Below are 85,204 nucleotides of genomic sequence, written 5' to 3' on the forward strand. Positions count from 1 at the left end.
ATGGAATCGATCGTCTAGTTTGGCACCACGTGGAGCATGAGAATGACCACCGGCGAGCGGAAGAAAATCGTTTCGGCTGCAACTCTCTAATCGGCGATTTTTTCTACTTTGAGCCATTGCCGCGCAATAACCGTCCCTGCTCGGTCAACCACTTGGCGCGCGCGAGGTGACTCTGGTATGCGCGGCGCGCACGATCCGGCTCGCGCTCCGCATCGATATGCAGCACTACCCAGGCGACTTCCGTCCACTCAGCCCCTTCGCTGTCAGCCTGCAGGAGGCGAATGTACGTGACGACATGCTGTTCGTCATAGGCCGTCAGAATCTGTTCTGTGGGCGCGGCGTCGGCGACATCGGGATCGAGCGGCGGATTCTTCATAAACTCCATGCCTTAGATTAGACAATTTCTAACACGCAGGCCGGAACAGGCTGAAGTTTAGTCGCGAGACCGGACCTGCACATTTTGTCGAGAATACTCCGTGGTGAAATACTCTTCAAGGACGTGCCCTCTCGCGTATGGACATACGCGAGGTACTTGCAATCAATTTGCGGAAGCTCCGACAGGCGCGCGGTTTGTCCCAGGAGGAATTGGCCCACAGGGCGGATATTGACCGCACCTATATCAGCGCGCTCGAACGAAGCGTCTATGCGGCGGGTATCGACGTTGTCGATCGGTTGGCGCGTAGCCTGGGTGTAGAGGCAGCCGATCTGCTGACTCGTCCCAAGCGAAAGACACGGGACCAGGCCGACTAGCTCATGCGAGCCACTCGGTCCTTTGGCGGGCGCCGGCTGATGCGCACCAGAATGAGAAGCCCCGCCCGGCGGACCGGACGGGGCTTGGTGGGGCGATCTTAATCGCCGTTCTTGCGCGGCCGCGACCAGAGGAGGGTGTAGCCTTCGCCGCCTTCCTCGTCGAACAGGTTCGCGTAGATCGGCGCGTTGAAGGACGGATCGTCGAGCTTGAGCGAGAGATAATCGCGGCCCTCTTCGGAGCGCTTCGACCAGGCTGCCCCAATTTCGGCGCGGCCCAGGTAGATGCGGTGGCTGGGAGCGTTGTCGTTGGAGCGGTTGGTCTCGGCGACGATGCGGACGCCCTTGGCCTGCAAACTCAGGGTGATGATTTCGCCCTGGAAATCGTTGCCAACTTTCTTGAAAGAACCGATGTTAGCCATCTCACTTCTCCTGTTGTGTTTCGAGCCCGCGACCACCGCGGCCTCGATGGCGATCTAGGGGCCGATGACGATCGGCGACGCACCCGCATGGGCCAAAGCGCAGCGGAGGACGCCGTTGTGGCGAGTTTCTTGTCTCGCGAGGAATGGGCGAAGCCCAGGGGAAGAAAGTCGCATCAACGGCGTTGCGGCGCAGACGATCGAGGCGCAGCCGGTCTTCGGCCAGATCAAGCCATCAAAGAGGCCACGTGGTCTGCGTGCTGAACCGCAATCTTGAGGAGAAGTCTGGCGAATCTCGGTTCTGCTGAACAAGAGGTTGGTACGGTTCGGCGCAGAAAGAGAAACTATCTGCCGCAAAGGGCGGTATCGTCCCGGCAGGAATGATCGAGCGCGGCGCGCCGCTCCACCGCAGCTATGTGGGCCAGACAGAAATTGGTAGGGCTCGCTTAAAGCGCTCCCAGGAGAAGCGCTGTTACTTTTCGCTCAAGCTCGACGATCCCTCGTTCAACGTGGCAGCCCTGTGCTACCTTGCTGGACCGATGATGGCGACGAAGCCTCATCACTCATGCGTGGCGGCTGCGAGAACTTGTTGAGGCATATTCCCCGCCACCCCGGCCGACTCCAACGGGCGGGTTTCCGCGAAAGCGGTCAAGCGCGTCCATGCCGTGCCGCCGATGCAAACCGCACCTAGGCAAGCAAAGGCCTCGCGCCAAGCCAGCGAAGGCACCCCGATCTGCGACACGGCAAACACTACATGATAGCCAGCGACGGCGGCGTGAACAGCGAACGCTGTCGCGATCGCGATGCGCAAGACCAAGGACCGAGTAACGGCAACGGCGACCTGACCGAGGACAAGCGTCAGCGCACCACCGGCAGTTCCGAGAAGCAGCGCGCCAACGACACCAGTGCCGGTCTGTGACGCCGTCATCCCGATACTCAGTGCGACGAAAAACGGCAGGCATACGCTGCGAGGGCAAAGATCACCCAGCAGAACAGACCGATACCAAGTATGTTGAGAACAAGCCCAAACGCGAGCATGGTGGTGGCTCCATGTGCATAGATTTATCAATCGCGCCTTCCACCACCACGGCGCAAGTTCTAATGTAGAAATCGGAAACGAGGCGGAGTTGCGGCAGCTGCAACTCCGCTTTGACGCCCTGGATGCGATAAGACGGCGCTCACGCGCCGCCGAACCTCCAAACGGGGATGCCGAGCCGCTTCGCCGAGCGAAGCGCAACTGAACGCAGACGAGATTTCCGCAACCAACTCCTCAAACGCGTACTTCCTGGTTCCATAGCTGCCCGACAAGTCGCGGTTGAGACGTGAGGGATGGCCGCTGGCATGCGCCAGCTCATGCAAGGCCGTTCGATGCCAATTGATCGGCTCGAAATAGGCTTGCGGTGGGGGCACCTGCACATAGTCTTCCGTCGGCAAATAGAAGGCGCGGTTGCCGCCGATGCGGAAGTCGATGCCGGTCGCCTCGATCAAGTATTCGACCTGCGGCTCGATCAGGCCTGGCGGCGGAGGCGGCGCCGTCGTCGCGATCTCTGGAGGCAGGCCGTCGCATTGATCGCTGTTGAAGATCGTGAAGCGCTTGAGGAACGGAATGGCCTGCGCTTCCTCACCGTTCTCGCTCGCGCGGCGCTTTTCGTCGACCGGAACAAAGCGTTCGGCATAGACGAGGGTCGTGCCGCGCTCGCCCTTGCGGACGTGACCACCGAGCGACAGCGCCTGGCGGAATGTAAGCCAGCTCTGACCTGTAAATCCGTGTTCGGTCGCTGCACCCCATAGAATCAAAATATTTATGCCACTGTATGGACGGCCGGTAGCGGCGCTCTTCGGCAACGCCAAAGGCGCCTTCGCGGCCGCCGTGCCCCAAGGCTGCACCCACGGCACTCGGCCAGCCTCCAGCTCGGCGATGATCTTGTTGGTGATGTCGTCATAAAGGCTTCTCCGGTCCTCACCGGTGCGCGCCCGAGGATAATGTCTGGACATCGCGGATCTCCGCGGCGGGCGCCGCGAGCCTCTCTCGCAGCCTGTAACCCGTCACGGCAAAACCGCGCGGCACTCTGACTCTCGCCTCTACATGAAAGAATGCGAAATCTGCGACGCAGCCCGCCTTCTATCGGAAGTTCATGGGATTACGTTGAGCTACCCAGGGCCGCAGGCCCGACCAGGCGTGCGCCAGCGGCGCATCGCCGTAACGGAAAATGGCACCCGGAGAGCGTGAGCATAGCGACCCGAAGGGACACGCGGGTCCGAGTGCAGCGACGAGACCGGTTCAATAGCGGCACCCGGGAACGGGGCAGTGATAGCGGTCGCCGCAGGCGAGCCCCTTTTCCGAGTGCCCCCGGCGAGGAGCTCCGTAGCTCTTGCGCGAGGGATCGAAGCCGCACGGCCGAGACGCAAAGCGGCTCGGTTCACGAGAGCCCGATGCGCCGGCAGCCGCACGCGCTCTGGCCGAGCAAAACTCCGCCAAAACTTGAATCAGCGGATCTAGATTTCCTCGCGCGCGTTCGTCTGCGCGTCATAGATCCTGATCTGAAGCATGGGAAAACGCTTCTTTAGTTCTTCGCCACCTGCCCTGGCGCCATATCTGGTTGCAAATTCGGCCGTCCACTTCAAGCGCGTAACCAGAGGCCGGCAATTCACCGGTAGCTGCAACCATTTCATTTCCATTCTGCAGTGAGGTGATTGGGAATGATGGCTAGCGTGAGTCGCCCAAACCGCGCCAGAGCCACCTGCCCAAGCCCGGTGATTGGCGAACGCGCTGTGGATTGGCGCCTCGCAGGGATCGCTCAAGGATGGGCATTTGCGTCATCCGAACAGGCGGCTTTCCACTTGCGCGGATGCATGCACGATAGAGCCACGGCTCCACATAACTGCCCTTCCAGAGTCCCTGGCCGGTGCGCTCAGCCTCGCGCTGAGCTTCGTGATACCTGCCCTTCGAGTATTGAGGCCAATCCAACGCAAGGCCGTTGCGTACAAGCCATTCAGCGAGATCCTTGCCTGCGACGGAGCAGGTCGCGACCGTGCGGCCATATGGGTCGAGGCTGACTGGAACACAATTGACGGGACGGCGGGCAATGAACGCGTCAAGGTCGTTTGCGGCCTGCGCACCGCAACGATATTGCAAGCTGTCTTCGCCGCGGCACAGCTGGCTGCTCTCCGGTGCGTCGATGCCCCAAAGCCGAATGCGCACTCCATGCATTTCCAGCGTGTCGCCGTCGATCACGCTGGCCTGTCCCACAAAATCATCGGCCAGCGCCACGCTCGACATAATGGCGAGAATCAATCCGACAGAGGTCCGACGCATTCCAATGACCTTGTAGCTATCGCAAATCTCGCACATTGGATTTCGACCGGGCTCTCGAGTGGTTCAGCGCCGGCAGCTTCGCTGGCCGCTCGGGATAGTGAACTCTCTGCCGCGCAGCCAGCATCCCTCGAAGCGAGCCCAGAGCAAAATCGCATCCATCTGCCGAGTGAATACATAAATCCTCCAGACGCCGTCATTCCTGATAACTTCGCCGGTCGCGTTGAATGGCAGGCTGAACCGGCAAAGCGCGTGTTAAATTTCGTCCCAGCGCGCGCCCCTTGGGATGAGGCAAGGGCGCTGCAGCGCCCTTCACCAGACGAGGCGCTGATACCAGACGAGGCTGAAAGTCGTGAGGCGCGACGCGGCTGGTTTTGCACAGGGCGGCGGAACACGTGGACAAGCGCCTGCCCCGACGATTTGGAATCCCTGCTCTGTGTTAGCAGCCGGAACGAATTGAGGGCCGCAAGGATTCGTCGTTCGCGGAGGAGCGATCTTGATGCTGATGACCAAGGAGCGGCGGACGGCGATCCGCACTGTACGAGGGTGGGCCATAGCGGTGCTGCAGGAGGTAGGCGCGATCCGCGAGTGTGAGTACCACGGATGGATGAGGGATCGCGCAGATCCACACGCCCGTGAGCGCGCGTTCGAAATCGCCCGCCAGGATCGGCCATCAGGCCTTTCGCCCGAGGCGGCCACCGGTGCGGTTACCGAGGTCCTGGATTCGATCGGCGATACCTGCCCCGAATGCCCGCCCGAGGTCTAGGCACGCGCTGGACAATCGACGCAGCAAAGATAACTAGCGCGCGAGACGCTTCTCGACGCGCTTCCGGCTGTTGCCGACCTTCTTGACAGCTTTCTTGACCGCTGACGCCGACCGTCCTGTCTTCTTGGACTCGTACCCCAGTTCATACTTTTGCCCGCCGGCCACACGAGCCCGGTCCTGCTTGCGCCCACGCGCTGTCTTCTTCGCTGCCGCCATCGGCTCCTCCTGTCGGATTTGATGACAAACCAACGCAGCAAAGGATTCACGGGTTCCGGAACGATTCAGTTTGAATCAGCTGTTGCGTGGGTGCTTTAGTGGCGCTTCAGCGTGAAAGATCCGCGCCCATCGGCGTAGAGGCGCCGTTGCCCGGCTTCATCGGATCGGCCTTGGCAAGGTGCCGTCCGGCGAATCAAGTTCGGCGGCTACCGGGTCCAGGTCCATTTTGCCAACAGGCGGCCAGGATCTTCACCCGGCGGGGGCACGCTGGACCCACCGCTTCACAAAGGTCGCCCATGATGCCTGGCGCATCAAGGCGACCGCCGCCATCGTCGACGGCGAGATCGTCGTTCCCGCAGCCGAGGGCACTACCGATTTTTCGGTGTTTCTCTGGAGGGACCCGCTGGCATTCACGCGTGGTTGCCGCCACAAAAACTAACCCCGCGCGCGCCGCAAGGCGGCTTCCAATCGCTCCTTCTCCTTATCCCAGCGGACTTGTTCAGTTTGCGATCTTTTCTCAAGAGCCTCGATCTCGGTCTGGATGGCGGCCGCCCGCTTCGCGTGCTCCTGCTCGGCTTTGGCCAACGCAGCCTGTGCCTTGTCGACCGCCTGCTGACGGCGTTCACGCTCCTTCTGCCTGGCGGCCTCTTCCCTCGCTCGTTCACGTTCACGGCGCGCCTGCTCCCGTTCGTAGGCGAGAGCGGCCTTCCGCTCCGCAGCCTTGTTGACGGGGCGAGAGGAAGGCGTCTTGGTCTTCGGGCCTTTCGACTTGCGGGCGGCTTTCGTTGGTCCGCCGCCGCCAAGATTGGTGGGCAGCTCGGCATGTTCGCTGAAAGGCCGGTCAGTCCCAACCGGGCGCCTGAGAACGACGCCAGGCTTTGCCAAGGTCGCGGCGATGACGTCCGGATCGTGGCTCTCCTTCGCCGCGCCCTGATGGAAGAGATTGCTGTCGGCACCCCACGCTTCCAGAGCCGCCTTCATGGATGGCGCCGCGATGGCCTGATCGAAAAAGCCCAGCGAGGTCTGATAAGTTTTCAGTTTCCTGGCCATCTGTCTGATCCGCCCTCCCCGATCGATCGTCAACGTCGCGCACGTCACGGCGCCTGCGGAACATGACGCGGCCTCGTAGCGTTCCCTAATCCTTGAAGGACTTCCATGCATTTCGGAACGCGCTCTTAAGGATTGACCTCGGATGAGCCGGACGTCGACCCTCCCCAAGCGCCTGCAGCCGATGCTTGCTACGCTCACCGACGCGCCATTCGACGACCCCGGCTGGGTTTTCGAGGACAAGTACGACGGCTTCCGGATGGTCGCGGAAATCCGGCGGGGCGAGGTTGCGCTCTACAGCCGCAACGGCAAGATCATCAGCCGCAGTTATATCGAGGTCGCCAAAACGCTGGAGGGCGTGAAGGGCGACGCCGTAATCGATGGTGAACTCATCGCGATCGGTAAGGACGGCCTCTCGCATTTCCAGCTGCTTCAAAACGCGCTGCGTCATGAGGCGAAGCTGCTGTATTGCGCCTTCGATCTCATGTTTGAGAACGGAGTGGACTTGCGCAAGCAGCCTCTTCTCGAGCGCAAGAAGCGCCTGAAGGCAATTCTGCCGCGCGACAAGCTGATCGCCTTCAGCGCTCACCGTAAAGGGAACGGCACGAAATTCTTCGCCGAGGCCGAGCGGAACGGTCTCGAAGGCATCATGGCGAAGCGCGCCGACAGCGCGTATGCGTCCGGTAGCCGGACCTCGGATTGGCTGAAGATCAAGACGGCAAAGCGGCAGGAAGTGGTGATCGCCGGCTTCACGGCGCCCAGGCGCACCAGGCCGTTCTTCGGCGCCCTGGTCCTCGCCGTGCGGGAAGACGACGCCTGGCGCTACATCGGACATGTCGGCACTGGCTTCAGCCACAAGGTCCTGGAAGACCTCCATGCCAAGCTGGTGAAGCTGACGGCCGCTAAATCACCCTTTCCTGCCAAGGTGAAGGACGAGGCCGTCACGACTTGGGTCAGGCCCTCGATGGTCGCCGAGGTCAGATTCGCGGAGTGGACGAGCAAGGGCGAACTGCGCCAGCCCGTCTACCTCGGGCTCAGATCCGACAAGCGGGCGAAGGATGTCGTGCGCGAGCGAGAACGTCCGCGCAAATAGCGCTTCCCTTCGGGCGTAACCGGCAGGCGGAACGAATTAAGGCATTCGCCTCCTCCGCTGTGAATTCCCTCCGCGCTGGTGCGCTCAGTCGCCTTCAAGGTCGTGGATTTCCGGTCGCATGCCCTCAGGCGTGACTTCGAGCGTCGCAAGCGTGATCGGCAGCTTGAAGCGCCGCGGTCTGACCCAGTGTGATCCAGCACACGGAACGATGGGCCGATGAGTCCTATCGTCCAATCATCGAACGGCAATCAAGCGGTTCGAATTGACCCAGAAAGGACTACTCCCATGTTTCGCTCCATCCTCATCGTCTCCGCCGCCGTCCTCTCACTCACTGCTTCGAGCGCGTATGCTGGCAACTCCTCTTCCATCGTGCAGAACGGCAACGGCAACGCGGCCGAAACCTTCCAGAAAGGCCGCAACAACGACAGCCAGGTCATTCAGTTCGGCAACGGCAACGGCGCTGGCATCCATCAGGTCGGCCGCAACAACAACGCCGGCATCGGCCAGAGTGGCGACGGCAACTACGCTGGTGTGTGGCAGCGCCGCCACTGATCACCTGATCTCGCTTCGCGCGGAAAGGAAACGTGACGGACCCGTCCCTCACATTCCTTTCCGCCCCGCGAACCTCGAAAGGAGAAACCCGTGAGAAAGCTTCTGTTTATCACCAGCGCCGCGCTGGCTCTGGTCTCCGCTCCGGCTTTCGCCGGCGGCATCACCGCTTGCGTGCACGCCCGGACCCAGATCGGCAACGGCGCCAGCGACAGCGTCAGCCAGAACTGCCAATACAACATGAACGGCCAGGTGCAAGCCGGCAACGGAATGTCGGCCGGCGCGCGGCAGTCCGGAACCAGCAACACGTCGAGCCAGCTTCAGCTCGGCGACAATAACTCGACCCGCCTCAGCCAGCACGGCCGTGACAACAGCGCCGGCGCCATGCAGGTTGGAAACGGCAACCGCGTCAAGGTCAATCAATGGTAAGGTTGTCGGCCCTATCGGCCGGAGCCGCACGGCGGTTGGGCGGGTCCCCTCGCCCAACCCGCTTTCATGACAGGAGGAACAGATGAAGCGGATCCAATGGTCGGGCTTCGTGTTTGCCGGAGCCCTGGTGGCTGCTCTCGCGAGCGCGTCATTGCGGGCCGAGACGACGTCCGTGAACAACGGCAGCAATTCGGCCAACATCACCCAGAGCGGCGATCCATCGAAGACCGAGAAGCGGGTGGACACCCGTCCCGGCTATACGCATATCGAGCAGCACAACGGCGGCAACTCGGCAACAATCATCCAGCGATCGACGCCCGGCTCGCCCAATCCGACCGAGTCCGAAGGTAGCAAGACCCCGAATGTGCCGACAGCGCCGGACGAAGCCGATGGCGACAATGAGCGCGATCCCGCGCTCACCGACTCAGATGTCTATCGGCAGATCCGCAAAGGCGCCTCGCCGCAATCGCAGCAGACCCTGGACAATCTGATGAAATCGCTGGGTTTGCAGAAGAAGATGTAACGGTTCCGGCGCCAGCCAGGACCGCCGCGATCGGAAACCGCGCCGGCCTATCGCCGGCCGCGGGTTTTCGCGTCGTGTCATCGGCAGCGACGCTTGCGCCGAAAGATTTCAGCGGTTGTCACCCCACTGCAACAGGCAGCCGGACCCGATTGAGCTAATGTGCCGCTTTATCGGCAGATTTGACCGCATCCTTTTTAGGCGGGACGAGGTGGGGCGATGGGAAGCAAATCAGCCGACAAATCATTACTTCGACAAAGGTGGCGGCTTGGATATGCGCTCGGGGCGGCCGCCATCGCGCTGCTGGCCGAACCGGCAAGTGCACAGACCGGCTTCATTGATACGAACGGCTACGGCTTTGTATCGCTGAATGGTCCGATCGTCGTGAATCAGGCGTTCGGGCCCGGGCAGAATATCGCCGGCATAGTTCAGTTGGCGCCTAATCCGTTGGCGACCGTGACCCAAAGCGGCTTCTATAACCGCGCCGCGATCATCCAGGTCGACACCACCAACACCGCCACGATCACCCAGACCGGCGATTTCAGCCACGCTTATGTCATCCAGGTCGGCCCGACCAACGCCTCGGCGGTCGCGCAGACCGGCAATGACGCATCGGCGATCGTGATCCAGCTCGCGGCCTCGCCGATCGCGGCACTCGGCACCGGCTATCTGGAGCGCGTGGCATCAAACCTGTTATTCGCGCCAGAGACTGCGGCGGCGCTACCGAGCATGGCCCAGCTCGGCGCTCAGGATTTTTCGCGCGACCTGCTTTCGCAACTCGACACCGGCCGCGGACAGGCCTGCGTCGATCAGGCGCCGATTGCGCCAGCGCCGCTGGCCGCCAAGGCCCCCATTGTCAAAGCGCCGATCGCAAATCCCTGCCGGGTCGCGCTGTTCGTGCAGGGCAATTACCATCACGGCGACCACGTCGACGCGTTCGGCTCGACCAAATACAGCTACGATTCGGGCGGCGTGCTGGCCGGGGCAAAATTCTACCTCACGCCGAACGTCACGGTCGGGCCGACCTTCGGCTACACCCGCACCGCTGCGGATTTCAAGCAGGGGCTCGGCTCGACCAACCTCGACTCCTATCATCTCGGCGGCTTTTTGGCCTACGACACCAGCGAGCTCTTCGTGCATGCGGTCGCGGCCTACGGCTGGAACCGGTTCGACATTTCGCGCACCGGATTTGTCGCGCCGATCACCCCAAAGGTCGACGGAAACACGACCGTCGCCGCGATCAAGGCGGGGTACTTGTTTGACGTGGGCGTCGGGCGTCTGGGCCCGATCGGCGGCTTCACCTATTCGGATACCCATGTGAACGGCTATTCGGAGACAGGCGATCCGTCCCTGACTCAGACGGTCGGAAGCCAGTCGCTGCAGTCGGCCGTAATAAGCGGCGGCGTTCGCTTCCAGCCCCGGTTTACCGCCCTCGGTGCACGCGCCGACAGCTTCCTCGACGTCACCGTGGAGAAGGATCTGCGCGATTCGATGCGGGTATTGCAGACGACGTTCACGCTGGCGCCCGGCGTGCCCATCTTCACACCGGTGCGTCCGTTCAGCGACACTTATGTCCGTATCGCCGGCGGCATTGGCTACGATTTAAGACCCAATGCGCGGCTCACCGTTTCGGCCGAGGGACTGGTCGCCGATCGCGGCGCCAACAGTGTCGGAGTGAACGCCGGGTTGCGCTTCGGCTTCTGAAGGCTGGCGGGCTCGGCACAATCATGGGGCCGATCTATCTGCTCGATCGCTCCACACCGTGCGACCATTATTTAGATACTTCCCGCCGGGGCGCGGCCTATTTGCCGCCGCCGCGAGCAGGAGTATATTGGATCATGGCTGTCAGTTCGCCCGATCTGAAAGCATTCTTGCTCGCCACGCCTTTCTTCGGTGGCCTGTCAGACGCAAGCCTCGATCTCCTGATCCCAATGCTGGTCGAGCGGCGCTTCGACGGCGGTGCCACGGTCGTGGCGGAAGGAGAACCGGGACGCTCGATGTTCATCGTTCACTCCGGCAAGCTCGTGGTGAGCAAGCTCGCGGGTTCGCGGCGCACAATTCGCATGGCGGGTTTGGAGCCCGGTGATTTCTTCGGCGAAATGACGCTCCTCGAAATGCAGAATCGATCGGCCACTGTCGTAGCGGAGAGCCCAACGGTGCTGTACGAGCTCACGGCGCGGACACTCTACATGTACTACAAAGCCGACATTTACGCGTATGTGTTGGTGATGCAGAACATCAACCGCGAGCTTTGTCGGCGGCTCCGCCGCGCCGACAATCGCATTACCGAGATGCAGATGCTTCAAGCGAAGCAATAATGACGTACGTTCGCGGGCGCCCCATGGATCAAGAAGGCGACCGATATCGTCAGTTTCGTTCTCAAGACGCTGAAATCAAGATCCTGGCTCTGCTCGACGAGCCGACGTCACACGTCGAAGTACTTATCTTCGACATCGAACGACAACTCCAATAGTCCCGGCGGTGGACGGCATCGCAGTTGCGTCAATTACGCCCCGCTGCTCTCGTTATCACAAGCTGCTTGCTGACACGTTATTGGTCGCGGCCGCGCGCCTCTCAATCCGGGTGATCCGGAGAGCAGTCGGCACATTTGAAACCAACTTGCAGCGGCGCCACCGATAACCGGTGGCGCCGCTCGCTTGTCCGCGCGCAGAGCGCGCCTGCGGCACGCGACAACCCGCGACCAACTTTCCCATCGCGTGCCGGTCACTTGCCGAACAAGAAAACCCGCGGCGGAAGCGGCTGGGGATTGAGAGCAACCCGGTCGATGGCAGACATGAAGTGATTGTGAAATCCGCTTACAAGAATGATACCGCCCGCAACGCGGTCGAGGTCATCGAGGGTCAAAGCTTTGTCTTTGTTGGTAGCTGAATCGGTCATGGCAATTTCCTTTCGTTGTTGAGCGCGGCCCGATGCCGCGTGGTGCGACATTGCTTGATATGACCTAACTTGTTTGTGGCCTAGATCACTCTGGACCTCGCTGGAGAGGTGGTCTCCTGCGACGTCCTTCAGGACGTTCTCTCCGTCGAAGATTCCTCATCGAGATGAAATCTCTGGGGGCGCTCGACCCCGCAAGCCGATAGAGGACTGCTTTGCGTCCCCTTCAGCCTTGTCGAGCGCGGGCGCGGAAGGTCCGGGAAGGCCGAGCCGGCAAGACACTTCCGCGTCTTCTCAATTGACCGAATGGCAATGCAACATCCTCAACAAACGACTGAACCGCTCACCCGCCGCGGTTACGTGATCCATGATGCCGATGTCGAGTTCATCCCGCGAAAGCGCAGTCCCGTCCAAGAGCCTGTCCGTTGCGGGCTGCCGGGTCGCCCGCAAGCGATCGGCGAGGAACACGGCGAGCGCGCGATAGAAGCGCGAGCCGAAGCTTTCGTCGTGCTCCAGCTTCTCCAGCAGTTGCCGTTTGTCGAGAAATAGGGCGAGGCCCTCGCCACGGGTGGTGATCGTGGCCGATGGTGGTGCCGAATCAACGAGAGAGACCTCGCCCACAATCTCGCCAACGCCCATGCGCGCAACGTCGCCATAGCCCCTTGCCGACACTTGCAACTCGCCCTCCAGTAGCAGGATCAGCGAGTCGGACCTGCCGCCCTCCTCGATGAGAACCTCGCCATCGCTCAGGCGCCGGCATGTTCCGTTCTTAGCCATCCATTCGATATCGCCGTCGGTCAACAGGCCAAAGATGTACAGAACTTTCCGCATTATTGACCTCTGATCAATGTTGCACGAGATGCCTCAAAGGAGCTGCCTGCGCGCGAAGTCTGCGAACGTGCCCTTCGCCTCGCTCAGTTCGGCGAATGTTCCGGTCTGCGTCATCTTGCCGTCGGTGAGCACGATAATACGATCGGCCTGGCGCACCGTGCTCAACCGGTGCGCGATTACGATTCGCGTGACATTGAGAGCCCCAAGCGAATCGCTGACGACGGCCTGCGAACGATTGTCGAGCGAACTGGTCGCCTCGTCGAACAAAAGGATGCGCGGGCGTCGAGCGACTGCGCGCGCGATCATGATGCGCTGGCGCTGTCCGCCGGAGAGCGTATTGACGCCCTCGGCGATCGCCGTATGCATGCCCATTGGCATCTTCCTGATATCAGCATCGAGTCCTGCCATCCGCGCCGCAGCCCAGGCTTGTTCGAGCGGGAGCGGCAGGCCCCCGCAGATATTCTCGTAGATGCTGCCCGTTGCCAGTCTGCCGTTTTGCAGGACGACGCCGAGCTGGCGGCGCACTGCGCTGACATCCAGGGTGTCGAGAGCCTTGCCGTCCAGGAACACGGCCCCCGACTCCGGCTTCTCGAAGCCCAACAGCAGGCGAAACAGGCTGGATTTGCCGCTTCCGGACGGTCCGACGATGGCAACGTACTCGCCGGGTGCGATGCGCAGTGAAACGTTGTCGACCACGGTCGGGCCGCCCGCGGTGTAGCGGAAGGTCACGCGTGAGAATTCCACGGCGCCGGTCAGTTCGCCCGGCGCTTTGCGGTCGTCGGAGATCTCAGCCTCGGCGGTGACGAGCGGCCGGATGCGGGTAATATGGGGGATGGCCACAAGTGAGGCGCTTACGCCATTGGCCCACATCCCGACCCCGGCCATCGATTGGCCGAAGGCGGCGAGGAAGGCAAAGAAGGCGCCGAAGTCCGCGATGAGGACGCTCCGGGTCCACGAGGCGTAGGCGAACAGGATGAGGGTCGCGACGGTTGGAAACGAGCCTTCGAACAATGCGAGCGCATTGGCGGCCCGCTGCGAGGCGATGAAGTGCCGCTTCTGGGCTGAAAACTGTCGTGACCACACGGCGAGGGCGCGAACCCCCGCGGCAGCAACGCGCAGCTTTCCAACGCTGGACAGAAGTTGCAGCACAAATCCTTCGACCTTCCCCTGCAAATTGAACTGGCGGGTCTCGTGATAGATTCGCAGCGCGCTGGTGCCAACAATCAGGATGGCCCTGATGAACAACAGGGCGAGCGCGACCAGCGCAAGCCGCGCATCGTAGATCACCATGAGGAGAACGCTGAACCAGCAGAAGAGTCCAGCCATCAGACTGCGCAAGGTCTGCCCGGTGAGAATCCGGCGGACCGCGTCGATTCCCAGCGCACGGCTGACGAAGTCGCCAACAGTGTATTCCCGAAATACGGAAGCAGGTAGCTTGAGCAGTCGATCGATCACGGCAGCTTGCAGTCGCCAATCGACCAAACCCTCAAGGCGAAGCATCGCCACCCCTTCCATCAACTGCACGCCGGCCGATGCGATCGCAACGACCGCAAGCGCAAGGGCGCAGAAGGCGAGCTGGTCGACTTCGGTGCGGGGGATCACGGAACTGACGAGCGCTTGCGTGATCAGCGGCGTCACCAATGACAGCAGCCCGATGAAGGCGACGGCCAGGGCGATTCGTGTCACATCGCCGCGCACATGCTGGAGCGAGAAGACCAGCAGATCGCGAAGCCTCAACCTGGACGAGGGCAGGGTCGGATAGAACGCCGCAGCCTCGGGATCAAGCTCCTGCGCGACTTCCCGGTCCACCGGGCGGCGCGCTGCCGCTTCTGGGCCAATCATAAGGTAGCGGCCTGAAACCCGAACGAGTGCAACCGGATCGCGCTGCGCTCCGTACCAGCCGACCATTGCGCCCGCGTCGCCAAGCCACCAGTCACGGCGCAACTGAATGCGGCGAACGCGCAGTCGGGAGGCGCGGGCAATCTCGACAATGTCGTTGAACGTCTGCTGCGTCGACGGCCGCGCCGGCGGCGCAAGGATCGCAATTTCCAGGTCCCTCGTTGCGGTTCGACACGCCCCGAGCAGCCGGTCCTCTGACACGTCGACGGCTGTTTCGAGCCGATCGGAAGGGCCGACGATGATCGCCGAGAGGCGGTCGAACATCTCCGTGGCCCGCGACCTGGTCAGCTCGTTTAGGCCGATCAGTCGCTGGCTTTCCAGGTCCACGTTTTTCCGTAGGCCCTCCCGGATGCATGCCGCCGCGCAGCGGTGGAAATGGTCGAGCACCTCGTGGAGCGCGGAGCCGGTCGGCCGTCCGCCGTTCCCAAGCGTACAGCCACCCTCTCCGGCAATAAGCCACATTCCGGCGGAAAGTGGAATTGACGGACCGCCGGGCTGATAGGCTGGTTCCTGGCCCATCAAGCGCGCACTGCCTGCCGCGACCGACACCCAGACAACGTCGCGCGCCGGCCCTCGTCGGCGCTCGCCAGGCTTCATTTCAACTGAGATGAGGTTCGTTGCCTCCTGTATGTCCCAACCTGGATTAGGCCCGGCGATCGACTTGGATAGTCTCGCAAGCCACCGCTCGATTGCCTCATCGCAACAGTCGGCGCACCGCATCTGCAGGGCTTCGGCGCTCTCGCCTCCGACCGCAATCGTCCGAATCTCCGAATCATCGGAGACGTCCAAGATATCGGCGAAGATCTCGTCGTGCTCCGCGCGGAAGAGGTGATGTCGTGCGGTCTGCGGCTTGTCTCCAGAGAATCCGACGGCAAACACGTCGACATAGCCAAAAACGACCTGCATGGCCCGGCCGCGCTGGTTGAGCAGGACGGGATGACGAGCATCGAGAGAGAGGCGCTCAGCGGTGCGCGGAAGTGGCGAATCGACCGTCGCGACGGGTTCCGGCAGCGGTGGCAGCGATTCGTTCATTGCTGCGCCACGAGTTGAGTGTAAACGCCGTTCATGGCCATCAACTGCTCATGCCCTCCCCGTTCGACGATCCGCCCCTGCTGCAATACAATGATCTCGTCGCTGTCCCTTATGGTGCTGAGCCGATGTGCGATGATGATGCAGGTGCAACCGCGGCGGCGCATCTGTTCGTCGATCAGCTTTTCAGTAATCGGGTCGAGCGCTGCGGTTGCTTCATCGAGTACGATCACCGACGGATTCGCCACCAGTGCGCGCGCGATTTCAATCCGCTGGCGCTGGCCGCCGCTGAAGTTCATTCCACCCTCGCTCACATAGCAGTCATAGTTTCCGATGCGCGTTGCAATCTCATCATGAACGGCGGCATCCTTGAGCGCTCGCGAGATTTCCGGCTCGGGGACCGTCGTATCCCACAATGTGAGATTGTCGCGCGCCGTTCCCTCGAACAGGAAGATGTCCTGATCGACGTAAGCGATGGAGTTGGCGAAGATCTCGCGCGGGATTTCGGACAACGTGAAGCCGTCAACGCGGACCTCACCCGACCAGGGCTTGTACAGTCCGCAAATGAGACGACCGAGCGTCGACTTCCCGCTGCCTGACGGGCCGACCAAGGCGACCCGCTTTCCTGGCGCTATTGAGATCGAGAGCTCCGAAATCAGCGGAGACTCAAGGATCGAATAACCGAAGGTTACGTTGCTGAGTTCGATGTGTCCGGTCAGCTTCGGCGAAATATCCTGCACTCGTGCGCCGCCGCTCGTGCCCTCGAGTGGGTAGTTATACACGTCTTCCAGTCGTTCCAGTCCGCCCTTGATCATCTGAAGACTGCCGATCTGGTTGACGAGCGTCGTGATCGGCGAGGAAAAGCTTGCCATCAGCGACTGAAAGGCAACGAGACTTCCCAGCGTAAGTGAGCCCTCGATCACGCGCAGCCCGCCGAGACCTAGAACGGCAGCCATCGTCAGACCTGAGAGCAGAGTCGGAAGCATGTCGAGAAGGTTGGACGACAGGCCGAGTTCCTGGTCGGCATTGAGTGTTTTGGCCTGGATACCCGCCCAATTCGCAAACGCCTCGTCCTCCAGTCCGCTGGCCTTCAGCGTTTCGATAGTTCGCACGGCACCGATGGTGCTGGCAACAAGCTTGCCGCGTTCGAGCGCTAGACTGCCGCTGAGATCCTCACGCCTTTGCCCGATGATCTTCAACGCCACCAGGTTGACGAGAGATGCTCCGACGACAATTGCGGTCAGCGGGCCATCGTAGACGGCCATTGCCGCGGCGAAGAAGATCAGCGACGTAAGGCTGAGCGCGTTGGAAACGACGCCGTCTGAAAGCAGCCTCGAGATCTGCTCGTTTGTTGCGACGCGCGTCGCGATCTCGCCGGCATGGCGTTGTGCGAAAAAGTCCATTGGCAACGAAAGCACGTGCCAAAGAAAGCGGCTTATCATGACAACAGCGAGTTTGGTCTGAAGGCGCAGCAGCAGCGATTGCTGCAGACCCGCAACCAGCGCCCGGAAGAGAGCAGTCGCACCCATTCCGATGAGCAGCGGTTTCAGCCAGCTCTCGTTGTTCTGTATCAGGATTTCGTCCACGAAGATCTTCGAAAACCCCGGAATGACGATTCCCGGAATGATCAACGCAAGGCTGACCGCGATCACCAGTGCGAGGGGGCCGCGCGATCGTCCCAATTCGCGAAACAGGAGCCGCATGCCCTTGGGCTTGCTGCCAACCCTCCGAAAGCTCTCCGTGGGCTCCATGGCGAGCGCAACCCCGGTGAAGGCGCGGTCGAGTTCGGACAAATCCAACAGTCGGCGCCCAATCGCGGGATCGTTGATGGAGACCCGATCGCCATCGATGCCCTCGAGGACAACGAAGTGGTTGAAGTTCCAGTGAATGATGCACGGCATGGGCAATTCATGCAGCGTCGAGATCTCCTTGCGAAAGCCCTTCGCAGCCATGCCAAGATTAAGCGCCGCCTTGACGATGTTGCTCGCCTTGCTGCCGTCCCGTGAGACGCCACAGGCTACCCGCAGTTGTTCGAGCGGAATCCAGGCGCCATAATGGGCCAGCACCATTGCGAGTGCCGCGGCCCCGCACTCAACCGCCTCCATCTGCAATACGGTCGGCGTTCGCCTGATGGGTCCGCGGCCAAACCAGCGTCGAATGGTTCGAAATATCAACTGGGTTATCCCGTCGAATAAGTCTTATCCTGCAATTCCTGTCAGCCGCTTGAGCATCGGGACGATCAGCTCGATCGGTCGTCGCTCGCGCGTTGTGATTTCCGCCTTGGTCAGCGTCCCGCTGGTGAGCCGCAATGCTGGCCCCTTTCCCACGGCCCATTGATATCCACTGACCGTGCCCTCGTTGTGTTTCAATCGCACCCGCGCTGCGTAAGGTGCGCCGCCCTTGGAGAAACGCGTGACGAGGCCGTCATTGTGCAGGACCGCGGCCATACCCTGCGGCGTTATCGGGAATTCGGAAATCGATTCCACGGTGCCGACCATGGTTCCGAACTCCTCGCGCTTGACCGTGCTCGGCTCGATGCGCACCTCCATGCCCGGCTTGACGCTCTTGCCGCGATCTGCCGCAACGTACAAGATCGCGTCGAGCGTTGCGCCTTCGCTTTCGACCACGATGACCGGCGTGCCGACACTCAATACGGACCCTGGCGACACTTTGATCTCAAGCACGCGTCCGTCGATCGGGCTGACCACCTTTGTATCGCGCCCCAACTCTCCGGCCAGCTTGTCCACCTGCCGTCGCGCCTCGTTGAGGCGATACTGAGATTGTTCAATGTCGCGCTGGCGCTGGGCCTCAAGATCGGCCTTCTGCTCTTTCAATTTAAGAATTTCGTTCTGGGTGTCTTCCTTGCGTTGCTGCGCGTCCGTGAGTTCGTGACGGCGATCCTCGACGTTGCGGCGCGTGGTATAACCCTTTGCGAGCAAGCCCTCCAGGTTTGAGAGGTCGCCGGTCAGATAGATGATGCGTTGATCGGTTGCCTTGATGATCTGGTTGAACGCTTCCTCGAGCTTGGCGGAATTCTGCGCCTTCAGGGCCAGCTCCGCCCGCGTCTTTGCTTTCAGGGTTCCGTGCTCGCTCTCGCGCTCACGAAGCACCTCCATGGCATCGCGATATCCTTGCTCGACTTCGATTTGGCTGACGCCGGCGACCGCCTGACCTTTCGTCACGCGATCGCCGACCGAAACGTCGATCGAGGCCAGGCGACCCGACGCGCCGGAGACCGTGTCGACGACGCGTCCTCCGCTGCTGACGAAAATGCCTTCGGCCTGTGCGCGCGTCGGCAGGCGCCCCAAAATACCCCACGCAATCGCCGTTCCGAGCGTGAGGAAGATCACCACCGTCAGGATCCAGTCGAACGGTCTTGTGATGGTGACGAGATGGTCGAGCTGTTCGAGCGATGCGGCGCGTTCAAGCGCGACAGCGCGAAAGGCCTTGTTCGGCTGATCGCCCATGACCAAGCTTCCCGCGTTTTCGCCGAACCGCGACGTTCCGATTCCTGAGTACAGTCAAACAGATCAGAGGGTCAAGATGCGCTCCGACAACCGGCGAAATCATACAAGAAGGTTACCCTTGGTGACCAGTAGATTCGCGGCGAATTGCCGGGGCGCTCCGGGTCCTTGGTTCGGGAGCGGGAAACAGCGCTGGTACTGTAGGTCAACGTCGCCTATAATCTCATTGGCGCCAGATGGTTGGACCAGTTATGTGCACCGACCGCATTCCCGTCTATCGGCAGCGAACCACGTCTTTGGCCCGGGCATTGGCAGCGATGGGTGCATTGCTGCTGGTGACAACGGCGGCGCAATTTTCTGCCAATGCCCGCGTCCTGAGCGATGCAGATCTCGACAAGATCTCGTCAGTCAGGAAGTTGTCGATCGATGTGATGACAGATATCACTATGCTTTCGCGGCGGCCTGATCTTTCCCAGACCGACAGCGATTGCGTCAAATCGACTCTACGTAGCCTGACGCAAATCGCCGCCGAATTGCAGAGCTACGAGTATCTAATCACTATTGAAAGCGAGCTTAAGAATTTCGACGACGACAACACTCTCCGCGGCGTTCTTCGCTTTGCCGTCCAGAACGCGCTGAAGATTCTCGAAACCGAGCGCAAACACCTCGTCGAAGTTTCCGATCAATGTGCGCGTAATCCGATTTCAGCTGAGAAGGCACGGCAGGCGACGCAGTTCATCGAGAGTACCCAGTCGGTCTTGAAGTCGCTGCAGCCGCGCCTCTGACAGAGCGACAACCTTTCAGGTTGGCAGGACTGCCGCGTCTGTGTTATGTTTTCGATCGCGACCCGAAATTTTTGATTGAGTTTCAAGTCATTCGCTTCCTTTTGGGAGTGCTTATTTTGGCAATGGGAGATCAAGTCATGCTGGCCGTGCTGCCGAACGGGTAGCCGTGGGCCACATGCAGGTAACGCTGATATTTCCACCGGCAACCGACCCCAGGGCCCCCCACCTGGCGCTTCCTTATCTCGCTGCCGTGCTGCGACGTGCCGGGATTTCGACGAGGCTGGTCGATGCGGATATTGGCGGCTTGCTTGCTCTGCTGCGTCCAGACACGATCGCGAGCAACGTGCAGAAGCTGAAGTTACGGCCGCCCGCCGACATGGACGCGGCCGCGCTGTCTCGGCTGGTCCGTCGCGGTGACGCGCTGGTCGAAAACATGCCGCGTGCTTTGGCCATCCTGCGGGATCCAAAGGAGTTTTATGATGCTCACCTGTTTCGGGCCGCCCGGGATCAGTTGCGCGATGGGATCCGCCTAGCCTGTCTCGCCGCCCTTCGTCCGATCCACTACAGCCTCTGCCCCATCCGATACGACGTCGACGGGATCGACGAGCAGAGCCTTCACGATCTGATCGTCGTCACGACCGACCGGCACTCCAATCTATTCCACGACTATTGGGAGGCCGAGTTGCTCTCTGGTATCGAGGCGGATCATCCCGATCTCGTCGGAATTTCGATCGTCAACCGGCAGCAGTTGCTGCCCGGGCTCGCTCTGGCGAGGCGCCTGCGCGAGCGCGGGTTGTTCGTGGTGCTGGGTGGAACAGTGTTCACCAAGTTCGTCGGCAAGCTGATGCAGATGCCAGCATTCTTTGAGCATTTTGCCGATGGCGTGATCGTGTACGAAGGTGAAGCTGCGATCCTGGAGCTTGTCGCGCAGCTTGGATCGGGCCGCGATTTTTCCCGGGTGCCGAATCTTCTCCATGTCAGGGACGGCCGCGTCCATCTTGGCAAGCCCCACGTTGAAGACGTCGATCAGCTCCCGGTGCCGGATTTTGCGGGGCTGCCGTTGCAGGACTATCTTACGCCAGAGCCGGTGCTGCCGATCCTCGTCGGCAAGGGGTGCTACTTCAACGAATGCAAGTTCTGCGACATTCCATTCATCAATCACATTTCGAAGAAGCCATACCGTGTGCGGAGCCCGGAGAAAATAGCGCAAGACATCCTCTCCCTCAACGAGCGGTTTGGATGTCGGCATTTCGAGATTACGGATGAGGCGCTGCCGCCCCGCCTTCTAGAAAAGCTCGCCGACGAACTCGAGCCGTATGCCGACCGACGACTCTCGTTCACCGGGTACGCGCGGCTCGAACCAGGCTTCACGGCACCTCTGTGCGCGAAGCTTGCCGGAATGGGAATGCGAAAGCTGTTTTTCGGACTCGAATCCGGCGATCAGACGACGCTGGATCATATGAAAAAAGGGATAAGGCTTGAGCACGTCCGACCGGTGCTCGAGCACTGCCGTGATGCCGGTATCCTTTTTCATATCTTCTCGATCATCGGTTTCCCCGAGGAGACGGAAGCCAGCGCGCGCAATACACTACGCTTTTTCGAGGACAATGCGGACGTTATCGACCACCCCGGGAACACCTTCGACATCCATCCTTTCGGACTTGAATTGCGCACCGAGTATTTCGCCAACGCAGGCCGACTTGGGCTGAACATTCCCCCCGAGGCACTGAACAAGGAATTCGTGATCGGCATTCGCAGCGGCTGGTCGAATACGCGGGGGCTTTCGCAAAGCGAGGTCGTGCGCCTCGTCAAGGACTATAATGAGGTGCTGCGCCGCACCTACAGCCGCTTCCACAACAGCGATCTGCATTTGTGGCCAGGCTTCGAAGAATATGCCGTACTCTATGCCGATCACTATGCCGATCGCGATTTTCCCTTCCGGACCGCGTTACCCGAAGAAGGAGACCCCTCGCAATTCACATTGGCCTGGTGCCCTGATGCCCTGATCGAATCCAGCGGAGCAACCGTTCGAATCTTTTCTCCGTCAAAGATGGCCACCGTTTCCGAGAGGGCTTACCGGATGCTTGCCTCGGGCACTCCGCGCACGCTGCAGGAGTTTTTCTCAGAATGCCTTGCCCATAATCTTGCTGGAACTGGTGATGGAGCCGAGAACAGGGCTCGGCGCATGATCAATGAGCTGATCAGGGTGCACCTGCTGCAACTCACCTTGTCCGGTGTCAGCACTGGTCCGGACGGCGCGCGGCTGGCGACGGAGCCGCGCGTGCGGGGCGCGAATCAATTGACATGAGGGTCCTTCGATCAGCCGCCCCTGAAAAATCGTTGCACTGGTCAGCGTCCTGCATGAAGGGAGATAGCGAGCCACCATGCCCGAAACGATTGACGCCGCCGGCATCTGCGGAAGGCAACTGCGGGACATCTGCCTTGCGGCCGGCTTGGTGGAGCAGCAGGACCCGATCGCCACCCTGTTCGATACACTCTGCACTGTGGCAGGGCTTCGCCAGTTGCCGATTCAGCCCCGCTGGTCGGGCGTCACCGACGACTGCACACCGATCGAATTCTCTGCAGCGTTCGATACGAACGAGACCAGGGTGCGGTTCTTAATCGAGGCGCAGGATAACCCGGCGTCCCCGGCGTCCTACTGGCACGCCGGCGAGCGGCTTGGTGCGCATCTGGCAACGATGAAAGACATCAGGCTCGAGCCGATGATGGCGATCCGCGATCTGTTTTTGCCAACCGATCCCAACGCACTGTTCGCAATCTGGCACGCGATGGAGTTTCGCAAGGACGGGCCCCCGCTCTGCAAGATTTACCTCAATCCCGCAGCCCGTGGGCGTGACGCAGCCCGGACGGTCGTCCTCGCCGCACTCGACCGGCTCGGTTTCGGCCACGCGAGCGACGGGTTGCTCAAGCTGTTGAACAGCAACGACGTGATCACTCACCTTGCGATCGATCTGGTTTCGGCCGCGCAGGCACGGGTCAAGGTCTACGCTCGGCACTTTCGCGCTGCCCCCGCGGAGTTCGACCGGCGAGCTGAAGCGATTGGCGCCAAGGGCGGTCTCGATTTTGCCGACGTCTGCGAGGTCATCTCCCGTTCCGCTGACGTCCTGTGGCAGCGCCCGGTGATGACGTGTTATCATCTGACAGCAGCCGACCTCACTAGGCCGGCCGGAATGACGCTTTACCTTCCACTCTACCCCTACGCATCAAGCGATCACGTAGCCGCCGAGCGGATCACGGAACTGCTTTCGCAGGCCGGATTCGGCGTCCCCATCTACAGGAGTATCGCTGGCCGTCTCGTCGCGGGATGTCGAGGCACTGTCGGCGTCCATACCTACGTCGGTTACAAGAGGGTCGCAGGCGCAAGGGACGGAGGACAGGTGACCGCCTATTTTAGCCCCTCCCTGTTCCAACGGCAGTACGGCCGACTCGCGCTCGACCCGGATCATTTTTGGCCGTCGCCACTGTCGTGACCACGAACCTGCGCTATCGAGCCAATCACAGCGGCTCGCTCGCAACCGAGATCCGGCGACAATCGGTCGTGCTCACGACCAAGTTCTTTGGCGGTAATTTATCTTGAGGCTGCGACGCGTTCGCGCTCTTGCGCCTCGTCAAGCTCGCGAAACTGACTTCCATACTTCAGGAAGCGAGCGCGCAGTTCGTCTCGTTCGCCTTCGGTGAAGCCGCCTCTTTCGCACGCCCAGTCGTTATATGGAAAGGTCAGCGGGCCATCCACGGATTTTCCACAGGCGGAACGCTTGTGCAGAGCCAGATCGTGGACCAGTTTAATCTGGGCTTCGCTGCCTGCCACCGAGCGAAGCCACTTGTTTCCGAACGCAACGTGCGTGATTTCGTCCAATGCCACGAAATCGAAGAGTTCGCTCGTGACCTCGTCACCACCGAACCGCAGTTGCTGAGCCTGCCATATGGCTCCGTCTACACCGATCCACTCCCCAACGCGCTGCTGCACGGCGAGGCTGACGTCGACGTTTTCGCCATCAGCCATATCCCAGAGCGCGTATGAAATCGCATAGGTCCCCAGGGAGCCTCCAAGCTGCAGCAGTCTCGTGCGGAAAGCATCGGCATGACGCGCCTCGTCCCAGCACTGACGCGCCATGTCGACAACGAACTGCCAGGGCATCGCCGGGAATTCGACGATCATTCGACTGCACGCCTCGATGGTCGAGAGCTCGAGATCGGTATAGAAGACGTGCAACAGCTTCACCGTATCGGTCAGATTTGGATTGCTTGCAGTTTCCGAAAAGCGACGGTCACGGGCCGGGCGAACCGGTATCCTGGCTGGCAGGTGTCCCTCATTCGACGATGATGAAGTGCTCATGTCCGGAAAGATTTCACGTACCGATCGGAACGCCGTATCAGCTTCTTCGGCGGCACTCGCGGCCGATGCAGTCAGATCGTTCAAAACTCTGATTGTCGGCTCGTCAGCGAGTGCGTCGGTTCGATTTGCGTGATCTGCCATCGACGTCTTGAGATTCATAAGGGCGACGCCGTATAGCGCGCGAATTTTTTCAGGCGTCGTCAACGCAGATTCGCAGGCCATCAGGTCATCAGATGCCGTTTGCAGCGGGACCGTCCGCGGATCGACATCGACCGCCAGTTCGGCCAATCGTGCTCTCAGACGCTCGGCTGAGTGCACCGCCCAATACAGGTGGCGAGCAAAAATGGTTTTAAGTTCCACTTCCGGCGTCGTCATCGTCCAGAAGGCCAGCAAATTCGAAATCCGTACGCACCGGGCAATATGATCCTTTGTTCTCTCAACGGTTTCAGCAACACGCATCGCCAATCTCCCAAGAGTTCACGAATAAGCTGGATTGAAAATCGAATTCAAAAGCCGAAAACGAGACGCCGCGATCTTGCGCATTCGAGGTCGAAAACTCAGCCGGCATTCGCAGCACCAAATAAATGCTGAGCGAGCGGGTACTTTTCGAAGCTGACTTGACGGATGTTGCAAGAAAGCTACCGCATCACAAACATCGTGTCTATCAAAGAGCCCTTGCAGCAGAGCGAGGGTCTAGTGCCCGTGGAGTCGCCGCAATCCGCTCGGGCGTCGCGATAGGACGGCCATGCTCATTTTTGTTGCACAACAATCTTGTTTGTTGCACAACAATCTTGCGATGCAGCAATCACTGTCGCGACTGGTGGGAGCGCCTCGCCAAGGCTCTTGTTGCTAATCGTTGCTAATCAACTGCACTTCGGTTACTGTTCGCTGGGGATTTCATTTATTTCATGGAGTCGCGACATGGCTGATCAGAAACCAAATGGTTTGTTTATTACCGATGACGCCGGCAACGTTTATTATCTCCGCCCTGAAATCCTTGCACAGGCGAAGATGCCTGATGAAGACGTCAAGAAGCTCAAGGATGAACTCGCTGCGAACGGCAAAGGGCAGGACCAGGAGTTGAGCCTTGAAGATTTGAATGCAGTCGCCGGTGGCGTCAATTTCCCGGCGGCTACTCACGTTCATGTAGGGACCTCATTTTCTGCACTTAGCCATTTAGGCACGCAGTCAAGTGGCATCCCCAACATCGGGAACGTCATGACATCCACGGTCATGTGTCCCTGGTAGTCGGATCTTCCAGCAAGAGCCTGATACTGCTTTTGGTTTGAAGCATGTTTCGAGTGGCTCTCATCTATCCTCCTGGCGGGGATCCGAGAGCCCCGAGATTGCCGTTGCCTGCGCTCGCCGCGGTGTTACGCCCGGCGGGCGTCGGCGTGACGTTGCTGGATCTCGACATCGAAGGCGTGCTGGACTTGTTGCGTCCGGAGCGCCTCCTCGAAGCTGGCAAGCGACTCACGCGAAAGGCAATGAGCGCAGATCCGGCCCGGCGTCGCTTGCTCGAGCGGACCGCATATCGTGCTCCCGAACTGGCCGAGACGATCCCCGCTTCCCTAGCTACGATTCGCGATCCTACGCTGTTCTGCGATCCGGTCCGGCTGAATTGCGCGCGTGAGCGGCTTTACGATGCGCTGGATCTCACCTCGTTGGCGGCTCCATGCCCTATGCGCTATCAGACCGAGGTCTTGCGCTATGAGGTCGACGGGATCGATCCGAGCCGCTTCTCCGATTTGCTTGAGGTGACGTCCGACCCTGGCGCGAACCTCTTCGACGATCACTGGCAGACGGACGTCTTCCCGAGGCTGGAAAAGGGCGGATACGATCTCGTCGGAATTTCCCTGACATTGCGCTGGCAAATCATTCCCGGCCTGTCGCTCGCCAGGCAACTGCGTCGCAAGGGATTTCGGGTTCTACTTGGCGGCACCGCCATCGCCAAGGTGTCGCACCGGCTGCCGCATCTGCCGGATTTCTTCACGGAGTTCGCCGACGCTGTCGTCATCCGCGAAGGCGAAACAGCGTTGCTTGAATTGATCGACCAGCTTCAGGCAGGGCGTGACCTCGGCAAGGTACCAAACCTGATGTACAAGGCCGACGGCAAGGTCTGCTCAACGAGGCTGCATATCGAGGATTATGCAGCGCTACCGACGCCGGACTTCGACGGCATGCCGCTAGGTCGATATCTCAGTCCTCAGCTCGTCCTGCCCCTGATGGTCGGCAAGGGGTGCTACCACGACGAATGTACGTTCTGCGACATCCCTTTCATCAATCGAGTCTCGCCAAAGCGGTACCGCACGCGCGCGGCCGACAAACTTGCCGCAGACATCGATGCGCTCGCAGGCAAACATGATTGCCGGCACTTCCTCTTGGCCGACGAAGCGCTGCCGCCGCGCGTTCTCGACCGGATTGCTGATGCGCTCGAACCGCTGCGCAGACCGGATCTGGTCTTTTCCGGCTACGCACGTCTGGAGCCGGGCTTCACGAAGCAGCTCTGCAGCAAATTGGCGCGCGCGGGACTGCGGCGGCTGTATTTTGGGCTCGAGTCCGCCGACCAGGGCACGCTTGACCGGATGCACAAGGGCATCCGCATCGAGAATGCAACGACTGTATTACGTAATTGTCGCAGCGCCGGAATTCGCTTCCATGTCTTTTCGATGATCGGGTTTCCGGGCGAACATCACGACAGTGCACGACGGACCATTGCGTTCTTCGCAGACAACGCCGAATTGTTTGACGATCCGGGAAATACGTTTGACATCCATGAATTGGAAATATTGACCGACACGCCATATTTTTCCGAGGCCGACAAGTTCGGCATCCGCATCGACATCTCGACCGAGGACAGGGACTTCCTGTTCGGCATTGGGACGAACTGGGAGAACACGGACGGGCTGACGCGAGCCGAGGTCGCGGCACTGCTTGGAGAAGCCGGAGAGTTGGCCGGGCCGCGGTTCTCTCGCTATCACGCATGGCCGCCCGTTGTCTGGCCGGCCCAGGAGGAATGGTCGCTGATCTACGCAGATCGATATTTCGGCCGGCCGTTCCCGCATCGCGTCTCCGTGTCCGATGGAGCAGACGACACGCTCTACCGGCTGGCATGGAATCCAGCGGCGGTTGTCGACCGTTCGGATGGCAATTGTATTGTGACTTCGCGCAGAGGCAGCGTCACGCTTGATCAGGCATCATTCCAGGCTCTCGGGGAGGATGCTCGCTATCGGCGAGGACCCGATATTGTCGCGGCTCTTGCCGGGCGGAATGCAACCGACAAGAGACGCTCCGACATCGAAGGATTTGTGGTCGGCCTGGTTCGGCAACGATTGCTGGATATCGTCCGCAAGCCCACCGATGATATCGGTCTGCAGGGGAGTATCCCGTCATGAGCGTCGAGCGCACCATCGACGGCTGGATCAAGACGAACGATGCCGCGGAGCTCACCGCCTGCGGAGAAACCATGGCGGTCGTCCGCAAGAAATGCCTGCTGAGGATCCTCGCCTGCCAAGATGCGGATCGTGCCAACATCAGCATTACCGGTTCGGACATTCAGGCTACATCGGACTGGTTTCGCCGTGGTTTCGGGCTTTTGGCAGAGGAAGACTTTTCGCACTGGATCGAGTCCCAGAAGCTCACAAAAGCTGCCTTCGCAAGCGCAATGCATGATTTCACGATTGTTCGCCTTCTCGAACAGGCCTATGCCGAGGAGATCGACGAGTTGGTGCCTAATCAAATCGCCATCAGCACCGCCCGCCTTCGTTCCGGCACATGATCGCAGGCGCTGGATGTACCGGTAGCGTCAATGGCAGGTTCTGCACACGAATGGCTCCAGTTAAATGTGACCCTCGGTCGTCATGACGGCTCGGCGCTGGCGTCGGCGCGTTTTGTGCTTCGTGAGCTCGAAAATTTGGTCGAACCGCGAGGCCGAGACGGCTTCTTCTTCCAGCGAAAACCCCCGGATCTGCGGCTGCGCTTCTTCGACATCCGCGAGCGGCTGAAGAAGCGGCTTCACCCGCTGATTTCGCGCGCGAAATCCGAAGGGCATATCGTGGGAAGCTTCTACAGCGTTTACGAGCCCGAATATCGGCAATTCGGCGGACGCGCGTGCATGGAGTCGGTCCACGCCTTCTGGTCGACCGACAGTTACTCGTGGATCGCGATGGACCGTCTTGCCGAACATGACGCCTTAGCCATCCCGCATTCCACGCTGATGGCATCTGTACTTGACGACCTGTTTGGGCGCGTTCTGGTCGACGGCGGCGAGGTCTGGGACACATGGTGCAATCTGGCGATGTTGGTGCAGACAGAGGGTTCGATCGGTGGTCACGCAACGGTCCCCTCAGTGATCGAGACTCTCCGGAAAAACGCGTCCGCGGCGGAAGCCGAACTGGTTGCCCGGTATCAGCAGGCCAACGCCGCGCTCGCGGAAGGTTTGTCGCGTGCATGGCATTCGGAGCAGATGGAGTGTGGCGTGAGATCGATCCTGCCGTATGTCGCGCTGTTCACGTTCAATCGTCATGGCTTCGATCAGGCCGGGATGGCGGCGATCGCCAGCGCGATGGCTGCGGCTCGGAATCTGAAGCAACACCTAAGAGGGGCGCAGCGGGATAGCAGGCCACCACCCGGCCGATCGCAGCACGCCGCCGGGATGGTCGGCAGACCGGACGAAGGTCAATGATCGATGCCGATCCAGGTCGTGCCGGAGACGAGGCTGTTACGGACGCGCGATGGCTTGGCCCGGCCGTCCTGAGGGTTGCCAGCTGGCCAATCGAGAGCCTCGATGGTGTGCGTTCGAGACAATTGACGAAACGCATCGATGACTGGATCGCGAATGAGGACGAGATCCGCCGATCGAGCGACCTGCTCGCCGCAGAGCTGTACAAAATCATCCCCCTTATTGAGGAGCGAGCCGCGCGGACGGCCGCGCTGGACCTGAAACGGAGCCTTCACGGCAGCCTCGAGCCGGTCCCGGACCGGCTGACAGACGGTCTCCTGAAGGACGACAAAGTTCGCCAAGCGATTGGACCCGCCATCCGAGCCGTGGCAGAGCGCCGAAACCTGCACGCCGCCGAGCGTGCTGACATCGAGCTGGACCATGCGATCGAACTGGAACGCGCGAGTGCCGCGCTCCAAGGCATCGTGAGCGATGCGCGCTTTCAGCGCGCGCTGTGTCTGGCCAGTCCGTCCGTGTTCCGCCAATGGCAGGCCGCGCACCAAGGCTCGATCAGCCGCCGCAGCCGGCTGCGCCTGCAATCCACCCTTCACCGTTATCTGATGCGGGCGGTCGGGCGCGCGACGCCGAATGGATTATGGGCAGGTGTCGCGCTGGAAGACATGACGGAGCAGGCCATCGTCCCGCTTCAGGTTAGAGCTGCCCCGTCAGCCATCCGCGTGAGCCCGGCCCTTGGCATATTTTCCCGCGGCCTGGACCATCTGAACCGGCGCCGCCCGTGGATCGACGAATTGGCCTGGCGCTGCAATCCCACCCTCAACCGGCTCAATCACGAGGCTTGGGAGTTTGGCACCTTTACGGCGGGCTTCTGGTCCGTCCGGCGCATCGCCCATTACGAGCAACTGGAGTTCCTGCACGCTCGTTTCTCTCCGGCCGATCGACCCAAATTGGGCGACATCGAGGCTGCGCTTTGTGATTGCTTCCCCGTCATGGCCCCCCCAGTCGCCCGAAAACTATGCGAAATCTGGATTGATGCCGGCATCCTGTGGTCGACCGCTTGCCTGCCCAGCTGTTTTGCCGACGGATGGCAGGCGGTGGACGCCATGATCGAAACGCTTCCGGCAAGCGAGCAGGCGCTCTGGCGCCAGTGTCGGACGTCTTTGCGGCTGATCGCGGACAAGGTCGAGGGGGCGATTGACACACTTGAGGCACGCGCGCTGCGTGACCTTTTTGATGAGGCTCGCCAGGCGGTGATCGGGGTGCTCGGTCGCTACGGCGCTGCCATTTCCCCTAATGAAAACGTGCTGGTCCTCGACCAAAAGGCGCCATTCCGCTTTTCCATTTCACGCAATCTGGCCAATCAGATCGAAGAGAAGCTGCGCCTCTATTGGCGATTCGACCGATATGGCCTTGGAGAACTCGAGACCAGGATTGCCATCGCTGATTTCTTTGGCGGACTCGCGCGCAATACCCGCACTCCGCTCGGCGAATTCCTTAGCCGCGGCGGCGAAACCGACCCGGCCCAGCGCGCCCGGTCCTGGCAGGAAAGAGTGCTGTCCAAGGCTTCTCCCGAGTTTACCAGGCCGGCCAGAGCGGCTTTTTCGCGATGGGAGCGGGAGCTCGAACCGGTCATCGACTATCGTGTCCATCGCCTTGCGATCGAAGAGATGCCCATTTCAGCGCAGGCGCTTCCGCCCGGTTCGGCCTTGCTGCTCCTCGGTCGGTCGGACCAGGGCGCAATCCTGCGCATTGGCGGGCTCACGCCGGAGCCTTCCTTCTTCTATTCACGCTTCTCGCATTTGTTCGGCGAGCGCGATGCGTTCCTGGGCTGGCTGAGGACCACGGTTACGGCGTCCGCGGCCCGATGGCCGGAACTTCGATTTTGCGAGATTGCGATCCGCAACCATTTCAGTCCAAACGTGACGGCGAGACCCGTTGTCACTGAACGGATGATCGATCCGCTCGATGCCGGAAACGGATTGCTTCGCCGGGCCACGATCGCGCCCAATCACCACGGCCGGCCGGTGCTGAGAGCTTCGGCGGGCGCGACCGAACTATTGATTCCATCCCCGCGATCTGCCGCCTATCTGGGAGGGCTCGACCGGTTCGCATCAGTGCTGGCTTCGATCTCGTTCTTCCTCGGACGTCCCGCCTTGCTGGCGCCGATCCCCCGGCTCACGCGCGAGATCGAAAGCTGGCACCATCTGCCTCGGCTGATGCTCGACGATGCCGTCATCAGCCCGGAGCGCTGGACTCCAGAGGCGTCCCTTGGATCGACGCTGGCGAATGCACGCGGAGCCGAGCGGTTGATTCAATGGCGTCGATTTGTTCGCAAGGCCGGACTACCGGATCTCGTCTATACATTTCAGGGGCGGCATCAGACCGAAAGCCTTGTTGCGACCGACAGCGCCATCGCCGTTGAACTGCTGGGACAGGAACTTCAGAGCCATGGACCGTCCCTCCGCATTCAGGAGCTGTTTCCGGCTCCCGAAGACTTCGTCGTGCGCGATGACGACGGCTGCCGGTACCTGGGAGAACTCGCGGTGCCGTGGTCCGCAGACGCAGCGTTCTGGCAAGACTACGTCGATGGCGCATCGCAGGACGAGCCAGAAGAGCGCGTGTCGCCGCCCGTCTGAGGTGCGTGCATCATCAGCATTTGCAGCGCAAGCTCGCGTTCAACCTCGACCCTGTGGACGCCGTTCAGGCGAGCCACATAGAGTTCGTCGCTGATATAGGACCGCAGCTTCTGTTCGGAGATACCGCTTCTCTCCATCCACCGCATGGCTGCCTCAGGGCTTCTCACTCCCAGCGCGGACCAGAGTGCGCTGGCTTTCTCAGCGAGCTCAGCCTGGTCCAACTCCCAGCCCGATCGCCGGGCATGCTCGCGCGCGACCACGCGCAGCAGCGCCGCACGTCGCAACTGGTCGATCGATCGCGCTTCGCGCTCCGCGGACTCCTGCGGCAAGGCCAGCGACGCGCGGGTCTTCTCCAGCGCAATCTCGTTGAGCAGGCGATCCATGAAGATGGTCGGCTCGTAGATAAAATTGGGATGCCCAGCCTGCCACGGCTCGGCAATGACCTCCTTCATCTTGGCAAGCAGCGCCGCCGCATCGCGGGCCTTGAGACTGACATGGCGGCTCTTCATGTAGGCGAGCCAGGCCGCGATCTCTCGCGGTTCCGAGGATTCCGCATAAGGCATTGCGGCGGCGATCGTGTCGCAATTGCGCTCCCAGAACGGCAAGGCCCGCGCGACAGAGATGATATTTTCCGCGAGCCGCGCTCCGATGATGCCCTCCTCGATCGCGGACGCACAGCCGTCGCGAATGTCGACCAGCGATTGGTTCAGGGGCAGATAACCGAGCTCCGCCGGGGCGTGGCGCACGGCGACCTCGTCGTCGGCAACGATAATCTCGTCGCTGAACCACTGGAATATCCTGCCGACGCCGATCATGCCGAAGGACTGCAACTCGGCCGCCCGCAGGGCGCCCATGCTCGCCGCGCCAAATACGTGCACACCCTCGCTCAGCGCCAGCAGGATCTCCTTGTGCCATACCGCCGGCACCGTTTCGAAATAGCCATCGATGATGCCGATATGGCGTGGCTTCCGTTCGAGCAGCCGGAGGAGGTCGCCCTGCTGAACCGGCGGAAGATAGGTCGCATCGAGGATCGCCCTGGCTTCATCGAGCGGAAGGCTCGGCCCCAAAAACACGTAAACAGTCATGCATGCATCCCGCTCGCTCGCGCGAGAACTCTTGCGCCGGGAAGGTAGGACGGCGAATCGATCGGGCCTTCCAGCCCCGGAACGATCGTCCGCACGACGGCGACGGGCATTTCGGACGTGCTGAGGTTCACCGTCAGAACCTGGGTCAGGCCGGCCCCTTCGAGATGCGTGACCACCAGATTGAGCGCGCCTGTGATGCTCTCGGCCGCGGCGTCCGGAATCGAGCTGAACGCCTTGTGCCCTGTCTCGCTCTGCGCGTGAGCGCGAAACGCGTCCAGGGCATGCGCACTCTGCGTCTCGCGATAGCGCTGGCGTCCGAGATCGTCGCGCGATCCGGCAATCGCCGTCAGCCTGCTTTGCGCAGCCTCGGTCAGCGCCCGGCACAGGGCGATGGTCTTGTCGGGATGGCAGCCCGCGCCAGCGCTGACGGGCAGAGGATTGGTCAGGGGATCCGAATTGTTGTCGTATAGGGCGACACGGACCGTTGCTATTCCGATGTCGCTCGTGGCGTCCCAGACGATAGGCTCGATGTCTGCGGAGCGCAGTCTCCGGATAACGTCAGCGACAACGGGGAAATCAATGCTCGCCGGAGCGATCCGGCTGGCGGCCTGCGCGGTCGGTCCCGCATAGTGCCAGAGGGCCAGCGCGTCGCGCTCGATGAGTTCGCAGAGCCCGTGCAAGATGGCCTCGTCCGCGATATTGCCGGAGGCAAGCCCGTTGGTCGTGTGCAGGAAGGATCCGGCGCCATCCATTCGGTGAACGCTCGCGTCGGCGTTCACAATCTCGAAAGGCACCCATATCGGCTCGCCTGTCTTCCAGTCGACCGCCCTGGTCCACGCAATCACTGTGTTTGTGCCAAAGGCCGAATTGCGCGCGCGGGGAAGCGCGGTCAGGTCGACAATGTCGCCGAAGACACGAAGTTCGCTGGCCGTTCCATGTCTGAGCTCCAGTCCGGGCTGCTCGGCATGGGCAAGTTCGAGCGCCTCCATCGCCGCCGAGACTTTTGCGGCGGTATCATTCAGCCCCTTTCCTTGCGACACCGACAGCGTGCGCGCATTCGGTCTGATCGCAATCCAGACCGGAATGCCGATACGATCGAGCCCGGTGATTTCACCAACCCTGGTGATGCCGAATTCCCGCAGCCGCGGCTTGATCGCGCTCCAAGTCTGTTCCGGCGATCTGACGCGGCTGCCATTAAACAGAACTTGCTCCATGCGCGGACCCTCCCCCTCGTGATTGACGCCGTCGGCGAACAAGAACCTGAGCCACGCGGTCAATTTCGCTGCGCCCGAATTCGTGGCGCGCACGCTGGAGTAGATACTGTAGCACAGTTATTGTCGGCGGAAACGAGCTCCGCTCCAATTCCATGTCCAACGAAGTCCCGTCTGTTCGGCTTTCAACGTTGATGACCGAAGCATTCCGCACATTTGCACCGTCCCTGGTTTCATTTCCCCCGAAACGGGATGAGTGATCTAGCGCACGTTCCTCGCCGTAGCTTTGTGATAAGAGCTATCCGTGAGCCCGCCTCTGTCAGGAACGAAAACTGGCACGAAACAGGATGGTGGGAAGCGCACTCGTTCAGTGCGCGCTTCGATCCTGCCTCCGTGAATCAGGGTTGTCGTCACATCGGCCGTCGACCATAATCTCCTCGTCTCAGCAATAGATGAATGCCCGAAACATGAGTGAACCAGAAGCACAACATGAGGTTTCTCCGGGGGCGCCCAGCGGGCATGATCAGACCCCAGGTCAGGAGCCCCCCAGGGGCAAGAAGCCTGGCTCCTCTCGGGGCACCTGGATTGGAATTGCCGGCGGGCTCGCGATCGCCGGAATAGCCGCGTTCACGATATTGCCCCGCCTCGGAGGCGACAAGCCGCCTGGCGTTGGCGAGGAATCTACCCTGGAAGTGCTGATACCAGCCGATATCAATGCAGCGCTTCCGACGCTGGATCCCGGAAGTTCGAAAGCAGCGGTGGATGACGCGAAGAACTGCAAGGTCCCGCTGGCATGGGTGACGTTAAAGCAACAACCGAATGGGCATGGTGGCATGGTGCGCGTCCGTTCAGGATCATATCTGTCGCCGCCGATCAAGCTCACCCCCACACCGCAGCGGATCGCTCTCCCCTACCCCGCGCCTTATCCTACGGGCCGCGGAGTTCTAACCTTGGTCGGCGAGGCGGACCAAGTGGGGTTCTACCTGACGCCCGGAGGCATTCACGACGTGAACGGCACGTACTCCGTCAACGTGCATTGGCAGGTTCGCAACCCATGCCCATGAACGGGCCAATCGGCAAACTCGACGCCGTGATCGGAGATTGCCGGCAATGAAGAACTTCTTCCGCAACCATCCGATGATCAGCATGTGCATTGCCATGCTTGTGGCCGCGGTCGCCACCCAGTGGATACTCAATCCGAAATCCGGTCCGCTCAGCGCATTGACATTGGCGAACTCGCTGACGATCGGTGCCGTGCTTCTGATCATGATGGCCGGGTTCGCACTGACCTACGTGGCGATGCGGCTCGGCGGCGACCCTACCGGATTCGGATTGGTCCCTCTCGGGGAAGGCTATACGCCCGGGCGTCGGCTGAACGTGGATTCTCCGGCGGTGTCCGTCCGCAGCGCCGACGATGTGCTCGACGAACTCGACCAGATGATAGGGCTCTCCTCCGTCAAGGAGGAAGTCAACAAGCTGCTCGCGGGCATCGAAATCGAACGCAAGCGCCGTGAACAGGGCTTACCCGTGGGGAAGGTGAGCCGCCACATGGTGTTCACGGGGCCGCCCGGCGTCGGCAAGACCGAGATCGCGCGCGCCCTGGGGGAGATCTATCGATCGCTCAAAGTGCTGCGCAAAGGACATGTGGTGGAGGTGCAGCGCGCCGATCTAGTCGCAGGTTATATCGGACAGACGGCCATGAAGACGCTGGACAAGTGCAAGGAGGCACTCGACGGCATCCTCTTCGTCGACGAAGCCTACGCACTCGCGGGCGAAGGCAAGGATTTCGGCCAGGAGGCAATCGCGACGTTGATCAAGTTCATGGAAGACAACCGCGACCGAGTCATGGTGATCGCCGCCGGATACCCCAACGAAATGCGGCGCTTCATCGCGACGAATCCAGGCCTGGCGAGCCGCTTCAACAGGACCATCGAATTTCCGGCCTATGAGCCGAAAGAACTGGCTGCGATCCTGCGATTGATGGCCAAGCGACAACGCGCTGATTTGCCCGAGGTACTCGAGCAAAGTCTGGTCCCCTGGATCGAAACCCAGTGGAGAAGCGAGGGCTGGGGCAACGCTCGCGAGATGCGCAACCTTCTTGACAAGGCGTGCGAAGCCCAGTCGTTGCGCGTGGCGGTTGATCCGACCGCCGACATAAGCAAGGTCGAGATGGTCGACTTCGAAAGCGTCGGCGTGCCCCTTGTGCGAACGCACGTGCCGCCGCCACTGGCGCCTCAGCCTGTCCCGACCATACCAACTCCGGCTCCGACTGTCGTTGAGCCCTCCTTTGCGTCCTCTTCTTCGCCTGGCCATTTGGCGTCACGCCAAGGGCGACGGCTGAAGGTTGAGGCCATTATCCCTACTGAGCGCACGCTCGATCAGGCGCTCGACCGGCTCGACGAGATGGTTGGGCTGGAGGCGGTCAAGGAGGAGGTGAACAAGCTCATATCGGGGCTTGAGGTCGAGCGCCTGCGCCGCGAGCAGGGGCTGGCTATCGCCCCTATCAGCCGCCACATGGTATTTGCTGGCCCGCCCGGCGTGGGGAAGACCGAGGTCGCGCGGGCACTCGGCGAGATCTATCGCTCTATTAGCGTGCTGCGAAAAGGCCATCTGGTCGAGACTGACCGCTCGGGTCTCGTCGCGGGCTATATCGGCCAAACTGCTCCCAAGACGCTCGACAAATGCAGGGAAGCGCTCGACGGCATCCTGTTCATCGATGAAGCATATTCGCTTGCCCGACCAGGCAACGATTTCGGCCAGGAGGCGATCGATACGTTACTCAAGTTCATGGAGGACAACCGAGACCGCATCGTCGTGATCGTCGCGGGCTACCCGAATGAGATGCTGCGGTTCATCAACAGCAATCCCGGCCTGTCCAGCCGCTTCACCAAGATGATCGAGTTTCCGCCCTATGCCGCAAACGAGCTTGCCGCCATTCTGCGGGTGATGGCAAAACAGCAAAACTTCATATTGCCTGAAGATCTCGAGTCCAGCCTCGGCCCGTGGATCAAGGTGGGCATGCGCAAAAAGTCCTGGGGGCAGGCGCGCGAAATGCGAACGCTGCTCGAGCGCGCGCGCGAGGCGCAGGCCATGCGCATTGCGCACGATCCATCAGCCGACCTGCGTCACCTGGCGATGGCGGATATCGACGCAGCCATCCAGATCTCCGGATATCGCGAGATGGTGCCGGAGAAGATCAGCGATACCATCGTGAAAATTCCTACGTTCCCTCGCTCGGTCATCCCGCTGTCGGAGGGGACGGCGGCTCTGCAGGCGGCCGTTGTCACGGTCAAGATCGATGGTGCTCACGGAAGCGGCTTTTTCATCTCCAGGGATGGATATCTCCTGACCAACCAGCACGTGGTGGTGGAGAACAAATTTGTGACGATCAAACTCACAACCGGCCGTGAGCTGCCCGGCGAAGTGCTGCGAACAAACAAGACCAGAGACATCGCGCTGGTCAAGGTGAATGAATCGGGAATGACGGCGATGCCACTGCGGCTTGACCTACCCGAGGTCGCCTCGGAGGTTTATGCAGTCGGGACGCCGAAATTTGAGCAATATTCGACGACAATAACCAAAGGCATCGTCAGTGCCTATCGCAGGGACGACGATCTGACGCTCCTGCAAAGCGACACTGCCATTCATCCTGGCAACAGCGGCGGGCCGATGGTCGACGGATACGGCAATGTCGTCGCCGTAAGCGTCTCCGGACTAGCGATCTCGGGGGTGCTGACAAGCATCAATTTCTTCATTCCCATCGCCGATGCGCTTAAGTTCCTCGCCGTTGAGCTGGTCAAGCAAGACGTGGCATAGCAGTAAGCAAAACAAGCGGCCCCGGGATGCAACTGAAACGAACAAATTCGATAACCGCGATCGGCCGAACAGCGGCTTTGCATATCGCGTTCTGGCAGTACGATCCCTGGTACCGCCGCGCGTGGCTTGTCTGGCCGCAGGCGACAGCAATCCTTGTTGCGAGCTGGCTTGTTGTGGGTCTGCCTCCGGCCGCAGTTCCGGTTGGCAACTGGGCAAAGCCTGCCGATTGCAGCAACGTGTTTACCCCCGGTTGCGCGGCAACCCGGCGCGCCGTGTACTCCTGGGACGATGAAGTCGGCAGACCCACGATCGCCAATCAGGTCACGGTCTACGTCGATCGGTCGACCTTTCGAAATTCTGCCGCAGACGATCGGTCCAAACTCACGTCAGCGCTTGGCGCCTATTATCGCTATGATTGGGGGAAGGCGACCGATATTCTGAAATCGGCCACCGCAAGCGACTCGAACGTTCAGTTCCTCACGGCGCTCGCCCTGATGATACCAAATTCGACCGACCAGGCGCGCAACGCGGAGGCGCTGCTGCGCGAGGCGTCTGCCCGGGGACATCGCCAGGCCAGCAGCGTGCTCGGGCGCATTCTCTTCGCGGGCGCGGGCGGCTTGCCGAAGGATGAAACGGCGGGACGGAAGTTGATGGATGACGCGGTCGCAGCTGGCGAGCCGTACGCGATGCGGCTTGCTGCTGCCGGATACGTCAGCGGAGAATTTGGCGCGTACGATACCGTTAAGGCCGTCGATCTCTTGCGCAAGGCAGCGGATAGTGGCGAACTCATCGCTATGGTGCAACTTGCATACTGCATCGAAACCGGGCGGGGCGGGCTTACGCGAGACGCTGCGAAGACGGTCGACTATTTGCGGCGCGCGGCGGATGCAGGCTTTGAAGGGGCACAGATCACGTTGGCCCGGTGGTTCAAAGACCGATATGCCTATCGAGAAAGCGAGAATGAGGCGGAAACAATCAAGTGGTACGAGCGGTCCTATCGACAAGGGCACTCGGTGTTCGCCCTCGCTGAGCTCGCTTACGTCCACAGATATGCGCGGGCGGCGCCGTGGTTCGACACCAAACGCTCGTTTGAATTACTCCAGCTTTGCGCGCCTTACAGAAATGCCTATTGCCATTATTGGCTTGCTCGAGCCTACCACGAGGGTGCCGGAACAGCGCGAGACTACACCAGCGCCTACGCTCACTACATTGTTGCAAAAGAGCTCGGGCGGCAAGATGCAGCCCCCGAACTTCAGAAACTCGATAGTTTCCTCCAACCTGAGATCAAGACCAGCGCAGCGGAGCTGGCCAAGAGCATTTCGGCGGGCCTCAAACCGGTGCCACGCGTGATCCGGCTACAAACGGCGGAGACTGACAGCACAGGTCCGTCTCCGTGGCCTGACCCCGGCCCGCGACCGGCATCACCTTGAACCGCCAAGTCCCGCTGGCTCGTAATCATTCAAATGCGCGCGAAGCATGGGATGGGTCTAGTCCATCGTCCCACCGCCGAGCGACCGGAATCTTACCAAGGAAGCGTTGGACCGCGTCAGGATCCGCCCCAAGTCCCATGCCTTCGACACCCAGGCCCTTGGAGCGGTTCGGCAAGCTGATGCGTGAAAATCTTACCTCCGGCCGCATCCCTTTCGGAAAGCTTACATCAAATCGGTCGTGGACCGGGTAGAGGTAGATGATTGCGCCGTCCGCATCGTGGGCGACAAAGCAACCCTGGAGCAGGCCATCGCCGGCGGTCAAAACGCGAACCCCTGCGTTCGCAGCTTCGTACGCAAATGGCGCTCCCTAGGGGAGACGAAGGGCGACTCAAGAAGACGTTGAAAAACAAGCGTAAATCAGCCTAGCTGCTCTAACACTGCTACCACCACTCGCTACCACCCTCAAGTCGAAAGGAGCCTATTTGGTAAATGAGTACGGGGTGACGTTCTCTGTCAACGCGCCAATCGAAAGGCGCCCAAAGTATAACCGCTATAGTGGCTGGGGAAGCGTCTATTGAAATTTGAGAGCCAGCGCATATTCGACACCCGCGTTCACTGCTGCTTTACCGTCGCCGGGGTGCAACCGTCCAAACGCCGCGCCCGCTTGAACGGCATCTGCCCTATGCTTGGGTGCTCCGTGGCCCGAGGGTTCAAATATCTGGTCACCTTTTCTCAACTGAGTAATCGCCTGGATCAAAACTGGATAGTTTGGCTGCCGTTCTACCCTGTGTGCACCGTAGTATCCGCACACGAAGTCTGCGCATAACTCGTAACGTACTTGGAAGAAGGAATCGCCCGCGGTTGTGAATTTGTATAGGAGGCGATGCTTCCTCTGTAAGGCGTGCCCGCTTTCGTGAGCGCACAACGCTGTCAGCGCCGCTCCCAAATTCTTCGTTACCCTGCGGGTTTCTTTCAAGAGGTTCCGTCCGACCAAGATTGTCCCGTCAGAGGGCAAATCTGGTTTCATCGGTTTAATTAGGTCAGCCGGCACAAAGGCCGCATTGGGTATGGTCGTTTCGGTGTAGAGGCCAAACCCGAAATTCAGGCCAAGATAGTTGGCAATATCAGCCAGTACCCAGACAAACGAGTTCTTATAATCGTCATCGAAATCGTCGCTCGTGTCTTCAAAGAGTGGCGTCACTGACCCATAATTTATAACCGATCCGGCCGCCCCGTTAGTTGCCTCGAAGGACGGGTCGCAAACCGACGGATCAGACTGAGCCGCTACCCTTCCACAACTGCAACACAACACGCCACCGACTAAAAGGCTGAAATTGCGTCTGCTCAACTTGCTCATTTGACCTTCAGCGTGCAACTTCCACCTAGTTCCTCACATGCTTGCTTGATTTCCTGTTCTGCAGCCCTTCTCTCTTCCTCATTCGAACATCCCATTTCGACAGAGGGTAAAATGCTAGTCTCCCCTCCTGGTGGAAGGATTGGTAGGATGGCCGGCGGCTTACCGGTATTCAACAACAAGAATGAAATAGAGGTAATCGTTTCTGGAGAGGCTGCAGAGGCGGAGACTATCCAATCAATTTTACCCAAGGCATGAATTGACCGAAATGCATATTGTCGCCCGTAATCGTTGTCGACCGACAGAACTGGACAAATTTTCTTCAATGCACTTTGAAGCACGGCTTTTGCCAGTGGAGGCGCACCGTTCAAGGCAGCGAGTGTCTTTGCTGGGACTTCTGGTGCCAAGTTAGTTGTGTCGAGCGTCTTGTTCTGAAGATCGACAACGATGCGGCTTTCGGCATCAGCCGCATTAGAAGAAAGAAGATAGGCTGCGGCATAGCTCGACGGAACGCATAGAGCGCAAAGTATGCCTATCGCTATGGAGGCAGCGAATCCACACGGTTTAATCATCTGTGGTGATCCCCGAGAAGTAACTCTCGTTCAATGTGCCTTCAGTAGTTAGTGCGGGATCTGTCGCCACGTTGTTGCTCAACACCTGAGCGGCAGCTTTCTCTGCATCCCACATGTTAGGCATCGCCACATACCCTCCCACAAGCAGGTTGTTAGCCTCAGACCGGATGATCCCGCAGTCCCTCTTCTTATCCGCCGGTAGTGAGGGGCAACCCGCGTCAGCAAAGAACCCCCATCGGTAGCCGAGGCCCCCGTCCGGCTTGCCCATGCCTTGCGCAGAGAAGTACTTAAAGCCCGCCACTAAGTTAGAGTAGTCGCTTAGATCGGCCCCCGTCTTGTCGATGTATCCTAGGAAGACCACCCCATGGCCGGTCCTGGTTCGGTTGAAGTTGACGAATGTACCGGGGAAGAGGTTCTTGAAAGCGATTCTCTTTCCCATGCCGAAATTTTCAAATGCGTGTGCGGCGCCAGTCGACGGGCTTCCATTTACCATCCAGATCTGCCCTCTCAAGTCGAGTGGACGCAGCCGGGCCCAGGTGACCTTGGGGATGTAATGGAAGGGTGACACGTCTTTTGTTTCGCGCGCGTACAGATTTAGAGCTTCAACTAAAACCTCGAGCTGGGCGGCGACGCACATCGTTATGGGTGGGCCAGACGCCTTTAGGATACCATCGTCTCCGAACGTCAGATCTTGAGTGAAAGCAGCGCTGCCGTAGCCTTTCGCGGCACGGCTTTCTCCGAGCATTTTCACGGCTGTCAGAACGTACTTGTTGAAGCCGCCGTCCGGGGATTCGGATCGAGCTGGAAAGGGAAAAAGCGCGGCTGCAATAACGAAACACGCAGAGATCATTTTCATGAAATCACCTAAGCGAAAACGGCAGGCTGATTGACCTGACGGAGCGAAAAACAAATCTGTTTGACTTTAACCTATGATTGTGAAAATGTAAAAGCGCGCTTTAATTGCTACTAAAGCTACAAGACCCATTTGTTACGAGGGTCGTTTATGTGCAATTGCTGCACTCGCAGACCGTCAATCTTCCAGTCTCTGACATCTGGGTTCGCCCGACGGGCGCCGTCTCAGCTTCCTGCCTATATTTGCGCATCAAGTGAGTTACTGCCGACGAAGATCGATACTCATTCGAGTTCAGGCAGCTCGTGGCGGAGCCAAATTGATTAAGCGGGGAAGTGCTATGGCTGTCCTAACTTTCTCACAGCGCTTACGGACGCAACGGAGCGCCCGCTTTGGGTATTCCACCATTCTGCTCGGAATTGCGTTTTCTTGTGAGCTTACTGCTCCGGCTTCAGCGCAAATGAATACTTGCGGGATGGCGTTGCAGCAGCTTCAAATGTATGTCGGCAGAGTGAACCAGACTGCTCAATACGAGTACTATCAAGGCATACCGATGCGGTGCCGCGGCAATCCAATGTGCGGACAGGCGATGCTCCAGCAGCTTAACTTCTGGTATGCGCAGCAGTCGAATATGGTGAACAACTACTACATGCAGATATCGGCGCAATGTTCGTCCGGTCCTCCGACACCTCTGGAACGGCGGCCGGACGACACCGGATCGCCTCGAATTAGCGAACGGGATGTGAAAACAGTCCAGATTGATGATGAAGATCGTACTGTCAGAATCAAAATTCCGAGCACACCACAGGGGTTCGTACCGCAATGAAATCGACGAACCTTAGTCGCAGATGCTTCACCTGCGGATTGGTCGGGAGCGTTGCTGTCGGCCTCACAAAGCCAGCCTTTGCTTCGTTACCGGTCTGCCTCTTTTCAGCTACTGATGGCTGGGATGGGTCAACTACTCGCGAATTTATCACTCGCCAAGCCCGAACCAATGACTTATCGGGTGTCCCTGATGTCGTAGATCGGATCATGAGAACACTGGGGTTCAAGGTCGACTTCGATATTTTCATTGCAGAGAAGGAAGACAACGCCTTTGCTAGTGTAGCAAATGGACACAAAATTCTTGTGGTCGATGTTGGATTTGTCAGCAAGATGAACCGGGTTGCAGGCACTGAGTGGGGCGCAATTCAAATTATAGCCCATGAAGTCGGGCATCATATTGCCGGGTTTGGTGGTGATCGGCACCGTAACGAGCTGAACGCTGACTATTGGAGTGGCCAGGCCTGTCAACGACTTGGGTCCGCAAAAGACGCAGCAGAAAAAGCGATTCTTGCAGTGGGGACTGATGCCGACACCCCGTCGCATCCGAACAAGCGCCGACGTGCAGACATCATCGGCCAAGGATGGGAAGACGCAAAGCTCGGCAAAATTGATTATTCATTCTGTGATAATTGCCGATAGCGCTCAGGCTCTTTACCATCCTCGCGCTGCCCGATTTTCGAGCTGTACTCAGCTTTTCAGCGTCTTCGGGATCGCTGGCTCCCTGAGGAAGACGAAGGTCGGCAGGCGAACACACTGGAAAGAAACAACAAATCAGCTTCCCTGCGTTAGCACTGCTATCACGCGATGCTACCATATACAGCCGGGGGCGCCGCAAGAGAGTTACCCTCGCTTGCCTCCTTGAGGCTTGCCGGCGCAACCAAAGCTTTTGCGATCCAGAGGCGCCGCGCTCGCCGCTCCGCCGCTTGCGAAGTCCGCAAGCGACTTGCGTGTCCGTTAGCTCGAGCGAATAGGTGACGAACTGACGTCTTCCCGCAGCGGCCCAAACGATTTCTCAAGCTCTGCCAAGACCGCACCAATCCCATCTAGCGTCGACACGGCCGCGACATATCGATCGGGCCGCACAAGCAGCACCCGACCAGTGAGCGGCCTCAAAAACGCTTCCGCCTCCGGCGAGGCCGGTCTAGCGTGCTGCACACCACTAACTTTCACACACTGCATATCATTGAAGCAAATAGATAAAAACTGCGGGCTCAAAAATCGCGAATCGGCAAGCAAGAGCAAATCGTTGGTGGGTACAGCGATCCCTACCACCAGGAACCAACCGTCCGAAATCGCATCAATTGACTTCGTGCTACCACCATCCAAGAAAAGCGAAACACGCGGACATGTCCGCCCAACAACGAGTTCCTGCCGCCTGGACCGCACCATGAAGCCGGCCTTAATCCATGGTCGAGGCATGTAGCGCATCTCGGCAAAGAAGCGCTGGATCGCGGGGATAAGGTTCAATGTCTGGAAGACGGCGTCTCTCGCCGCAGCAATAATGCGGTTGCGAATGTTTGCCATTCTTCCGATCATCACCGAATATCGAATAATCGCCTCAACCTGCGGCCTCCTTTCTGTCTCGTAGGTCTCAAGGATCGTGGGGTTGAGCCTCCCTTGCAGTACCGCCGCAATCTTCCAGCAAATGTTGTTGGCATCGCGAGCGCCCGTGTTCATGGCCTGCGCGCCGAACGGCGGCATGACGTGCGCTGCGTCGCCGAGCAAGAAGACCCGTTTCGATCCCATTCGCTCGGCGATGCGCTCCGAAAATCCATAGACCACCGACCGGATGATTTTGAGGGGTGTTCCTTTGTACGGAGTATGTCTGTCCACGAGATCACGGATGCTGTCCGCCGTGGCAATCTTGTGATGATCTTCGCCGGGGTTGAGCATGAACTCCAGTCTTCGTCCGCCATATGGCGCAGGCACGCTGTTGAACGGCCGCTCAGGATTGCAAAAAAAACGCGAGAAGGGGGACCGGTCGGGAAACTCGGCGAGGTCGACCACTAAATGGGGTTGATCAATGCGATTTCCGGCGAAAGAAATATTGACAGCCGAGCGGATGAAACTTCGCGCGCCATCACAGGCGAGTACAAATCGTCCCGTCACTAGATGTTCTCGCCCGGCACGAACGACCTTCAGCCTGACGCCATTCTCTTCCTGATCTAGGCCTGCGACAGTAGACCGGTACTGCAGATCGACGCAGGGATAGCGCCGTGCGCCCTGCAGCAGCTTCTTCTCGAAGACTGGCTGCATCAATCCCGCGCGGTTGCCAAATCCATTCGACGTCAAAAAGGGGTTGACCTTCACCACCGGCTTTCCCCGCATAGAATAAAAGAAAATTCCAAAGGGCGGCGAGAGGTGCTCTTCCATGTCGTCGAGCAAATCCAGGCTATCAAGAAGACGGAGATATTCGTCGTCGATCACGAGTGCTTTGGGCAAGTCCGACGTCAGTTCATTCCACTCCAGCAAGATTGTGGAAATCCCGAGCGAGCCGAGAATGTTAGCGACCGTCAGGCCGATCGGACCCGCACCAACGACCAGGACATCGGCATCTTTGGTTCCTCGCCCGTCGGGTCCCGAAATCGGCTTTATGAGTTCGCGGATCTGATCAAGCGACAGATGATTATCCATTAACGCCCGCCTTTCTAATTTGGCAGTTAGTTTCGACCGGCGACCGCCTCAGAGCTTAACTACTAGTGGACTTGATTCGCGTCTGTCCCATGCACAGGTGACGAACAGAAGTTTGAGATCAGCAAAATACGGTCCGTTCCGAAAATTCTGCATCATCATCATCATCATCATGCCCGCCGCCACTGCTTTTCCAGCGTAACCAACTAGACGCAGCCGACGAATCAAACCTAGGTAGCCATCCCCTCAGAGAGGGCGTGTCATGCTTCGGATCAGCGCGGCCGAAACACGTGATCGGGGCGCGGCGGCAAGAAAGGTAGAAAGCATCATTACATCCCGGTCCGCTTCCTAGTGATGGGCCGGGCCGAAAGGGCGTTTATGCGAATACAGCTGGCCCTGCCTGTTGCGAAGCCCTGCTACGGCTCTGAGCTTCTAAACGGCGATCGGTCACGCTGCGGCCGGCCGAACGCGGATTTGTCGGATCCGACTTCGGGGGCGATGCCAGCCATTCAGCGGACGTTCTGAGCCGGTTCGCCCGACAGCTGGTAGCTCAAGCTTCTGCCCACTAAGTCCTGTGGAAACTCGCCCGTTGAGGATGTGGCAGACGACGGCTTGAGCTGAAGTATGCGCAGAACACCCGGACAGTTCGCTCTTCCACATGTTCGCGGAGCGCTCCCGGGGCGGCCCAATCGGCCGAAGTGACAGCCATCTTGAGCGAAGGCCGCCATGCCCGTCCGTCGCGCCGACGCGACGCCAATGATGCTTCATGGCTATGCAGTCGAGTTACCATTTGAGTGAGGCTGCGGTATCTCGCCGCTCGCGTAAGGTCGACTCGCGCGCGATGGCGAGGGCGATCAAGGCAAACAATACCATCGCGGCGGCGACGACGACCAATGCGGGGCGAAGACCGCCGACCGACGCGGCCAGCGGCGCAACAAGCAGTGGGCTCAAGAACTGACCGAAATACAGACCGAAGTATACCTGGCCGGTTGCCTTGCCCATGTGCCAGGGTTTTGCGGCGGCCATCGTCCAGGCCATGACATTGGGAACCAGCATCCCAGCACCAAGTCCATGTACTGCGAGGATGACGAAACTCTCGGCATAGCTGGTGATGCGCGACAGCCACCAAATCCCCACTGCCAGCAGCGCAAAGACCAAGACGTTGATCGATTGCGTATTGAACCGCCTCCGTAGGACGGGCCACAGCAACGTTCCCGCGGTAGCCGAAAGAATTCCGAAAGCGGCCCCCATTCCGATGGCTTGTGTCGACGTTATACCCAGATCCGCGAGCAGAAACGGGTACTGGACCGGCGGTAAGTAGACGGCGATCATGCCCACCAGCATGACTGTAATCTGGGGAAGCAGCGCGGACTTTGGCGGCCGTGTAGCTGCGAACCCCAGCGTATCGGTGCGCGGCGCGTATTGTGGGGGGGGCAGTCGCAGTTGGAAGGGAATCAGGAGCAGCGCGAGACCATAGAGCGCGAACGGCAGCCGCCAGTTCATTTCGCCGAGAGCGCCACTGATAAAAAAGAGAACTGTGCCGGCAACGCCGATAAAGCGCATTTGCAGATTAAGATAACGTTCGCGCTCCTGTCCTTTGAAGTGAGTACCGATGATGGACGTGCAGCACGTCATCACGATTGCTTCAGCGGCACCGAAAATGAACCGAGAGACGACGATTTCAGTTATGCCATCGAGCCAGAGCGGAGCGACGCCGGAGACGGCGTATAGCGCTGTGCCCCACACCAAAAATTTGCGGCTCCCCCAACGGTCAATGACTGTGCCGATGAAGGGTGAAGCGATCGCCGTGACGAATGCAGGCGCCATCAGCGCCAACGCCACCAACAATTCGACGTGTTTGACCGAGGCGTAGGCCGCCTGGAACTTGACCAAGATAGGGACCACCAGGATGGATGCCAAGATGGTCATGCAGCTGCCGAACAGCAGCACTATTCCGACGCCGTTCACTCGTTCAATTGTCTTCATGTCGCCCCTCACCCTCACTGCACTTCTTGACTTGACATCGATCCCGCCGATGCTCGCGCGCTGTGGGAACAAGCCGGACCGCAGATATGTTTCCAGGCAGCCGGACCTGCCGCGCGAGCGAAGGTGTCGACCTGCGGCGAACGCCTCTCTTCCGGAAGGTCGACCTTTGCGACAAGGGACAAATCGCCTGTATCGTAAACTTCGCGGCCGTTGAGCATCGTCTTCAGCACCCTGATTTTGGGAAGCGCATCGTTGTCACAGGTCAGCGGGTTGCGATCGACGACCGCAATGTCGGCTTTATAGCCTGCGCGCAATGCGCCGATCCCGCTCCAATTCATCAGCGTCGCGCCCGAGCTGGTCCAGGCTTTCAGAGCCTGGAGCCGCGACACCGCCATGCCAGGCTGAACGTTCCGATGGCCTGAACCTGCAAACTCGTGCGTCTCAGCGAACGCGATGTGCTCGAAAGGCCTTGCCGGCCCCCAATCACTGCCGAGCGTTACGTTCGCTCCGGAATCCATCATCCGCGCCAGTGGGATGAGGTCGCTCAAGCAGTCTCTTCCAATTCGCTCAGCGAAGAGGTCGCCCTTCCCCCAAGTGAAACTCATGCTCGTCGACAGATGGAAGCCAAGCTCCGCATAGCGCCGAATCGTCTCCGGGCTGATGAGGATGTTGTGCTGCATGATCCACCCTTTGGATGGAATGTCGTAAGAACTCAGGAAGGGCTGGAGCGATTCCAGAAACTCGCGATGGTCCTGGTATGCTCCTTGAACCATGTTCAGCCGTAGATCGTTCTTCAGGCAGAACTCGATCGCCTCGCGCTCGATGTTCTGAGGCACGAAGGTGTGTCCCCGCGTTGCACGACCGTAGGGATCTCGAATCGTTTTGTCCGCGCGAAGAAACCCTGGCCAGCACGGACCTCCCCGCGAAAGCGTAAGACCGTTGATGCGAAAGAGATCGTCCTGCACAGACCTCAAGCGAAGCGCTAAAGCAAAGTTGGAGCGACAGTCCTCCTCCGACAACCCCAGCCCATAATCGAAGCCGTACTGCGCTGCTTCAAGCGAGCTCATGACGCGCAGCGTGCTTTCACCGGCCTCGCGCATAAGCCGATACGCGTCGATGTGCTCCGGGGCCATGACGTGCCCCTCATAGGCTGCTGTTACACCACGGCTGTTGGCGATAAGCTGTCCCAGCCGTGCACCACGGTTCCAGTCATCGGCAGTCGGCATGGGAATGTTGACCGTCAGGGACAGCCAGAAGGGATCAGGATTGTAGTAGCTGGTGACGCTGCCGCGAAAAATTCCGCTAGGCTCGCCATCTGGCTCTTTTTCGATCCAGACATCGCTTACGCGGGAAGGTAGTGAAGCGGTTATCCCTAAACGGCGCATCGCCACGGTATTCATGGCACAGACATTGGGAATGCGCGGACCCCACGCGGCAATCATGACCGGATGGTTTGGCGCGATCGCATCAAGCAGCGTGCGGTTCGGAAGGCAACCTTCGGCGAGGTCGCGCCAGCTCCTCCTGGTGAAATAATGAGGCTCGCCGACCGGGGTCGTAATAATCCATTCGCCTGCTGCCACTGTCCGGGCACGTTCTCGGATACGCTGGGCGATGTCGTCATGATTCTTGGCGTCGAGAATATCGACACACATGCCCAGGACGGCTGCAAAGTGGATGAAATGAGGATGTGTATCGATAATACCGGGCATGGCCGTCGAGCCGCGCAAGTCCAAACGCCCCGCCCCTTTGCCCGCGACTGTGAGCATCGAGCTCAAATCTCCGGTCGCGAGAATGGTGTCACCATCGATCACCATGGCTTCGGCCATGGGCGATGCCGCATCTAGCGTAAGGATTTCACCTCCATGAATCACGGTTCGCATCGGCCTCTCTCAAGGTTCGTTGTTAAGTGACCATTGGTCACTTCCCGAAACTGGCTGTTTTGACAGCGGCTGTCAAGTATTGCAGAAACGCCTATCCACGGCCGGACCGACGATGAAAATCCGAAAGAAGACGCCCGACGCCCACCACCACGGCAATTTGCGCGAGGCCGTGTTAGCAGCCGCGATGTCGCTCCTGCGGCAACGGCAGACTCCGTCGTTCAATCTCCGCGAGATCGCGAAGATGACGGGAGTGGGGCACTCGGCCGTGTACCGGCACTTCGCCAGCAAGGACGCCCTGCTCGCCGATATCGCGGCCCGGGGTTTTGCCGAACTCGCCCAAATTCAGAGTCGGGAAATGGACCTAGCCGGCGATGACCCTTGGGAACGGCTCATTGCGGCGGGGCTCGTCTATGTGAATTTCGCCCGAACCAATAGGGCGGCTTACATTGTCATGTTCGACCCCACTATGCGGGAGCGTTGGACCGAACTCGAGAATGTCAGAACGGCATTGGACACATCATTCGGCCAGTTCGCCAAGACAATCGTCGCCTGTCAAACAGCCGGCCTGTTGCCGGCGGCGCCTCTCGAAATCCTGACCAGCATACTTTGGTCTGCAGGGCACGGCCTCGCACAACTACTCGGATCGGGTCACCTCGATTGGCTTCGGTCTTCCGCAATAAGCGAAGACCAGTTTGTATCAATAGCTATCCATGTATTTTGCGAGGCCTTGCGCGCTCCGGCTTCAAAACCGTGGCTGGAACTACGACCTGGTCTAGCCGCCGCGACCCGGGGCCCGAGATCCAAGAACTCCTCCTGACCAAGCTCGCCCCACCAAGAGACCCAAAGTGGTCTATGGTAGAGCGCGCCGCGCGACAGCCAGCAGGCGTCCGACGCTAAAAACAGACAACAGGCAGCAATCTCGGCAGGCGCGGCCATACGCCCCAGCGCGATCCGCCGTTCGACAGACCGGAATTCGGCATCGGCCGTCGTGTCATTCTGCTCCGCCAGCAATTGCATCTCGTAGGCGCTCATCGGCGTCCGCACCCAGCCCGGCGCTACCGCATTGGCGCGGATGGAATCGGCGCCATGCGCGTAAGCCAGCGAGCGCGTATAGGCGACCACAGCCGCCTTGCTCGCCGCGTAACTCGTGCTGTCTGGACTCGCATTGAAGGCTGCGACGGTCGCGACGTTGACGATCGCCCCTCCCTGCTGCTTCAAAAGCGGTAAGGCGGCGCGACACACCGCATAGTTCCGGTCAGGTTGACCTCGAGCGTCTTCGCCCAGACATCATCTAATACGTCCAACGGCTGGTCCGGAATAGTGAGACCCGCGGCATTGACCACGATGTCGAGCCGCTGGCCGCAGCTTTCGATGGCCCGCACGATGTCGGCGCTCTCGGTAACGTCGCCCGGGACCGCCTCTCCACCCGCCTCGGCAGCGGCCGCGTCAAGTTCGGCATCACCGAGGCCAAACAACACGACGCGTGCACCGTTCTGCGCAAATCATCATCGCGGTCGCGCGACCGATGCCGGTCGCCGCTCCTGTGATCAATGCGGTTTTCCCGCGAGCCGCGCCGTCATCCAAGGCCCCATTGCCGCTCCACCGCAAAACCGGTCTCGGGCAGCGTGCTGCCGCCATCGACGACGATGGTCTGCCCGGTCATGTATCCCGCTTCGACGGAAGCCAGATAGAGCATCGCGTAACCGATATCGTCGGCACTCCCCATCCGACCGAGCGGGACGAAACGCTCGAGCTTCGCTCGCGTCTCCGGCGCGCTCATCGTGCCGCGGCCCGGCTTGGCAATGAACCCTGCCTCGACGCCGTTGACGGTGATGCCGTCGCGCGCCAGTTCGAACGCCGCGCCGCGGATGAAGGCGTTGACGCCGGCTTTCGCCGCCGAGTAATGCGCGCCACCACCCATCGCAACACGCGCGGACACGGAGGATGTCACGAGAATGCGCCCAAAGCGGTTGGCGCGCATATGCGAGATGGCCGCCTGCGCCAGCCAGAAACTGGCATTAAGGTTCAGCGCCAGCGCCTCCTCCAGCTTGGCTTCGTCCAGTTCCTCCAGCGACGACCACGGACAGCCGCCCGCATTATGAACGACGATGTCGAGACGGCCATATCGTCCTGCGACGCGGTCGACCATGGCGTGCAGGCTGGCACGGTCGAGCGCATCGAACGGCACGCAATGCACCGTCAATCCATTGATCGCAAGCTCCGCCGCGAGGGCTTCCGCAACCTCCCGCGTGCGGTTGGCGATCACGACGGTGGCGCCGGCCTCCGCCAGGCGCGTGACGATGGCTGCGCCAATGCCCCTGCCTCCGCCGGTCACGATGGCGATCCTGCCTGAAAGGTCGAAGGGACGCTGCATGGTCAGATCACTCCGAACTTGCGCAGGAGATCGATGAAACCGACGAAGACCGCGGTGTGCCGCGCAATGTCCGCATCCGACGTCGCTGGACACATCAGCAACATGGTGTGGAACGGCGTGACCAAAATGCCCTCGTTCATGTAGAACGCGTGCAGCAGCGTTTCGAGGCCGGCCTGCCGGCCGGCGATAACATCGGCGCCGCTGCGCGGCTGCTGCGCCATGAACATGATTTCCGCACGCGCGCCGATCTGGGTGACATGCCAGGGCAAACGATTGGCCTCGATCAAGCCACGGATCTCGTCGGCAAGCCGGGTCGCGGCCACGATCATGCGGCCATACTTCTCGTCGGTCAGCACCTTTTCCAGCACGGCGCGCATGGTTGCGACCGTCAGTGCGTTGCCGGCGAGCGTTCCACCGAAACCGAAATGGGCGGATTGACGCTCGCGCGGATTGACATGGGGCATGATGGCCCAGAGACGTTCGGAGATCTCCTGGTTCAGCCCGAACACGCCGGCCGGAATGCCGCCCGCGATCGCCTTGCCTGCGACGAAGATGTCGGGCTGCAGGGCATGGATTCCAGTGTAGCCGCGAGGGCCGCAGGACAGCGTGTGGGTCTCGTCGATCACGAGCACCGTGCCGCTCCGCCGCGTCAGTTCGCGCAACGCACGATGAAAGCCCGGATCGACCGGGATCATGCCGAAATTGGTCATCAGCGGCTCGGCCAGCACGCAGGCGACGTCGCCATGCGCAAGCGCCGCCTCGAGCGCCGCGACATCGTTAAACTCCACCACGCGTGTGACGGTGTCGTGATCGATTCCGTTGGGATGAATCATGTTCCGCAGGCCGACGCGGCCATCGCGGATTTCGACATGCGCCTCCTCGACGCCGCCGTGATAGCAACCCGAGAACACCAGCACCTTGGGACGGCCGGTGATCATCCGCGCGATCCGGATCGCCGCACGATTGGCATCTGTCGCCGAGGTCGTCAGCGTCCAATGCCGCTGCCCAAACCGGCGCGACAACTCAGCACCGACCCACAGGCTGTCTTCGGTCGGCATCATCATGGTCGCGCCGCGGTTGAGCTGACGGAGTGCTGCGTCGGTTACCGCTTCAGGCGCGTGGCCGCACATGCCGCCGGAGTCGCCGAGACAGAAGTCGATGTAGTCATGGCCGTCGATGTCACGAATATGTGCGCCGCTGGCCTCGTCGACATAAACGGGGAAACCGCCGGCCCAACGCCGCATCCAGTGCGAAGGGCCGCCGTAAAGGAAGTGCCGCTTGCCTTCCTCCCACGCGCCCGCGGAGCGCGGATGCATCTTGCGGAAGCGTTCCTGCTCGGCATCGATCAGGCGATCGATGACTCCGGCACGCTCTTCAGTAGTAATGTTCATAGTGCGATCCAGGCTGTCTTGAGGTCGGTATAGGCATCGAGCGCGTGCAGCGACTTGTCGCGCCCGAAGCCGGATTGTTTGAAGCCGCCCAGCGGCACTGTGATATCTGCCCCGCCGTAGGCGTTCACGTGCACGACCCCGGCATGAATGGCGCGAACCATGCGGTGCGCGCGCGAGAGGTTGCTGGTCCACACGGCCGACGCGAGTCCGTAAGGCGACTCATTTGCAAGTGCCACGGCATTCGCCTCGGATTCGAATTGTGTCACGGCGAGAACGGGGCCGAACACCTCCTCGCGCCAGAGATTCATCCGTGGTGCGACATCGGCCAAGATCGCTGGCGACATGAAGTGGCCGCCGCTATCCGCCAGGATCTGCTCGCCACCGGTCAGTAGCTTGGCGCCCTGCTCCTGCGCCAGCGCGACGGCATCGAGATTGCGGCGCAATTGCGAGGTGCTGGAGATTGCACCGATTTCCGAGGTCAGATCGAGGGGATCGCCGACCCTAAGGCGCGCGGTCGCGCTCAGCAGCTCATCCATGAACCGGTCATAGATCGATGATTGCACCAGCAGCCGCGATCCGGCGACACAAACCTGGCCCGAATTCCGGAAGATGCCATTCGCCGACACTTTTGCCGCGTGACTGATGTCGGGCGCATCGGCGAAGACGATGTTCGGGGACTTGCCCCCGAGCTCAAGATGGACGCGCTTCAGGTTGGAGCGTGCCGAGGACTCCAGCAGCCGTCGCCCGACCGCACCCGAGCCGGTGAACGCCAGCGCATCGACATCCATATGCAACGCCAGCGCCTCCCCAGCCGAGGCGCCACGGCCGGTGACGACGTTAAGTATGCCGTCGGGCAAACCGGCCTCGCTGGCGAGCCGCGCCAGATACAGCAAACTGAGCGAGGCGATCTCCGGCGGCTTCACCACGACCGAATTGCCGGCCGCCAGCGCTGGCGCGATCTTCCAGGCGCCGATCATCAGCGGAAAATTCCAGGGCACGATCACGCCGACGACACCGAGCGGCTCGCGATGCACGAGGCCGAGCACGTCGCGGCCGGTCGGCGCGATCTCGCCGTAGAGCTTGTCGATGGCCTCGGCATAGTAGCGGAAGGTGCCGGCAGCGGACAGCGGCTCCGCCTTGTAGGCCATGCCGATCTCGGTGCCGTTGTCGCGGACGCCGAGCACCGCGATCTCGAGCGCATGTTGCTCGATCAACTCCGCAAGGCGCAGCAGCACTTTCTTCCGATGCGCCGGCGCCGACCGCGACCAGCCGCCATGGCTGAACGCCTGTCGCGCAAGTTTCACGGCCAGATCGATATCGCGGGTGTCACCGTCGGCAATGGTGGTCAGGCGCCGGCCATCGATCGGCGACAGCACGTCGAGCCGCGCGTCACCGAGCGCTTCCGTCGGCCGGCCACCGAGAAAGAGCTGCTGGGGCGGAATGACCGTCGACCTCAATTGATTGATCTGGACTTGCTGCATGTCGGGTGAATTGACCACTGGTATGAGCAGCGTCAGGTGCGCCGCTCGCATGGTCTGATCCTCACCAAAACGACGGCCGAGCGGCAATCAACCGATGGGTGGATGTCGTCGCGCACCCGCCGCCCATAGCGTGCGGCTAAGCCTTGATGACCGGCCTTCTGATGCAGGCCCGTCGTTCCATTCTTCCCTCAGCCATCGGTGAGTCCTGCCAGGTCATGCCCGAAACCATGAAACCGCGAATCCTCCTGATCGGCACCGGCGACACCAAGGCCGACGAGCTGCTCTTCATGCGCGACTGCATCACGCGGGCCGGTGGAGAGACCGTGATGATGGACATCAGCGTGCTCGGCGATCCGCCCTACCGCCCGCAGCACGACAAGCATGCCGTCGCCGCGGCCACGCAGACGACCATCGCCGCGATCCTCGCCAGCGGTGACGAGAACTCTGCGATGTCCGCGATGGCATGCGGTGCCACCACCCTTGCCCGGGAGCTCGCTGAGGCCGACGCGATCGACGCGGTCATCGCCATCGGCGGCACCATGGGGACCGATCTCGCGCTGGACGTAGCGCTGGCGTTGCCGCTCGGCATGCCGAAGCTCGTAGTCTCGACGGTCGCATTCTCGCACTTGATCCCGCCGGAGCGGATCGCAGCCGACCTAATGATGATCCTGTGGGCCGGCGGCCTCTATGGCCTCAACGGCACCTGCACGTCGGTGCTGGCCCAGGCCTGCGGCGCCATCGTCGGCGCAGCGCGCAGCGCGATCCGACCGAAGAAGGATCGGCCCGTCGTCGCCATCACTTCGCTCGGCAAGAGCTGTCTCAACTACATGGTGGAGTTGAAGCCGCAGCTTGAACGGCGCGGCTATGAGGTCGTGATCTTCCACACCACGGGCATGGGCGGCCGCGCCATGGAATCGATCGCCGCGCAAGGCGGCTTTGCCGCGGTGCTGGATTTGAGCCTGCAGGAACTCGCCAACCAGCTCACCGGCTCGGTGGTGAATTCCGGCGCTGACAGGTTGGAGAATGCGGGCAAGGCCGGCATCCCGCAGATCGTCGCGCCCGGCGCCATCGACATGGTGGACTTTCCGGCCTGGCTGCCGACGCCGAAGGAATTGGCCGATCGTCCGTTCCACGCCCACAACCGCCTGCTCGCCTCGGCGACGTCGGGTCCGGACGACCGCCGCCGGATCGCGCGCGCGATTGCCGAAAAGCTCGCGCAAGCCAAGGCGCCGGTGGCATTCGTGCTGCCGGCCGGCGGCATCCAGCAATGGGACCGCGAGGGTGAGTCCCTGCACGATCCCGAAGGGTTGATGGCGTTCGTCTCCGAGATGCGCTCGGCCATCGCTTCCCCTGTGGAACTTCACGAGTTGAAGGAACATATCAACCACCCCGCCTTCGCCGAGCGCGTGCTGCAGATTTTCGATCAATGGGTGGCGGCCGGCATCGTGCCGGCCGGCCAGGCCACGGCCGCCGCGTGAAACCGCCGCTCGCCCGCGCGCTGGTGCTGGATTTCGGCGGGGTCATCTCAAGGACCCTGTTCGAGACCCATAATTTGACCGAGCAGGCACTGGGGCTACCGCCCTGCACGCTGAAATGGCTCGGGCCCTTTGCGCCTGACACTGATCCTCTCTGGGCCTCCATGCAGCGCGAAGATATTTCCGAGCGCGACTACTGGCTGACGCGCAGCCGCGAGGTCGGGCGCATGCTCGGCGAGGACTGGCAGGCCATGGAGACGCTCGTGCAGCGCGCTCGCGGCGCCGATCCCGCAACCGTCATTCGTCCCGAGGCGGACCGTGCCATCCGGATGGTCGATGACGCCGGCTTCAAGCTCGCCATCCTCTCGAACGAGCTCGATCTGTTCTATGGCGCGACCTTCCGGCACCGACTGCCGATCCTGCAGCGTTTCGTGGCAATCGTCGATGCGACCCATACCGGTATCCTGAAACCCGATCCGCGAGCCTACGAGGACGTGCTCGACAGGCTTGGACTCGCCGCGGAGGATTGCGTCTTCGTCGACGACCAACGCCGCAACATCGTGGGCGCCGCCGCCTGCAGCATGCGAACCGTGTTGTTCGACGTCAGGAATCCCCGCGCGTCATACGGCGAAGCCTTACGGCATTTTGGACTGACCTTCGACTGAGCCGAGAGAGACCATGCGCGACAAGAATTTCCTGATCGAGACCAATGCCAAGCCGATCTGGCATCCAATGGCGCATCCCGCCGAGATGCGCGCGCAGCCGCCCCGCATCATCATGAAGGGCGACGGCGTGCATGTCACCGACATCGACGGCCGCAGGGTGATTGACGCCGTCGGTGGCCTCTGGAACGTCAATCTCGGCTACAGCTGCGATCCCATCAAGCAGGCGATCGCGGATCAGCTCGATGCCCTGCCCTATTATTCCGGCTTTCGTGGCACCTCGACCGGTCCGTCGATCGAGCTCGCCTACGAGCTGACCGAGTGGTTCAAGCCGGAAGGCATGGTCCGCGCCTTCCTGACGTCAGGAGGATCGGATTCGGTAGAGACCGCGCTGCGGCTGGCGCGGCAGTACTGGAAGATCAAGGGGCAAAGCGACCGCACCAAATTCCTGGCACTGAAGAAGGGCTATCACGGCACCCATTTCGGCGGCGCCTCGGTCAATGGCAATGCAAATTTCCGCCGCAACTATGAGCCGCTGCTACCCGGCGTGTTCCACGTCCCCGCGCCCTGGACTTACCGCAATCCCTTCAATGAAACCGATCCAGCAAAGCTCGCGCAGCTTTGCGCCGCGAACATCGAGGATGAGATCGCCTTCCAGGGCGCCGACACGATCGCAGCCTTCATCATGGAGCCGGTGCTCGGCGCCGGCGGCGTCATCGTGCCGCCCGATAGCTTCATGACGCTCGTGCGCGAGATCTGCGACCGTCACGGCATCCTGATGATCGCGGACGAGGTCGTCACCGGATTTGGCCGGACCGGCGCCTGGTCGGGCTCGCGGCTGTGGGGCGTGAAGCCGGATATGATGACGATCGCCAAGGCCATCGCCTCGGGCTATTTCCCGCTCGGTGCGACCTTGATCGGCGACAAGGTGGCTGAAGCGTTCGAGGCCGACACCACCAGCTTCGGCTCGATCGGGCACGGCTACACCTACTCCGGGCATCCGGTCGGCTGCGCCGCGGGCATTGCGGCGCTCGCCGAAACGAAACGCCTCAGGCTCGACGAGAACGCCGCCGCCCGGGGCAAGGAGCTGGCCACCGCCCTCGAAGAGCTGAAATCGAAGCATGTGCTGGTCGGGGACGTCCGCTGCAAGGGATTGATGGCCGCGATCGAGCTGGTGGCCGACCGCGACACCAAGAAGGTGATCGACAAGAAGCTGATCGCCGGGATCGCCGACGCCACCTACGACTCCGGGGTGATGATCCGCGTCTCCGGGAACAATATCATCCTGTCGCCGCCCCTGATCCTCTCGGCGGTCGACGTGGTGACAATCGTCCAAGGCATCGACGCCGGTCTGTCAGCGGCCACCTGAGGCGACGCAGGCGATGGCCCGCGCGAACAGCGGCGTTCGTTCCGGTCAGCGCCGATTGCCGATCCCTGATCTCATCACATCCGGCCAGACTGTGCGCGACGAGATCAATCCGTGCCTCGTTGAGCTTCCCGGCTGCCAGCAGCGTCGCCACCGCCCGGCGTGCAAAAGGCTGTCCCGGCCGCCAGGCTCGTATCTCGTCCTTGGCATTCTCGTCGATGGTCATGGACACGACCCGCGCGGCAGCGTCGAACTTTCCGGTGCTGCGCAGAAGGTCGACGGCAGCAACAATCAGCAACAATCTCGCCTGCGGTCAGGTCGCCCATCGGATGGCACGCCGACGCCGGTGGAGAAACCCTGGTTTCCGCATGCAACGCCGGCAAGATGACGATCGCTGCGGCAAGCACCGCTCCTGAGCCACGACGTCGGCGATATCAGGGCCACCCCGCTCTCCCGACAAGATCGTCCTTTGCAGGCATACTCACAAAGGAGGCGGGATGAAGCCCCCGAGTGCCCGTTCGAGCAACTGGGCGAATTTCAGCGGCGTGCGGTCTTCGAGGTAAGGACCGACGATCTGGACGCCGGCCGGAAGCCCCTCCACCAGCCGCCGGGTCGGGATCGCGGTGGCCGGCAGGTTGGCCACCGTCACCAGGCCGGGCCACATCAGATTGTCCATGTAGCGCGACGGCTGGCCGTTCACGACGATCCGACGCTCGAACTGCCCAGCCAGATCCATCCGCGCGACATCATGCGGAAACGCGACCGTCGGCGTGATTGGGCACAACAGCACGTCATAGTGCGTGAAGAACACGCGCCAGGCGCGGAACAGTTTTTCGCGCGCCTCAGCGGCATCGGCGAATTGCGCAAGGCTCTGGCCCATCGCCTCCGCCACCATGCGCGGATAGCTGCCCTCCGGCGCAGCCTTACCACCTGCGATGATCTCATCGCGCGCCGGCGGCGGGACACCCACGCCGATGATACCGAATAAGGTCTGCATGTAGACGCGAAAGCTCTCCGTCGGATCGATCGCCGGCCGCGCGGTGGTGTCGACTTTCACCCCAAGTCGCGTCAGATCCTCGACCAGCCCGTCGATCGCGGCGGCATACGCTCCATCCAGCGCATAGGCCTTCGCATCATTCCAGACAGCAACCCGGAAGTCGTGCAGATCCGTGTGCCGCGCCGGCGGTAACGCGAGGCGGTACGCCGTCCGCTTCAGCTCCGGCGCGTCGGTAATCAAATCGAGCATCAGTTCGAGATCGAACGCAGAGCGTGCTAACGGACCAACGACAGCGAGCTCGGGCTCCGACAAATGGCCGGGCGGCGGCGGGATATGTCCGTCGAGCGGCACGATGCCATAGCTCGGCTTGTGGCCATATACGCCGCAAAAATGCGAGGGCACGCGGATCGAGCCGCCGATGTCGCTGCCAAGCTCCAGCGGCGTGAAGCCGGCCCCCAGCGCCGCCGCCGAACCACCGGAGGAGCCACCAACCGTGCGGTCGCCATTCCAGGGATTGCGCGTCAGCCCGAACAGAGAGTTGCAGGACTGGTGGTCGGCCGCCGCCGGGGGCAGATTGGTCTTGCCGAAGATGATCGCGCCGGCCGCGCGCAGCTTCGCGACCGCGGCCGCGTCAATCGCCGGGCGATAGTCGCGCAACGGTTCGAGCCCGCAAGTCGCGGTCATGCCGGTGACGGCGAACGTGTCCTTGATCGTCATCGACACGCCATGCAGCGGGCCGAGGGAGGCGCCACGGGCCCGCGCAGCGTCCGCCTCCTTGGCCGATCTGCGCGCACCCTCCTCGTCCAGCGCCACCACGGCATTGATCTGTGGATTGAGCTGCCGCACCCGCGCAAGATTTTCGTCCAACAACTCGCAGGCGCTGATCCGGCCTGTCGCGAGCATCTTGGCGAGATCAGTAGCCGTGGCGTAAGTGATCTTTTTCATCGCTGTGTCCCTTCCGATACGTCGTTTAGCGCGAGGCCCGCCGCAGGGCATGGCGGCATGCGGTGCACGTCGAGCAGGCGCACACCGATGCAATCGCGCACCGACTGCTCGATCAGCGAAAAGTTCGGCATGTCGCCGTTACGAACAATCCACCATGCGGTGGATGCTCTCGGCCGAGCACGTTTTGAACAGCAAACGGCAAAGCCGCCAAGGAACCACGATCAACGCGATTCCCTTATGGCTACCCATTGCACGCCGCAGAACGGGACGTGTTGCCGCCTACTTAACTGGGTGAGCATCTTACTTTGTGAAGGTCGGCCGCTTGGTCGGCGGCGGGGGAGCATCGGGTCCCCACAGCCGGAAGCTCAGATTGGCGAACACCGAATAGCCCTTGGTGATCGCGGCGGTGTCGAGGCCGGGCGGGCCGGCGGTGCCGCCGGACACCGTCGAGGAGAATTCGTGCGTGGCCCAGACCGTCAACGCAGCCGGCCCGAAATTGTAGCCGATCAAACCGCCGCCGGCCCAGTTATTGTACCGGTTGACGTTGATCGCGTTGCCATAGAACGCGCTCGACTTGTCGTCGGTCACCTGGCCGGCATAATAGGCCACCGGCCCGAACGTCCAGTTTCCAATCGTCTTGGTGGCCGTGAATTCGGCGTGGAAGATGTCGCCGGAACGATAGCCGGTGATCGAGTTCGCGGTGTTGATCTCCTGGAACAGATTGGCCGTCAGATTCCAGCCGTCTTTCAAATACGACACCACCAGTTCGGGCTGGAAGGTCCACCAGGGATTGCCGACGCTGTTCAGTCCGGCTGGCCCGCTGATCGAACCGTTCGGCACGTAAATGCCGAGGCCGGTCTTGACGAAGAAGCCGCTGTCGCCGAGCTTCCAGCTCAACTCCGCCGGCACGATGTAGGTGTTGTGCATGCCGGCTTGCTGGACGTTGATGGGCGAACCGACGTCCACCATGATCCAGGGCTGCACGATGACTGCATCATAAGTCGCACCGAATAAGGTCCAGCCCGGCACCCACAACAGACCCGACGCTTCGGTTGCGGTATGCACCGGCGTCGCCGCGCCACCGACATTCGGCGCGCCGGGACCGACAAGTTTCGACTGATAGGTGAAAACCTGGTTGAAGCTGTAAAGACCGGGCGGCGGTGCGCCGGCCGTTCCGCCACCGAGCGTGATCCCGGGCTTTTGCGCAAAGCCGGCGGAACCGAACTCGAATGCATTGGCGCTGTTTGCGCCCGCGCTGACCGCGACAAGTGCCGCCGCAGCAATTCGTCCGTTGATCGTCATGTAGCCCCCAGCCCCGTTATCGCTGCGTCGGTCACGTCCCGATCGACGACCGGTCGTGCGCGGCGCAGCAGTTGCGGGCGAAATCTTGGAACGGGCCGCTGACCGGCGTTATCCGGATTCGGCAAACGCGGAGGCGTTGATGCGAGATTCCTAAACTGATGCAGATCGAACACGCCGCACCGTGTGCGACGGCAGCTCGCCAAACAGCTGCCGATAGTTTTCGGTAAAGCGGCTCCAGTGCCAAAAGCCCCACCGCGCCGCAACATCGCCGATTGACACCGGTTGCCTCGCCGCGGCGAGCGCACGCAGTTCGCGACGCACGGCGTTCAGCCTGAGCATGCGTAGATACTGTAACGGCGTCAGCCCGAGCGCATCCTGAAAGCAGCCCTGCAGCGTCCGGCGGCTGACACCGACATGGCGGCACAGCTCGGCGATGCTCGGAGGATCATCGGCATGAGCGAACACGCACTCTTTGATTCGATCCACAATCCGCTTTTGCGCAGTCACGCTGTTGACATCGCGCCAGGCATTTTCCGACAGGATGTCAGCGAGAGCATCAACGACGGCGTCTTCGACGGACGCTCGCGCGCGGGCAAATCCGATCGCAGATTGAAGTCGATTCCCCTGGTCGCAGATCTCACGAAAACCATGCTGGAGTGCCGATAGCGCGCCGGGCGATCCAGTGAAGCAATGATTCTGCTGGCGATGACCGGCAACTAAGTCGGCGGCCCGCCTCTCGCCAAGCGTTTCGAGCAACGACGTCAGGCGTTTGCGGGCAATAGCTATCGACACCACATCGAGCTGCGTCGGCGTCAGCAAGGGCGGCAGGTCCGCTCCGTCGCTGAGCAATACATTCGGAAAGGCCAAGGGCCGACCGTTGAAATGCGCCTCGTTGGAGGCCGCCAGCGGCAGGCTGAAGACGAGTGAATCCGGCCAAGCCGAGCCCTGCTTGATCAGCGCCTGCGAGATGGTTTCCCTGATGATCTCGAGACTGCCGAGCCGGATCATCACGAGCCGCCCGGCAAAACGCCCGGACGACACCTGGTCTATCCGCAGGTCCCAGCCGTGGAAGCGGCCGGCATGGTCCGCCGCATCGACGGACCCCACCACCGACACACCGATGACGCTGCCAGGCTCCGTCTTGCAAACGGGTACGTCCGCCATGAAGCGCTCCCTGAGACCGAGCTTGGCGAACGTGCCGAACGGTAACAATCAACCCTTGGGTGGACAGCTTGCGTACCACCGGAAAGAAGTCATGTCGGCGGCCGCATCGGCCTCAATAGCCAAAACGACGCCAATCTCTAAACCCGCCGCGCACGAGGCAGCAATCAACCGGATGGTGGATGGGGTCGTGGAGGCAGGACTCAGTGAGGCAAGGCTCAGCGAGGTAAGACTCAGTGTGGTCGCGACATCAGGGCGACGACGGCCGAGCGGGTCTCGACACCGAGCTTCTCGAAGATATGGATCAGGTGCGTCTTCACGGTGGCGAGGCCGATATTCAGGCACTCGCCAATCTCGCGATTGGTCCGGCCGCAGCAGAGCAGGTCGATGACCTCGAGCTCACGTGAGGTCAGGCCATAGCGCGCGGGCTCGTCTGGCGAAGGCGCCAAGCAACGCGTCAAATTGAACTCGAGATAATCGTGGATCTTCTCGGCGATGTTCATCGCGCCGTCGGGGATCCTGCAACCGGATCCCCAAAGCACGCTCATCCCCGCCACGATCCGATCGTTACGGCGGAAGAAGAATTCGAGTATGTCGGCGATACCACACTGTCCGGCGAAGGTGCGGAAGGTCAGCGCTTCCTTTGTGGCACATCGACCGATGACGACACTGAGCCGCGCAATTGGCTGATTGGTTGCGGAACGCGGATGCAGTGGATCGAGCCGGTTCATCCCGGCCAGATACTGGTCGTGAAAACCCGACGGGACGCCGCTTGAGAGCACGAAGCGATTGAGATTGAGGTTACTGTCGACCTCGTAAAACACGGTCGCAGCCCCCTCGAGAATCCCTCTTGCGAACTGGACGGCCTGCGTGGTTGCCGGATCCGACCGGCCCAACAGCGCAATCATGACCTACCTCCCCGAATGTTTCTCCGATGGCGGACGTCTGCGCGTCGCATGGCCAACAACGCTGTGACAGGCGCGCCGCATAGTCAAGCAAATTACGGGCCAAGCAATCATCGGACGCAAGCCTGATGTAGTATCAGCCAAGCAAACAGTCGCAAGCCTCCACCATCCGGTTGATTGCCGGCCGTCAGGCACACGCTGAAGCTCGATGCTGCTTTCCTGCAATCGCGAGACAAGGAGTTCTGTTAGTTCTCAAACGAAATTGCTGCCTGCAGCACTTCGAAATCAGCCAGTTTCGCGAATTACGAAAACGAGAAAATGGACCAGTCACGGACGTCCCGGGGGCACGCGGTCGACCTGCAGCAGCTTCGATTTGCGGTAGCAGCCGCAGACTATGGGAGTATTCGGCAAGCCGCCGAGCTGCTGTCCGTTCGACACTCAATCCTGAGCCGATCCATTCGTCAGCTTGAGCATCTGATCGGCGTTGCCATATTCGAGCGCTCGGGCGGGGGCGTAAAGCCGACGCCGGCTGGACGAAGCGTTCTGAGGATGGCTGGGTTAATTTTGGAGCAGGTCGATGTGCTGGTAGCAACAGCAAAGTCGAATAGCCGAGGCGAAGTTGGCCGCCTTTCGATCGGCTTTTGCACCTCCATTTCAGCAGGCAATCTGCGAGCAACACTTAGCGAATTCAAGAACCGGCATCCTCGGGTCGAACTCGCGACGGTCGAGCGGTCGCGAACGCATCTCGAGACGGCGCTGCGAAATGGCACAGCGGACGTTCTCATCGTGGCTGGGGGCGCGCGACTGCCGGACAATAGCGTTCACCCACTTTGGAGTGAGCGTATCCTGGTTTCTTTGCCGGACAATCACGCATTGGCAACAGAAACTGTAGTCCATTGGACCGATCTCCGAAATGAGACCGTCGTGCTGAGCCAGCACGATCCCGGACGCGAGCTAGAGGATCTCTTGATATCAAAGCTTGTTTCTCCTGCGGATCGACCGAAGATCGAACGCCACGACGTCAGCCGCGGTATCATCAAGAGTCTCGTCAGCATGAAGCTCGGGATCAGCCTGGTCCTGGAATCAGATGTTGGCGCGAGCCTAGCTGGCTTGGTCTATCGCGAGTTACGAGATGGGACGGGGCCGACCCGGGTTGACTTTTCGGCACATTGGCGAGCCGATAACGACAATCCAGCCTTGGATATTTTTCTCAAACTCCTCGCTGAACGTTACCCTTTGCTGTCCTCCGGCGAGTGAACCGCGCGTCGAAATTTTGCAAAGCCGCGATCCGTAGCCATGAACCGCGCCAGCATCGGTGCGATAAGCTTACCCGGTTCGCTGATGGGTTGACCGGATTCGCTTGCAACGGCTTTCGCATAGGCGAGCAGATCCCGATGTACAGAAGCCGGCAACTCAACGCTGACCCTAACGGGCTTGTCGTCAGGTAGCGCTCCAATCTTAAGCTTAGCCATAGGTGCCTTTACTCTCTGTATCGCTCGAGAACGAGATCGCGATTGACAAGGACGCGGATCGGAAAGCCCGGGCGGATGGTCAACGTTGGTTGAATATTGAGGCTGCGCCGAACCACCTGCTGTCCAGTTTGGTTTAGCGAGTCCGAGGCACCATGCCGCAGCGCCTGGATGATGGCGCTGTCGTTGCTATTGGTGTCGGACCCCGCACCTAGCTCTGTCCCTACAGCCAAGAACGTCGACAGCGCAGCCGCCTTGAACAACTCACCCCAGTGATTGTCGACCTGGTCTTCGAGGCCTGCATAGCCGGCGCTGTCGGCACCGGGCTGCCGCTCCAGAACGATCGAGCGGCCGTTCGGCATGATAAGCCGGGTCCAGACCAGCAGCACTCGCGACTGGCCGAACGCAACCTGGCTGTCATAACTGCCGATCAGCTTCGCTCCTTGGGGCACGAGCAAAGAGCGGCCGGTCGGAGTGTCGTATAAATTTTCTGTCACCTGCGCCGTGACTTGCCCGGGAAGGTCTGACCTGATCCCCGTGATCAGCGCTCCTGGAATCACCGTCCCAGCCTGCACAATGTATGGTGAAGCGGGCCTGCTGACGCGATCAGGGCTTACCGTGCGGCGATCCACAGAAGCGTTCACAAAGGCAAGTTTTCGGTCCTGCGCGTTTTGCGCAGATCCATCCTCGCCGGTGCTCATTGCGTTCGGCGGCACGAAGCGCTTGCCTCCAGCAGCCGCAGCGGCGGGCGGACGCACTTCTCTGCCATTGGTCGAAGCGAACAGATGGCTGATACGGGCCGCCTCGCTCTCTTGATCCCGGCGTTGCTGTTCCGGATCTCCGCCGGTCGCCGGCGACTGGCCTTGAGCAGCCAGGATTGGCCGTCCAAGATCGCCTGGGAGCGGCGGACCAAGCTGCGGCACGGTTTGGCGTGAAGCTCCAGTATAGTCCTTCGGCAGCGCCTCGATACCATCGGCAATATTGTGATGATCGGTGCTATAGAGCTCGTCGGTCGCCTGGTTGCGTGGGCGATTGCTTTGCAATGACCACAATACGGCTCCGCCGATAACCAGCAGGGCAACCGCGCTCCCTCCCGCCAGTACCTTGCGAGACAATCGGGTAACCCGCGGAGGTTCGGCTCGGAGGCGGAAGCTCCTGGATTGCTCATCCGGTGTTTGCGGCGGAATGACCCCGTCGGAATTATTTTCGTTCTGCGCGTTCATGACGACGGCCTCCCGTCGGTCCTGACAATTCTGACCTTCTGCTGGTGCTCACCACCCAGCCGCAGTTCTGCGGCTGCAAACAACCGATCGACGATCAGCACATTGCCGTAGGCGCGATAATTGACGAGTTCGGTCTTGCCATAGGGTCCGATGACGAAGAGCGGTGGCATCTCGCCCTGGACAATCCCTTGCGGGAATTCGATATAGACCTTTCGGCCGTCATCATACGCCGCGAGCGGCCGCCAAGGCGGGCTGTCGCCCTCGATGGCATAACGAAAGACACGCTGCGCAGGATCTGGAATGGCGGGTCTGAGGGCGGCTGAGCGCGACCGTTCGCGAACGGTGTCCGGATAGTACCAGGCAACAGACGGCATGTACGGCCGCTCCCGGGAGCGGAGCTCGATCAGGTAGGTGCGCCGGTCGGTATTGACGACAAGATTGGTTTCGATCGAAGCCCGGGTCGGCTTCACCAGGATGTGGACGCGACGCGTATCCCCGCTCCCGCTCTCGGTATCTCCGACGACCCAGCGCACGGTATCGCCGGCCGCGATCGGTCCAGTTCCCGTCAATTGCTCTCCTTCTTCCAGGGCAATGTCCGTGATCTGTCCGGGAGCAGCGTAGACCTGGTACAGCGCACCGGGGCTGAAGGCGTAAATCTGCGCCGCGTTAAAGTATCCCCTTTTCCGCGGCTCGACTCGCGCGGCGCTGTTTGCGGTCTCAACCCGGCTCACCGGTTCAGTCTCTTCCTTGGCCCCCGACTTGCCACCGAGAACCGGTTTCCAGAGCGGTGGAACGTGAAGCGGCTGAGGTCGGTCATCGAGTGCCGCTGGAGGCGCTGGCAACGGCGGGACCTCGGCGTCATAGCTGATTTCCGACGGAATGTAGCTGGCGCATCCAGCAAGGGCAGATGTGCCAAGCAGCAGAGCTGGTAAGAGGGCGCGCCTCAAAGCGGCGAGCTTGCACCTGCTCGAGCTGAACCTGCGGTATTGGATCGGACCGTTTGAACACATGTCACGCGTCGTATTGATCACTGACCCAACTCCTTCGACCAGTTGATGGCGCGGACGTAGACGCCAAGGGGATTCTTGCGCAGGTGTTCGGCATCATGCGGCGTCTCGATTGCCACGGTGAGAATCGCGGTCCAGCGCTCGGTCGCGCTCAATGAGCCGTTCTCGTAGATGCGTTGGATCCAGGCGACTCGGAAACTCTCCGAAGACGCACGGATGACGCTCGACACATCGACCGAGATCTGCGCCTTGCCCAGTTTGGCAAAGGGATCATTGTTACGCGCAAAATCGTTGAGCGCGGCCGCGCCACGATCGGTCGTAAAGTCATACGCCCTAAGCCAGTTCTGGCGCAGAACAATGCCATCGGCCGGCAAGCCTCTGACATCCTCGATAAAGCGCGCCAGGTGATATGCGATTTGAGCGTCGGTGGGCTGATAGTCGATGTTGGCTGGCGCAACCCGCTGGGCCTGGCCCAGGCGATCAACCTCGACGACCCAAGGCGTGATCGATCCCTGCGCTGACTGCCAAACAAGTCCACCAGCCAGGCCGCCCGACAGCATGAGGCAGCCAAAGGCCATCAAGCGCCAGTTCTTCGCCTGCACGCGCGCAGATCCAATGCGTTCGTCCCAGACTTGCGCTGCTTTTTGGTAGGGCGTGACCGGCTCGGGCATGCGCCCGTAGTGAACGGAAGGTCGTCTGAACATGGATAGTTGCCCCTGAGATCCAGTGATTAGTTTCGAGTAGTGCGGTGTGCCGTTTGATCCGCTGCTGACGGCGCCCGGCGAACCGGCAGGTTGGCTGCCTCTCAGCGCTCTCCGTCCGAGAGATCGACAGAAGAGCCGCTGCCGCCATGGTCGCCAGAGCGAACAGCATGACCGGCCGCCGAGGCGCCGTGCCGAATGGTCTGGGCCCGCTTCATGCGCCGCGCCCAATCGGGTTGCCCCTCTGTGGATGTGCTCGCAGCCGGCTCGCTCGCTTGCCCGCTGCCGACGAATGCGGCCGCGGCTCGACGTAACGGGCTCATGAGCGCCGAGCCACCCGCCTCGGCGACACCAGCAAGACCGGCGGTTCGATACGCCGCGGATGTGCCGCTCACGATGGCAGCTCCACCGCGCCCCGCGCCTGCAAACGCACCACCAGCCAGACCAGCGCCACCGGCGGCAAGGCCGGCACCTGCCGCAACGACGCCGCCGGCAGCAAGGCCTGTTCCAATTGCGGCGCCGGCGCCGAGCTGCGGTCCGCCTGACACCAGCCCGTTTGCGATTCCCGGTCCGAAGATACCGAGGCCCAGCAGGGAGAGCGCCGCAAGCACCAGCGTCATCGCATCTTCGATTGTTGGCTGCGCGCCGCCAAATCCCGCCGTGAACTGTGAGAACAGGGTGGAGCCAATGCCCACGATGACGGCCAGGACCAAAACCTTGATCCCGGACGATATGACGTTGCCGAGCACCCGCTCCGCCGCGAAGGCCGTCTTCCCAAACAGGCCAAAGGGTATGAGCACAAAGCCGGCCAACGTCGTGAGCTTGAACTCGATCAGTGTAACGAAGAGCTGGATCGCCAGAATGAAGAAGGCGAGCAGCACCACGACCCATGCGAACAGGAGAACGACGATCTGGACAAAATTCTCGAAGAAGCTGATGTAGCCCATCAGATTCGAGATCGAATCGAGCATCGGCCTCCCCGCGTCGAGCCCGACTTGGGCGATTTTTCCCGGGCGGAGAAAGTCTGACGCGGAGAGGCTCGAGCCAGAGGCTTTCAGACCAAGCCCGGCAAAGCTCTCGAAGACGATCCGTGCGAGGTTATTCCAATTGCCGATCAGATAGGCAAAGACGCCAACGAATAGCGTTTTCTTGACGAGACGCGCGATGATGTCTTCGTCCGTGCCCCAGCTCCAGAAAAGTGCTGCGAGGGTGATATCGATCGCGGCCAGCGTTGTCGCCAGATATCCCACCTCGCCACCCAAAAGCCCGAAGCCGTTGTCGATGTAGCGGGTGAATGTCTCGAGGAACTGGTCGATGATGCCGGTGCCGGTCATAGCTTACCTTCCTCGGGCACCCCGGCTGACGGATATCCCTGCGGCATCCGGCTCTGGTCTTTTGGCGCGGGTGCCAGCCCGATTGCTGAAGCGGCAGCACCGTCCCTGTTGCCGAGAAAGCGACGGCGGTTTTCGGTCCAGACCTTCTGGCAATGCTGATAGTTCGCTGCATCTTCCAAAGAGACGCTGCGGCAGCGCGCAAGCTCGGACCGGTGAACGTCTTTGGTCTGCTCTGCCCTTGGCGGCGCAGATGTATCTTCTCCGCCACGAAGTTGGATCGCGCAGCCTGCGACCACCAGCACCCCGACCGACATGAGTAGCGATAGCGCTTTGAACGGGCCTGTATCGGTCATCAGTGGAACATCCGCACGTCCTGGGATTGATAGCCCTGCCCCGGCGCCAGAAATCGCCGGAGCTGTTCACGGCTCTGGTCCTGGGCTGCCGCACGCTGCGCCGCTTCAAGGCTCTGGGCCCGCCCCTGTGCCGCGACAGTGGCGGTGAGATCTGCAAGCTGCTGCGCCTGAAGCGCGAGGATCTGGTTGCCGGCCTGAGTCGCCTGCAAGGCGCCGCTCGCAACCTGGCTCGACGTCACCAGCGCCGATGTCTGGATGCGATTGGTGTCGAGGTTGCCGACGACACCGGCCTGGACCCGGAGCGAGTCCTGCAACGCGGCGACCGAGTTTTGCCAGCGGGATTGAGCATTATTGATCAGCAGTTGGCTGGACTGGCTGCCGCTGGCCGGCGCATAGCTGGTCGAAAACGCGTGGTCGATCTGCTGGACGTCGTAGGCGATGCGTTGGGCCTGGGCCAGTAGCTGCTGCGTCCGCTGGATCGAGGATTGTAGCTGCTGGAGCGAGGAATACGGCAGACTCGCCAGATTTTTGGCCTGATTGATCAGCATCTGCGCTTCGTTCTGCAACGAGGTGATCTGGTTGCTGATCTGCTGCAGCTCGCGTGCGGCAGTCAGCACGTTCTGGATGTAATTGTTCGGATCGAAGACGATCCACTGCGCTCGTGCGGGTGCCGTGACGCAAAGCGTGAGGGCGATCGTGCCAGCGGCGACGAATAGACCGAGGCGCCTCATTGCGACCTCTCCAGATTGACGAGACTGGGAATCAGGTCCGTGGCCCAGGCGACGCCGCGGTGCTGGAGCCAGGCCGGCACGAAGCCGTCAGGTCCATGTTCGGAGAAGAGCTGCGCGATGGCAGCCTGATCGGTCTTGGATGAGGCCGCCGTGAATGCGAGTGCAACTTCGCCTAGGCCAAGTTCGAACATCCGATTGCCGCGACGGGACTGGCAGTAGTAGTCACGCTTGGGCGTTGCCCGGCTCAGGAGCTCGATCTGGCGGTCATTCAGACCGAAGCGGCGATAGATTGCCGTAATCTGCGGTTCGATGGCTCGTTCGTTCGGCAGCAATAGCCGCGTTGGACAGCTTTCGATGATCGCGGGGGCAATCGCCGAACCGTCGATGTCCGAAAGCGACTGGGTGGCGAAGATGACTGACGCATTCTTCTTGCGAAGCGTCTTCAGCCACTCCCGAAGCTGGCCGGAAAAATCGTCATCGTCCAGGGCGAGCCAGCCTTCATCGACGATGAGAAGCGTGGGCCGGCCGTCGAGCCGATCTCCAATGCGATGAAACAGGTACGCCAGCACGGCCGGCGCCGCGCTCGTTCCGATCAAGCCTTCAGTCTCGAACGCCTGGACGGAGGATTCGCCAAGGCGCTCGAATTCGGCATCAAGCAAGCGCCCGGACGAGCCGCCAAGGCAATAGGGTTGCAGGGCGCGTTTCAGAGAGTTCGATTGCAAGAGGACTGACAGGCCCGTCAGCGTACGTTCCTCCCTCGGCGCTGACGCGAGAGATGTCAGCGCCGACCACAGATGGTCCTTGACCTCTGGGGTGATCTCGACCTTTTCGCGTGCCAGGATTGCACCGACCCATTCGGTGGCCCATCCGCGCTCGGAAGGGTCGTCGATCCAGGCCAGCGGCTGTAACGCGACGGGTTGATCGCCTCCGTCAGACAAGGCACCACCGAGATCATGCCAATCGCCACTCATGGCGAGCGCGGCCGCCCGAATCGAACCGCCAAAGTCGAACGCAAACACTTGGGAGTTCGGGTAACGGCGGAACTGCATTGCCATGAGGGCGAGCAGGACCGACTTGCCAGCACCTGTCGGCCCAACCACCAGGGTATGGCCGACGTCACCGACGTGAAGCGAAAACCGGAACGGTGTTGAACCCTCGGTCTTGCCGAACAGGAGCGGCGGACCGCCAAAATACAGATCCCTCGCCTCGCCTGCCCATACAGCCGACATCGGAATCATATGAGCGAGGTTGAGGGTCGAGACCGGCGGTTGCCGCACATTGGCATAGACATGCCCGGGCAGACTGCCGAGCCAAGCTTCCACGGCGTTCACCGTCTCGATCATGCAGGTGAAATCGCGGCCCTGAACGACCTTCTCGACCAAGCGAAGCTTTTCGTCGGCAGCGTTGGGATCAGCGTCCCAGACGGTGATCGTTGCCGTGACAAAGGCTTGTCCGATCTGGTCCGATCCCAGTTCCTGCAAAGCCGCGTCGGCATCAAGCGCCTTATTGTGAGCGTCAGTATCGAGCAGCGTCGACGCCTCGTTGGTCACAACCTCCTTGAGAATGGCGCCGATGGACTTTCTCTTGGCGAACCACTGCCGGCGGATCTTGGTGAGCAGCTTGGTGGCATCGGTCTTGTCGAGCATGATCGCCCGCGTCGACCAGCGGTACGAGAATGGCAGGCGATTGAGGTCATCGAGAATTCCAGGCGTCGTCGCGCCCGGAAAGCCGACGATCGTCAGAACCCGCAGATTGGCCGAGCCCAACATCGGCTCGAGCCCGCCGGTTAACGGCTGGTCCGCCAACAGTGCATCGATGTACATGGGAATTTCGGGCACGCGAACACGATGCCGCTTGGTCGAAATCGTCGAGTGCAGATAGGTCAGCGTGCCCTGATCATCGAGCCATGCGCATTCGGGCATGAAGCCTTCCAGAAGCCCGAGTACGCGGCTGGTTTGATCGATAAAGCCGCGAAGTACCTCGCGAGCATCGGCTCCAACGGTCCGATCGCGCCCTTCATAGAGCAATCGCTCCGCCTTGGCCGCTCCCTCTTCCGGAGGCAGATAGAGGAAAGTCAGGAAGTAGCTGGACTCATAGTGGGCGCCCGCCTCCTCGAACTGGGCCCTGCGCTCGGCGTCGACCAGCGCGGATGCGACATCCGGAAATGTGCTCGGAGGATAGCTGCCGGCAAAATGGCGCTGCGCCTCAACGAACACGGCCCAGCCAGATCCCAGCCGGCGAAGTGCGTTGTTCAGACGACCTGCGACACCGACAAGCTCAGCCGGCACCGCACTGTCGAGGTCGGGTCCGCGGAACTTCGCTGTCCGCTGGAACGAGCCGTCCTTGTTCAGGATGATGCCCTCGTCGACGAGGGCTGCCCAGGGTAGGAAATCCGCAAGACGCGCATTGGAATGGCGATATTCGGCAAGGTTCATCATGACCGAGAACTCAGATGTTGAGATGACCGGGAATGCGCAGATGTCGGCGCACCACATCAACGAAGGCGGGATCGCGCCTGGCGGCCCAGACCGCGGCCATGTGGCCGATCAACCAGAGGACGAGACCTGCGATCCAGAGCCGCAAGCCCAGTCCAAGGGCAGCTGCCAACGTGCCGTTGACGATCGCGACCGCGCGCGGCGCACCGCCCATCAGGATCGGCTCGGTGAGCGCGCGGTGAACGGGCACGACAAACCCTGCGACCGGGTCATCCATCAGATCACAACCCCGCCGCCGAAGGAGAAGAACGACAGAAAGAAGCTCGAGGCCGCAAACGCGATCGACAGACCGAACACGATCTGGATCAGCCTGCGAAAACCACCTGACGAATCCCCGAATGCGAGCGTGAGCCCGGTCACGACGATGATGATGACTGCGATGATCTTGGCGACCGGCCCCTCGACCGACTGCAGGATCTGATTGAGCGGCTGCTCCCATGGCATGTTCGAGCCGGCCGCCCATGCGGGCGCTGTCGTCAGCACAATCGGGCTGGCAATCGCGAGCAAAGCAGCTTCTCGTAGAATTCGGAATCGTGGACGCATGTCAGTCTCCTGCTGGTGAAAGGCTGTAGTCGCCGGTGGCCCCAAGCCCCGTGACGAGGGCGAGTTCGGCAAGGCGACGGTCGGCTCCGCGCCCTGCAAGCACGGCGATGAGGTTGATGGTCTCGGCGATCAGGGCGCGCGGAACCGTGATGACGGCTTCCTGGATGAGCTGCTCGAGCCGCCTTAGCGCACCGAGCGCGTTGCCCGCATGAATCGTCCCGATCCCGCCGGGATGGCCGGTACCCCACGCCTTGAGGAGATCGAGCGCTTCGGCCCCGCGGACCTCGCCGATCGGGATGCGGTCAGGACGCAGTCGGAGTGAGGACCGAACGAGGTCAGACAAGCTGGCTACGCCGTCCTTGGTCCTTAGCGCGACGAGATTGAGCGCCTTGCATTGGAGTTCGCGCGTATCTTCGATCAGGACGACGCGATCAGCGGTCTTCGCTACCTCGGCCAGAAGCGCGTTGGTCAAGGTGGTCTTGCCGGTCGACGTGCCACCGGCCACCAAGATATTCTTGCGAGTGGCGACCGCACTCCTCAAGGCCTCGGCTTGCCCGGAGGTCATGGTACCGGCGGCAACGTAATCGTCGAGCGTGAAGACAGCGACCGCGGGCTTACGGATGGCGAAGGCAGGGGCAGCAACGACCGGAGGCAACAGACCCTCAAATCGCTCGCCGGTTCCCGGAAGTTCGGCCGACACGCGTGGTGAACTCGCGTGCACCTCCGCGCCTACATGGTGAGCCACCAGACGAATGATGCGCTCGCCGTCCGCCGCGGACAACGTTTCGCCAGTGTCAACCAAGCCACTCGACAGTCGGTCAATCCAAAGCCGCCCATCTGGATTGAGCATGACTTCGATGATCGCGTCGTCATCGAGGTAACCCGCGATTGCCGTGCCCAGCGCACTGCGGAGCATTCGCGCACCGCGCGAACTCGCTTCCGATTGAATGGAATGGATTGCCACTGCCGTCCCCACCGAATGAGAACGTCTGGAGCGTTCTCAGAGTGGGTTGATTAGAAAAGGCACCAACGGATTTGGCGCAACAAGCGCTTACGATCAGCGTAGACTGGCGTAGAAAAAGAAAGACCGAAAACTCATAATTCGCACTCGAGCGACCCGAGCGCTGCGGAATGCTGATGCTATTCGTCGGCAAGCTTGCTGCGGACGTTGTTCACCACTCCGCATCGGTATCCGCCGGCATGACCACGAGCAATTGCTCGTACGGCATGAACGTTTCGATCTCGTCCGAAACGCGAGCAGGCAAGAAGAGCGGAATTGAATCCATCCCTCGTCCGAACGATCCGAGCCATGGTAGAGCGAACCACACGATGGCGGTGATCTGCACCGCCACATTGACACCGAACGCGACCTGATAGGCCAGGACGGTCCTGTGGCCATTCGTGAGTGGCCATTGCTGCAAGATGAAGCCGGTCCCGCATTGGGATAGAAATCCCCAACCGAAGTGGAGCACATTCAACGCACCGTTGGCACGACCGGTGAGTTCTAGCGGAAAGTAATCAGCTATCACCGCAAAGCTGACCACAGTCGCAGTTCCAACAATTGCGACCACTGACCACGGCAAGATCGGCGGCAAGGGCACGCGAAGAATCAAGGATAGCTCGGCCGCGATGAACAGCCCTGCGATCGCGGCCACGATGATCTCTACTCCAACCCCTCTTCGCCTGATGCAATGGACCAATGTGCCGAATATCCAGGCACCGCCGCAAAGGACGACCGACATTGTGAATAGCTGTCCGACAAGTCTCGTACGATCAAATCCCTCGACGTCGGTCAGCCACGGCGCCGCCCACAATCCTTGCAGAGACCAGGCCGATCCCACGCAAGTGGCTGACAACGGGGCAATCCGCCAGAAACGCCGATCGCCAAAAACGGAACTCAGTGTGGGAGGCATTGATCCTGTTGGCGGGATGATGGCTCGTTCAGGAACCACGATATAGATGAGAAGGGCTGTGGCGCCCGTTGCCGCCGCCAGGATCTCAAAGAACTGTCGCCAGCTGATCCGGCCGAGGAGGTGTTCGGCCGGGGTCGTGGCGGTCACCGCGCCGAGCGATCCCAGCATGATCATGTAGCCGTTCAGCAAGGCCACTCGTTCGCTCGGAAACCAGAGAACGATGGACTTCAATCCAGCCGTCAATGCCGCCGCCACCCCAAGGCCGATCATTGCTCGCGAAATCAAGAGCAATGGCAACCCCGTGGACATCGCGAATAGGCAGGAGCCTGCGGCGGCGACCAAAAGCAGGCAACTCTGAACCCGGCGAGGGCCAAAGCGATCCAGCAAAATACCGATCGGAATCTGGGCCGCCGCGAATACCAGGAAGTAGACGGACGTGAGCAACCCCAGATCGGCGGTGCCGAGCCCGATCTCCGCGACGAGACGACTAGAGATCAGAGCGTTGATCGTTCGGAAGAGATACGAAAGATAGTATCCAGCAGCAAATGGGAGAAAAACGCGCGCGATGAGACGCCATGCCTCCGAATTTTGCATGCTGGCCCTTTTTGCTCCTCAGCTCATGCGAGCCGATAGCGCGTCCAGCTTCTTGTCGGGTTGGCTAAATTGGTGCCATCGTAGGCTGGCGCGGAAAAAAGTAAGATCGGCAAAATCCCTGACCTACGTGGTTCTATCAGGTTTGGCTGTCGGTCTCCTGACGAACGATATCCTCTGGAATTTCCCGCAGAAAACTCTGCCCCTTCTGCAGCCGGCGTCCGAGCGCTTCGACAAATCCTTCGAAACGCTCCCGACCCTTCAGTTGGGCCGCCGCTTGGGCTTCGTTGGGCAAGGGTGGCGTGATCGTGAGCCAGAAGCGGATGAACAGGGCCAGAGTCTCGGCCGTCAGACCGATGTCACGCTCTAGCCTCTGCATCTGACGCGACAGTCGGTCCAGGCGACGGGTAAACGCTGCCTCTTGTCTGTCTGGTCCATCTGGTGACAGAAAGGACGCAACTGCCGCTTCCACGATCGCAGAGCGGGAAAGCTTCTTGCGATCGGCCAAGTCCGAGATCTGCTTCAGAAGCTCCGGCGGGAAATACACATTCATCCGGTCGCGCATATCTGCCTCACAGCTCCATACCGTCATTTGGATCCATGACGACCTGACGGGCGACGCCGCGCATCTGTTGACGCATCAGTCGAGACTGGCGGACGGCGTCCTCGTCGTCGTCAAGCACGACCGCAAATTCTTCTGCCGGCGTCGGCTCGGTCGTCTCCTTGGCAATCGCGACGTGATCGGGAAGTTCGGGCTCACGACGGAGCCCGCTGTTCGCCGTGTCTTCCTCGGCCTCCGCGGCTTTGCCGGTTGGAGCTCCCGTCGGCTTTGGCATTCCGAGAGCTGACCATCCGTCAGTTCGCGACGACCGGCCCGCGGCCGCAGGATCGGGCGGCGGCAGAACCCGCTCAGCGAAACGCCGATCCTCGTAGTAGCGCACCTTCTTCGCCCGGATCGGCGGCGTGCCCGCCACCATGACGATCTCGTCCAGGGGCGGAAGCTGCATGACCTCGCCGGGGGTCAGCAGCGGCCTTGCCGTCTCCTGGCGCGAGACCATCAGGTGCCCCAGCCATGGGTTCAACCTGTGACCGGCATAGTTCTTCATGGCCCTCATCTCGGTCGCCGTACCGAGCGCGTCGGACACACGCTTCGCAGTCCGCTCGTCATTGGTCGCAAAGCTGACTCGGACGTGGCAGTTATCGAGGATCGCATTGTTAGGCCCATAGGCCTTCTCGATCTGATTGAGCGATTGCGCAATCAAGAAACTCTTGATGCCGTACCCCGCCATGAAAGCGAGGGCGGACTCGAAGAAATCAAGCCGCCCAAGGGCTGGGAACTCATCGAGCATCATCAGGACACGATGCCGGCGGTCGCGGTCGTGCAAATCCTCGGTCAGTCGACGACCGATCTGGTTCAGCACCAGGCGGATCAATGGTTTGGTTCGTGAGATATCCGAGGGAGGCACCACTAGGTACAGCGTGGTGGGGCGGCTATCTGCGATCAGATCGGCAATCCGCCAGTCGCACCGGCAGGTCACCCGGGCCACGACGGGATCGCGGTACAGCCCGAGGAACGACATTGCGGTGGACAGGACGCCTGAACGTTCGTTCTCGGATTTGTTGAGGAGTTCGCGGGCGGTCGAGGCGACCACGGGATGAGCACCCTGGTCGCCAAGATGCGCGGTGGTCATCATCGCCTTCAGGGTCGCTTCGATCGGCCGCTTGGGGTCGGACAGAAAGGCGGCGACGCCGGCCAGGGTCTTGTCGGCCTCTGCATAAAGGACATGAAGGATGGCGCCGACCAGGAGTGAATGACTGGTCTTCTCCCAGTGATTGCGCTTGTCGAGCGAGCCTTCGGGATCGACCAGGACGTCGGCGACGTTCTGGACGTCGCGCACCTCCCACTCTCCGCGCCGGACCTCGAGCAGCGGGTTGTACGCTGAGGATCTTGGGTTGGTCGGGTCGAACAACAGGACGCGGCCATGCCGCGCGCGGAAGCCGGCGGTCAGTTGCCAGTTCTCGCCCTTGATGTCGTGAACGATGGCCGAGCCGGGCCAGGCGAGCAAGGAGGGAACGACAAGACCGACGCCTTTGCCGGACCGGGTGGGCGCAAAGCACAACACGTGCTCCGGTCCGTCATGGCGAAGATAATCGCGGTCGAGCTTGCCCAGCACCACACCATCCGGACCGAGAAGTCCGACTGCTCGAACCTCTTCTGCATCAGCCCAGCGCGCCGAGCCATAGGTCTCAACGTTCTTGGCCTCGCGCGCCCGCCAGACGGACATGCCGATCGCCGCCGCGATCGAAATGAAGGTCCCCGACGCCGCGATGAAGGCGCCCTCAACAAAGACCTCTGGCGCATAAGCATCAAAGACGAACCACCACCAGAAGAAGACCGGCGGGTAATAGATCTTGAAGCCCGCCAGTTCGAACCAGGGCCGCCCGAGTTCGGTCTGCCAGGCGAGCCGCCAGGCCGTCCACTCGGTCGCGCCCCAGATGGCGAGCAAAACGATCAGGCCGACAACGATCACCTGACCCCAGAGAATCTTGGTTCCGGACATCGACCAACCTTCCGTACTGGTGAGATAGCTAGAGTCCGAGGTCGCGCTTGCGGCCAAAGCCCCATTCGATGCCTCCGCCGTCCTTCGCGACGCCGGTGACGTGTTGGGCGAACTTCTTCTCGAGTTCGCGAGACCAGGGTACGAGTTGAAAGCCAAGTCCGTCATCGATCATGGCGAAACGCCCCGAGGCGAGCGTCAGCCGCTGGCGATACGTGCCGGTCACCTGCTCCCCGGAGGCGGCCTTCACGTGAGGCAGGCCGGTGTCGGCCGAGACTCTTGCCCCCACCTCGTCCAGCTCATGTCGGCGCAGCGTGTTCAAGAGGTCGCGCTGCAGGATGATGCGTTGGCCCTGCCGCCGCGCCAGACCTTCCTGGATCAGATGCTCGGTTCGAGCTTCCATGGCGTCGCGAGTCTCGCGGCCGAATCCGCCCATGGCGAGTGGCATCGGATCGCGTTCGACCAGGCGGTGGTCGAGCCAGGTCGCGCCTTTCGCGGTGATCTGGCCACCGAGATCGAGATCGGAACGGCTTGCGAGCACCAGGGTCGGCCGCGGATCGCCGGTCTGGCCGAAGCGTCGGACTTCGACAATGCCGCCGATCGGTGGTGCATGTTCGAAGGCCTCGATCCCTCGCAAGCGGACGTGGTGCGCGCGCCCGTCAGTTCCATCGATCAGGGCGTAAGCCTCACTCGTCAGCTCATCGTGCAATCCGCGATCGATCAGGCGTCCGATGATCTGGGACGAAGGCTGTCCGCTTTCGATGACGAAGTCGGCAATGCCGCGCGCTTCGCCGCGCTCGGTAAAGGCGCGGTGCATGGTCTTGATGATGTCGCCGCGCATGCCGAGGTCGCGCAAGCTGCGCTCGGCCTCGAGCCCGACCATCCATTCGCCTGGTGCGGCGGATCCGGCGAGGCCCATCTTCTCCAGGTGCTGAAGGCGACCGACCATCAGGCGCCGGATCTCCGGATCAGACTTGCCCGGATTCTCCGGGCGAAGATCGACATACCCGGTCTCATCCGCCGCCAGCCGGATCTCCCGATCGAGCCGCGTCCATCGTTCCGCCGTGACCTCCATCTCCAGCGAACTACGGATCTCGTGCTCGGGCTTTGGACCGAGTTCAATCGCAACCAGTTCCTCGGCGCGTGAGCGCAGGCCCTGGCTGATGTAGTCGCGGGAGATCACGAGATCCTCTCCTTGCTCATCTACTCCCCGCACGAGAAAATGGACGTGAGGGTTGTCGGTATTCCAATGATCGACGGCCACCCAGTCGAGCCGCGTCCCGAGATCGGTCTCCATCTGCCTGGCGAGGTCGCGGGTGAAGGCCCTGAGGTCGGTCATCTCGCCGGCGTCCTCAGGCGAGACGATGAACCGGAAATGATGGCGGTCGTCCTGGCACCGTTCTGCGAAAGCCGCGCCATCGGCACGGTCACTGCTGGCATCGAACATCTCGGCCCGTTCGCCACTCCGCGTCACGCCTTCGCGCTTCAGGTACGACAGATGGGCCGTCAGTGGTCCCGAGCGGAAGGCTCGCCCCTTGTGGCGGACAACACGCGCCTTCACCACGACGCGTCGCGTCGGGCTGAATAACCGGCTGCGACTAAAAGCAAGCCGGCCGCGGCCGAACGTCGAGCGTCCGTAGGCCGCGGAACGTCTGCCAATTCCCGCCTGACCCGAGATGTGTCCAGCCTTCTTCGCGGCGCGCAGCACCTTGTTGATAAAACTCTTCGGCTTCGGCGCGCCGGTGCTGCGGATGGGCCCCGGTCGGATGCGCAATTCGCTATCATCAGCGGTCACAGCCGCGTCTCCAAACGAACGAAGGTGTCTACAGTGCCGAAACTCTCCTTGACCGCATTGAACAAAATCCGCAGTGCGGCACGCACCACGACCGACCGGCACGGCCAGGACGCAAGCCATGTCAATGGCTTGCCATCCGACCGGCGAGCCCCTTTTATCTCGCCCTCCTGCTGTCGTGCTTCCCAACTGCCCAACTGCCCTCGCCTTTCCGCCCATTCTTCTCCAGGGCACGCCAACGCATGCGAGCTTGCACATTCGGTCATCGCAAACCTCCCGCATCGGATCTCACGACGAAAAGCCCGGTCGCTTGGGGCACAATGGCCGAAAGATCGCGAACGGAGCCGGCGATCGGAGCTCGGTCCGGCACATGACCGGGCTGCACCCGGGAAGTGGTCTCTGAGCTATCAGACCGCACAACAAAGAGTGCTCCCGCCGATGGCCGCAGACTCGCGACTGTGCTGGAAACGGCAATATCGCTGCAGACGACTGGCGCAAGTTTCTGCAAGTAGGCCTGCGTCTCAGCTGGCAATGGACGTCCAGCGAGATGTTGTTCGTAGCGAGCAGGTCCCGAGTTGTAGGCCGCAAGGAAGCCGATCGATCCATAGCGGTCGTGCAGTTCACGAAGGTAGGCAGTGCCCGCAAGAATGTTGTCGCGGGGATCGTAGGGATCGTTGCCAAGGTCGTAACGCAGACGTAAATCTGCCCACGTCTCTCGCGTGATCTGCATCAGCCCCATGCCGCCTTTCGGTGACCTCGCGCGCACGTCTCCGGCGCTTTCGACGTCTATGACTGCGCGTATCCAGCGCACCGGCACGCCGAAGCGGCGCGAAGCCTGCTCGACCAAGTCCGCCAATGGATTGCTCGTTCGATAACTCACTGTAGGTTGCGAGGGATGCGTCTCGGCGACAGTGGTAGCGTTACTCACGGTCAGCGCAGCGAACAACGGAACGACAGCGTACAGGCTCCTCTCGAACAGACGCAAGCATGCCGCCGTGCTCGCGCCCTTCCAGGGTAAAGCTGCTTCGCGCCGGCCTTTCGGCCGCCCTGGACCGCCGGTGCGCGCGACGGTTGCGCAATCGTTGGTCGGGACGGAGGAACGGTGCAGCACTCGGCCGAAAAGAATAGCCTTTCGGAAACTCAATACGGGCACCATCAATCCTCCCAGGTCCACACCGGCAGCGCGCGGCCAATGACAGCCGATGCCGGCAAGAACCCGAAATAGCGGCCATCCAACGAGTTGACGGACTGCCAGTTCATGACAAAGAGTTCGCCCTCGCCGACGACGCGGCAGCCCTGCCATTTCGGGAGCGGTCGACCGCGGCCATCGCGATCTCGTGCCTCGCCCATTTCGATGGTATCGATGGAGACTGCGAGCCCGCTTCGGCAGACCGTCTGCCCGGGAAGTGCCAACACGCTTTTGAGCATCGGCACGCCGATCGGCAGATAGCCGTTCAGGTCAAGGAAGGTCGCAAGCGGTTCTGGGGGCTGAACCGCAACCAATTCGGTGACAAACAGTCTGTCGGCGGGGCGCAAGCGATAGAGGCCGATCGGTACACTGTCGGACGCATTCCAGACATAGAGCGGCGGCGTCTCCAGGACGGTTGTCGCGACAAGCGCAGCAGCGGCTCCAAAGGTTGCAGTCAGCGTCTTCAAGCGGGCTCTCATCGCATTACCCTCTGACGATGGAGCCAGGCTTGGTGGCGTGCCTTCGTGTAAGGGCGCGGATTTTCACTGACGGACAGACGGTTATGAACGTGATGCCAATGATCAGGAGCGACGTCGGCGGGATCGATGCCGAGCGCTTCGACGGCGTCGACCATCGCCAGCACCCGTTCGACCTTCGGCCAACCGGAGAGACGTAGCAAGATCTCTCCGCCGGGCTTCACGTACGGCACGGTCGAGCAGCGCTGTCCCGGTGCGACCGCGCGCAAGATGTCGATCCGCGAGATGATCGTGCCAAAGTCACTGGAGGTCCAACGGACGAAGGCAAAGATGCTACGTGGCGCGAATGACAGAACGCGCCGGTGACGATCGATCTTCTTCTCCTCAGCAATGCGCCCGAACCGAATACGGTTTTCGATGCGCTTCTCGAGCCACAACACTTCCACTTCGGTGAGATCGCTCATGCTGCCGATCCCTGAAGTTGGCACTGGAAGCCGTGAGCTTGAGGTTCGGTGAAGGCTGTGTGCCGCTTGCAAACGCCAGCAGGACTGGCGGCCCGCCCTTGCCGGCCGCCTCCAATGCGTCTTTCGGCCCGGGCCGTTAGAAGAGATCCGAAGGATTTCTGGTTAGTAAAGTTAGAGCGGCTGGAAAGCGCGGAGAAACAAGCTCTCAAGCTCGATGGTCCCCGATAGCACGAGGATTGGGTCCTCGATAGCACGATGGCTGCGATCCCTGATAGCACGAGCTGATTCACAGGATGTCCTCCGAATTTGGCATGAGACCGCGGCGGCGCAGGCGTGCCGCTTGGGGATCGACGGACGTTGCCGCGAAGTTCAGCCGCTCGGTGCCGTTCGGATCGCGCGTAAGCACGAGCTGATAGCCCGGTAATGTCTGACGCTGGACGATCTGACGTACGTCGTAAGCGAAGTGCTTGAGCGGCGAGAGGATGCCGGACTTGGCATGGAGGTGCACAAGGTCAAAACTCCAGCCGCCGTCCTGCCGTCCGCCGTGCTTGCGCACAAGACGATAAAGCCAGCGCTCTAGCCCGCCCGTCAGATCGAAATAGGCGCGATCAATCGTCAGCACGAGCGCGTCATCGATTACGCCCGCGCAGAACCAATCCGGTAGGATCAGTTCGAGCCCGAACGGCCGGCCGTTTGCATCGGCCGTCTCCTTCCACTCGTTAATCCAGGAAAAACGATGTCGCCGCCGCTCTGTTGGCTGGCGGATCGATGTCAGCTCGGTCGTTGACTGAAGCGTGTCGAGACCGGCCTTCAGGCGGTCATAGTCGCGTGCGCTGGTACCGCGGCCGACAAACGTCAGAATCTCGTAAGGCGTTGCCGCCATCAGGCGCGAGGTCTTCAAGCCGGCGTCACGGGCTTCGACGATCTGCGAGGCCGCCCAGATCAGAACGTCTGCATCCCAGATGGTCGCCATGCCGTGTTCCGGCACGGCTTCGACACGAATCGCGATTGCGCCAGCGCGGAAATCGATTGGAATGATGCGCTTTGTTTTTGCGAGCGAGAAGAACGGATAAGCCATCAGATCCTGCGCGTCGCGGGGCGCGAGATCGCCGGGCAGAGCCCGAAAAGGCTCAAGCTGGTCGCGCTCGGAATGCTGTTTGCGCCGCATGTTTATTGCTCTCGCGCGGCGATCAGCGACGTTCCTGGCCCGCATATGGGCGCAGGACCAGTTGCTTCTTGGCCGGCAGCACAGTGCCCCTGCCGGGATCCGACGTTGACGTCTTGGCGCCGAGATCAGCCCAGGCTTTTAAGTCATCCAGGGCGTAGACGACACGCCCGCCGATCTTCCGATAAGTCGGCCCGGTGCCGTACGTGCGGTGCTTCTCAAGCGTACGACCGGAGAGACCAAGATAACGCGCGGCCTCCGGTGTACGCAGAAAGCGCGGGGGTAGACCGGCCATCGGATCGGGCATTTGAGAGCTCCAGAATGACCGCGCGTCGCGCATGCGACGGCGGCGTGTGTGCGGTCATCATGGAGAAGCGCGATGTCGGAGGGGGATGCCGAATATTGAGGGGGCGATTTTCGGCACCCCCAAGGAAGGGCGTTACTCAACCCTGCGCCTGGGCCGAAGCAGCTTGCGATAGCCGCCGCGCACAAATGCGAGGCCGCTTTGTACAAGGCGACGGGTTCGGCTGCGCAGATCGTGTGTTTTCCAGCCACGATCCGATATGCGCGCGTTGCCAAACAGAGCTTCTGCGATGCTGCGATAAGTCGCGCCGGCTAGATACGCGGCGACCGCGCGAAGGGCTGCACACAGTCGTTCGCGCCGCTGTTTGGGCACGCGATGAAACGGAGGTCCCGGCGCGCGTCCATTCATCGCGCGCCACAGCCGCGTGGCGGCATGCGCGCGCGCCTGGAAATCGCTGTCAAACGGCAACTCGGCCGAATAGTGAGCGCCTGCAGTCAGCGGCTGTTTCGACCAGATGCGATGTTCCACCGATCCAATGTGCAGCACCGCGTGCCAACCGTCGGCGGCGCGGCACACGTGTCCGGTAGTAAAGTCGAGCGGTGCCTGAGACGCTGATTTGCGAGAAACAGCGGGCGCGGTTGTCACGGGGACAACGGACGCTAGAACCTCAGGTGTCCAAAAGATCGCCTGTTCTTTGGAGGACTTTTGCGGATCATGGGCGAAAGCAGATGCCCCATCTCCTCCTGAATTCGTCGGTCACTTCGCCGTCGGGGCTGTTCGCAATCATTGCTTCGTAATCGCGTTGATAGTCCACGTTCATACGAAGGCCTTCCCAGGCGATGTGAGTGATCTCAGCGTTCTCCAGGCTCTTAAACGAATCCGGCGATCGCCAGTCGAATTCAGGCATTGCTTCCGCCCCATTGCACGCAGCTAACAAGGATAGCGGCGCAATAATTATGAACGAAGCGGTTGTAGGAAGCCCCTAGTTTGGCACCACGTGGTGCATGAGAATGACCACCGGTGGAGCGGGAGAAAATCGTTTCGGCTGCAAGGCTCTCGTCGGCGATTTTCTTCTATTTTGAGCGGGCGCCGCGTAAGAGCCGCCCCTGCTCGGTCACCCATTTGGCGCGCGCAAGATGACTCTGATATGCGGTCCGCGCACGGTCCGGCTCTCGCTCCGGGTCCATATGCAAGACCAATCGAGCCACTTCGCGCCAGTCCGCCCCCTCACCCTCCGCCTGCAGAAGGCGAATGTACGTGACGACATGCTGTTCGTCATAGGCCGTCAGCGCCGGCTCGTTCGGAGCAACATCAGCGACGTCAGGATCTAGCGGCGGCTATCTCGCGAGAAACCAGAGCCTGGCTCGACACACGACCGGCAGGCCGCTTCCAGTTTACCTTCACGCCCAAGCACGGCTCCTGGCTCAACCTCATCGAGGGCTTCTTCTCCAAGTTCGCCCGCTCCGTCCTGCGTCACATCCGGGTGACATCAAAGTATGAACTCAAAGAGCGCATCATGGCCGG

Annotated in this window: 78 protein-coding genes and 3 pseudogenes; 30 read left to right on the plus strand and 51 right to left on the minus strand. The window is 61.0% G+C overall.

The window, feature by feature from the left end; genetic code table 11:
- Positions 1–103: 103 nt before the first annotated feature.
- On the minus strand, positions 104–376 hold the full coding sequence (locus FXV83_RS00575) for a DUF2285 domain-containing protein (protein ID WP_148736744.1): 273 nt from the start codon (positions 374–376) through the stop codon (positions 104–106).
- A gap of 137 nt (positions 377–513) precedes the next feature.
- Here FXV83_RS00575 and FXV83_RS00580 point away from each other — a divergent pair, with 137 nt between their 5' ends.
- The gene (locus tag FXV83_RS00580) at positions 514–750 is read left to right on the plus strand and encodes a helix-turn-helix domain-containing protein (RefSeq protein WP_148736746.1); all 237 of its coding nucleotides are present in this window, start codon (positions 514–516) and stop codon (positions 748–750) included.
- A 98-nt stretch (positions 751–848) separates the two neighbouring features.
- On the opposite strand, the gene FXV83_RS00585 is transcribed toward FXV83_RS00580, so the two are convergent.
- The gene (locus FXV83_RS00585; RefSeq protein ID WP_148736748.1) at positions 849–1,169 is read right to left on the minus strand and encodes a DUF736 domain-containing protein; all 321 of its coding nucleotides are present in this window, start codon (positions 1,167–1,169) and stop codon (positions 849–851) included.
- 350 nt (positions 1,170–1,519) lie between these two features.
- Between FXV83_RS00585 and FXV83_RS43760 the strand changes: the two are divergent.
- Both FXV83_RS43760 and FXV83_RS45330 read left to right on the plus strand, forming a co-directional pair.
- A pseudogene (locus FXV83_RS43760) lies at positions 1,520–1,675 on the plus strand (DUF736 family protein); the annotation flags it as partial.
- A gap of 245 nt (positions 1,676–1,920) precedes the next feature.
- Positions 1,921–2,085, plus strand: a complete 165-nt coding sequence (locus tag FXV83_RS45330) for a hypothetical protein (RefSeq protein WP_187435560.1) — start codon at positions 1,921–1,923, stop codon at positions 2,083–2,085.
- 179 nt (positions 2,086–2,264) lie between these two features.
- Here the strand turns inward: FXV83_RS45330 and FXV83_RS00605 are convergent, their stop codons facing one another.
- Together FXV83_RS00605 and FXV83_RS00610 are read right to left on the minus strand one after the other, a co-directional pair.
- Positions 2,265–3,161 (minus strand): ArdC family protein, encoded by an 897-nt coding sequence (locus FXV83_RS00605; RefSeq protein ID WP_235939270.1) that lies wholly within the window; start codon positions 3,159–3,161, stop codon positions 2,265–2,267.
- Positions 3,162–3,873: 712 nt separating this feature from the next.
- On the minus strand, positions 3,874–4,461 hold the full coding sequence (locus FXV83_RS00610; protein WP_430648921.1) for a thermonuclease family protein: 588 nt from the start codon (positions 4,459–4,461) through the stop codon (positions 3,874–3,876).
- Between the two features lie 517 nt (positions 4,462–4,978).
- Here FXV83_RS00610 and FXV83_RS00615 point away from each other — a divergent pair.
- Positions 4,979–5,245, plus strand: a complete 267-nt coding sequence (locus FXV83_RS00615) for a hypothetical protein (protein ID WP_148736750.1) — start codon at positions 4,979–4,981, stop codon at positions 5,243–5,245.
- Positions 5,246–5,278: 33 nt separating this feature from the next.
- Here the strand turns inward: FXV83_RS00615 and FXV83_RS00620 are convergent, their stop codons facing one another.
- Both FXV83_RS00620 and FXV83_RS00630 read right to left on the minus strand, forming a co-directional pair.
- Positions 5,279–5,461: a DUF3606 domain-containing protein gene (locus tag FXV83_RS00620; protein WP_148736752.1), complete on the minus strand. Its 183-nt coding sequence runs from the start codon at positions 5,459–5,461 to the stop codon at positions 5,279–5,281.
- A gap of 435 nt (positions 5,462–5,896) precedes the next feature.
- Complete coding sequence (locus FXV83_RS00630; protein WP_148736754.1) at positions 5,897–6,511, minus strand: cell envelope biogenesis protein TolA; 615 nt, start codon at positions 6,509–6,511, stop codon at positions 5,897–5,899.
- A gap of 142 nt (positions 6,512–6,653) precedes the next feature.
- On the opposite strand from FXV83_RS00630, the gene ligD reads away from it, so the two are divergent.
- The 6 genes from ligD to FXV83_RS00665 all read left to right on the plus strand — a co-directional run bounded on the left by ligD (position 6,654) and on the right by FXV83_RS00665 (position 11,417).
- Complete coding sequence (ligD, locus tag FXV83_RS00635; RefSeq protein ID WP_148736756.1) at positions 6,654–7,601, plus strand: non-homologous end-joining DNA ligase; 948 nt, start codon at positions 6,654–6,656, stop codon at positions 7,599–7,601.
- 285 nt (positions 7,602–7,886) lie between these two features.
- Entirely contained in the window at positions 7,887–8,153 is a 267-nt protein-coding gene (locus FXV83_RS00645; RefSeq protein ID WP_187435561.1) for a hypothetical protein, read from the plus strand.
- A gap of 90 nt (positions 8,154–8,243) precedes the next feature.
- Positions 8,244–8,579, plus strand: a complete 336-nt coding sequence (locus FXV83_RS00650) for a hypothetical protein (RefSeq protein WP_148736760.1) — start codon at positions 8,244–8,246, stop codon at positions 8,577–8,579.
- Between the two features lie 82 nt (positions 8,580–8,661).
- Entirely contained in the window at positions 8,662–9,102 is a 441-nt protein-coding gene (locus FXV83_RS00655; RefSeq protein WP_148736762.1) for a hypothetical protein, read from the plus strand.
- A gap of 216 nt (positions 9,103–9,318) precedes the next feature.
- The gene (locus FXV83_RS00660; protein ID WP_148736764.1) at positions 9,319–10,803 is read left to right on the plus strand and encodes an autotransporter domain-containing protein; all 1,485 of its coding nucleotides are present in this window, start codon (positions 9,319–9,321) and stop codon (positions 10,801–10,803) included.
- A gap of 134 nt (positions 10,804–10,937) precedes the next feature.
- Positions 10,938–11,417, plus strand: a complete 480-nt coding sequence (locus tag FXV83_RS00665) for a Crp/Fnr family transcriptional regulator (RefSeq protein ID WP_148736766.1) — start codon at positions 10,938–10,940, stop codon at positions 11,415–11,417.
- A gap of 406 nt (positions 11,418–11,823) precedes the next feature.
- Here the strand turns inward: FXV83_RS00665 and FXV83_RS00670 are convergent, their stop codons facing one another.
- The 5 genes from FXV83_RS00670 to FXV83_RS00690 form a co-directional block, all read right to left on the minus strand.
- Positions 11,824–11,997 carry an exonuclease V subunit gamma gene (locus FXV83_RS00670; RefSeq protein ID WP_148736768.1) on the minus strand — a complete coding sequence of 58 codons (174 nt, stop codon included), beginning with the start codon at positions 11,995–11,997 and terminating at the stop codon, positions 11,824–11,826.
- A 291-nt stretch (positions 11,998–12,288) separates the two neighbouring features.
- A complete protein-coding gene (locus FXV83_RS00675) occupies positions 12,289–12,795 on the minus strand; it encodes a cyclic nucleotide-binding domain-containing protein (protein ID WP_235939271.1) in 507 nt (168 codons plus the stop codon).
- Between the two features lie 63 nt (positions 12,796–12,858).
- Positions 12,859–15,756, minus strand: a complete 2,898-nt coding sequence (locus FXV83_RS00680; RefSeq protein WP_148736772.1) for an NHLP bacteriocin export ABC transporter permease/ATPase subunit — start codon at positions 15,754–15,756, stop codon at positions 12,859–12,861.
- Positions 15,753–17,927, minus strand: a complete 2,175-nt coding sequence (locus FXV83_RS00685; protein WP_283811688.1) for an NHLP family bacteriocin export ABC transporter peptidase/permease/ATPase subunit — start codon at positions 17,925–17,927, stop codon at positions 15,753–15,755. The genes FXV83_RS00680 and FXV83_RS00685 overlap by 4 nt, the downstream gene beginning before the upstream one ends.
- Before the next feature lie 24 nt (positions 17,928–17,951).
- Positions 17,952–19,220, minus strand: coding sequence for an NHLP bacteriocin system secretion protein (locus tag FXV83_RS00690; protein ID WP_148736775.1), 1,269 nt, complete (start codon positions 19,218–19,220; stop codon positions 17,952–17,954).
- 248 nt (positions 19,221–19,468) lie between these two features.
- Here FXV83_RS00690 and FXV83_RS00695 point away from each other — a divergent pair, with 248 nt between their 5' ends.
- The 3 genes from FXV83_RS00695 (at position 19,469) to FXV83_RS00705 (ending at position 23,493) form a co-directional block, all read left to right on the plus strand.
- Positions 19,469–20,002, plus strand: a complete 534-nt coding sequence (locus FXV83_RS00695; protein ID WP_148736777.1) for a hypothetical protein — start codon at positions 19,469–19,471, stop codon at positions 20,000–20,002.
- Between the two features lie 175 nt (positions 20,003–20,177).
- Complete coding sequence (locus FXV83_RS00700; protein WP_148736779.1) at positions 20,178–22,310, plus strand: B12-binding domain-containing radical SAM protein; 2,133 nt, start codon at positions 20,178–20,180, stop codon at positions 22,308–22,310.
- A 76-nt stretch (positions 22,311–22,386) separates the two neighbouring features.
- Positions 22,387–23,493 carry a tryptophan dimethylallyltransferase family protein gene (locus tag FXV83_RS00705; protein ID WP_148736781.1) on the plus strand — a complete coding sequence of 369 codons (1,107 nt, stop codon included), beginning with the start codon at positions 22,387–22,389 and terminating at the stop codon, positions 23,491–23,493.
- A 98-nt stretch (positions 23,494–23,591) separates the two neighbouring features.
- On the opposite strand, the gene FXV83_RS00710 is transcribed toward FXV83_RS00705, so the two are convergent.
- The gene (locus FXV83_RS00710; RefSeq protein WP_148736783.1) at positions 23,592–24,818 is read right to left on the minus strand and encodes a DUF455 family protein; all 1,227 of its coding nucleotides are present in this window, start codon (positions 24,816–24,818) and stop codon (positions 23,592–23,594) included.
- Positions 24,819–25,280: 462 nt separating this feature from the next.
- Here FXV83_RS00710 and FXV83_RS00715 point away from each other — a divergent pair, with 462 nt between their 5' ends.
- The 5 genes from FXV83_RS00715 (at position 25,281) to FXV83_RS00735 (ending at position 31,673) form a co-directional block, all read left to right on the plus strand.
- Complete coding sequence (locus FXV83_RS00715) at positions 25,281–25,607, plus strand: hypothetical protein (protein ID WP_148736785.1); 327 nt, start codon at positions 25,281–25,283, stop codon at positions 25,605–25,607.
- Positions 25,608–25,711: 104 nt separating this feature from the next.
- Positions 25,712–27,754: a B12-binding domain-containing radical SAM protein gene (locus tag FXV83_RS00720; RefSeq protein WP_235939273.1), complete on the plus strand. Its 2,043-nt coding sequence runs from the start codon at positions 25,712–25,714 to the stop codon at positions 27,752–27,754.
- Positions 27,751–28,137, plus strand: a complete 387-nt coding sequence (locus FXV83_RS00725) for a hypothetical protein (RefSeq protein ID WP_148736789.1) — start codon at positions 27,751–27,753, stop codon at positions 28,135–28,137. The genes FXV83_RS00720 and FXV83_RS00725 overlap by 4 nt, the downstream gene beginning before the upstream one ends.
- 30 nt (positions 28,138–28,167) lie before the next feature.
- Positions 28,168–29,043: a thiopeptide-type bacteriocin biosynthesis protein gene (locus FXV83_RS00730; RefSeq protein WP_148736791.1), complete on the plus strand. Its 876-nt coding sequence runs from the start codon at positions 28,168–28,170 to the stop codon at positions 29,041–29,043.
- Complete coding sequence (locus FXV83_RS00735; RefSeq protein WP_148736794.1) at positions 29,040–31,673, plus strand: lantibiotic dehydratase; 2,634 nt, start codon at positions 29,040–29,042, stop codon at positions 31,671–31,673. Before FXV83_RS00730 ends, FXV83_RS00735 begins: the two co-directional genes overlap by 4 nt.
- On the opposite strand, the gene FXV83_RS00740 is transcribed toward FXV83_RS00735, so the two are convergent.
- Both FXV83_RS00740 and FXV83_RS00745 read right to left on the minus strand, forming a co-directional pair.
- Positions 31,616–32,758: a TfuA-like protein gene (locus tag FXV83_RS00740; RefSeq protein ID WP_148736795.1), complete on the minus strand. Its 1,143-nt coding sequence runs from the start codon at positions 32,756–32,758 to the stop codon at positions 31,616–31,618. The two genes, FXV83_RS00735 and FXV83_RS00740, sit on opposite strands and share 58 nt — an antisense overlap.
- Entirely contained in the window at positions 32,755–33,972 is a 1,218-nt protein-coding gene (locus FXV83_RS00745) for a YcaO-like family protein (protein ID WP_148736797.1), read from the minus strand. The genes FXV83_RS00740 and FXV83_RS00745 overlap by 4 nt, the downstream gene beginning before the upstream one ends.
- Before the next feature lie 464 nt (positions 33,973–34,436).
- Here FXV83_RS00745 and FXV83_RS00750 point away from each other — a divergent pair, with 464 nt between their 5' ends.
- Genes FXV83_RS00750 through FXV83_RS00760 form a run of 3 tightly spaced genes read left to right on the plus strand, consistent with a single transcriptional unit; the run spans position 34,437 to position 39,215 of the window.
- Positions 34,437–35,033: a hypothetical protein gene (locus tag FXV83_RS00750; protein ID WP_148736799.1), complete on the plus strand. Its 597-nt coding sequence runs from the start codon at positions 34,437–34,439 to the stop codon at positions 35,031–35,033.
- A 46-nt stretch (positions 35,034–35,079) separates the two neighbouring features.
- The gene (locus tag FXV83_RS00755; RefSeq protein WP_187435562.1) at positions 35,080–37,785 is read left to right on the plus strand and encodes an AAA family ATPase; all 2,706 of its coding nucleotides are present in this window, start codon (positions 35,080–35,082) and stop codon (positions 37,783–37,785) included.
- 26 nt (positions 37,786–37,811) lie between these two features.
- Positions 37,812–39,215, plus strand: a complete 1,404-nt coding sequence (locus FXV83_RS00760; RefSeq protein ID WP_148736801.1) for a tetratricopeptide repeat protein — start codon at positions 37,812–37,814, stop codon at positions 39,213–39,215.
- 571 nt (positions 39,216–39,786) lie between these two features.
- Here FXV83_RS00760 and FXV83_RS00765 read toward each other — a convergent pair.
- Genes FXV83_RS00765 through FXV83_RS00775 form a run of 3 tightly spaced genes read right to left on the minus strand, consistent with a single transcriptional unit; the run spans position 39,787 to position 41,997 of the window.
- Entirely contained in the window at positions 39,787–40,572 is a 786-nt protein-coding gene (locus tag FXV83_RS00765; protein ID WP_148736803.1) for a hypothetical protein, read from the minus strand.
- Complete coding sequence (locus tag FXV83_RS00770) at positions 40,569–41,141, minus strand: hypothetical protein (RefSeq protein WP_148736805.1); 573 nt, start codon at positions 41,139–41,141, stop codon at positions 40,569–40,571. Before FXV83_RS00770 ends, FXV83_RS00765 begins: the two co-directional genes overlap by 4 nt.
- Positions 41,134–41,997 carry a hypothetical protein gene (locus FXV83_RS00775; RefSeq protein ID WP_148736807.1) on the minus strand — a complete coding sequence of 288 codons (864 nt, stop codon included), beginning with the start codon at positions 41,995–41,997 and terminating at the stop codon, positions 41,134–41,136. The genes FXV83_RS00770 and FXV83_RS00775 overlap by 8 nt, the downstream gene beginning before the upstream one ends.
- A gap of 469 nt (positions 41,998–42,466) precedes the next feature.
- Here FXV83_RS00775 and FXV83_RS00780 point away from each other — a divergent pair, with 469 nt between their 5' ends.
- Both FXV83_RS00780 and FXV83_RS00785 read left to right on the plus strand, forming a co-directional pair.
- A complete protein-coding gene (locus FXV83_RS00780; protein WP_148736809.1) occupies positions 42,467–42,817 on the plus strand; it encodes a hypothetical protein in 351 nt (116 codons plus the stop codon).
- A gap of 206 nt (positions 42,818–43,023) precedes the next feature.
- Positions 43,024–43,455: a M48 family metalloprotease gene (locus FXV83_RS00785; protein ID WP_148736811.1), complete on the plus strand. Its 432-nt coding sequence runs from the start codon at positions 43,024–43,026 to the stop codon at positions 43,453–43,455.
- A gap of 315 nt (positions 43,456–43,770) precedes the next feature.
- Here FXV83_RS00785 and FXV83_RS00790 read toward each other — a convergent pair whose 3' ends face one another.
- From FXV83_RS00790 to FXV83_RS00800, 3 genes are all read right to left on the minus strand, one after another.
- Positions 43,771–45,450 (minus strand): FAD-dependent monooxygenase, encoded by a 1,680-nt coding sequence (locus FXV83_RS00790; RefSeq protein ID WP_148736813.1) that lies wholly within the window; start codon positions 45,448–45,450, stop codon positions 43,771–43,773.
- 780 nt (positions 45,451–46,230) lie between these two features.
- On the minus strand, positions 46,231–47,433 hold the full coding sequence (locus FXV83_RS00795; protein ID WP_148736815.1) for an MFS transporter: 1,203 nt from the start codon (positions 47,431–47,433) through the stop codon (positions 46,231–46,233).
- Between the two features lie 14 nt (positions 47,434–47,447).
- Positions 47,448–49,313 (minus strand): amidohydrolase, encoded by a 1,866-nt coding sequence (locus FXV83_RS00800; RefSeq protein ID WP_148736817.1) that lies wholly within the window; start codon positions 49,311–49,313, stop codon positions 47,448–47,450.
- Between the two features lie 184 nt (positions 49,314–49,497).
- On the opposite strand from FXV83_RS00800, the gene FXV83_RS45335 reads away from it, so the two are divergent.
- A complete protein-coding gene (locus tag FXV83_RS45335; protein ID WP_430648923.1) occupies positions 49,498–50,130 on the plus strand; it encodes a TetR/AcrR family transcriptional regulator in 633 nt (210 codons plus the stop codon).
- Positions 50,131–50,255: 125 nt separating this feature from the next.
- Here FXV83_RS45335 and FXV83_RS45340 read toward each other — a convergent pair.
- The 4 genes and pseudogenes from FXV83_RS45340 to FXV83_RS00830 all read right to left on the minus strand — a co-directional run.
- A pseudogene (locus FXV83_RS45340) lies at positions 50,256–50,791 on the minus strand (SDR family NAD(P)-dependent oxidoreductase); the annotation flags it as partial.
- Positions 50,792–50,889: 98 nt separating this feature from the next.
- Positions 50,890–51,687, minus strand: coding sequence for an SDR family oxidoreductase (locus FXV83_RS00820; protein ID WP_148736823.1), 798 nt, complete (start codon positions 51,685–51,687; stop codon positions 50,890–50,892).
- Between the two features lie 2 nt (positions 51,688–51,689).
- Positions 51,690–53,078, minus strand: a complete 1,389-nt coding sequence (locus FXV83_RS00825; RefSeq protein ID WP_148736825.1) for a transaminase — start codon at positions 53,076–53,078, stop codon at positions 51,690–51,692.
- Complete coding sequence (locus FXV83_RS00830; protein WP_148736915.1) at positions 53,075–54,559, minus strand: aldehyde dehydrogenase; 1,485 nt, start codon at positions 54,557–54,559, stop codon at positions 53,075–53,077. Before FXV83_RS00830 ends, FXV83_RS00825 begins: the two co-directional genes overlap by 4 nt.
- Before the next feature lie 215 nt (positions 54,560–54,774).
- Here FXV83_RS00830 and FXV83_RS00835 point away from each other — a divergent pair, with 215 nt between their 5' ends.
- Genes FXV83_RS00835 through FXV83_RS00850 form a run of 4 tightly spaced genes read left to right on the plus strand, consistent with a single transcriptional unit; the run spans position 54,775 to position 58,450 of the window.
- Positions 54,775–56,037 carry a Tm-1-like ATP-binding domain-containing protein gene (locus FXV83_RS00835; protein WP_148736917.1) on the plus strand — a complete coding sequence of 421 codons (1,263 nt, stop codon included), beginning with the start codon at positions 54,775–54,777 and terminating at the stop codon, positions 56,035–56,037.
- On the plus strand, positions 55,986–56,699 hold the full coding sequence (locus tag FXV83_RS00840) for an HAD family hydrolase (protein WP_187435564.1): 714 nt from the start codon (positions 55,986–55,988) through the stop codon (positions 56,697–56,699). The genes FXV83_RS00835 and FXV83_RS00840 overlap by 52 nt, the downstream gene beginning before the upstream one ends.
- Positions 56,700–56,712: 13 nt before the next feature.
- The gene (locus tag FXV83_RS00845; protein WP_148736828.1) at positions 56,713–58,065 is read left to right on the plus strand and encodes an aspartate aminotransferase family protein; all 1,353 of its coding nucleotides are present in this window, start codon (positions 56,713–56,715) and stop codon (positions 58,063–58,065) included.
- A 13-nt stretch (positions 58,066–58,078) separates the two neighbouring features.
- Complete coding sequence (locus FXV83_RS00850; protein WP_148736830.1) at positions 58,079–58,450, plus strand: hypothetical protein; 372 nt, start codon at positions 58,079–58,081, stop codon at positions 58,448–58,450.
- Between the two features lie 93 nt (positions 58,451–58,543).
- Here the strand turns inward: FXV83_RS00850 and FXV83_RS00855 are convergent, their stop codons facing one another.
- The 4 genes from FXV83_RS00855 to FXV83_RS00870 form a co-directional block, all read right to left on the minus strand.
- Positions 58,544–60,004, minus strand: a complete 1,461-nt coding sequence (locus tag FXV83_RS00855; protein ID WP_148736832.1) for an amidase — start codon at positions 60,002–60,004, stop codon at positions 58,544–58,546.
- A 300-nt stretch (positions 60,005–60,304) separates the two neighbouring features.
- Positions 60,305–61,306: a SphA family protein gene (locus FXV83_RS00860; RefSeq protein WP_148736834.1), complete on the minus strand. Its 1,002-nt coding sequence runs from the start codon at positions 61,304–61,306 to the stop codon at positions 60,305–60,307.
- Positions 61,307–61,456: 150 nt separating this feature from the next.
- Entirely contained in the window at positions 61,457–62,470 is a 1,014-nt protein-coding gene (locus FXV83_RS00865) for a helix-turn-helix domain-containing protein (RefSeq protein WP_148736836.1), read from the minus strand.
- Between the two features lie 230 nt (positions 62,471–62,700).
- Positions 62,701–63,375, minus strand: coding sequence for a helix-turn-helix transcriptional regulator (locus FXV83_RS00870; protein ID WP_148736838.1), 675 nt, complete (start codon positions 63,373–63,375; stop codon positions 62,701–62,703).
- Between the two features lie 315 nt (positions 63,376–63,690).
- Between FXV83_RS00870 and FXV83_RS00875 the strand changes: the two genes are divergently transcribed.
- Positions 63,691–64,629: a LysR family transcriptional regulator gene (locus FXV83_RS00875; protein ID WP_148736840.1), complete on the plus strand. Its 939-nt coding sequence runs from the start codon at positions 63,691–63,693 to the stop codon at positions 64,627–64,629.
- On the opposite strand, the gene FXV83_RS00880 is transcribed toward FXV83_RS00875, so the two are convergent.
- From FXV83_RS00880 to FXV83_RS43780, 23 genes are all read right to left on the minus strand, one after another.
- Entirely contained in the window at positions 64,602–64,844 is a 243-nt protein-coding gene (locus FXV83_RS00880; RefSeq protein WP_148736842.1) for a DUF2274 domain-containing protein, read from the minus strand. The genes FXV83_RS00875 and FXV83_RS00880 overlap by 28 nt on opposite strands.
- Before the next feature lie 8 nt (positions 64,845–64,852).
- On the minus strand, positions 64,853–66,064 hold the full coding sequence (locus tag FXV83_RS00885) for a TraB/TrbI/VirB10 family type IV secretion system protein (protein WP_148736844.1): 1,212 nt from the start codon (positions 66,062–66,064) through the stop codon (positions 64,853–64,855).
- Positions 66,061–67,095 carry a P-type conjugative transfer protein TrbG gene (gene trbG, locus FXV83_RS00890; protein ID WP_187435565.1) on the minus strand — a complete coding sequence of 345 codons (1,035 nt, stop codon included), beginning with the start codon at positions 67,093–67,095 and terminating at the stop codon, positions 66,061–66,063. Before trbG ends, FXV83_RS00885 begins: the two co-directional genes overlap by 4 nt.
- Complete coding sequence (gene trbF / locus FXV83_RS00895; RefSeq protein WP_148736846.1) at positions 67,092–67,775, minus strand: conjugal transfer protein TrbF; 684 nt, start codon at positions 67,773–67,775, stop codon at positions 67,092–67,094. The genes trbG and trbF overlap by 4 nt, the downstream gene beginning before the upstream one ends.
- Before the next feature lie 101 nt (positions 67,776–67,876).
- Positions 67,877–69,106 (minus strand): P-type conjugative transfer protein TrbL, encoded by a 1,230-nt coding sequence (trbL, locus tag FXV83_RS00900; protein ID WP_148736848.1) that lies wholly within the window; start codon positions 69,104–69,106, stop codon positions 67,877–67,879.
- Positions 69,103–69,459 (minus strand): putative entry exclusion protein TrbK-alt, encoded by a 357-nt coding sequence (gene trbK-alt / locus FXV83_RS00905; RefSeq protein WP_148736850.1) that lies wholly within the window; start codon positions 69,457–69,459, stop codon positions 69,103–69,105. Before trbK-alt ends, trbL begins: the two co-directional genes overlap by 4 nt.
- Positions 69,459–70,190, minus strand: coding sequence for a P-type conjugative transfer protein TrbJ (gene trbJ / locus FXV83_RS00910; protein WP_148736852.1), 732 nt, complete (start codon positions 70,188–70,190; stop codon positions 69,459–69,461). The genes trbK-alt and trbJ overlap by 1 nt, the downstream gene beginning before the upstream one ends.
- Positions 70,187–72,628 carry a conjugal transfer protein TrbE gene (gene trbE, locus FXV83_RS00915; RefSeq protein ID WP_148736854.1) on the minus strand — a complete coding sequence of 814 codons (2,442 nt, stop codon included), beginning with the start codon at positions 72,626–72,628 and terminating at the stop codon, positions 70,187–70,189. The genes trbJ and trbE overlap by 4 nt, the downstream gene beginning before the upstream one ends.
- 10 nt (positions 72,629–72,638) lie before the next feature.
- The gene (locus FXV83_RS00920) at positions 72,639–72,902 is read right to left on the minus strand and encodes a VirB3 family type IV secretion system protein (RefSeq protein WP_148736856.1); all 264 of its coding nucleotides are present in this window, start codon (positions 72,900–72,902) and stop codon (positions 72,639–72,641) included.
- Positions 72,902–73,228: a TrbC/VirB2 family type IV secretion system protein gene (locus FXV83_RS00925; protein WP_148736858.1), complete on the minus strand. Its 327-nt coding sequence runs from the start codon at positions 73,226–73,228 to the stop codon at positions 72,902–72,904. The genes FXV83_RS00920 and FXV83_RS00925 overlap by 1 nt, the downstream gene beginning before the upstream one ends.
- Position 73,229: 1 nt before the next feature.
- Positions 73,230–74,144 (minus strand): P-type conjugative transfer ATPase TrbB, encoded by a 915-nt coding sequence (trbB, locus tag FXV83_RS00930; RefSeq protein ID WP_187435566.1) that lies wholly within the window; start codon positions 74,142–74,144, stop codon positions 73,230–73,232.
- A gap of 256 nt (positions 74,145–74,400) precedes the next feature.
- Complete coding sequence (locus tag FXV83_RS00935; protein ID WP_148736862.1) at positions 74,401–75,735, minus strand: MFS transporter; 1,335 nt, start codon at positions 75,733–75,735, stop codon at positions 74,401–74,403.
- Positions 75,736–75,871: 136 nt separating this feature from the next.
- Positions 75,872–76,297 carry a CopG family transcriptional regulator gene (locus tag FXV83_RS00940; protein ID WP_148736864.1) on the minus strand — a complete coding sequence of 142 codons (426 nt, stop codon included), beginning with the start codon at positions 76,295–76,297 and terminating at the stop codon, positions 75,872–75,874.
- A gap of 7 nt (positions 76,298–76,304) precedes the next feature.
- The gene (locus tag FXV83_RS00945) at positions 76,305–78,293 is read right to left on the minus strand and encodes a conjugal transfer protein TraG (RefSeq protein WP_148736866.1); all 1,989 of its coding nucleotides are present in this window, start codon (positions 78,291–78,293) and stop codon (positions 76,305–76,307) included.
- A gap of 28 nt (positions 78,294–78,321) precedes the next feature.
- Entirely contained in the window at positions 78,322–80,085 is a 1,764-nt protein-coding gene (locus tag FXV83_RS00950; protein WP_148736868.1) for a relaxase/mobilization nuclease domain-containing protein, read from the minus strand.
- 259 nt (positions 80,086–80,344) lie between these two features.
- Positions 80,345–81,061, minus strand: a complete 717-nt coding sequence (locus FXV83_RS00955; protein ID WP_148736920.1) for a lytic transglycosylase domain-containing protein — start codon at positions 81,059–81,061, stop codon at positions 80,345–80,347.
- Between the two features lie 176 nt (positions 81,062–81,237).
- The gene (locus FXV83_RS00960) at positions 81,238–81,750 is read right to left on the minus strand and encodes a S26 family signal peptidase (RefSeq protein WP_148736870.1); all 513 of its coding nucleotides are present in this window, start codon (positions 81,748–81,750) and stop codon (positions 81,238–81,240) included.
- Positions 81,747–82,211: a DUF2840 domain-containing protein gene (locus FXV83_RS00965; protein WP_148736872.1), complete on the minus strand. Its 465-nt coding sequence runs from the start codon at positions 82,209–82,211 to the stop codon at positions 81,747–81,749. The genes FXV83_RS00960 and FXV83_RS00965 overlap by 4 nt, the downstream gene beginning before the upstream one ends.
- Positions 82,212–82,497: 286 nt before the next feature.
- Positions 82,498–83,379 carry a replication initiator protein A gene (locus FXV83_RS00970; RefSeq protein WP_148736874.1) on the minus strand — a complete coding sequence of 294 codons (882 nt, stop codon included), beginning with the start codon at positions 83,377–83,379 and terminating at the stop codon, positions 82,498–82,500.
- 22 nt (positions 83,380–83,401) lie between these two features.
- Positions 83,402–83,683, minus strand: coding sequence for a helix-turn-helix transcriptional regulator (locus tag FXV83_RS00975; RefSeq protein WP_148736876.1), 282 nt, complete (start codon positions 83,681–83,683; stop codon positions 83,402–83,404).
- Between the two features lie 132 nt (positions 83,684–83,815).
- Positions 83,816–84,325 carry a DUF2285 domain-containing protein gene (locus FXV83_RS00980; protein WP_235939275.1) on the minus strand — a complete coding sequence of 170 codons (510 nt, stop codon included), beginning with the start codon at positions 84,323–84,325 and terminating at the stop codon, positions 83,816–83,818.
- Positions 84,326–84,392: 67 nt separating this feature from the next.
- Positions 84,393–84,587: a transcriptional regulator domain-containing protein gene (locus FXV83_RS00985; protein WP_148736878.1), complete on the minus strand. Its 195-nt coding sequence runs from the start codon at positions 84,585–84,587 to the stop codon at positions 84,393–84,395.
- 166 nt (positions 84,588–84,753) lie between these two features.
- Positions 84,754–84,969, minus strand: coding sequence for a DUF2285 domain-containing protein (locus tag FXV83_RS43780; protein WP_148736924.1), 216 nt, complete (start codon positions 84,967–84,969; stop codon positions 84,754–84,756).
- Positions 84,970–85,010: 41 nt separating this feature from the next.
- Between FXV83_RS43780 and FXV83_RS00995 the strand changes: the two are divergent.
- Positions 85,011–85,204, plus strand: a pseudogene (locus FXV83_RS00995) (IS630 family transposase); the annotation flags it as partial.

This window comes from Bradyrhizobium hipponense (assembly GCF_008123965.1).
GTDB lineage: Bacteria > Pseudomonadota > Alphaproteobacteria > Rhizobiales > Xanthobacteraceae > Bradyrhizobium > Bradyrhizobium hipponense.

Coding starts and splice junctions, on each gene's coding strand:
- FXV83_RS00575 (WP_148736744.1), bottom strand. CDS start 376: ATGAAGAATCCGCCGCTCGATCCCGATGTCGCCGACGCCGCGCCCACA.
- FXV83_RS00580 (WP_148736746.1), top strand. CDS start 514: ATGGACATACGCGAGGTACTTGCAATCAATTTGCGGAAGCTCCGACAG.
- FXV83_RS00585 (WP_148736748.1), bottom strand. CDS start 1,169: ATGGCTAACATCGGTTCTTTCAAGAAAGTTGGCAACGATTTCCAGGGC.
- FXV83_RS45330 (WP_187435560.1), top strand. CDS start 1,921: ATGATAGCCAGCGACGGCGGCGTGAACAGCGAACGCTGTCGCGATCGC.
- FXV83_RS00605 (WP_235939270.1), bottom strand. CDS start 3,161: ATGTCCAGACATTATCCTCGGGCGCGCACCGGTGAGGACCGGAGAAGC.
- FXV83_RS00615 (WP_148736750.1), top strand. CDS start 4,979: ATGCTGATGACCAAGGAGCGGCGGACGGCGATCCGCACTGTACGAGGG.
- FXV83_RS00620 (WP_148736752.1), bottom strand. CDS start 5,461: ATGGCGGCAGCGAAGAAGACAGCGCGTGGGCGCAAGCAGGACCGGGCT.
- FXV83_RS00630 (WP_148736754.1), bottom strand. CDS start 6,511: ATGGCCAGGAAACTGAAAACTTATCAGACCTCGCTGGGCTTTTTCGAT.
- ligD (WP_148736756.1), top strand. CDS start 6,654: ATGAGCCGGACGTCGACCCTCCCCAAGCGCCTGCAGCCGATGCTTGCT.
- FXV83_RS00645 (WP_187435561.1), top strand. CDS start 7,887: ATGTTTCGCTCCATCCTCATCGTCTCCGCCGCCGTCCTCTCACTCACT.
- FXV83_RS00655 (WP_148736762.1), top strand. CDS start 8,662: ATGAAGCGGATCCAATGGTCGGGCTTCGTGTTTGCCGGAGCCCTGGTG.
- FXV83_RS00660 (WP_148736764.1), top strand. CDS start 9,319: ATGGGAAGCAAATCAGCCGACAAATCATTACTTCGACAAAGGTGGCGG.
- FXV83_RS00665 (WP_148736766.1), top strand. CDS start 10,938: ATGGCTGTCAGTTCGCCCGATCTGAAAGCATTCTTGCTCGCCACGCCT.
- FXV83_RS00670 (WP_148736768.1), bottom strand. CDS start 11,997: ATGACCGATTCAGCTACCAACAAAGACAAAGCTTTGACCCTCGATGAC.
- FXV83_RS00680 (WP_148736772.1), bottom strand. CDS start 15,756: ATGAACGAATCGCTGCCACCGCTGCCGGAACCCGTCGCGACGGTCGAT.
- FXV83_RS00690 (WP_148736775.1), bottom strand. CDS start 19,220: ATGGGCGATCAGCCGAACAAGGCCTTTCGCGCTGTCGCGCTTGAACGC.
- FXV83_RS00695 (WP_148736777.1), top strand. CDS start 19,469: ATGTGCACCGACCGCATTCCCGTCTATCGGCAGCGAACCACGTCTTTG.
- FXV83_RS00700 (WP_148736779.1), top strand. CDS start 20,178: ATGCAGGTAACGCTGATATTTCCACCGGCAACCGACCCCAGGGCCCCC.
- FXV83_RS00705 (WP_148736781.1), top strand. CDS start 22,387: ATGCCCGAAACGATTGACGCCGCCGGCATCTGCGGAAGGCAACTGCGG.
- FXV83_RS00710 (WP_148736783.1), bottom strand. CDS start 24,818: ATGCGTGTTGCTGAAACCGTTGAGAGAACAAAGGATCATATTGCCCGG.
- FXV83_RS00715 (WP_148736785.1), top strand. CDS start 25,281: ATGGCTGATCAGAAACCAAATGGTTTGTTTATTACCGATGACGCCGGC.
- FXV83_RS00725 (WP_148736789.1), top strand. CDS start 27,751: ATGAGCGTCGAGCGCACCATCGACGGCTGGATCAAGACGAACGATGCC.
- FXV83_RS00730 (WP_148736791.1), top strand. CDS start 28,168: ATGGCAGGTTCTGCACACGAATGGCTCCAGTTAAATGTGACCCTCGGT.
- FXV83_RS00735 (WP_148736794.1), top strand. CDS start 29,040: ATGATCGATGCCGATCCAGGTCGTGCCGGAGACGAGGCTGTTACGGAC.
- FXV83_RS00740 (WP_148736795.1), bottom strand. CDS start 32,758: ATGACTGTTTACGTGTTTTTGGGGCCGAGCCTTCCGCTCGATGAAGCC.
- FXV83_RS00745 (WP_148736797.1), bottom strand. CDS start 33,972: ATGGAGCAAGTTCTGTTTAATGGCAGCCGCGTCAGATCGCCGGAACAG.
- FXV83_RS00750 (WP_148736799.1), top strand. CDS start 34,437: ATGAGTGAACCAGAAGCACAACATGAGGTTTCTCCGGGGGCGCCCAGC.
- FXV83_RS00755 (WP_187435562.1), top strand. CDS start 35,080: ATGAAGAACTTCTTCCGCAACCATCCGATGATCAGCATGTGCATTGCC.
- FXV83_RS00760 (WP_148736801.1), top strand. CDS start 37,812: ATGCAACTGAAACGAACAAATTCGATAACCGCGATCGGCCGAACAGCG.
- FXV83_RS00765 (WP_148736803.1), bottom strand. CDS start 40,572: ATGAGCAAGTTGAGCAGACGCAATTTCAGCCTTTTAGTCGGTGGCGTG.
- FXV83_RS00770 (WP_148736805.1), bottom strand. CDS start 41,141: ATGATTAAACCGTGTGGATTCGCTGCCTCCATAGCGATAGGCATACTT.
- FXV83_RS00775 (WP_148736807.1), bottom strand. CDS start 41,997: ATGAAAATGATCTCTGCGTGTTTCGTTATTGCAGCCGCGCTTTTTCCC.
- FXV83_RS00780 (WP_148736809.1), top strand. CDS start 42,467: ATGGCGTTGCAGCAGCTTCAAATGTATGTCGGCAGAGTGAACCAGACT.
- FXV83_RS00785 (WP_148736811.1), top strand. CDS start 43,024: ATGAGAACACTGGGGTTCAAGGTCGACTTCGATATTTTCATTGCAGAG.
- FXV83_RS00790 (WP_148736813.1), bottom strand. CDS start 45,450: ATGGATAATCATCTGTCGCTTGATCAGATCCGCGAACTCATAAAGCCG.
- FXV83_RS00795 (WP_148736815.1), bottom strand. CDS start 47,433: ATGAAGACAATTGAACGAGTGAACGGCGTCGGAATAGTGCTGCTGTTC.
- FXV83_RS00800 (WP_148736817.1), bottom strand. CDS start 49,313: ATGCGAACCGTGATTCATGGAGGTGAAATCCTTACGCTAGATGCGGCA.
- FXV83_RS45335 (WP_430648923.1), top strand. CDS start 49,498: ATGTCGCTCCTGCGGCAACGGCAGACTCCGTCGTTCAATCTCCGCGAG.
- FXV83_RS00820 (WP_148736823.1), bottom strand. CDS start 51,687: ATGCAGCGTCCCTTCGACCTTTCAGGCAGGATCGCCATCGTGACCGGC.
- FXV83_RS00825 (WP_148736825.1), bottom strand. CDS start 53,078: ATGAACATTACTACTGAAGAGCGTGCCGGAGTCATCGATCGCCTGATC.
- FXV83_RS00830 (WP_148736915.1), bottom strand. CDS start 54,559: ATGCAGCAAGTCCAGATCAATCAATTGAGGTCGACGGTCATTCCGCCC.
- FXV83_RS00835 (WP_148736917.1), top strand. CDS start 54,775: ATGCCCGAAACCATGAAACCGCGAATCCTCCTGATCGGCACCGGCGAC.
- FXV83_RS00840 (WP_187435564.1), top strand. CDS start 55,986: ATGGGTGGCGGCCGGCATCGTGCCGGCCGGCCAGGCCACGGCCGCCGC.
- FXV83_RS00845 (WP_148736828.1), top strand. CDS start 56,713: ATGCGCGACAAGAATTTCCTGATCGAGACCAATGCCAAGCCGATCTGG.
- FXV83_RS00850 (WP_148736830.1), top strand. CDS start 58,079: ATGGCCCGCGCGAACAGCGGCGTTCGTTCCGGTCAGCGCCGATTGCCG.
- FXV83_RS00855 (WP_148736832.1), bottom strand. CDS start 60,004: ATGAAAAAGATCACTTACGCCACGGCTACTGATCTCGCCAAGATGCTC.
- FXV83_RS00860 (WP_148736834.1), bottom strand. CDS start 61,306: ATGACGATCAACGGACGAATTGCTGCGGCGGCACTTGTCGCGGTCAGC.
- FXV83_RS00865 (WP_148736836.1), bottom strand. CDS start 62,470: ATGGCGGACGTACCCGTTTGCAAGACGGAGCCTGGCAGCGTCATCGGT.
- FXV83_RS00870 (WP_148736838.1), bottom strand. CDS start 63,375: ATGATTGCGCTGTTGGGCCGGTCGGATCCGGCAACCACGCAGGCCGTC.
- FXV83_RS00875 (WP_148736840.1), top strand. CDS start 63,691: ATGGACCAGTCACGGACGTCCCGGGGGCACGCGGTCGACCTGCAGCAG.
- FXV83_RS00880 (WP_148736842.1), bottom strand. CDS start 64,844: ATGGCTAAGCTTAAGATTGGAGCGCTACCTGACGACAAGCCCGTTAGG.
- FXV83_RS00885 (WP_148736844.1), bottom strand. CDS start 66,064: ATGAACGCGCAGAACGAAAATAATTCCGACGGGGTCATTCCGCCGCAA.
- trbF (WP_148736846.1), bottom strand. CDS start 67,775: ATGTTCAGACGACCTTCCGTTCACTACGGGCGCATGCCCGAGCCGGTC.
- trbL (WP_148736848.1), bottom strand. CDS start 69,106: ATGACCGGCACCGGCATCATCGACCAGTTCCTCGAGACATTCACCCGC.
- trbK-alt (WP_148736850.1), bottom strand. CDS start 69,459: ATGACCGATACAGGCCCGTTCAAAGCGCTATCGCTACTCATGTCGGTC.
- trbJ (WP_148736852.1), bottom strand. CDS start 70,190: ATGAGGCGCCTCGGTCTATTCGTCGCCGCTGGCACGATCGCCCTCACG.
- trbE (WP_148736854.1), bottom strand. CDS start 72,628: ATGATGAACCTTGCCGAATATCGCCATTCCAATGCGCGTCTTGCGGAT.
- FXV83_RS00920 (WP_148736856.1), bottom strand. CDS start 72,902: ATGGATGACCCGGTCGCAGGGTTTGTCGTGCCCGTTCACCGCGCGCTC.
- FXV83_RS00925 (WP_148736858.1), bottom strand. CDS start 73,228: ATGCGTCCACGATTCCGAATTCTACGAGAAGCTGCTTTGCTCGCGATT.
- trbB (WP_187435566.1), bottom strand. CDS start 74,144: ATGCTCCGCAGTGCGCTGGGCACGGCAATCGCGGGTTACCTCGATGAC.
- FXV83_RS00935 (WP_148736862.1), bottom strand. CDS start 75,735: ATGCAAAATTCGGAGGCATGGCGTCTCATCGCGCGCGTTTTTCTCCCA.
- FXV83_RS00940 (WP_148736864.1), bottom strand. CDS start 76,297: ATGCGCGACCGGATGAATGTGTATTTCCCGCCGGAGCTTCTGAAGCAG.
- FXV83_RS00945 (WP_148736866.1), bottom strand. CDS start 78,293: ATGTCCGGAACCAAGATTCTCTGGGGTCAGGTGATCGTTGTCGGCCTG.
- FXV83_RS00960 (WP_148736870.1), bottom strand. CDS start 81,750: ATGAGAGCCCGCTTGAAGACGCTGACTGCAACCTTTGGAGCCGCTGCT.
- FXV83_RS00965 (WP_148736872.1), bottom strand. CDS start 82,211: ATGAGCGATCTCACCGAAGTGGAAGTGTTGTGGCTCGAGAAGCGCATC.
- FXV83_RS00970 (WP_148736874.1), bottom strand. CDS start 83,379: ATGCGGCGCAAACAGCATTCCGAGCGCGACCAGCTTGAGCCTTTTCGG.
- FXV83_RS00975 (WP_148736876.1), bottom strand. CDS start 83,683: ATGCCCGATCCGATGGCCGGTCTACCCCCGCGCTTTCTGCGTACACCG.
- FXV83_RS00985 (WP_148736878.1), bottom strand. CDS start 84,587: ATGCCTGAATTCGACTGGCGATCGCCGGATTCGTTTAAGAGCCTGGAG.